This is a genomic window from Flavobacterium sp. KMS (assembly GCF_000813005.1).
Lineage (GTDB): Bacteria > Bacteroidota > Bacteroidia > Flavobacteriales > Flavobacteriaceae > Flavobacterium.
On the sequence record NZ_JSYP01000002.1, the window covers coordinates 173,015 to 288,357 of the forward strand.

Below are 115,343 nucleotides of genomic sequence, written 5' to 3' on the forward strand. Positions count from 1 at the left end.
TACGATTACTGATAAAATTAAAGCAGGAGCCAACCTTAACTATGCAAACTCTAATCAGAATGCACCAATATCACAAGTAGGTTCTGGTACATACAGCAACTTATTTAGCTGGGCAAGAAATATAGCTCCAATTTATCCTGTTTACCTTAGAAATGAGGCTGGAAACATTGTAACGAACAAAGTAGGAGAGAAAGTATATGACTTTAACCAATCTGGAGATCGTCCTTATGGTTTCAACTTAAATCCTTACGGAACTACATTATTAAATACAAATTTAAATCAAGAAAACAAATTTGGAGCTAGAGGTTACATATCTATCGACTTCTTTAAAGATTTTAACTTCAGATACAATCTTGGTTATGACTTAATGTCTGGATACTATGTAAATAGCACAACAGGAATTGGTGGAGATGACCAAGGGGTAAACGGTAGTATAGGAACAGCATCTAAAGATGATTATACTATTACAAACCAACAATTATTATCTTGGAAAAAATCTTTTGGAGAACACTCACTTGATATACTTGTTGGACACGAGTCTTCAGATTTCACATCAAAAATGTTGACTGGACAAAAAACAGGTGTTGTAATACCAGGTTTACCAGTAGTTAGTAATGCAACTAGATTTTCTTATTTAGATGGTTACAATGACATATACAAAGTAGAAGGCTTCTTCTCTAGATTAAATTATAGCTACAAAAACAAATATTTTGTAAATGGTAGTTTCAGAAGAGATGGATCATCAGTATTCGCACCAGAAAACAGATGGGGTAATTTCTACGGATTTGGAGGAGCATGGTCTGTAACGAAAGAATCTTTCTTTCCTCAAACTAAATGGATCACTGACTTAAGAATTAAAGGAAGTTATGGAGAACAAGGAAATGATAATATCTACTACCCTTCTTCTACAAGAATCAGCAGCCGTAGCTACTTTGGAAGTGAAAGAAACTACTATGCATACCAAACACAATATGAGATTTTACCTGATGCAGACGGAAACGCGAGTGTAGTTACTGTATATGAAGGAAACAAAAAGATTAAATGGGAGAAATCTAAAAACTTAAACATTGGATTCGAAGTTGAATTATTCAACAGAGTGAACCTTGAAGCTGAATATTTCGAAAGAAATGTAAGTGATTTAATATATAACCGTCCTTATGCACCAGCAACTGGAATTCCGTTTGTTACTGAAAACATTGGTGACATGTCTAACAAAGGAATTGAGGTTAACTTAGGTGTTGATGTAATCAAAACACAAGATATCGACTTTAACATTTGGGCTAATGCAACGCATTATAAAAATAAAGTAACTTCATTACCAAGTCCTTTTACAAGTGGTATCTTTAGATTTGAAGTTGGAGCTCCTGCATATGCTTACTTCCTAAGAGAATTTGCAGGTGTAGACAAAACTAATGGAGACGCTCTATGGTACATGGATGTAAAAGATGCTTCAGGAAACGTAACTGGTAAAACAACAACAAACGTTTACGGAAATGCAACTCAGTACTTAAGTGATAAAGACGCAAATCCAGATGTATATGGTGGTTTCGGAACTATGTTCAGATTTAAAAACATCACATTCCAAGCAAGTTTTGCATACCAAGTTGGAGGATATATGTATGATGGTGTTTACCAAAGTGCTTTAAGTTCAGGTGACGATAATGTAGGTCAAAACTACCATAAAGACATAGCTAAATCATGGTCAGTTGATAATCCGAATTCAGATATGCCAAGAATTGACCATATTTCTCAATATCAAATGGCGTCTTCTGATTATTTCTTAGCAAAATCAGATTACATCAGCTTACAAGATGTTTCTATATCTTATGATTTCAAAAATAGCAAATTACAAGATCTTGGAATTTCATCTACTAAATTTAGTTTAATGGGAACTAATTTAGCATTATGGTCTGACAGAAAAGGTATGGATCCAAGATTAAGCAATTTAGGTTCAAGAACAAATAATGGTCAGTCATTAAATGTTTATGGAGTTATGAAAACTATCTCATTTGGTTTAACAGTAAATTTTTAAGAATATGAAAAAAATATTAACTATAACATTATCATTGTTGATGTTAACAAGTTGTGATAAAGAATTCCTAAACACAACACCTGAATCAACAATTAATGACGAACAGCTTGCAACATCCGAAGAAGGGTATGCTGCAATTATAAACGGTGTATATTCTGCATTAAGATCATACGGATTATCTATCGGGGCTAACCACGAAGATTACGGACATAAATCTATTCTTGCAGCAACAGATATAATGTCAAATGATGTTGTGCAAACAAAATCAAGCTGGTATGGATCTTTTTACAACTATATAGGAAGACAACAAACAAGTATTAGATCTAAACTTGCCTGGAGTACATACTATCCACAAATTAAGACTTTAAATATCGTTCTTAATGCAGTTCCTGCTGAAGCGGCAACAACTGAAAAACTGAAAAACATTAGAGGAGAAGCATTAGCTTTAAGAGGTTACCTTTACTTTATGTTAGCACGTATGTATGGCCCAACTTATGTAGGCCATCAAACAGACCTATGTGTACCTATTTACACTACAGTATCATTAGAGCCACACGCAAGATCAACTGTTAATGAAGTTTATACTTTAATAGAAAATGATTTAAAAGAATCTCTTCCTTTATTAAAAACTTATACACGTAGAAATACTTCTGCAGTTAATCTATCAGTTGCTCAGGCGTTTTTAGCAGATATTTACCTTGAAATGGGTAAATATGCAGAGGCAGCAACTCTAGCACATACTTCAAGACAAGGATATCCTTTATTAAGTGAGGGTGAATGGAATACTGGATTTTATGATGTGAGCAACAAAGATACTATGTGGGGAATAGCATTAACATCTGCACAAAGTTCTTTTGTAGCTAGTTTCTTTGGACATTTTGACAATACTAACGGTTCTGCTTATGCAGGTGGTGGGGAGATTTACAAAAATATAGACAAAAGACTATATGATGCTATCCCTGATACCGATTACAGAAAAAAAGCATTTGTTGCTCCAACAGGAAATGCTACTTATCCTAAATTACCAGCATATGCTAACATAAAATTTAGAGACCCTACAGTTAACGGTGGTGACTACATTTACTTAAGAGCAGCTGCAATGTACTACATCGAAGCTGAAGCTTATGCAAAATCAGGGAACGAAGCGCAAGCAATTCAAACTTTATACGATATTACAGTAACTAGAGATCCTTCTTACGTAAAATCTACAAATACAGGTGCAGCCTTAATCAATGAAATCATTCTTCAAAAAAGAATTGAACTTTGGGGTGAAGGATTTGCTTGGTTTGACATGAAACGTTTAGGTATTCCATTAGTAAGAGATTATGCTGAATCTAATCATGCAACTTTTGGAAAATTCAATATCCCTGCTGGTGATAATAAATTTACCTTCCAGGTTCCACAAGCAGAAATAGATGCAAATACATTAATTGTACAAAGTCCACTATAATTCTTGGTGTTCTTTAAAACATAAAAACCATCCCAAATTTGGGATGGTTTTTTTTATACAAGCTATTCAAAAAAAATAGTCAATTACTATTTATTATTTCTCCACTTCTTTAAGAAAACAATTTAACTGTTCTATGATGGCACTTTTATGTAGCTTAAAGTCATAATCCCTGACAAACTCTGTTCCTTCCATATTAATACTAGCAGTAACGGCTTCGTAAGTTGAAAATGCTTTTAAATCATTTTTGTCAATTATATACAACACTTGCAAAATAGAATCTTGCTTTAAGTATTGCGTATCATAATGCTTTAATTTATATTTTATCTTGTTTGATAATTCCAACGTTAAATCATCTTTTATATTATTCCCCACTTCTTTTGGAGGAAATGGAGTTGGTTGCAAAGCAATAAAATAATTCTCTTTATCGGTTACAATATTTATTTTTAAAGATTTTGATTCTGTGGTATAAAATGGAGTCGGTTTAATATAATAAAACATAGAACCATCTGCCTGGATTCGATTATGGATTTCACATTGCGCAAAAACCATTGGCATCGACAATAAACATCCTACTAATAAACTTATCTTTTTCATATCCTGAGTTTTTGAAAGAATTAAATTATTCTAACAAAAATACTCATTAAAGAAATATGTTTTTGCAATGAACTAATAATTAGAGATTATCATCTAATTCTTCTTGTTTTACAACGGTGTACTCTACTAAAGTATCCGAATAAAAATATGGCGCTTCTTCAGGAATTTCGGTATTGACGAAATTTCCATTTTCATCAAAATGTTTCATAAAATCATCCTCTTCTGGATTATAATCTGGTTGCTGCCAATCATACAAAAGAGGTTTTTGATATTCGGGAGTTTTAAATTGTATCGACATTACAAATCCTGTTATAAAACCAGCCAAATGCCCCTCCCAAGAGATAGAATTGTCAACTTCGGGAAAAACATACCAAATCATTCCTCCATAAAACATAATTACAGATAACGACAAAGCAACCAATCGGTAATATTTTGTTTGAATCCCTTTGAAAAAGATAAAACTTACCAAAACATAAATTAATCCGCTTGCTCCTATATGATAATTAGGTCTTGCAATAACCCAAGTAATTAATCCTGAAAATAATATTCCGTAAACAATTACCTGAATAGTTTGCTTTGGATAAAAAAACTGAAGCGCAGCTAGTAAAACCAGTAATGGGATGGAATTATTATATAAATGACTAATATCGGCGTGGATAAAAGGGCTAAATATTACACCTTGTAAACCTGTGAATGTTCTTGGATAAATACCGTATTCGTAAAAATCAAAATCATAACGAATTTGCAACCAATATACAATCCATAAGAGCAGCACAGAAAACAATGGTAGCGCAATAACCGAATTGGTAAATTTGAAATCTTTTTCCACTATTGTATATGATTATGATTAACAACTAAATTCAAGTCAAAAATTTATCCAAAATAAATTTAATGCTATTTTGTCAGACTCCAATGCAGCAATTAAATACCTTTTTAGCCCAGATCGCAACGGTATCCTTTATTGTTGCTTCTTTTGCAACAATAAAGATATAGTGAAGAGCTGGAAAAGCTCCTAAAAAAACTAAATGTGGCAACAAATTAAAATTGAAAATAGTAATTTTACAAAATGGAAGCACCATTAGCAGAACGTATACGACCTCAGAAATTAGAAGACTACGTTAGTCAGAGTCATTTGGTTGGACCGAATGGTTCACTAACTCAACAAATCGCAAAAGGAATTATTCCTTCATTGCTGTTTTGGGGACCACCTGGAACTGGAAAAACAACTTTGGCACAAATCATAGCACAAGAATCTAAACGTCCTTTTTATATATTAAGCGCTATAAATTCGGGGGTAAAAGATATTCGTGATGTTATAGAAAAAGCGAAACAAAGCGGTGGTTTATTTACAGCCAAAAATCCGATTTTGTTTATTGATGAGATTCATCGTTTTAGTAAGTCCCAACAAGATTCACTTTTGGCTGCTGTTGAAAAAGGCTGGATTACACTTATTGGCGCAACAACCGAAAACCCAAGTTTTGAAGTAATTCCCGCTTTACTTTCCCGATGTCAAGTTTATATTTTGAATGCTTTTACAAAAAGTGATTTGGAATTATTATTGCATCGCGCCATGAAAACAGATGTTGTCTTGGCTTCAAAAAAAATTAACTTAAAAGAAACCGAAGCTTTATTGAGACTTTCTGGTGGTGATGGAAGAAAGCTATTGAATATTTTTGAATTGGTCGTAAACGCATCGCCAGATGACAATATAACGATAACTAACGAGCGCGTATTTGAACTCGTACAACAAAACACTGTTTTGTATGACAAAAGTGGCGAACAACATTATGATATAGTTTCGGCATTTATAAAATCGATACGCGGAAGTGATCCTAACGGTGCTGTTTACTGGTTAGCCAGAATGATTGAAGGTGGTGAAGATGTAAAATTTATTGCGAGAAGAATGCTTATTCTATCGAGTGAAGATATAGGAAATGCAAATCCTACCGCATTTATAATGGCAAACAATACTTTTCAGGCTGTAGCTACGATTGGTTATCCTGAAAGCAGGATAATACTAAGTCAGTGTGCGATTTATTTGGCAACTTCGCCTAAAAGCAATGCATCCTACATGGCAATTGGAAACGCTCAGCAGTTAGTAAAACAAACTGGAGATTTACCTGTTCCGATACATTTACGTAATGCTCCAACAAAATTAATGAAGGAGTTAGGTTATGGTGATGATTATAAATATTCGCATGATTATGCAAATAATTTTGCTGAGCAAGAGTTTTTGCCAGATGTATTATCTGAGACTGTAATATATAATCCCGGCAACAATTCTAGAGAGAATAGCAACCGGGAATTTTTGAGGAATCGTTGGAAAGATAAATACGGTTATTAACTCCGTATAAAATTAGTTTAGAATTTTACGATTACTTTTTCTGAAACTAATTTATCATTTTTATAGTATTCAAAATACCATTCGTTGTCTTTAGCATTTAGAGAACCTTGAATATCTCCTTTTATAGCGATGAAAGAATCTGGACGAGACGTTTTCATTAATTTCATAACTACTTTTGGCGTTTTATCGATTAATTGATAACCTGTTTCTGTAGGTTGTGCATACAATAAATTAGGATCATTATTGTTTACAACTGTATTAACAACTGCAGCATTGGTTGTTACAGTAACAGGAGCAACTGCAACCTGATTATTCACTGAAGTTTGATTATTAGTTGTCGTAGCTTTTGTTCCATTATATTTATAATGCAATGCATTAATTGATAAAAAAGCTTGATTTAAGGCTTCAGAATATGCTCCATCAAAATCTTTGGTTTTACTCTTTCCTATATCTGATGTAAAAACAATTTTTCCGTAACAATCTTTAAATACTACATACAGTTTTGTTACCAAAAAACCATTATCTCTAATAACATCTACATTTAACAAATCACATCTGTTATAGTCTTGCGGAATTGCGTCATTAGCATAAAATGCTTCGAAACCTGCTTTATTTAAATTAAACTTGGTAAGCGTAGCTAATCTATATTGATTATCGGTTTTCATAAAATCATATTTCAACGGAATAATTACTGCTTTGTAATCATTCACTGACTGAGAAAAGCCATAGCTTGAAATAAATATAAGTAATAATAAGATTTTTGTTTTCATAATTTTATAAGTAATTTTTAAGTTCTAATAAATGATTAATTTGTTTAATATTATGTTGTGCTTCTACTTTTTTATCATTAAAGAAGATTACATCAAGTCCGGCATTTAAAGCTCCTTGAACATCGGCATCCAAACAATCTCCAATCATGATGCTATTTTCTTTTTTAGAATTAGCAGAATTCAAGGCATATTCAAAAATGATAGGATTAGGTTTCTTTACCCCTGCATTTTCAGAATTTGTTATTGTCCGAAAGTAGGTTTCAATATTTGAATTTGATATTTTCTTATACTGGACATCTGCAAATCCGTTTGTAATGATATGCAATCTGTATTTATCTTTTAAGTATTCTAAAATTTCAATTGCTCCATCAAAAAGATAATTATTTAATGGTAATAACTGAATATACTCTTCAGCCATTTCATCAATTAAACTATCTGAAACAACGTAATCTAAAGCATCAAAAGTATGCTTTAGCCTATTATAACGTAGTTCTATATGCGAAATTTCATCATTTTGATACAATTTCCAACAAGCCTGATTTATTGGGATATACTTTTCTATAAAAGCATTGATTTCAATTGTTGGGTGATTTTTTTTCAAAATACTTTCAAATGCTAATTCAGAATTTTTATCAAAATCCCAAAGCGTATGATCTAAATCAAAAAAAACATCTGTAATTATGGTATTATTTTTCATTCTTAAAAAATTCCTTCATCTAAAAAACTGTAATATCCAGTTTCTATAATTATAATATGATCTAACACTTTAATATCTAAGCTTTCGCCTGCCAATTTAAGCTTTTTTGTAATTTCTTTATCTTGTTCACTAGGAATTAATGATCCAGAAGGGTGATTATGACATAAAATCAATGAAGTTGCTCCTGTTTCAAGTGCCATTTTAAAAACCAACCTAACATCTACAAGAGTTCCAGTAATTCCACCTTTACTCAATTGTGATTTTGAAATAACTTTATTTGAATTATTTAAAAACACAACCCAAAACTCTTCATGTGGTAATTCTCCAATGATAGGTTGCATGATTTCAAAAACTACTTTACTCGATGTAATCTTGATTAAATCTACAACATCCTCTGCCCTTCTGCGTCGTCCTAATTCTGTTGCGGCTATAATCGAAATAGCCTTAGCCTCACCTATTCCTTTAAAGCCTATTAATTGTGTGATTGATAATTTACCTAAAGCATTTAGGTTATTATCTACACTAGAAAGAATTCTTTTACTCAAATCAACAGCAGATTCATTTTTGCCTCCTGAACCAATCAAAATAGCGATTAGTTCGGCATCACTTAAAACATCTTTGCCTTTTAGCATCAATTTTTCACGTGGTTTATCGTCTTCAGACCAATTGGATATAGATATAAAAGAACTTTCTTCCATTAACATTATAATATTGTAATTAATCCTTTTACATCATCAAAGTTCAATCCTCCATAATTCCCAGAACTCATTAATAACAATGCCGAATTTTCTAAATCTAAATTGAATAAGTAATCTTTAAAATCTTTTGGATTCGTGTAAATAATCAAGTCTTTACGATTAAAGGCTATAGCAATTTGTTCGTAAGTAACTTCTTCTAATTGCTTTATTTTTACTGCATCTGGCGAATAAAAAACAACAGCAACATCTGCATATTCTAAAGCCCCTTCATATTCTTTTAAGAAGTCAGCATTTAAACTACTATACGTATGCAACTCTAAACAAGCTACTAATTTACGATTTGGGTATTGTTCTTTTACTGCTTTTGTTGTTGCTGCAACTTTGCTTGGCGAATGTGCAAAATCTTTATAAGCTACTCTATTCTTTGCCTCTGCTATTTTTTCTAATCGTTTAGATGCACCTTTAAAACTAGCAATTGCTTCATAAAAATCGGCTTCATCTACACCCATATTTTGGCAAATCCATTTTGCACCAGCTAAATTATTTAAGTTGTGAGCTCCAAAAACTTCTATTGGCATATTACCTTCAGGCGTTTCAAGAAGTGTTACTCCGTCGCTTACTGTATAATTTGGTGTATGATATGGTAATTTTCTAATTGGGTTCGTAGCAGCTTCTGCCACACGTTTCACTTCAGAGTCGTCTTCGTTATAAACCAATATCCCACCGTTTGTAATTTTTTCAATAAAAATCTCAAACTGTTCTACATAGTTCTCATAAGTAGGAAAAACATTGATATGATCCCAAGCAATTCCCGAAATCAAAGCAATGTTAGGTTGATATAAATGAAACTTAGGTCTTCTATCTATTGGTGAGGATAAGTACTCATCTCCTTCCAAAACCATAAAATCATTCTCTTCGGTAAGATGCACCATAGTATCAAATCCTTCTAATTGTGCTCCAACCATATAATCGACCTCGATATTATGATAATGCATTACGTGCAAAATCATCGAAGTAATTGTCGTTTTTCCGTGAGAACCACCAATAACAACACGTGTTTTATTCTTAGATTGTTCGTATAAAAACTCTGGATAAGAATAAATTTTCAATCCTAATTCCTGAGCTTTTAGTAATTCTGGATTATCTGCCTTAGCGTGCATTCCCAAAATTACTGCCTCGATATCTGAAGTAATTTTTTCAGGAAACCAACCCATTTCCAGAGGTAAGATTCCTTTTTTCTCCAAGCGTGATTTCGAAGGTTCAAAAATTGCATCATCACTTCCTGTAACTTGATATCCTTTATTGTGTAATGCTAATGCCAGATTGTGCATTGCACTCCCACCTATGGCGATAAAATGTGTTCTCATTTTAGTTTGTTCGGTTATTCGTTTATTTATTATTTGGTCAATTAGTTAATGTTGATTCTGTTTGTATTCTTCCAAAATTGTTTTGGCCTTTTCAGGTTGATTCATTTTTTTCTGATACAAATTGGCAAGCATTAGATAACTGGCTTTTGATTTACTTACAATAATGGCATGTTTATATTGTCGTTCTGCATCCGAATATCTTTTAAAATATTCATCAATATGTCCTCTTGACAAATAGCCATCTATCGGTGAAAGCTTTAACAATTCTTCCGAATATTTTATAGCTTTAGTTTGACTTCCTCCAGCAATTCCTGGCAGTTGCAAATTTAATTCTATTAATGCCCAACGTGCTTCTATATGTTTAGGATTAAGTACAATTGCTTTTTCAAATGAACCTCTTACTTCATCTATCATTCCAAAAGCCTTAAATTTACTTACACCAAGTGCTTTCATCCCTAAAGCCGCTCCATATTTATAAAAATAGTTAGCTCCGGATGGATTAAGCTGTTTTAACTTTTTATAATACCCAACAGCCTGATCCCATTCTTTAGTATGAGTAGCTATATCCCCTAGATATTCAATTGTTTTTAAATCAGATGGTTTTTCCTTTAAAACTGATTCAAAAAGTGTTTTAGCTTTATCAAATTTTTGCGCTTCAAATAACTTTTGTGCTTTCTCAAAACTAGATTGCGACCATATTAAGGTCGGAAGCAAAAGAAAGACAATTATTATTTGTTTCATTCTTCAAAAATAGTGGAAATATAAAACGTATCATTTCTTTTTAAGTATAAATTAGTAATTTGTACGAGATTTATTTTCAATACTACATCAATTTTTTAAAATAATACTAAACCCGTTTTTATGAAGAATATCTATTTTGTCTTATTACTAATTTCTACCTCACTATTTGGGCAACAATATGAAAAAAACTGGAATAAAGTAATTGAAAATGAAAAACTCGGCAAAATAAAAACCGCCAATCAAATTGTTTCAAAAATTTACAAAAAGGCTGTAGCCAATAAAGACGAAGTACAAATTATAAAATGCTTTTTTTATAACTCAAAATACCTGCAAGTTGTTGACGAAAATGCTAAATCAAAAATTTTTAATAACTTAAAATCTGAAATAAATCGAGCTTCAATCCCATCAAAAGCAATTCTGAATTTAGTTTATGCTAAATGTTTGAATGATTATTCTAATTACGGTTATGATGTTGTAGAAGACACCTCTATAGTTACGGCAGTAGACACCATAGCTGTAATCGATATGCCAGAATCGATTGATTCTAATGTCATTCTATCTTCTGAAAAAGAAATCGATGCTCTTTATGAAAAAACGTTAGAAAACGAAGCAATTTTAAAAGCAACTCCTTTAAAAAATTATCAGGCTATTTTTAATTTTTTAACCTCAGAAAAACTAGAAACCGAGAACTTATATAATTACCTACTTAAAGAAAACATTGCATTTTATGCGCAACAAATAGAGATATGGGCAATTGAAGAGAATGAAATTAGTAAATACAAAAACGAACTTTTAGGAAACTCAGAAGCTTTTTTAAAACTTGATTTAACTTCTATAAAAGATGAAGAGCTCAGAAAAGTGCTCTCTTTATATCAGAAACTAGAATTAAATAGCCCATCCCCAGAAAATCAATTTGATCGCATTATATACTACAGTAAATTTCTGCCAGAATCTAACGATGATCTAGCAAAGTCATTAAATGAGCTTCTACAACATTCGAACGACATAATTCTTACTCAAAAAATTTCATTAAGAAAAGGTGAAATTCTAATTAACCAAGCTTCAAAAGAACGACATCCAGATAATAACATTCAAGCAATAAAAATATTTGACGAGATAATAAAAACTAATGATCAAACTAATACAGCAAAAGAAGCTTTATACCTAAAACAAAGAGTTTCATCAAAATCATTAACTGTTGAACTTCTAAAATACAGCTATAAAGATGAAAATACCAGAGCTTTTATTACTTACAAGAATATTGACAATTTAAATGTGTCCTTTTATAAAATAGACCAACAAAAGACAAAAGAACTTACGAATTCATATTTTCAGCGAGATAGTTTGGCCAACGCTATCATAAAAAAACAAAATAAAATTGCAACAAGAAATTATCAACTTCAAAACAAACACGATTATTTTGAATACACAACCGAAGTACTTTTACCTAAATTAGAAACAGGGAAATATTTAGTCTATTTTGAAAGTGACTCTAATTTAAAAGATAAAAAAGCATTTGCGTTTGAAACCATAACTATTTCAAACCTTAGTATTCTAGCAAACCAAGAAGACGATAAAGAGAACTTTCAAGTTTTTGACCGAAAAACAGGTAAACCTTTAGAGAATGTAACTATAAAATCTTCTCACTATACTATTAAAACAAACTCTAACGGAGCAGCTTCTTATACCAGAACAAGTAGCTACAATTACGATGAGAGCATTGAATTTTCTTTAGATAATGATACTCTTGTAACTGAGAAAGAATACATACAACTCATACAGCAATACTCAGAGAACAAAGATAATAGCCTTAAAGGTAAAGTTGAGTTTTACTTAGACAGAGCTATTTATCGTCCAGGACAAACCGTTTACTATAAAGGAATTGCGATTAAGAAACAAGATAACAAAACAAGTATCGTAGCTAATACTTCCTTCAATATCACTATTAAAGATCCCAATTATCAAACTTTCAAAGAGTTTCAAATAACTACAAATGAGTTTGGTTCATTTTCTGGGGAATTTACTGTACCTAAAAATGGATTAACTGGTAATTTTAACATTTATGCAGATAAGCCTGAAGATTATACCAAAGGAGATATTTATTTTAACAACAAACCGAATGCTTCTTTTTGGGACAATCTGAAAATTGAAAATTCAAGAGCCACTTTTAGTGTTGAAGAATACAAACGTCCAAAATTCAAAGTAGATTTTGAGCCTAAAAAAGGAAGCTTCCAAGTTAATCAGTCTATCAAAATTAACGGAAGCGCCAAAGCATTTGCTGGGAGTAACATTTCTGATGCAAAAGTGACTTATACTGTTAATAGATTCACGAGTTATTTTAGAAATTATTACGGACAAGAACAGAATGAAACTATTACTAGCGGAGAAACCAAAACTGATGCTTCAGGAAATTTTATAATTGAATTTATTGCACAGCCTTCTAAAAATGCAATAAAAGAACAACTCCCTATTTTTAATTATGAAATAACTGCTAATGTTACAGATATTAATGGCGAAACACATACATCTGAGACAATTATAAAAGTAGGTTATCATGATTTAATTATCAATGCAATTATTGCTAATCAAATTGAAACAAAAAACAAAAATAAAATTACACTTACAAGTACAAACTTAAACGGGGAATTTTTAGCGACTAAAGGAGAAATTAAAATGTATTTCGTAAGTCCTTTTTCAAACAAATTCAAAAAAGCAGTGTGGCCAGAACCTGAAATTGAAACCATTTCAACATCAGATTTTGAGAAGTTATTTCCATTTGAAATTCGCGAAATTAAGATTAGCGATAAACCAAATGAAGTTTTAGTGTACTCAAAAAAAATAGACACTCAAAAAGACAAAGAAGTAGCACTTGATTTTATGACAAATTATAAATCAGGAAACTACAAAATTGTTTTTTCTGCAAAAGATACTTTTAATAATCCTATAGAGTCTGTTTCAACATTTGAAGTCAAACAAAGCAAAGACAGATTCAATCCGAGTAAATTATTTACAGCAGAACAAATTAATATCGACCCCAAAAAAGATGGTTTTGTAGATGTCAAATTTACTTCTGTAATTCCTGATTTATATATCACTACAAATGGAAACTATGAAGATCAAAAATATTTTGAAAATACTTTTCATTTACAAAACAACGAAGTAATAATTAGAATTCCATTAAAGAAAGAATTCAGAAAATCTATTCGTTTACTTTTTGAAAGTATTTTTGAAAACGAAACTTTCAAGGATGACATAGATGTAGCACTAAAAGAAGATGAATCTAAATTAGAGTGGATTGTCGAAAGTTTTAGAAACAAAATCGAACCTGGAAGCAATGAAAAGTGGTCTTTTAAACTAAAATCCATTAATACTAAAAATGAAGCAGAAGTACTGGCTTCTATGTACGACAGTTCATTAGATCAATTTACTAAAAGAGATTGGAATACTTTAAAATTAAACACATACTATTATAACCGATCTAATTTTAAATCTCGTTTAGGTTTTGAAAAAACAAATTCTACATTAGAAGATTTGAATGAATCCCAACCCTTTGAAAACTCTCGTAATGAAGAAACGGAATTAAACTGGTTTGGTTTTAACATTAATACTAGCAGCTATTATGATTCTATTGGCGGGTATTTTGTAGATATTAAAGATAAAAAAGTTGGCAGTGAAAATATCAAAGGAGATCCTGACGCAGTACTAGCTGTAGAATCCAATAACAACATATCAACCATAGAAATTCCAAGAGTCGATAAAGTAAAATTTGTAAAACCTGTTAGTGCAAAAGCAGAAGAATCAGTTAACGAAGAATACTATTTTCAAACTAATAAAGTTAAATTTATTCCAGGGAAAAAAATTATAAGTGGTCTAACTTCTATGGTAGTCGATGCATCCACGTTATACATAATTGATGGGGAAATATCATCTGAAAATAATTTCAAAAAAATAAATCCAGATAACCTTCTAGATATAGAGTTCTTAACTGCAAACAAAGCAATTGCTCTTTACGGAAGCAAAGCTGCCAATGGTGCAATAATTATTACGACAAAAAATGCTCTAGAAGAACTAACAAAAGTAAAAGCAAGAAAAAATCTATCAGAAACTGCTTTCTTTTACCCTAATTTAAGAACTGATACCAGCGGTAAGCTAAGCTTTAACTTTACTTCTCCTGAAGCTTTAACAGCTTGGAAACTTCGATTAATGGCACATAATAAAGATGCTGTTTCAGGTTATCTAGAAAAAACAGTGATTACACAAAAAGAATTAATGGTTTTGCCAAATTTTCCGAGGTTCTTCAGAGAAAAAGACACTATTGTTATCAGTACAAAAATAGCTAACGTTACCGGAGAAGCTAAAACCGGAATTGCCGTTTTACAGTTTTTTGACGCTGTAACCATGCAACCTATTGATGCCAAAATGCTAAACGCAAAAAACATCCGAAACTTTACAATTCCTGCATTTGGCAATACAACTGCAAGTTGGACCGTTTCAATTCCTCAAGGTGTACAAGGTGTACAATATAAAATTCTAGCCAAATCAGGTAATTTCTCTGATGGTGAAGAAAACATACTCCCAGTTTTAACTAATAATATGTTGGTTACTGAAAGTATCCCTATTTGGGTTCGAGAGAATTCAGCCAAAGAATATACGTTTGAGAATCTAAAAAACAACACTTCTACAACTCTAAAAAATCACCAACTTACATTAGAATATACTTCTAATCCTGCTTGGATTGCGATTCAGTCTTTGCCCTATTTAATGGAATATGAACATGAATGTGCCGAACAAACTTTTGCACGTTTTTATGCGAATTCTTTGGCATCAGAAATTATATCGAGTAATCCGAAGATAGCAACTGTTTTTGAAAATTGGAGGAAGAACGGAAAACTGAATTCGAAATTAGAAGAAAACGAAGAGCTAAAATCAATTATTCTAGCAGAAACTCCTTGGTTAAATGATGCACAAAGCGAAGACGAAAAGAAAAAAAATATGGCACTTTTATTTGATTTAGAAAAAATGAAAGCTTCGCAAGAAGCTACTTTTGATAAATTAAAACAAAAACAAGGAGCATCTGGAGGATTCTCATGGTTTGACGGAAGTGATGAAAGCGAGTATATTACAAGACATATTTTGGCAGGTTTAGGTCATCTATCTAAATTGAACAAAACAGAAAATAATGATGATAAAATTGATGCTATTGCCAAAACTGGAATTCCGTTTTTAGATAACAAATTTTTCCAGTATTATAAAATCCAGGCTAAAAACTTAAAAGCATCCAATAAACTAATCTGGACTAATCCTTATTCTGATTTACATTATCTCTATACCAGAAGTTTTTATTTGGATAATTATCCTCTATCAGACACTTTGAAAAAAGCAACTAAATTGTATCTAGAAACAGCCAAAAAAGATTGGCTAAAATATTCTCTTTACGAAAAAGGATTAGCAGCTTTAACCCTAAATCGTTTCGGAGAAAGTGAAACTGCTAAAAAAATTATTGAGAGTTTAAAAGAATCAGCTTCTAACAATGAAGATTGGGGAATGCATTGGATCTCTAACAAAGCGGGATGGTATTGGTATCAAGCACCTATAGAAACTCAAGCTTTATTAATTGAGGCCTTCGCCGAAGTAAATCACGATACCAAATCTGTTGATGCGATGAAAGTCTGGCTATTAAAAAATAAGCAAACCAAAAACTGGCCATCAACAAAATCGACTACTGAAGCTATTTATGCTTTATTAATGCAAGGCAATGATTGGTTAAGTGTAAAAGACAATACCGTTATAAAAATTGGAGACGAAAAAATCCTAACAAAAAAGTTAACCGAAAACGAAAAAGAAGCTGCAACTGGTTATATCAAACTCAACTGGAAAGCTGATGAAGTAAAAAAAGAAATGGCCTCTATAAAAATCGAGAACAAATCTAAAGTTCCAGGTTTTGGAGGCGCGTACTGGCAATATTTTGAAGATTTAGACAAAATTAAAACCAACCCAAATACAGCTTTATCGGTTTCTAAAGAATTATATATAAGAACAAAGGCTGTTGGCGGAGATCAATTACAGAAAATCACAACAAAATCTCCTTTAAAAATAGGTGATTTAATTACGGTAAGATTAATCATTTCGTCCAAAGAAGATATGGAATTTGTTCATTTAAAAGACATGAGAGCTTCTTGTTTTGAACCTGTAAATGTTCTTTCAGAATACAAATACAAAGATAGATTAGGATATTATATGAGTACAAAAGATGCCGCAACACATTTTTTCTTTGATCGAATAAACAAAGGAACGTATGTAATAGAATATGACATTAGAGTAAATAATGGTGGTAACTTCTCAAACGGAATTACTACAATCGAAAGTATGTATGCTCCAGAATATTCAAACCATACCAAAGGGATAAGAGTAAATATAAAATAAGTAAAGAACAACAAAAAACCCCATCTCATATAAACTGAGATGGGGTTTTGTAATTTTAGAAACTACTATTATTTCACAATTGTCATTTCATCAACAATGTGTTTAGCTCCTGCATATTTATCGATAATCCAAAGTACATAACGAATATCAACATTGATAGTTCTTTGTAATTTAGGATCAAAAATAACATCTCCAGCCATAGCTTCGATATTACCATCAAAAGCAACACCTATTAATTCTCCTTTTCCGTTAAGAACTGGTGAACCTGAATTTCCTCCTGTAATATCATTATCTGTTAAGAAGTTTACCGGCATGTATCCAGCTTTGTCTGCATACTGACCAAAGTCTTTTGCTTTGTTCAATTCTAATAATCTAGCTGGTAAGTCAAATTCCTGATCTCCTGCTTTATACTTTTTAACCATTCCGGCCATTGTAGTATAATTATTGATTTTAGCATCGTTTCTCTTATCTTCTGGCAAAGCACGAACTTTTCCGTAAGTTAATCTTAAAGTAGAGTTTGCATCTGGATATTTAATTGTGTTTAATTTAGACACTCTTAAACCTTCTACAAGTTCACGGTAAGCAATTGCAAAACTATCATCAGCTTTTAATTGTCCGTCTGTTTTAGTACGGTATTTAGTTAGCAAATCATTAGAGATAATATACAACGGATCGTGTACAATCGCTAATGGTTTTGGATCAGCCATAAATGCTAATACTTTATCTTTAGTTGTAAAATAACTTATTTCAGTAGCTTTTGCAACATCTGCAGTAAAATCACCATTATTTTCTGATTTCATTTTAGCTATTTGTGGAGCTAAACCATACTCAGCAGCTTTTGCAGCATATAAATTCAATTGAGCTGTTAACACATCTTTTTCAAGCGGTGCATAAAACTCCCCATAAACACTTTCGATCAAAGCATTAATCTTAGGTAACATTTCTGCTTTTTTAGCATCATTTTCCTTGTAATATGCAATTAATGCATTTCCTAAATTTGCAGGTCCTGTAGCATAGCTAGAAGTACGCAAAAGTTGTGTTAAGTAATTATCGTGAGTCGCTTTTAAATTAGTTTCTCTATAATAACCATTAATAGTAGGAATTACATTTTCGTATTTTTCTTTATTCTCTGGTTTAGTTGCCCATTCGTAGAACTTATCTTCTTGTTCTGTTTTTGTAGCTACTGTTCCTGCTTTTGTTAAAGCATCGATCATACCTTGACGGTTTTTCCAGTAGTTTGCTGTCGAAGCATATTTAGACGCATATTGCAAACGAACTGTTGCATCTTTGTCCATATACTTTTTCATTTGGTCCATTCCAGTTTTTGCACCTTCAACCCAAGCAGGGTAAGCATACTTAATGTTTTGCTCAATTCCACCAGCTGGCATCCAACGGTTTGTTCTTCCTGGATAACCTAAGATCATAGCAAAATCATTCTCTTTAACACCTTTTAAACTTACAGGTAAGTAATGTTTAGGCTGTAAAGGCACATTGTCTTTAGAATATTCTGCAGGATTTCCATTTTTATCAGCATATACTCTAAACATAGAGAAATCTCCCGTATGACGTGGCCATTCCCAGTTATCAGTATCTCCTCCAAATTTTCCAACACTTTCAGGTGGTGTTCCTACTAAACGTACATCTTTGTAATCTTGGTATACAAAATAGTAGTATTCATTTCCTTGAAAGAATGGACGAACTGAAACAGTATATTTTCCTCCTTCATTATTTTCTTTCTCGATTAAAGCGATTTCTTGTTGAATAACTTTGTTTCTTTCAGCTTCAGTCATTTTATCATCTACTTTAGATAAAATTCTTTTAGAAACATCATCCATACGAACGAAGAAACGAACATATAATGATTTTGGTTTCATTTCGGCACTTTTATCTTTTGCCCAAAAACCATTTTTTAAGTAATTCTGTTCTTCAGTAGAAAGTTCTGCAATAGCATCATATCCACAGTGGTGGTTTGTTAACACTAAACCGTTTTTAGAAACGATTTCGGCAGTACATCCTCCGTTAAACTGAACTATAGCATCTTTCAAACTATGGTTGTTGATACTGTAGATTTCTTCGGATGTAAGTTGTAAGCCCATCTTCTGCATATCTCTATGGTTTAATCTCTCGATAAACATCAAGAACCACATTCCTTCATCTGCTCTCACAGGAAAAGCCATAAGGCACATTGTCAAAAATAAAATTATTTTTTTCATACGTATTAAATATTTTTAGTTCTGCGAATATAGTGCATTTTCACAATTAAACATCTAACCACAATCCTTAAAATAAACATATCAATCAAATCCTACCTAATATTTATGAATTTCGCAGAATCAAAAACAATTCTATCTTCATATATTCATTTTATTTCATAATTAAATATGTAATAAATAATTTATTAAAAATAAATTACTCATAATCAATTTCTTATAAAAAAATCTATACTTTTGCATAAATTAAATTTATATTAGAGATGAAAAAATTACTATTATGTATTGCTTTAGTTGTTTCTGCAATGGCTACAGCACAAAAAGGTTCAATCCTTGTAGGAGGAAATGTTGGATATTCTTCTGATAAAGTTGGAGAAGCTAAAAAAGAATCTTTTGAATTCTCTCCAAGATTCGGTTATCAGTTTTCTGAAAACTGGACTGCAGGAGTAGATGCTACTATTGGAAGTATTCATAATGACCTTGCTGACAATTCTGACAATCAGAAAATTGGAGCATTTGTTCGTTACTCTAGACCATTAAACGAAACGTTTGCAATTTTTGCTGACATAGGATCTGGTTACCAACAAAACTCTATAAATGATGCAAAAGGAATGTACGCTTACATTACTCCAGCTTTATTCATAAACATGAAAAGAGGTTTTGGTTTAAATTTCTCTATAGGAGGTCTTAACTATGACAACATTGATGGAAAAAATGACCCAAGACAAGAACGTATTGGATTCAATTTTGGAAAAACAATGAACATTGGTATTTCTAAAAACTTCAGTTTGTAAAAACACCTTGCCCCATAAAATAAAAAACCACCAATTGGTGGTTTTTTTATTTTATGATATTTCCGTTACAGATATTAATCATTCAACATTTTCCACAATTTATCTTTCAATTCTGATAGTCCCTGCTGCGCAACAGAAGATATAAACATATATGGTATATCTTTAAAAGCAACATCAAGCTCAACCTTTAGCTCAGCTTTAAGCTCATCATCCAGCATATCGCATTTAGATATTACTAACAAACGCTCTTTATCTAGCATTTCAGGATTATACTTTGTCAATTCATTAACCAAGATATCGTACTCTGCTTTAATGTCTGGCGTATCTACAGGAACAAGAAACAATAAAGTCGAGTTACGTTCTATATGTCGCAGGAAATAATGACCTAAACCTTTTCCTTCTGCAGCACCCTCTATAATTCCAGGAATATCAGCAATTACAAAAGATTGAAAATCTCTATAAGCTACAATTCCTAAATTTGGTTTTAATGTAGTAAACGGATAATCTGCAATTTTAGGTTTTGCAGATGTTAATACTGATAATAAAGTAGATTTTCCAGCATTAGGAAAACCAACTAATCCTACATCAGCAAGAACTTTAAGCTCCAAGATTACATCCATTTCTACACCTGGTAAACCTGGTTGTGCATATCTAGGCGTTTGGTTTGTTGAACTTCTAAAATGCCAGTTCCCTAAACCACCTTTTCCTCCTCTTGAAAGGATTTGTTTTTCTCCGTGTTCAGTAATTTCAAACAAGGTTTCGCCTGTTTCTTTATCTTTTACAACCGTTCCTAACGGCACTTCAATAAATTTATCATCACCATCTGCTCCTGTACTTCTGTCACCTCCACCGTCTCCACCGTGTCCAGCTTTAATATGACGAGCAAACTTTAAATGAAACAAAGTCCAAAGTCCTTTATTCCCAACTAAAAAAACATGACCTCCACGACCACCATCTCCACCATCTGGACCACCTTTTTCAATAAACTTCTCTCTATGTAAATGCGTAGAACCTTTTCCTCCTTTACCGGAAGAAACAAATATTTTAACGTAATCTACAAAATTTCCCTCTGTCATATTTCTTAGTATTCAGTCGCAGTTACAGTTTTCAGCGCAAACTACGACTGAAAACTGTAACTGAAAACTATTTTAATGTTAACCTTTTAATGCTTTTATTAATACTTTATCAATCTTTACGCCATCCATATCGATGACTTCCAACTCAAACTTTTGCCAAATTAATTTCTCTCCTTCTTTAGGGATACGAGATAATTCAGTCATTATTAAACCACTTACTGTTGTAACTTCATAATCATTAATTAATTCATCTAACTCGAAATAAGTTAGGAAATCATGCAATGAATAATGTCCATCAACCAACCAAGTTCCATCTTCTCTTTCTATTAACTGAAATTCGTCTTTATAAAAATCGGCAGCGTCTCCTACAAGAGCTTCCAGAATATCATTTAATGTTATAATCCCTTGGAAAATTCCATATTCATCAGAAACGAAAGCATAATGTATTCCCGTTTTCTTAAAATTCTCTAATGCTTTATAAGCCGTCGTCTGCTCCATTATAAAAGGAGCTTCGGTCATTATAGAAGCTAAACTGAAATCTTCTTTTTCAATATTGGCAAAAATTGTTTTCAAATTAACAACTCCCGAAATATCATCATAGTTCTCTGTATAAACAGGATAAATGGAGTGTAAATCTTCTAGAATTAATTCTTTTACACGCTGTTTATCTGAATTTAATGGCAAAAAAACCACTGATTTTCTATGCGTCATTAACGAGTTAACTTTTCTATCACCGATATGAAAAACACGTTCCACAATATCTTGTTCTATCTCCTGTACTTCACCACCCTCTGTACCTTCTTTAATAATAGCTTTTATTTCTTCTTCGGTAACTTTACCATCGGCAGTAGGTTTTATTTGCAAAACATTCAATAAAAAATCTGTCGAGTTGGTCAACAACCAAATAAACGGAGCCGTAATAATCGAAATAATCTTCATTGGCAAAGCCACCGCTTTAGCAATAGCTTCAGGATGATTCAACCCAATTCTTTTAGGCAACAACTCACCCAAAACAAGAGAAAAGAAAGTTAAAACTACAACTACAATCCCTACAGCAACAGAATGCGCATAAGGTTGAAAAACTTCAAATTTGCTAACAAAAGCCTCAACATCCATCGTGATTTTATCACCACTATAAATACCGGTCAAAATCCCTATTAAGGTAATTCCGATTTGTACAGTAGATAAAAACTTATTTGGGGAATTAGCTAAATCAAGAGCAATTTTAGCGCTTTTATTTCCTTTTTTGGCTGCTGTCTCTAATCTATTCTTCCTTGCCGAAATCAATGCGATCTCCGACATTGAGAAAACCCCATTTAAAATTATTAGAAAAAATATTATTAGTATCTCCATTTTTATATTTAAACATTTAAAGTTTAAAGCCTAAAATTTGCCCAAATAAATATTACTTAGGCAAATTTCAAACCTTAAACTTTAAACTATTTTCTTTTATTACAAATTATCAATTACACTTGTCAAACGCTCAGTTATTTCTTCAATAGATCCGATACCGTTTACAGCGTGGAATTTATTTTGTTCTTTATAATACCCTATTAATGGAGCAGTTTTCTCATTATATTCCTGATATCTTACACGAATTTTTTCTTCGTCCTGATCATCAGCTCTACCACTAGTTTTTCCTCTTTCTAATAAACGCGCTACCAGAATTTCATCATCAGCTTCTAAAGCGATTGTAGCAGTTACACTAGATCCAATTGTTGGCAAAAATTTATCCAAAGCTCTTGCTTGATCTAATGTTCTTGGATAACCGTCAAACAAAAATCCTTCAGTATCTGGATGTTTATTCACTTCATCTATTAACATTGCAGTAGTAACTTCGCAAGGAACTAATTCACCATTGTCCATAAAAACTCTTGCTTTCTTACCTAAATCTGTATCATTTTTTAAATTAAAGCGAAAAATATCTCCTGTTGAAAGATGCGTTAATTTATATTTTTCTTTTAAAAATTCTGCCTGAGTACCTTTTCCTGCTCCAGGTTTTCCAAATAAAACAATATTAATCATAGTTTGTGTGTTGTGTCGTACTTCCTTTTTTATTTTTAAAGAAGTTTAAAGTGAATAGTTAATTTATAATTCTTTGGTTTTTGGTTCTAGTTTATTCTGCTAATTTATATACCTCTCCCAAATTTCTTCCCAAACCATCGTAGTCTAAACCGTAACCAACAATAAATTTGTTTGGAATTCGAATTCCGATATAATCAATCTTAATATCTTTTTTATAGGCTTCTGGCTTAAAGAACAAAGTAGCAATTTTTAAATGCTTCACATTTTGTTTTTTAAACATCTCTTTAAGTTCAACTAAGGTATTCCCAGTATCAACAATATCCTCAATGATAATTACTGTTCTCCCTGTTAAATCTTGATTTAAACCTATTAATTGCTTTACATCATGAGTAGTTTCTGTTCCTTCATAAGAAGCCATTTTTATAAAAGTAACCTCGCAGTGTTTTTTATATTTTTTCAAAAAATCGGCAACAACCATAAAAGAGCCATTTAGCACACCAATAAAAATTGGAATTTCATCTCCAAAATCATCTTGTACCTGAGCTACCATTTTAGTAATTGCAAAATCAATTTCTTTAGCCGAAATAAACGGAACAAATTGTTTATCGTGAAGTTGTATCATTATTTTTTACATTTAAAATAATGCGCAAAGATACAGAATTACAACCAAAATGTAAGTAACAAATATACAGTGTATACATTTTTTTTCTGAATGTTAAATATTTACAAATCATTCTTTAAAAACACGCATTAATTCGGTAAATTGTTACCCCATAACATCTTAACCATAAACTATAATGAAAACTACCTCCCAAATACTCTCAATATCATTATTAATGTTAGTGACAGCTTGTATTGGACAAGCAAAACAAGAAGAAAAAAAAGCGACAACAAATCAATCTGGAAACATTGTAAAAACGGCAGTTGGAGAAATCACATTACCTCTTCCCTACGCCACCGAATCTAAAACAAATAGTAGTAAAGTTATCAAATGGCCCGAAGGAAAAACTCCAATAGCACCTCAGGGTTTTACGGTAACAAAATTTGCCGACGGTTTCGATAATCCCCGTTGGACCTATATTGCGCCTAACAATGATATTTTTGTAGTAGAAAGCGGAACGAGAACTAGCAAAAATCAAATTACAATTTTTAGAGATTCTGATAAAGACAGAAAATTTGAAACCCGCGAAGTTTTTCTTAAAAATCTCAACAAACCATTTGGGATGTTAGTTCTTAAAGATTTTTTTTATGTAGCCAATACAGATGGATTGTATCGTTATCCTTATAAAAATAATCCTTTAAAATTAGAATCCCAAGGAGAAAAAATCCTTGAACTCCCTGCTGGCGGTTACAACAATCACTGGACAAGAAATTTAATTGCAAATGCCGATGGAACAAAAATCTACATTTCTGTAGGTTCAGGAAGCAACAATGGAGAAAACGGAATGGATAAAGAAATACGCCGAGCAAATATTCTAGAAATTAATCCTGATGGAACTGGCGAAAAAATTTATGCAGCCGGACTAAGAAATCCAGTAGGAATGGATTGGAATCCCGTGAATAATGAACTTTGGACTGCTGTTAATGAACGTGATGATTTAGGCGACGATTTAGTTCCTGACTATATTACAAGCGTCAAACTAAATGGATTTTATGGCTGGCCTTATTCTTATTATGGCAACATTCCAGACCCTAGAATGAAAGGCGCAGATAAAGATTTAGCCGCCAAAGCAATTGTACCTGATGTTTCTGTTGGTGCACACACCGCTTCTTTAGGATTGGCATTTTACAATAAAGATAGTTTTCCTGCAAAATACAAAAACGGAATTTTCGTAGGTCAACATGGCTCTTGGAACCGAGCAAAAATAGCAGGTTATAAAGTTGTTTTTGTTCCTTTCGTTAACGGAAAGCCTTCTGGAAAACCTGAAGATTTTTTAACTGGTTTTGTAGCTAGCGAAGACAAAGCAGAAGTTTACGGACGTCCCGTGGCAGTTACTGTCATGAAAGACGGATCACTTCTTGTAAATGATGATAGCGGAAATACGATATGGAAAGTAACTGCAAATAAATAAGATTTCATAATAGGCAGTGTTGCTTAAAAATTAAATTACCTATTTTTAGATGCTCAATTCCAAATAAAAAATAAAATCAATGTCCTCTGAATTACAAAAAAATCTTGATTACGTAAATGCTTACAGAGAAAACAGACTTAAAGGGGCGCAAACTATTTTGGAAAATCCTGATTATTTCCCCGAATTAATTTCAATTTGCTTCGATATTAATGACAAACACACACACAAAGCCTGCTGGATTTTAGAATTTGTATCTTATGAAAAACTCGAATGGCTACAACCTCATCTTGATTTTTTTTGTTCGAATCTAAAAAATTTAAAAGATGAAAGTTCCATACGCCCTATTGCCAAAATCTGTCAACTTTTGATTATTTCTCATTATAAAAAAACAGATATTACACTTTCTGAAACTCAACTTCAGGATATTATCGAAACTAGTTTTGATTGGTTAATTACCGATACCAAAGTAGCAGCAAAAGCCTACTCTATGCGAACTTTACACATATTAGGAAAGTATTACGACTGGATTCATCCCGAATTGCAAATTATCTTAACTAAGGATTATGCAAATCATACCGCTGCATATAAAGCAGTTGCAAGAGAGGTTCTTAAGAAAATAAAATAGCATTTTCCTATTCAATCATTATAAAGTATCTTTGCGCATCACAAACACACAACAATGAATTATTTTTCTTCTGATTTTAAATTAGGAATCTTAGGCGGTGGACAATTAGGCAAAATGCTACTTTTTGACACTCGCAAATTTGACATACAAACCTCTGTTTTAGACCCAAGCGATGAAGCTCCTAGCAAAATTGCCTGTAATAAATTCTTTCAAGGGGATTTAATGGACTTTGAAACTGTTTACAATTTTGGAAAACAAGTAGATGTCTTGACTTTCGAAATCGAACTTGTAAACCTCGAAGCGCTAGAAAAACTAGAAAATGAAGGCGTAAAAGTATACCCTTCGCCAAAAACCTTAAAAGGAATTCAGAATAAAGGAATCCAAAAAGATTTTTACATTAAAAATAATATTCCTACTGCTCCATTTGAAAGATTTGAAAATCTGGAAAGTTTAAAAGCTAAAATTCAAGATTTAAAATTGCCTTTTGTATGGAAATGTACTGAGTTTGGTTATGATGGAAATGGTGTAAAAGTTATTCGTCAAACATCAGATTTAGATAATCTACCAAATGTAGAATGTATTGCCGAGACTATGGTTCCGTTCAAGAATGAACTTGCTGTTATCGTTTGTCGCAATCCATCGGGAGAAATAAAAACATATCCTGTTGTCGAAATGGAATTTCATCCAGAAGCAAATCAGGTTGAATATGTAATATGTCCTGCACGAATCGACGAAAAAGTAGCTCAGAAAGCAAGAGCGATTGCGCTTAATGTTTCGGAGAAATTTAATCATGTTGGTCTTTTGGCAGTTGAAATGTTCCAAACGCAAGATGATGAAATCTTGGTAAACGAAGTTGCTCCTCGCCCACACAATTCTGGTCATTATTCTATCGAAGCAAGTTATACTTCACAATTCGAAAACCACTTACGCGCCATCTTGGATCTTCCGTTAGGAAATACTGATAGTAAAGTAGCAGGAGTTATGGTAAACTTAGTTGGAGCCGAAGGATTTTCTGGAGATGTAGTTTATCAAAACATCGAAACCATTTTAGGATGGAATGGTGTTACACCACATATATATGGCAAAAAACAGACTCGTCCTTTCAGAAAAATGGGTCACGTAACAATCGTAAATGAAGATATGGCAGTAGCCAGAAAAATTGCTGAAGACGTTAAGAACACAATAAAAGTAATCAGTATATAGTTTTCAGTCTCGGTCGCAGTTTTCAGTCACAGTGAAAACCTGAAACAAAACAAGAAAACAGTTATAATCTTGATTTAATTAAAATGGATTTTATAGAATTAGTAAGCAATCTTTTAAATTTATCTGCCCCTTCAAACTTGTTTAAAATTCATTTTGAAAGATTCACAGATAAAAATGAATATTTAGGTGAACGAATAAAAAGCTTCCTTTCATTTACAATATTGACATTGTTTTCTATTGTATTCATTTTAGCAATTACATTTTTGATTTATAAATTATTAAAACTCCTTTAAACAAAATAACTTTTCAGTCACAGCGAAAACCTGAAACTTTAAACCTGAAACAAAACAACAAAAATAAAAACATGAGTAAAGTAGCCATTATAATGGGAAGTATCTCTGACATGCCTGTCATGCAAGATGCCATCGACATATTAAAACAATTTAATATTGAAACCGAGGTAGATATCGTTTCGGCACACAGAACGCCGGAAAAATTATTCGATTTCAGTAAAAATGCGCACACTCGTGGAATCTCGGTAATTATTGCGGGAGCTGGAGGCGCTGCACATTTACCAGGAATGGTTGCTTCTATGTCGCCACTTCCTGTAATTGGAGTTCCTGTAAAATCAAGCAATTCTATTGACGGTTGGGATTCAGTTTTATCGATTCTTCAAATGCCGGGCGGAGTTCCTGTTGCAACTGTAGCTCTGAACGGAGCAAAAAATGCCGGAATTCTTGCAGCACAAATTATCGGAAGTCACGACAAAAAAGTTCTTGATACAATTATCGCATACAAAGAAGAACTAAAAGCAGCGGTTAATAAAGCGGCTGAAGGTTTGAAAAAGTAAAATTATTCCGCAGAGATACACAAAGAAAAGACGCAGAGATTCACCGAGCTTTTTCACATTTTAGTGAAGAAAAACTTTGTGAATCTTTGCGTCTTTTCTTTAGCGAGTCTTTGTGAAACAAAAACTTATTTATAATCTGAAATTACGCTTCGTCTTCAATTTCCTCCAGAACAGACTCAAATTCATATTCAGTTATATCTTCTTTATTTATCCAGTTTTCTGAAGTAACGAGATTATAATTTACATTATCTTCTGTTGTCAATTCCCAAACAATAGCTGCTGCTTCTGGAAATGGAATATTTTGAGACATTTGATCTTCAAACAATCTCTTAATAAGATTTCTATCAGACAAACCATTATTCAATAATTTCAGTACGTTTTCGGCTGTCAACTTTTGTGCTTCACCATCAGTTGGTGTCATAGAGAAATGAACAACAGAAGCTTTTGCATTTGGAAATTTTCCGTTGTATGCTTTAAAAAGCAGCTGATTGATGTGAAACAAAGTTCCTTGCATATCTATTTCTGGATATTCTTCACAAACCTTGTCAATTAACATATTGTGCGATATCTGTTCGATTTGCCCTTCGCTTAATCGATCACTAAATTTATATTCCAAAACTATTTCGGCTGCTTCGTTAGGCTCGTAATCGGAGATAGCCATTTCTAATAATTCTGGCAAACTACTTTTCTCTGCCGCTGCACCATCTGGATAGTTGAATTTTTCTAATAACTGAATAAAATCTTCATCAGTCCAATATCCTTCTACTTCATTAACCGTATCTATTCTCTTTATTGCAATTTGATAATTCATCGTTTTTCTATGTTTACAATTTCTAATTAGTATTTTATAATTCTAATCGTATTTTTTCAATTTACGCTTTTAAAAACGTGCACAGAAATAAATAACATATCTATAACACAATTTAAGAGGATTTTATGCCGAGAATCGATTCTGTTTAGATGATTAGATTTTTATAAATTGCTATCTTTGAGATTCAAAAATATCGACTTCAATTAATAAAATAATTATATCATAATGAGCGTTTTACTTTCAACATTTATTACTAAACACAATACTGCCCCTTTTTCGCAAATTAAAATCGAAGACTATGTTCCTGCTTTTCAGGAAGGGATTTCTTTGGCGAAAGCCGAAATTGATGCAATTGTAAATAATACTGAAGCACCAACATTCGAGAATACTATCGTAGCAATGGATTATACAGGAGATATTCTGGATCGTGTTTCGAGTATCTTTTTCAACTTAAATTCTGCTGAGACAAGTGACGAAATGCAAAAAATCGCTCAGGATGTTTCTCCCTTATTATCTGAATTTGGAAATGATGTTCGCTTAAATGCTGCTTTATTTGCAAAAGTAAAAGCCGTTTACGATCAGAAAGAAAGTTTAAATCTTAATCCAGAACAAACGACTCTTTTGGACAAACAATACAAAAGCTTTTCAAGAAACGGAGCTAATTTGCCTGAAGAAAAGAAAAACCAATTACGCGAAATCGACAAAGAGTTATCTAAGTTAAGTTTGCAATTTGGCGAAAATGTTTTAGCTGAAACAAATGCTTTCGAATTACATCTTACCGATTACAACCATTTAGCCGGATTACCAGAAGGAACTATCGAAGCAGCTCGTTCATTGGCTAAAAGCCAAGAAAAAGAAGGTTGGATTTTCACACTAGATCATCCGAGTTATATTCCGTTTATGACGTATGCTGATAATCGTGAATTGCGTAAGAAGCTTGCTATCGCTTTTGGAGCAAGATCTTTCCAAAATAACGAATTCGATAATCAGGAAATTGTGCTTAAAATCGTAAAACTACGTTTTGAAAGAGCCAATTTATTAGGATATAAGACCCACGCCCATTTTGTTCTGGAGGAGCGTATGGCCGAAAATCCTGAAAAAGTTTTTTCTTTCTCAAATGATTTATTGGCTAAAGCCAAACCTGCAGCCAAAAAAGAATTTGCTCAACTTACTGCTTTTGCAAAAGAGTTGGACGGAATCGAGCAATTAGAAAAATGGGATAGTGCTTATTATTCGGAGAAATTAAAGCAACAGCTTTTTAATCTGGATGATGAGAAACTAAAACCCTATTTCCAGTTAGAAAAAGTACTAAATGGTGCTTTTACAATTGCAGGAAAACTATACGGACTTACTTTTACCGAAGTATTTGATATCGACAAATACCACGAAGAAGTAATGACTTATGAAGTTACGAATGATAAAAACGAATTGGTTTCTGTTTTCTACGCTGACTTTTTCCCAAGAAAAGGAAAACGAAATGGTGCCTGGATGACTTCATTTAAATCGCAATACAGAAAAGACGGAATAAACGAAAGACCACATATCTCAAACGTATGTAACTTTACAAAACCAACCGAAACGAAACCTTCATTACTTACATTTAATGAAGTAACAACTTTGTTCCACGAATTTGGTCACGGATTACACGGTATGTTAGCCGATACAACTTATCCAAGTTTATCTGGAACATCGGTATATTGGGATTTCGTAGAATTACCAAGTCAGATTATGGAAAACTGGTGTTACGAACCTGAAGCTTTGGCTTTGTTTGCTAATCATTATGAAACTGGCGAAGTAATTCCGATGGAATATGTTACTAAAATCAAAGAAAGTGCAAGTTTTCAGGAAGGTTTAGCAACATTGCGTCAGTTAAGTTTTGGATTATTAGATATGGCTTGGCACGGACAAGATCCAACAAGTATTACTGATTTAAAAGCATTCGAAACAGAACAATTTAAAGACACTCAATTATATCCTGAGGTGAAAGAAAATGCAATGAGTACTGCTTTTTCACATATTTTTCAGGGTGGATATTCTTCTGGATATTACAGTTACAAATGGGCTGAAGTTCTAGATGCCGATGCATTTGAATACTTTCAGGAAAAAGGAATCTTTAATCATGAAGTAGCCACAAAATTTAAAGATAATGTACTTTCTAAAGGAGGAACTGAACATCCTATGATTTTGTACAAACGTTTTAGAGGTCAGGAACCAAAACCAGAAGCTTTATTAAAAAGAGCGGGATTGATATAATTTATGTCGGTGGGATTTTTGAAATAAATAATGGTTAAATCTAAAAGCATGAAAAACTTATTATGGTTCCTATCTATATCTATTATTTTACTTTCAAGTTGTAATAAAAAAAACGAGATTAATAAATCAAGTTCAGAAATACAACAGAAGAAAAATAGCAACAGTAATTTGACAAATAATTTTGATGAAATTTTATACTTTACCGTCTCAGATGAAATTGAAAAAAAGAATGAAAATAATCAGAAATTTCAAGATGTTTACAGCAATTTAGATGATAAAAATATTAACATCAATAAATTTGAAAATCAACTTATAGATTTAGGCTTCACAAGTAAAAATATTCCAAAACATAAAATTAAAAATATATTAGAAACAGTAACAAATGATATAAATTTAAAATATCATGAAGTGGCATGTGTCCCTTTGTATAATGACATTTTCATTTTCAAAAAAAACAAAAAGCCTGTTGCTGCATTAAAAATATGTTTCCATTGTGGAATGAATGAAGCGATTGGAAAAATAAACAGCAATTTTGATTTTCAAAACTCAAATTCCTACAGTAATTATGCAATTCTATATAAACTTTTATATAATGAAGAATATAGTCAACATTAAAATTTTAAACAATAAAAAACCGAAGCATATGTTTCGGTTTTTTATTGTTTAATTTCGATTAAAATACTAATCTTAATTTTACTTATCTTCAATACTTTAAAAAAAACCTTAATCTTACAAATTAGACCTTGAAAAAACATTTCAAAAAACTCATATATCTTTCAATTATTGGATTAATTATAATTATTTACATCAATGTAAATATGAAATCAAAAACCAATGATTTAATTTATCATTCCTTAAATGACATTCCAAAAACCGATGTTGGCATTGTTTTTGGTGCTGGAATCAATGGTGACAAGCCCAGCACTTATTTAAAAGACAGACTCGATGCTGGTATTTTATTGTACAAATCGAAGAAAATAAATAAAATTTTACTTTCTGGAGATAATGGCAGCGATGAACACGATGAGTTAACTGTAATGAAAAATTACTGTTTTGAAAACGGGGTTGACACTACTAAAATATATGTTGATTATGCAGGTTTTGATACCTATTCGACAATGTTTAGAGCTAAATCTATCTTCAAGATAAAAAGCGCTGTTTTAATTTCTCAAGAATATCATCTAAATAGAGCCATCTATATTGGTGATAAACTCGGAATAAAATCTATTGGATTTTCTGCTAATGCCAGAGAATATCAAAACTACAAATATGTATGTTTTAGAGAATACTTTTCGAGATTAAAATCGGTTATTGATGTTGCACGAAATCGAGAGCCATATTTTCTAGGAAATGAAATTGATATAAATGGTATTTCCAATTATTCTAAAGAAGACAAAAGATAAGTAAAAAAGCCGAAGTAAACAACTTCGGCTTTCTTTTTTAAAATCTAATCCTTTTTATAGCGTCTAAAAGTTTTCTTACTAATGCGATATAATTATTTATATTTGTTTATAAATCTTTTTAAACATCATTTAAATATTTATTAATGACCGAAAAATACTCTGCAACACAAAAAAGAGCTTTAAACTCCATTTGGATATTAATTTCACTTATTGCATTCTTTTACTGTAGTAACTACTTTGTTTCGTTTTACGGACCAGAAACAACCATATATGATACTATCTGGAAAGCTCAGAGTTGGTTCTTACACAGTCTTATTTTTGCTTGGTACTTTTATAAAAATGACCTTATAAAAAAGGGAATTATTATTCAGTTATTATTCATTCCCTATTTTACGTTAAGAAATGATTTGTACCTAACAGCCGATTATTATCTTCCTATCGCCAATAGCGCCTATATTCATTCAGTTGTTCAGTTTTTTACTTTTATCATTCCGATGCTTTACTTTTCGGTTTCGTATTTCAAAAATGAAAAACATGCTACAACTTTTTCAAAATATAAAACATTCCTGATTCAGTTGGTCATAACAATTGTTTTATCTTATATAATAGAGAGTGACGTCGATGAGTTTTATAAATACTTTGCCTCTGTAAGCGATTCCCCATATACTCAAGATGTAATTGTTTGTTTTATTTTTCTGTTAATTTCAATAAAAACGGCACTTGTTTTAGCTGGCTTTTTTTACATATCTAACCGAATTTATTCTAGAAAAGAAATAATCAACCCAGTAGATATTCAACCTATTTCTAATTCATTTTTTAAATGGGGATTCATTATTAGTTATACGGTTTTAATAATGTGCATTATCGATTTAGGCAGTAATGCGCTTCGCGTTTCTTTTTATGCATTTGATAAGATTGAATATACTCGTGTTTTATTCTTTTTATCAAGTTTCTTTGTCCTCTTTGTAAGTGGTCGTTTTCTAGGAAACTTGCTTCAATACAGGAATTATTCACTTAAAAAATATTTTGGTGTAATCAACGCTCTTTCATTGCTTCCAATATTAAATCTTATTTCGTTTTTTATTCTATTATTTTCAAAAAAAGGCAACCAATCTATCCCCGAATATATAACTAAACTAAAAACTAAAAGAAATATCCACCTGGCTATTTACTGCGTTCTCGCTGTTTTGTTAATTTGTTATGGGTATTTTTCTACTGAAGCTGAATATAGAGATCCTAATGTTTTTTATAAAATTCCAATGTTAATCATTGCCGTAATTTTATTAACGAGATTCAGGGTTACTACTAAAATTGTTCCTTTTGCCATAGCGATCATAACTTATTACGAGGACATCAAAGAGGTATTTGATTTTACAAAAGGATACCTATTTTTTATTCAGGATAAAATTTTCTCTTTCCTTTGGCTGGCAATAATTTCAGTGTTTATGGTGTATTACGTTTTTTATTATATAATTCACAAATCGTTTTATACCGAATATTTTCAAAACCAAGATGAAATAGAATTTGAAGAAAACATCAAACAATTCCAATAAAAAAAAGCTGTCGATTGACAGCTTTTTTTTTATTTCTTTCTAATTATAACCGAAGTAGCACTACTGTTCTTTGCAAAAAAATCCAGTTCGGGAGCCTCCAATTTAAAGTCAAAATTATACTTTCCGTCTTGAGGAATTTTAAACGATTTATTTTCTATTTCGAATTCCCAATTTTCGACATGTTCTATCGAATCTTTTTCTGTTGAAGAGGAATGAACAATTTCATCTTTTATTACTTTTGAATTTATGATATGTTTTCCATCTTCTACATAAGTACTGTCAAAATGAATAATTTTACCATTAAGACTAATACTGTATTTTATCTTATATTTTGAAAACAACGAGTCTTTGCGTGTCGCTACTTTGGACCAAAACACGATTTCTTCTCCTTTTTTTAAATCTAAACTATCTATTGATGAAATGGCATTTTGGAACAACGGCATTTCACCCAAATTTTCTCCAACTGGATTGCAGGAAGTCAAAGCTAAAACTAATAAACTAACGATACTTTTTTTCATAATTATTTTTTATTAGCTAAATCTAAAGTGAAGTTTTCTGAATAATAATTAAACATCTTGACGAAAAAATCAGTTGTTTTTTCATTTAAATTATTTTCTGTTTTCAGTAAAAACATTTTTTTGTCGTAATTGATTATCGAAAAAACCATAAATTCTTTTTCATAAACCTCTCCTGCATAATTTAAGCTGGTAATCTCTACGATAGAAGAATTACCTTTTGGGATTACCTTACATTTATCATCTGTATAAAATAACTCACTAGCCCATTTTGTATCTTGAGCCCCATAGGATTGTCCAGTTTCTAGTTTATTTAAATATTCGTAAAACAAAGCATCTCCATTTGGAGCTAATCGATATAACTTAACCAATGAATGACCATCATATTCTGGACTTGAGATTTCATTAACATTCAGAAAAGCCCCCATTTCTTTTTTGAAATTTTTGAAATAGAACTTCATTAAATTTATTTCGATTTTTGGTCTGTTATCTACATAATCTTTCCATGTAAATTCTTGCTTTATAAAATTAGTACTCAAAAGGTTCTTAGCATTTCGTAGAAAGTAAAAAGCCAAATCGAGTTTATCTTCATTAGAAAAAGCTTTGCTCCAACTAATGCTTCCTCTGTAAATCAAATAACTTTTGGTTTTTGGGTCGTATTGAAAATGTACTGTTGTAAATGTTTTATCTTCGCTAAATACGATACTGTTTTCATCCTCAAAATAGATAGTTTCTATTTCATAGTCTTCTTTCAAATCATCGATTGTAAGCAGGTTTGGATTATCATCTTTTATAATGACTACACTTTCTTCACCTACTTTACTATTAACAAACAAGGAATTTATGATTTCGACATAATCATAACTATCTTTTGTAGCCAAAGCAATTTTCCCAAATTTAGAATCCGCATCGATTTCATCCTTTTTAATAGAACTTGTTCGGAAATAATAGTTCTCTGGAATACTCAATTTCATTTCATCTGAAACTTGTGTGTTTTCTAGATTCGCTTTTGTACTCAAAATCCTTTGTATTTCTTTGGAAGAAATTTCAAGTTTTTTTTCCACGCTTAAACTACTATCATCATTTGTCTTTTCTATACGTTTACAACCTACTAGAATTGTAACAAAAGCAAAAAGGATTAAGCTGTTTTTTCCTAATTTTAATCTGAAATTATTTTCCATACGTATTTTATTCATTCACAAATATAGAAATTTAGAAATTTTAACAAACCCTTTATTATAAAATATATAAAAGCAAAAAGCCAGTAAAAAAATTAGTACTGGCTTTTTTATTGAATTAGTAACTTATTTTAATTTCGGTAAATTCTTCATATTTGTAGGCAATGCACGAATATCACTAAATATATGACTTATCCCATTCTTAGTTCTTGGATCTAGTGAATAACCATGACAATATAAACAAGAAGTAACTGCGTTAGTACCACTGCTCGCAACTGCATTTGAACTTGGTGCCTGAAAAAAGGTTTCCATTGTAGTGTTTGCTAATCGTCCGGTGCCAATCGCATTTCCTGGAGTTGGTGGAGTCCCATTATAAGGATATGAATAACCATTTGGTACAACACCTCCAGAAGTCCAGGTTGCCCCTATTAGTAAATAATTTTTCCTGATATCGTTACCAACTAACATTTTGCGTACCGCATTATTAATAGAGATGATTTCACTATTAGAATTTGCAGGCGTTTTATCTTCAGCATTTGGTATCGTATCTGAAGCAACACCCCAAGCCATAATTCTTCTGACTTTAGAACTATTAAGCGCAGGATTTACAATTTTAATTACATCGGTATTAAGTGTATCATTAACTACTGTCATATTCTGGATATTTTGTCCTCCTACAGTATCATTTGCATTATCATTAAAAAGCCATCCTTTACCAGTATCTCCTTTTACTTGCTTTACTTTACCATTAACATCTGTGTATGAATATGCTGTATTAGGTGCATTTTTTAGATGTTCGAAAGTTGCCCAAATCATTTCAGGATGTCCTGCAACACTTCCTACCACATGCATGCCAACTAATGCCAATGTTGTTACTGTTGTTTTATCTGTTAATTTCCAAAGTTTAGGATCTGTCTTGTCATATACTGGAATTTTAGCTTTAATTGTGATATAAGTCTCTGCATTTGGTAAATCCTTAGCTTCAACCCAAGATGTTTTTAACTCCATTGCCAAAGCATCTGGATCTGGTGGTGGTGCAAAACCTTTCAATTTTGCATAAGCAAGAATACTGTCACGTGCAGCCGCAGTCGTTGGAAATTCTTTTGCTTTTAATGTCTTATCTTTTATACCAGTTAAAAAGTAAGCATAAACATCATTTACCATTGTTATATAATAAACTAATGAATTATTGCTCGCAACTAATGCTCCGCTAGAACCTGCCTGTCCTTGCTCAGTATCAATTATATTTCCTTTTGAATCAAGAAGAATAATTTTATTTCCCTGTTTAAATTCTTGCACAATATTTTCAGGATGAACTTTACCAGCAATTATTGCTTTAGGGCCTGAAATAGCTTTACCCTTTGTATCTACAAAAGAATGCAATCCATTGGCATTGGCAATTATTTTACCTACAACAACAGATTTATTTGCAGCATCTTTAACGGCTTCATTTTTCTCTTGAGGTTCTACCTCAAACATTTTCCCGCTTTTATCAAACACAATCGGTAATCTATTTGGTCCTGTTTGCTCAATATTACCTACTGCACTCATTATAGTATTTGGAGCATGGGGAGTCAATACTCGGTTTCCGTTTTTATCTGCCGCCGAAACATTATAAAACACAGGAGACTCCATTACTGTTCCTCCGCTTTTATATGAACCGCTAGAAGTGGGTGAGGTAATCCATAAAAACATTTGCTCCGACCATTTATAGAAATCACAGTTGTTATTATGAGGGAATGTTACACTATTTGCAGGCTCAACTAATCCGTTTTCAGTAACTGTTCCTCCCTTAAACCAAGTTTTAAATTCGGCATCTGTAACAACACAAGACTGTTCTACATCTTGGGGTAAATATTCATAATCTTTATCTGTATTAGATAGCAAATCTGTTTTCTTGCATCCTAAAAAAAGGAGCATCCCAATTGCAATAAATACAATGCTGGTTTTTATATTCAATTTTCTCATGATTTCTTGGTTTTAAACAACACTTATTTATCTTGACAAATTGGTGTTATTATTGGTTTTATTTTTTTTTGAATTTTTAGTAGAAGTATCACACTACTTCCATCCGAAAGTTACTGATGGTTTTCTTGTAGATTTAAACATAGTGTTTCCATTATACTACTCTCGTTACGTAAACTGTCTCTACCTACAATTGTTGCAAAGGCCGAAATCGAGAAAGAACCTCTTATTGGGACTTGATTAATTCTTGGCACTTTAATAACCTCAGCAACCTTTCTCTCTTTTAAAAATTTTTCGCCAAGAGATTGGTCTGAATGATAATACAGGTTTCGATAAATCCATGTATCAGAATCTAAATTTGGGGGATCGTGTGACATATTTATTTTTTTATAGGTTAAGGATTAAAAATCATTGGGGCTGATTTTTATTTTATTAAAACCATTTGATTATTCAAGAATAAAGAAACAATAATCTCATAAACTCGAATAACGTATAAATACCTGATTTTCAAATGAAATAAATATATTTTAAATAAAATCATGCCCTTGTACCTATACCGAAAAACAGTAAGCAAAAAAGACTGTCTGAATTGACAATCTTTTTCTATTTTCATCATTAAAATTACAATGCACATAAAGTCATGAATAAAAAAATGTCATAAAACAGGTTTTTTTATCCATGAAGTAAATAATAATCGGAATGAAACTTTTTTGGGTATCTAATTAAAGACAATTACTTTATAAAAAAATATTATCTCTGATTGAGCAACATCTTTAAAAAGAACTCATCGGTAGATAATTGAATCTGAATACATAGTTCTATTTTTGTTTACTTCTTTTTTTTAAGTAATAGCCGTTTTTAATTAAGATCTCTAAATGATTTAAAATAAATAACGCTTTTTGTTGCCAGGACGGCAATCGCTCCATTGCATGTTTTAGCCATCGCTGTGATAACATTCCCATTAACTGTTGATCGTATCGATTAGAGCTCCCCATATATCGTTTTATTGAGATAGGAATTTCTAATGCTGCCCAATTAGCATAACTGCTTCGAGATAAACTTCCTTCTACCTCTCTTACTTCAATACAAGCTTTATTGAGTAATCCAACCCGAGCAGATTGAGGCAGGTTTTTTAAAACATGATACCAGAAATCAATTCCTTCGTTTAAGGAATCATTAATCTCATAACAAATCTCTTTCAAATATTGTTTTCGGATAACAACATTACTGCCAACTCCCATAATAAAATCTGGCGAACTAATAGTGTGCAATGCATTTGGTACTAAAAACCATTCATCGGAAAGGGGAATTAATTCTCTTTCGAATGATTTAATGTTTGGCAAATAATCATCGGATGGAACCAATACAATCCCAAGTACCAAAACATCTATATTTTTTTGTGCTATAATCAAATTGACATCGCTTAAACAAGAAGAGGTATAACAATCTTCTGCATCCAAAAAACTCACAAAATCTCCTGTTGCAAGTTCTATCCCAATATTCCTTGCATTACCAGACCCTTTATTTTCCTCTAATTCGATAATTTGAATATCGGTTTGCAAAAATTGTGGTGCAAAAAACGATAGCGAATCTTTTAAATAAATTAAGCTTCTATCTGTGCTAAAATTATCTATAACAATAATTTGCGATGCCTTTTTATCCTGAAAAGCCAAGGAACGAATCGTATCATATATGTAAGCTTCCTTATTGTAAAGAGGTATAATAACTGTATGTTCCATGATCTTTCATGATTTTCATTACTCTAATCTCGAATAAATCAATGCTCTGACTTGATTTACATTTACAACCAATTCATCTTAACCTCGAAATAAACCAAGTAGATGCAAGATGTCACAAACTCATTAGTATTAGATAGAAAAGATTAAAGCTTGATTATTAAAAAACGCCCCGCCTTTCTTAAACAGTTCTGCATTATTTCATCATTAATAATTCTAATTTTTCTAGTGTCTGTTTTGCTCTTTCCATTTTAAGTGCATATTCATCATTTACTTTTTGAACGTCGGCGTTACAAAAGCTGCAAACTGTTTCTTCTTCATAAACATAATTATCACATCCGTTGCATAACTTAAGTGCTTTGGGAATTCTGGGAACCCTGTCTGCAATCTCTGTAGCTGGAACCGAAATAGGAGTTTCACTATTTGGCGATTGTATTTCTACTATTACTCCATTTTCATCTTCAACTATAATTTCAAAAAGTCCCATATCAAAAGAATCGCCTGGAGCTTCTTGTATTTTTCTTATTCGTTCCTTAAGTCCTTTCTTTTTTAATTCTAAAGCTCGATGATGACAAAAAGGATTATTACCTCTCTTACCAAACAACACATGGCTTGTCCATGTACAGCCAGCCAAGCAAGAAGATTCGTAGTAACAGCCTTTGCAACCTCCCCATAATTCTTCTTTATTTCTATATCTGGAAAAAACCATTTCTTCGCTATATTTCCAAATGTCTTCCAGATCCATATCTTTTACATTACCTCCTGTATAAGCACTTGTGGGTAATGACGGACAACCTTTAATTTTACCATCTGCCTCAATCCCTATTCCTGTATGTCCTGCTGAACATCCTGTATAATATTTTTCATTTCCCTGTCTCCAAATATGTTCATACGGTCCAAAATAACCAATGTTATTTCCTGCCTGTATTAAGATATTATGCGCTAAGGCTTTTCTGTATATTACGATAAGATCGTCGTAAAAATCTATTAACTCATAAGGCTGAACTATTAATTCTTCTGAGTTATCTACGGCATTTCCCATAGCAACCGCAAGTTGTATTTGCCAGTTCTTTACATCATTTTCTATTAGAACATCCAAAAGTTCATTCAATTCATTTTTGCTTCTTTTTGTAATTACTGTATTTACGCTAGAAGTTATATTGTGTTTTTTAAGGAGTTGCAAGCAATTAACTGCATGCTCAAAAGAATCTCTTCTTCCTCTTATTTTATTATGTGTATCAGGCATTCCATCGATGGAAACTCCAATATTATTTATTCCTGCTTTTTTTGCATCAATGATTCGCTCTTCGTTTAAGTTATATGCGCCAGACTGCATAGAACATTCAATCCGACTTTGATGAATTCTTTCGATAATTTCAAGCCAGTCTTTTCTTAAAAAAGCTTCTCCACCAATAATGGAAATTTCTCTTGTACCAAGACGTTTAAGACTATCAATAACACCAAAACATTGTTCAGTAGTTAATTCGCCAGGCCTAACTTTTCCAGCTCTAGATCCGCAATGTGAGCATTTCAAATTACAAGCTAAAGTAATTTCCCATACTACATGAACCGGGGTAGCTGTTTCATAATCATCTCTTACTCTGTATCGTGTCGAAGTCTTATCCATCTTAATTCTATTTATGGTTTGATAATTAGTTAAAAAACGGTTTAAAAAGTAAAACTTAATAAACCGTTTTTTTTAGATTACTTTTTCTTTTTCAAAGCATCAATTGCATCAAGCAATTCTACCAATGCTACATGCAAATCTTTTTGATCTCTTATAGTTTTCTTAGCTTGTTCAGCTACTGCAACCATTTTTTCTAAATCATTTGAAGCAATCGCTTCTCTGATTCCTACTCCGTAAAGCACTGTTGCCATAATGTCTTATATTTATAGTTATTCCTACTCTTTAGGTTTTTCAGATCCACCCTTGTTTTTCTGTACAAGTCAGTTTATTTTTTCTTCTTTAAAGAATCTATTGCGTCTAGCAAGTCTAGTAAAGCTACAGTTAGATCTCCTTGGTCTTTTATGGTTTGCTTTGCTTGTTTAGCGACAGCTTCCATCTTAGCCAAATCATTTGAGACTAAAGCTTCTCTAATAGCAACACCATATGGCATAATTATTCCCATTGTTATAGTTTTTATTCCTACTCATATGGCTTTTCAGATCCGCCTTCGCTTTTTACTGTGCGAAACAGTTCGTTTTTTTTCAGTGGGTTCTGCTCCACTTATTTGACATGTTATAAAGCATTTTAGAATATTCAAAAACATCTTAATAATACGTTTTTGAGGCTATTCCTATTTCAAAGCTAGAACAAACAAATACCCCTTTTTGACAAATTGTTATCAAACAGATTTTTTTTGCTATGGATTAAACAAAAAAATGACACAGGACAGCAAACCGATTATAAACACTTGACTTTAACTATATTGAATAAATAATTGCAATTTTACACAATAAACTTTCATTTATTTTTGAAAGTTTAAAAACTTTTACTTACTTTTGATCTATGGAATTCAAAGAAGCAAAAAATAAATTCGTTCAAACATGGGGAGCATTAGGTTCTCAATGGGGTATTAATAAAACCATGGCACAAATCCATGCTTTATTAATGGTTTCAAACGAACCTGTTTCTATGGAAGATATTATGGACGAATTGCAAATTTCGCGTGGTAATACCAGCATGAACCTAAAAGCTTTGATGGATTGGGGAATTGTCTATAAAGAATACAAAACCGGAGAAAGACGAGAATTCTTTACTGCCGAAAAAGATTTAGATGAACTTGCTGTGAAAATTGCAAGAGAAAGAAGTAAACGTGAAATTAAACCTGCTCTTAAAATTTTAAAAGAAGTTTCCTCGATTGACTCGAAGAATTCTGCAGAAGAAAAACACTTTGTTGAGCAAACCACCAAGTTGTATGATTTTGTTTTAAAAGCAGATAATATGCTGGATAAAATGACCGAATTCAATGAAAACTGGTTGGGACGTTTGGTCCTGAAAATTATGAAGTAAAACATCAAACTAAAAAAATTTAATTAAAACTTTCATTTTTTTCTGAAAGTTTAAAACAATCAATAACCATGAAAACTATAAAAAATATTAACACATTTGCTATTTGCCTTCCCTTTGTCCTTCTACTTACCTACCCCATATTTAAAGAATTGGCATTTATACTAGCCTTATACTCAACTATGCTAACCGGGTTCCTACAATTTTCAATTGGTGTAAAAATGTTAATCGATAATCCGCATGATAGAGCTCTCCAAACTTATATGGCAGTAGTAGCTTCATTCTTTATTCTTTGGTTAATTAATCACCGTCTAAATTATAATCACTTTTTAACCTATATATTATTTCCTACTCCTCTACTATTAGCAATTTATCTTTCAAGTATAATCTATAAAAAACCAAACCAATGAGTTTCTTAACCGCCGAATGGAAAAACTTAGCATTATTAAATTACGAAGTTGATGCTAAAACATTAGAGAAATATGTTCCTCCAGGAACCGAAATAGATATATGGAACAACAAATGTTATGTGAGTTTAGTTGGTTTTATGTTTGAGAATACAAAAGTATTAGGCATTAAAGTTCCTTTTCATATCAACTTCGAAGAAGTCAATCTAAGATTTTATGTAAAACGATTTGAAAATGGAGAATGGAAACGTGGTGTTGTATTTATAAAAGAGATAGTCCCGAAAACTGCCATTACTTTTATTGCAAACACATTATACAATGAACATTACCAAACCAATAAAATGAAGCATTCTGTTACCGATAATGAAAAATCAAAAACATTTGTTTACCAATGGAAAAATCATAACAAGTGGAATTCAATTGAAATTGAAACAGGAAAAAAGGAATTAGAAATAGAATTAAACTCCGAAGCCGAATTTATTACTGAGCATTATTTTGGATATACTAAATATGATAATAATACCACTTTCGAATATGAAGTAACACACCCAAGATGGCAACAACTACCAATAATCGATTATAAAATAGATCTCGATTTTGAAGATAACTACGGGAAAGATTTTGCTTTCCTGAATAAATCAAAACCAGTTTCAGCTTTTCTAGCAATTGGTTCTAAGATTACTGTCGAGAACAAGAAAAAAATAAAGTCGTGAATGCAAATCTTAATATTATTGGGTATTTCATTTACCTAATGATTACCATCTTCATAATTGTACGGGTTGGAAAAACTTGTTATAAAAATGGCAATGTATTCGTTTCTGAACTTATTCCCAATCACGAAGATTTATGCCAACGAATAAATCAAATGTTACTTCTAGGCTATTATCTATTAAATATTGGCTATTGTGCAATGACTTTAATTTCGTGGGAAACAATAATAACTACCGATCAACTCATAGAAGTAATAGCAACCAAAACAGCAATTATAATATTTATAATCTCAGGATTACATTACATAAACATCATTATAATAACTAAATACATTCAAAAATTAATTAATAACTAGTAAATTAAACACCATGGAAACTACAAAAATTTTAGTCGGTTATGCAATCTATTTACCAATAGCACTTTTTCTAACATACTATGTTTCTAAAACTTTATTCGCAAACGGAAAAATATACATGCTAGACATATTTAGAGGAAGAGAAGAAATTGCGGATGCAACCAACAAACTTTTCGAAACAGGTTTTTACCTTCTTAATCTTGGCTTTGCATTAATGATATTAAGAATAAGTGAAGACATTAATAATTATCAAATCTTAATCGAAGCTTTAAGTTATAAAATAGGAAGTTTTTCTATTTACCTTGGATTAATGTTATTCCTTAATTTGTATTTCTTCTTTAGAGGAAAAAGAAAAGCTAGAGAAGCACAACAAGAAGACAGATTAGTTTTAAAAATTTAATTATTAATAACCAAATCCTAACAATCCTGATCTCGAAATGTCGAGATGAGATTGTTAGGGTTAATACTTTACAAAATGAGTAAACTTATTATCGCAGCTGGAACAGGTTTTTTAGGACAGGTCCTAGTCAACCATTTTAAAAATAAATTTGAAGAAATTGTAATTCTGACTCGAGGAAAATCAAAAACTATTGACGGAATTAAATATATAAACTGGGATGCAAAAACTTTTTCTGGTTGGGAAAGCGAACTTGAAGATGCTACAGTTTTAATAAATCTGGCAGGAAAATCTGTAGATTGTCGTTATACAAAAGAAAACAAAAGAGAAATATTATTATCTCGAATCGAGAGTACCAAGGTTTTAAACAAAGCCGTTTTAAATTGTGTAAATCCACCTAAACATTGGCTAAATTCATCTACAGCAACAATTTATCGATTTTCATTAGATAAAGAAATGGATGAAGCTACTGGCGAAATCGGAAATGATTTTTCTATAAATGTAGCTCTATCTTGGGAAAAAGCGTTCTTTAAAACAGAAACTCCAAGTACCTTAAAAACCGCTTTAAGAACTTCGATCGTTTTAGGGAAGAAAGGCGGCGCTTTAATTCCGCTTAAAACCTTAGCCAAAATAGGTTTCGGAGGAAAACAAGGAAAAGGAAATCAATTTATTAGTTGGATTCACGAAGACGATTTTGCCAATGCAATAGACTTTATACTCCAAAAAGAAATGATTGGGCTAGTTAATGTTGTTTCCCCTAAACCGATTCGCAATGCAGACTTTATGAAGAAACTTCAAAAAGCTGTTGGTTTTCCTTTCGGAATCCCACTCAATACATTTTTGCTTAAAATAGGAGCTTTCTTTATTCGAACACAACCCGAATTAGTTTTAAAAAGCAGAAACGTGATTCCGAAAAAACTTTTAGAGAATGGATTTGAATTTAAGTTCGATAATGTAGAGGATGCTTTTAAAGATTTATTGAAGTAAAATCTTTGACAAAGCTTAGAATCAAGTCTCTAAAGAACTTCATTTTATCTCAAGTGATTATAATTTATTAAGTTCTATCACATTTTGATCATAGCTCACGGTTTCAACCGTGTGATACAGATTGTGATAATATTGCGCTCCAACGGTTGAAACCGTTGGCAATGTTATAACATGCATATATTATTGCTATTCGTTGTCAAGCCATTAGTTTGATTTGTATAATCTGAATTTCTCTCACATCAAAAAGAAAAAGATTCTGTCTATTTCTATAAAAAAAATTGGTAAAATTCAAAGGAAGTTCCTTACAGCAGTAATTTAAAACTTTGACAAAGATAACACCAACTAATTATGACAACAATTCATCTCACAACAAAAATAAAAGCAACGAAACAGATCGTCTTTGATAATTCCAGAGATATTGATATTCACCAACAATCTGCTAGCAAATCTAATGAAGTTGCAATTGCTGGTGTAACAACCGGACTCATAAACTATAACGAAACGGTAACGTGGCGAGGCAAACACTTCGGATTGTACTTAACACACAAAAGCCGAATTACTGCAATGAATTTTTACGATCATTTTGTAGATGAAATGGAAAGCGGAAAATTTAAGTCATTTAAACACGAGCATTTTTTTAAAGAAGAAAACGGACAAACAATCATGACTGATAAATTAGAATATGAAACTCCGTTTAGTGTAATTGGAAAATTGTTTGATCTGCTGTTTTTAAAGAAACATTTGATTCAATTTCTATTAGAACGAAACAAAATCTTAAAAAAAGTATCTGAAAAAGATAACTAAAATAGATTCCTTATTTTTATAATTACCACATCCAAAACCTTTAAAATCAACCAGCTTAATATAATTTAACAAAATTTCAACATAAAAAAAGACAGGCATGGCATGCTTTATGTAAAGAGATATGAAAGATAAAACTTTCAAATTTTATGAACTTATCTCTAAAACAACCAGATTTTCTTCTTAAAACCGAAAATCATTAATTTTAAAAATAAAGTTATGACATTAAAAACTAAATTATTATCCGCAGCATTTTTTACTGTTTCTTTTATCGGATTTGCGCAAAGTAATTGTAAAGACTTAACAGGATGCGAAAGAAAATTATGTGAATTGAACACAAAATTAGAGTATGCCAAACAGTACGGAAATCAAAATAAGATTAGAGGGATTGAAAATGCTATAGCACAAACCAAAAATAACTGTACTACAAAGACAGTAAATAATGATCTTGACAAAAAGGTAAAAGATAAAGAACAAAAAGTTAAAGAAAGAACCGATGATCTAAATAAAGCGATTAAAGATCAGGAGGGAAAAGAAAAAATCGACAAGAAAAAGAAGAAATTGGATGAAGCCAAAGCAGAATTAAATAAAGCTGTTACAGCTCAAAAAACGAAATAAAGCTTTACTTGCACTTATACAAAACCGATGTTGATACATCGGTTTTTTTGTTTTTATATCTTTTATCCATAAAATGCAACCATCAACCACCAAAAAATCGGAATACTTTCGACCCAAAAAGAAGTATAATATTTAGATCTTTTTTCATTTGCAAAAACAATAAAAAGTGACAACACAAGAACCATAATTAAATTAATCACCAATTGATTATTATCAAGAGTAGATTTAAAAAACTCAAGAAGGTAAAATGGAATTAGAAGTAATAATCCTAAAATTTTTGTTCGCTTTACTCCTATTTGCTGCGGAACAGTTTGCAAATGTGGATCATCATTGGCAAGATCGATAATTTCGAAAATTAATATTAGCACGAAAACCAAAATAAAACGCTGTACACATTTTAAATAAAAATCGGAAGTAAACGCAATTTCAGCATTTATTAATGGCAAAACCAAAGTAGCTCCAACCCAACAAAGTGCCACAATATATATTTTGACACCAGCCCAGTTTCGGGCATTTTTTCTATTCGGGAAAAATGGAAGTGTATAAAGTGCCGTAATTGCAAATATTCCTACCGAGACAATTTGAGTGATTCGCTTTAATTGAAAAAAATAATACCCTACTAATAAAAGAGAACAAAAACTAAAAACTGCAATAATTTTTAATTGATTCCCTATTGGCACTCTATTAACCCGAACCAAAGCATCGTATTTCACAAAATTATATCCTACAATAGTTCCAAAAAACACAAACAAAGCCATCGATTCATCATACTCAATACCAAACATATGGAACGTTAAACGTACCAATGCATAACACGATAAAGCAACGTGAATGCTACTAATGATATAAAAATTAAATAACTGCGTAACTACCTTCATATAACAAAACTAATCAATTAATAAGAAATCAACCCTTTAGTTGTAAATTTGACAAAAAATGCGATTAAAAATAGCAATTAGATTATTATTAATACTTAATTTTGCACCACTAAAAAACAACACTTTTACTACTATATGAAAACAGATGCTTTTGCTTTAAGACACATTGGCCCGAGAGAAACCGACCATCAACAAATGTTGAAAACAATTGGAGTTGAATCTATTGAACAACTCGTTTATGAAACGCTTCCAGATGACATTCGTTTAAAAGCACCGTTAAACTTAGATCCTGCAATGACAGAATATGAGTTTTCAAATCACATACACCAACTAGGAAATAAAAATAAGGTTTTTAAATCATATATTGGTTTAGGATACAACCAAGCTATTGTTCCAGCTGTAATTCAAAGAAATGTTTTTGAAAACCCAGGATGGTACACAGCATATACACCTTACCAAGCTGAAATAGCTCAAGGTCGTTTAGAGGCAATTCTTAATTTCCAAACTACAGTTATTGAATTAACTGGAATGGAAATTGCCAATGCATCATTATTAGATGAGGCAACTGCTGCTGCTGAGGCAATGGCACTTTTATTTGATGTAAGATCAAGAGATCAAAAGAAAAACGAAATCAATAAGTTTTTCGTTTCCGAAGAAATTTTACCACAAACATTATCGGTTTTACAAACTCGTGCAACACCTATCGGGGTTGAACTAGTTATTGGTAACCACGAAACATTCGATTTTTCAACAGCATATTTTGGAGCAATTCTTCAATATCCTGGAAAATACGGACAAGTTCATGATTATGCTGCCTTTATCGCTAAAGCAAAAGAAAACGAAATAAAAGTTGCTGTTGCTGCCGATATTTTAAGCTTAGCAAAATTGACTCCTCCGGGAGAAATAGGTGCTGCAGTTGTTGTAGGAACTACACAACGTTTTGGTATTCCGTTAGGATATGGTGGACCACACGCTGCTTATTTTGCAACAAAAGACGAATACAAACGAAGCATGCCAGGACGTATCATTGGAGTTACAATTGATACTAATGGAAACCGTGCTTTACGTATGGCATTACAAACACGTGAGCAACACATAAAACGTGATAAAGCAACTTCAAACATTTGTACTGCACAGGTTTTATTATCTGTAATGGCGGGAATGTATGCAGTATATCACGGACCAAGAGGATTGCAATACATCGCAGACAAAGTTCACGCTGCATCTGCAACACTTGCTAATGAGTTGAAAAAATTAGGCGTAGAACAAACTAATACTGCATTCTTTGATACTATCGTTGTAAAAGCCGATGCTAAAAAAGTACGTACAATTGCAGAACAAAACGAAATTAACTTTTACTACATCGACGATAACACAATTTCTATTTCATTAAACGAAACAGTAAGTGTTGCCGAAGTAAACGAAATCATTTCAGTTTTTGCTACAGCTACAAATAAACAAGCTGCAACAATAGATAGCTTAACAAATACAAATCATTTCCCAGAGCATTTAAAAAGAACATCATCATTTTTAGAACATGATGTTTTCAATAAATATCATTCAGAAACAGCTTTGATGCGTTACATCAAAATGCTAGAACGTAAAGATTTAGCTTTAAATCACTCGATGATTTCTCTAGGCTCATGTACAATGAAACTGAATGCAGCTTCTGAAATGTTGCCATTAAGCAGCCCGCAATGGAACAACATTCACCCTTTTGCTCCGCTTGATCAAGCACAAGGATATCAGGAAATGTTGAAAAAACTTGAAGAGCAATTAAATGTTATCACAGGATTTGCAGGAACAACTTTGCAACCAAACTCTGGTGCACAAGGAGAGTACGCAGGACTTATGGTTATTCGTGCATATCACCAATCAAAAGGTGATCACCACAGAAACATTGCTTTAATTCCATCATCGGCACACGGAACAAATCCTGCTTCGGCTGCAATGGCTGGAATGAAAGTTATCGTTACAAAAACATTAGAAAACGGAAACATCGACGTAGAAGATTTACGTGAAAAAGCAATTCTACATAAAGACAACCTTTCTTGTTTAATGGTAACTTACCCATCTACTCATGGAGTTTATGAAAGTGCTATTAAAGAAATCACACAATTAATCCACGATAACGGAGGTCAGGTTTATATGGATGGTGCAAACATGAACGCTCAGGTTGGATTAACAAATCCTGCTACAATTGGAGCCGACGTTTGTCACTTAAACTTACACAAAACATTTGCAATCCCTCACGGTGGTGGTGGACCAGGAGTTGGACCAATTTGCGTTGCTCCACAATTAGTTCCATTTTTACCAGGAAACCCAGTTATTGCAACTGGAGGAGATCATGCTATTACAGCTATTTCTGCAGCTCCTTGGGGTTCAGCATTAGTTTGTTTAATCTCTTACGGATACATCTCGATGTTAGGAGCCGAAGGTTTAAAGAGCGCTACACAACATGCAATTTTAAATGCTAACTACATCAAAGAAAAATTAAGTGGTCATTACGACACTTTATATTCTGGAGAAATGGGTCGTGCAGCTCATGAGATGATCTTAGAATGTCGTCCTTTTAAACAAAAAGGAATTGAAGTAACTGATATCGCAAAACGTTTAATGGATTATGGTTTCCACGCACCAACAGTTTCTTTCCCAGTTGCAGGAACTTTAATGATTGAACCTACAGAAAGTGAAAACTTAGAAGAATTAGACCGTTTTTGTGAAGCTATGATCTCTATTCGTAAAGAAATCGAAGCTTCGACTATCGAAGATAAAAACAATGTCTTAAAAAATTCTCCACATACATTAGCAATGCTTACTACCGATGTTTGGGATTTCCCATACACAAGAGAGCAAGCAGCTTTCCCATTAGATTATATAGCCGAAAACAAATTCTGGCCAACTGTACGCAGAGCCGATGATGCTTTTGGAGATAGAAATCTAGTTTGTAGTTGTGCTCCTATTGAGGCCTACATGGAAGAGTAAAATAATATAATTTACGCATTGTAACCCTTTTAGTTTCTATACTAAAAGGGTTATTTTTTTTTAGTCAATCGCTACATCTTCAGTTCTATTGCTATTTTACAATCAGAAGGCATTGCAAAAATATACCTACATTATTTTTTAACATATTCAAAAAATAATATACCTTTATTAACTCATTTAAACCAAAAAAAATAACATGAAGAAAACTTTACTTACATTATGTTCATTCATAATTTTATCATCAATTAGTTGCTCATCAGATAAAGATGAGGAAACTATTAAAAAAGATGAAAATGTTACTCAGCCACAAACTCAAAAAATTGTCTTAAACATTTCGGATGCCAAAAGTCTGGTTATACTAGAAAATTCTCCATCTGGTAAGAACCTCGCTACAGGGACAAATTTATTTAAAGTCACTGCTGATGGCGCATATCTACCAGTGAATTTTACCAATAAAGATGGTTCAGCTACAAGCACTAACCCAATAGTAACCAGTGCAAAAAACTTAAATTCAACTTACGTTTTACTTACAGGAGATTTTAATTATCCTAACGAAAAAGGAGAATTAGTACACTACTCAAGTATATTAGTTAGAAAAACTGATGGGGCAATTTATAATTTCGGAACTGATAGTGTTTTAGCTACTAACGGACTAGGCGACAATTCAGTAAAAAGTGATGCCCAAGGCAATATATATTACCGTTATGGTGGTAAAATTAATAAGCTATCCTTAAGTAATCCCGAAAACATTCAGAGAATTGATTACTTACCAAGCGGTCAAGCCCCTTCTGCTTTTGAGGTTGACGCAAATGGAAATTGTATCTATAGATACGGACAAAGTAAGGGAGTTACAAGCTCAAACGGCACAAATGACATTCGCATAAGAAAAGCAAATGGCGGAATCTATGAAGTTAAAATAGAGGGAAGAGATAACAAAGAATTTTGGTTAGGTAATAATGGTAAATTTTATTTTATTACTTACACATGGGATAATAACTATTTGCCAAAAATTCATCAAATAGACATAGATGGCGACAATATTAGCACCAAAATTGTATGGTCACCTAGTGGACCTGAAAGTTTCGACGGAGTTGGACATATGTTTCTACAATCTGGTCAAGGTTCCTATATAATCAAAAAAGAAAAATCAGTTGTTTTTATAGATACGTATTACAATTGGGGTAATATGGATTGGGAATTCTACGAAGACGATAATTCAGTTGAAAACATACAATTACCACGTATTGAACAAGGTGCAAAAATCGTATATTCAAAAGAATACTATTATATAGCCACAAAAACAGATTTATACAAGGTAAATTTAAACACTCATGATTACACAAAGCTAACCACTTCAGGAGAATTTGAAGTTTATACTATTAGTGTTGATGCCAATGATAAAGTACAATTTAGCGCTTTAAGGTTAAAAGATGGCAAAAAGATTTTTGCAGAAATTAGCAAAGAAGGAACTTTAAAAACAATCGATGAAGAAATCAACAGAAAAGCTATTGTTCTTGAAAGAATTAATTAATAAAATCGTATTCAACGAGAGCTTATAAAACAAAATATATTCCTACAAATGCCTCGATTAATCGGGGCATTTTTTTTGAAGTAATGAAATATTTTTAAAATAAATTTTCAAATAGTCCCAATTTACTCAATAAAAAATTCAAAAATTCACAGCAATAATTAACAAATAACCAATTATTCCCATAAAATAGAAATTATTCTATAATTATATGCATGCATAGTAAATATTATAGTTGTAATTATTATTTTATTTCTAAATTAGCCTAAATTATTTTGGAAAACTGTATAATGAAAATAAAAATAACAGGAATAGGTAGCTATATTCCGCAGAAAGAAATAAAGAATACGGATTTTGATAAACATGTATTTTTAAACGAAGACGGAACTCCTTTTGGCTACCCAAACGAGGTTGTCATTAATAAATTCAAAGGTATAACAGGAATTGAGAACAGACGTTATGCCGAAGATCAATATACTTCATCTGATTTAGCATTCTTTGCTTCACAAAAAGCAATCGAAAATGCCAAAATCGACCCAGAAACTCTTGATTATATTATTTTCGCACACAATTTTGGTGATGTAAAATACGGGACAACCCAATCTGATATTTTACCGAGTTTAGCAACGCGTGTAAAAAACAAACTAGGTATAAAAAACCCAAAATGTGTTGCTTACGATATCTTATTTGGATGTCCAGGATGGATAGAAGGCGTGCTACAAGCAAATGCTTTTATCAAATCTGGCATGGCAAAACGTTGTTTAGTTATTGGAGCTGAAACTCTTTCCAGAGTTGTAGATGATCACGATAGAGATTCTATGATTTATTCAGATGGAGCTGGAGCATCAGTAATCGAAGCTTCAGATGATGAAACTGGATTATTATCATACGAAAGTGCTACTTATGCAAATGAAGAAGCTGGATATTTATACTTCGGAAAATCGTACAATCCCGATTTAGATCCTGACACGAAATACATTAAAATGTATGGTCGCAAGATATATGAATTTGCATTAAGCCAAGTTCCTGCAGCTATGAAAAGTTGTTTAGACAAAAGCGGAATTGCTATCGATGATGTGAAGAAAATTCTAATTCATCAGGCAAACGAAAAAATGGACGAAGCAATTATCAATCGTTTTTACAAATTACACGGCAAAACTCCACCAGAAAACATCATGCCTATGTGCATTCATGATTTAGGAAATAGCAGTGTAGCAACCGTTCCAACGCTTTATGACCTTTTAATACAAGGGAAATTAGAAAATCATGAAATCAACAAAGGCGACGTTGTAATTTTTGCTTCAGTTGGAGCTGGAATGAACGTAAATGCATTTGTATACAGATATTAGTTTATTTTCAGTTACAATATTTAGTCGCAGTTTACAGTATGTTAAACTGATCACTGCGACTGAAAACTAAAAAGTCCGCATTTTAAAATGCGGACTTTTTAGTATATTTGCACCCTAATTAAAACTAAGAACGACAGATTGCTTCGTTCCTCGCAATAACTATGTACGAAAAAACATTTCCGAATAAAAGATTCAAACATACTTTAGAATTTTTAAAAAAGCACATCACAACATCCGAAACCGTTTTGGATTTAGGAGTTGAAAATCCGTTTTCAAAGATCATGAAAGCTGAAGGTTTTAAAGTAAAAAATACTACAGGAGAAGATTTAGATATCGACCAAACCGTATTTGCTACCGAAAAACAAGATGTGGTTACTGCTTTCGAAATCTTCGAACATTTGCTAAACCCATTCACCATCTTAAACGAAATAAAATCAGATAAGCTATTCATCTCGATTCCGATGCGTTTATGGTTCTCACCAGCATATCGTAGTAAAACGGATATGTGGGACAGACACTATCATGAATTTGAAGATTGGCAATTAGACTGGCTTCTTGAAAAAACAGGTTGGAAAATCATCGATAGACAAAAATGGACTAATCCGGTAAAAAAATTCGGAATTCGTCCTTTGTTACGAAGCTTTACCAATAGATATTATATTGTTTACGCAGAAAAAAGCCCCCTAACCCCCAAAGGGGGAATAAAATAGTTTTGAACAAATTTCACAAAATGAACAACTCTAACTCACAAAATTCGTCAAGCTCCCCCTTTGGGGGCTGGGGGGCTTACTACATTGTCATACCGGCACATAACGAGCAAGAATTAATTGGCTTAACGTTGCAATCTTTGATATCGCAAACTGTTTTGCCCAAAAAAATTGTTGTAGTCAATGATAATTCGACCGATAAAACGGGAGAAATTGTACTGGATTATGCCAAAGAAAACCCATATATCTCATTGGTAAACAAAACCTCGAGTGCTATACATTTGCCAGGAAGCAAAGTAATCCAAGCATTTCATAAAGGATTTGAAACTCTCGATGATGATTATGATATCATTGTAAAAATAGATGGAGATTTAATTTTTCCTCCCAACTATTTCGAAACCATTATTTCTCACTTTCAATCCGACCCAAAAATTGGAATGGCAGGAGGATTTTGCTACATAGAAAAAAATGGAGATTGGATATTAGAAAATCTAACAGATAAAGATCATATTCGTGGTGCGCTAAAAGCCTACCGAAAAGAAACTTTTCAGCAAATTGGCGGTTTAAGAGCGGCAATGGGTTGGGACACGGTAGACGAATTACTTTGTAAATATTACGATTGGAAAATAGTTACCGATTCTTCTCTACACGTAAAACACCTTAAACCAACAGGTGCAAACTACAACAAAACTGCCCGTTATAAACAAGGCGAAGCTTTTTATACTTTAGGGTATGGTTTTTGGATCACCGCAATTGCTTCTGCAAAATTGGCAATGATGAAGAAAAAACCACTACTATTCTTTGATTACATTAAAGGATTCCTAAAAGCAAAAAAAGCAAAAACACCATTATTGGTAACCGATGCACAAGCAAAATTCATTCGAAATTATCGTTTGAAAAAAATGAAAGAAAAGCTTTTTTAGTTCAAGCAATCAAAAAAACTATAAAATCTAAACCGTAAACTGGCAACTATTTTCGTAATTTAGCCCATATTCGTAAAAACTATGATGCTCATTCGTTATTTATCCCAAATAGGAAGATACTTCTTGATGCTTAAAGAAATTTTCAACAAACAAACCAAATGGTCTGTGATGAAAAAACTAATCTTTAAAGAAATTGATGACTTAATTATTGATTCCCTTGGTATTGTTTGTTTCATTTCATTCTTCGTAGGAGGAGTTGTTGCAATACAAACTGCATTAAACTTAACAAACCCATTAATTCCTAAATACTTAATTGGTTTTGCAACCAGACAATCTGTAATTTTAGAATTTGCCCCAACATTTATTTCTGTTATTATGGCAGGAAAAATGGGATCTTTCATTACATCAAGTATAGGAACTATGCGTGTTACAGAGCAAATCGATGCACTGGAAGTTATGGGAGTAAACTCATTAAACTATCTTGTTTTTCCTAAAATTATCGCTTTACTATTGTATCCTTTTGTAATCGGAATCAGTATGTTCCTAGGTATTTTTGGTGGTTGGCTAGCTGGAGTTTACGGCGGGTTTACAACGAGTGATGATTTTATAATGGGAGCACAAATGGAATTTATTCCGTTTCATATTACATATGCATTTATTAAAACCATAATTTTTGCCATGTTATTGGCAACTATACCGTCTTTTCATGGTTATTATATGAAGGGTGGCGCACTAGAAGTAGGAAAAGCAAGTACAGTAGCTTTCGTTTGGACATCTGTATCGATTATCCTTTTTAATTATATACTAACACAATTGTTATTAGGCTCATGATAGAAGTAAAAAACATAGAAAAATCATTTGGCGACAGCAAAGTACTTAAAGGTGTTTCGACCGTGTTTGAAACTGGAAAAACAAACCTAATCATTGGGCAAAGTGGATCTGGAAAAACGGTATTATTAAAAAGCTTATTAGGTATTCATACTCCAGATTCTGGAACAATTGAGTTTGATGGTAGAGTTTATTCAGAACTAGAACCAGATGAAAAAAGAGAATTACGTACAGAAATCGGAATGGTATTTCAGGGAAGTGCTTTATTTGACTCCATGACTGTTGCCGAAAATGTAGCTTTCCCACTTAGAATGTTTACCAAAGACACTGGTTCTAAAATTCAAGACCGTGTAGATTTTGTTTTAAAAAGGGTAAATCTAATTGATGCACATAAAAAATTACCTTCAGAAATTTCTGGAGGGATGCAAAAACGTGTGGCTATTGCCCGCGCCATTGTAAACAACCCTAAATATTTATTTTGTGATGAACCAAACTCTGGTTTGGATCCAAATACTTCGACTTTGATTGATAATTTAATTAAAGAAATTACCGAAGAATATAATATTACCACTGTAATTAACACGCACGATATGAACTCTGTGATGGAAATTGGTGAGAATATTTTATTCTTAAAAAATGGAGTAAAAGAATGGCAGGGAACAAAAGAAGAAATTTTCGTAACCGATAATAAAGCTATTGTCGAATTTGTTTATTCTTCAAATTTATTCAAGAAAGTAAGAGAAGCTTATTTAAAAGGATAAGACCTTTTAAAGTACAATATAAAAAATCCCAAATTTCAATCTTAACAAAATTGGAATTTGGGATTTTTTATATTCGATGGTTTTAATCAACAATATCAGTCCTTAGTGAGCAACAACTCAACTTCGGCATTTGGATTAAAAAGATAGGTCCTTCCTGAGCTTATTTCTAAACATTCAAAGCGTTTAGTTCTTACAGCAATTTTCTTAAAGATTTTTCCGTTATGAATTCTGAAAACACTGCCGTATGGAATTTCAAAAATATAATTCTTATCGTTCTGCTTGTCGTATTGTTTCAAAGCCAATGACAAAGTAGTATCAGTATCACTACTTGCCGTAGGGTTCTTAAAATGCCTCGCCAGCAATGGTAATAAGTGACTAGGAAATATCTCCGGACGTATAAACGGAACCATCAATCGCTGAAAAGAATATTTCCATTCATTCCCATGAGGTTTAATTTTTCTTCCGAACTTTTCGAACGCAACCAAATGCGAAATCTCATGAATTAACGTTATCAAAAACTTGTATTGATTCAAGCTTGAGTTTACAGTAATTTCATGTTTACCACTTGGCCCTTTTCTATAATCTCCATGTCGAGTTTGTCTTTCGTTTACAATTTTAAGATGTACACGATTATCAACAATGAGTTCAAAGACAGGCTTTACGGCATGTTCGGGGATGTATCTTGCTAAAGTTTCGCTCAAAACAGTTTTAATTATAAATTATGAATTATTAGTTATAAGTTTTCTTTGAGATAATATCACGCTTAGTAATACTTTCACTCATAATTCAAAACTTATAACTTATAATTAACTACGGATTAGTAGAAGAAACTTCTAATACTTTTCCGTTAAAATATTTATTGCCATTTAATGTAAAATCATAAATATAAGTTGCCATTCCGTTAGCCGAAATTGGCGCTTGATATCCTGGAAAAGCTTCTTGCAACATTTCTGTCTGAACAGAACCTAATGCCAAAACATTAAATGAGATTCCTTTTTCTTTATATTCTTCTGCCAATAATTCCGATAACGTAATTACTGCACCTTTACTAGAACTATAAGCAGCAAGTCCAGCAAATTTAAGACTTCCACGAACTCCTCCTATAGAACTTATTGTTACCACATGACTTCCTTTTTGAAGATATGGTAAACAAACTCTTGTAAGATTTGCTACTGCAAAAACATTCACTTTATAAATGCTTTCAAAATCTGCCTGAGTAGTTTCAGCAAAAGGTTTTAAAAGCAAACTTCCTGCATTATGCACTAAAGCATCAACTTTTTTCCAAGTCGAAGAAAGAAAATCCTCTACTTTATATAATTCAGATTCATTAGATAAATCAATAGAAAGACAAGTAACATTAGAATGTTCCAAAAGCAATTGAGGAATTTTTCTGGAAATAGCTAATACCTGATGTCCAGCATTTGCAAATTGCAAAGCAAGTTCATACCCTATCCCTCTACTCGTTCCTGTTATAATAATATTTTTCATGTAGCAAAAATAAGGAAAACCGATAAAAAAGCATAGTTTATTTAGTCATCAAAATTTCTTTTGTTGGAGAACTTGCCATATGAGTCACTGCAGGCAACAATTCCTGAATAAATGAAGTCATATGAGGAATATCCATTACTTTAAATTCATCTGAAACATGATGATAAAATTCAAAATTTTCAAAATCGAATGTACTTATCGACTGACAAGGAACTTTAAATGCTTCGAAAAAGGGAAAATTATCTGATCTAAAAAACAGCTGATATTCGGCTTCTTTAGGTAAGAATCCAATAGTTTTATCTCCTGTATATTCATTGATTTTAGTCGCCATATTCGATTTATCAAAACCAGTAATATAGGCTAAGAAGTCACGTTTCATTGGCACACCAATCATTTCTATATTTAACTGCGTGTATAAATTGAAGTTTTTAGCTTTAAGTTTTTTTGCCAAATGTTTAGAACCCAAAAGCCCTTTTTCTTCTCCTGCAAAAAACACAAAAAGTACGCTTCGTTTATTCGATTTGGTCTCACTAAAATACTTAGCCATTTCGGCAACAGCAGTAACTCCAGAAGCATCATCGTTTGCTCCGTTATTTATAAAATCGCCATTAAGTCCTTTTTTATCAATCCCAATATGATCATAATGCGCGCTCAAAATCACAAATTCATTTTTTAGTTTTGCATCAGTCCCTTCTAAATATCCAACAATGTTATATGCTGGAGTTTTAAATGTAGATAAAGTATCACGATAAGAGGAGAAATAAGGTTTTATCTTATTCGTTTTAAAGAAATCTTCCAGATAAATAGCCGCTGTTTCTATTCCCTTAGTTCCAGTTTCTCTACCTTCTAATTCATCCGAAGAAAGATATTTTAAAACCGATGAAACATCATTCTCTTTTACTTTATAAGTAATTTCTAACTTAGAAGCTGTTTGCGTAGTTTCGGTTTTAACTGTTGTATTAGATTTACATCCAAAAAAAATAAAAGGAAATAAAAGTATTAGTTTTTTCATTATTCAAGATTTGGTTCGTTGAGATTATAAAGTTTTCAATTACAATTCTAAAAAATGAGTAACTCCTAAAAACATAGTTACCCTCTTAGTTGTAAATATAATTATTTTTTATTGCAAAAAGAAAACCCTTTCAAAGCCGAAAGCCGAAAGGGTTTTTAATATAATTTAAGGATACAATTATCCTGCGATAACTGCTCTAGAAATCACTATTTTTTGGATTTCAGAAGTTCCTTCATAAATCTGTGTAATTTTTGCATCACGCATAAAACGCTCAACATGGTATTCTTTTACATATCCGTTTCCACCATGAATTTGTACTGCTTCAACAGCCGTATCCATTGCAACTTGCGAAGCAAATAATTTTGCCATAGCACCACTTACATCGTAATTATTATGTTGGTCTTTATCCCAAGCTGCTTTCATACAAAGATGACGCGCTGCTTCGATATTTACCGCCATATCTGCTAATTTAAAAGCAATAGCTTGGTGATTGCAAATTTCAGTTCCAAAAGCTTTACGTTCTTTCGAATATTTTAATGCAAGTTCATAAGCACCAGAAGCAATTCCTAAAGCTTGAGAAGCAATACCAATTCTTCCTCCAGCCAATGTTTTCATGGCAAATTTAAATCCAAATCCGTCTTCACCAATTCGGTTTTCTTTAGGTACTTTAACATCACTAAACATTAATGAGTGTGTATCTGAACCACGAATTCCCATTTTTTGCTCCTTAGGACCAACAGAAAAACCTGGCATGTCTTTGGTCATGATCAAAGCATTGATTCCTTTATGTTTTTTCTCAGCATGAGTTTGTACAATTACAATATAAACCGATGCAGTATTACCATTAGTAATCCAGTTTTTAGTACCATTTACTAAATAATGATCACCCATATCTATTCCTGAAGTTTTTTGCGATGTAGCATCACTACCAGCTTCAGGCTCACTTAAGCAAAATGCACCGTGAATTTCTCCAGAAGCTAATCCTGGTAAGTATTTTTGTTTTTGTTCTTCGGTACCAAAAGCCTGAAGTCCCCAACAAACTAGTGAATTATTTACCGACATTACTACAGAAGCCGAAGCATCAACTTTCGAAATTTCTTCCATAGCAATTACGTATGAAATCGTGTCTAAACCACTTCCTCCGTATTTAGGATCAACCATCATTCCCATGAATCCGAGTTGTCCCATTTTTTTTATTTGTTCCGTAGGGAAAATTTGCTTTTCGTCTCTTTCTATCACACCTGGTAACAATTCGTTTTGAGCAAAATCTCTAGCAGCTTGTTGAATCATTAAGTGCTCTTCGGTAAGATTAAAATCCATAGTATTATAAAATAAAAGTTGCTTTTTGTTAAAAAAATATATCCAAAGGTACTTTTTTATACTGAAATTTTCAATTTTGACTTGCATTTTTGACTAAAGAAAAAATACCACTATATCGTTATCGTAATGATATCAAGAACTTCGCTCAATCTCACTAGTTTAGCAACTCTTAAATTTTTATTAAAGAACTCAGAAATAGCTATCAAAATTTCTAGAAACAGGGACAATTAAAAATAAGATTTAATTTAAAAAACGCCATTCAAAAGCATTAAACTTTTAAAGCAAGTATATATAATTACAACTCACAATAATTTCAGATTTCAGCTTAAGAGATAAAGTAAAAATCATGAGTAAGGTTAACAAACTGTAACCAAAAAATTTCGAAAATATGTTTTTCGAAGAAAAAAACGAGTCGATTACTCCAATTTCCCTCCACAAAAAGTCATTTTTAATCAAATTAGAAACATCAAAAAATAAGATAATTCAGCAAATATTTTCATTTCATAAACAACTAGCTGCCAAAACAATAACTTTCAAATAGACATTTTCTTACATAAGTGGTTTTCGTAAAAAATACATCGCTTTTCATATAAAAATATAGAAATTAAAAGTATTTTTGTCAAAATCACATAAATTACAAGAATATGAAAAACTTATTACTATTACTTACTGTAATTTTAACTTTGCAATTCACAGATGCAACTGCTCAAAAAGCTTTCGACATTGATGGTGTTATAGTTCCCAGAACAATGCAATTTCAAAGCAAAACTTTATCCTTAAATGGTGCTGGCGGAAGATCAAAAATGTGGTTAGAGGTATATGTTCAAGCATTATATTTATCTCAATTAAGCCAGGATCCGAAATTTATTATTGATAGTGATACCGAAATGGCTATTCGTATTGAAATTACCTCTTCGATGGTATCATCAAACAAATTAACAAAAGCCATGAATAGTGGTTTCGAAAAATCTGCTGGAGATAATCTGGAAGCATTACGCCCAAGAATCGAACAATTTAAAAGTTTCTTAAGTGATGAAATCACACAAAAAGATGTTTTTAAACTTATCTACTCTCCTATCGACTCTTCAGTTTGGGTATATAAGAATGATGTCCTTAAAGGAAAAGTTCAAGGTTTTGACTTCAAAAAAGCACTTTTCGGAATTTGGTTATCTGATAAACCTGCTGATGAAAAATTAAAAAATCAACTATTAGGTAAATAATTATCTTCATTACCTAGATTAAAAAAGCTCCAGTAAACAGATTATTTGGAGCAATATTTTCATGCCTACTAAATAAGCCCCACAAAAAAAGCATTCCTAAAACAAGTAATTAGTTTTTACAATAAATTGCATGCTTTGCATTTCTCCCCATAAAGCCTCACTAATCTTAGGATTTGCTCTTGCAAAAAATAAAACTATTTAAAAAACTGACATACAAACTTTACCCCATAAAAAAGTCTACAGAACTATGCTAGAGAAATAGAAAATTAAAAGTAATTTTGCGAAAAATTAAAATTCAATAAAATGAAAAACTTTTTACTATCACTTACAGTAATTCTGACTTTACAATTCTCAACTGTTACAGCTCAGAAATCATTCGATGTTGAAGGTGTTATAGTTCCAAGAACAATTCAATTTCAAAACAAACCTTTATCGCTAAATGGTGCTGGTGCAAGATCAGCAATGTGGTCTGGACTATATGTACAAGCACTATACTTATCTCAATTGAGTCAAGATCCAAAATTTATTATTGATAGTGATACCGAAATGGCTATCCGAATTGAAATCACTTCTTCGTTGGTATCTGCAAAGAAACTAACCAAATCGATGGACGAAAATTTCCAGAAAACAGCTGGTGATAACATTGGAGCATTACGAACAAGAATCGAAGAATTAAAAGGCTACTTAAGCGATGAAATCACCAAAGACGATGTTTACAAACTTATTTATTCTCCTATCGACTCCTCTGTTTGGGTTTATAAAAATGAACATTTAAAAGGAAAAATTTCAGGGTTTGATTTCAAAAAAGCGCTATTCGGAATCTGGTTGTCTGAAAAACCTGCCGATGAAAAACTAAAGAATCAATTATTAGGCAAATAATCTACAAAAACAAATACAGCTTCTCTTGAAAAAGAAAACTAGAGAAGCTGCATTAAATAAAATTACCTCTTCCGAATTTCCATCAGAATACACCCTGACTTGATAATGAAATTTAGATTTTCAATAGAATTTTCACTACTAGCAATCAAATAACATAGTATTTAAACTACAAATAAATTGCTAACTTTTACAAATTACACCTTCCTGAAAAACATATGTACTTTTTACCCTATAAAAACAAACCTGTTTTTATAATTTGTATTACTGTTTACATTCTTTATTTTGGTTAGATAAAATCAATTTATTTTGCCAAAAACAAACCTCCTAATTCCTGACAACAAGACACTTAAACTTAAATAAACTTTTGTCTTTCTATTTCTTGCCATAATAAAATCAAGAAGCAAAATAGTTTTTTTAACTGATGGAACTACCTACCAAAACACTCCAAGATTATGGATTATTTCATTCTTATAACACCCTGATTTACAAATTCATAAAATTTATTAAAATCCTTAAACATAAGGCATTTCCTGAAAAACGGGACGTAAATTACTTTAAAAACATAGAAATTAGGCGTATTTTAGCAAAAATCATAAAATACCATACAATGAAAAATTTATTACTTTTATTTACATTAATTCTTACTTTCCAAATCTCAACCGTAACAGCACAAAAAACCTTTACTATAGATGGTGTTACAATTCCGAGAACAATTCAATTTCAAAGTAAAGCTTTATCGTTAAATGGCGGTGGTGGAAAATCGACAATGTGGCCAGGAACATATCTGCAAGCATTATACTTATCACAATTAAGCCAAGATTCGAAATATATTCTTGATAGTGATAGCGCAATGGCAATGCGTATTGAAGTTACTTCTTCAACAGTATCTACACCAAAATTATTAAAAGCTATAGATGATAATTTCAAAAAGACATACCCAGGCAACATAGAAACATTGCGACCTAAAATAGAAGAATTCAAAAGCTACTTTATGGGTGAAATAAGTAAAAGAAACACTTTTAAACTTGTATACTCCCCTTCTGATGCCTCTGTTTGGATCTACAAAAACAATCAGTTAAAGGGTAAAATTCCTGGATTTGAATTCAAAAAAGCACTCTTCGGAATCTGGTTATCCAAGAAGCCTGCTGATCAAAAACTAAAAGATCAATTATTAGGTAAATAATTATTTCTGAAGGTTTTTAGTTAAAAAATTAGCATAAAATAAGGCATTCGAAATATTTTACTAAATACACATTTCGCATTATCCAATTTTTTATATTTGTGAAAATTAAACATATCGCAGAAAATGAAAGATTTATTAAAGAAATTCGAAAATAAAGAACCTGAAATCGTATTCAATTGGAAAGATTCTGAAACTGAAGCCGAAGGATGGACAGTAATTAATTCTCTTCGAGGTGGGGCTGCCGGTGGTGGTACTCGTATGCGAAAAGGTTTGGATATGAACGAAGTTTTATCATTGGCAAAAACAATGGAAGTAAAATTTTCAGTTTCTGGACCTGCGATTGGTGGGGCTAAATCTGGTATTAATTTTGATCCAAATGACCCAAGAAAGAAAGGTGTTTTACAACGTTGGTACAAAGCAGTTTCTCCATTACTAAAAAGTTATTACGGAACTGGTGGGGATTTAAACGTTGATGAAATTCACGAAGTAATTCCAATGACCGAAGAATGCGGTGTTTGGCATCCACAAGAAGGAGTTTTTAACGGACACTTTAAACCTACCGAAGCTGATAAAATTAACCGAATTGGACAATTACGTCAAGGTGTTATTAAGGTAATCGAAAACCCAAAGTTCTCTCCAGATGTAACCAGAAAATATACTGTAGCCGATATGATTACAGGTTTTGGTGTTGCTGAAGCTGTTCGTCATTTTTATACTACTTATGGTGGCGATGTAAAAGGTAAGAAAGCAATCGTACAAGGTTTTGGAAATGTGGGTTCTGCAGCTGCTTTTTACTTAGCAGATATGGGAGCTAAAGTAATTGGAATCATCGACAGAGATGGTGGCTTGATAAACGAAGAAGGTTTTTCTTTTGAAGAAATCAAAGCATTATTTTTAGCAAAAGATGGTAACAAACTTGTTGCTCAAAACATGATTCCGTTTGAAGAGATTAACGAAAAGATATGGACAATTGGAGCCGAAATTTTTACTCCATGTGCAGCATCTAGATTAGTTACTCAAAATCAAATCGACGCATTAATTGCTAATGGCCTTGAAGTAATTTCTTGTGGTGCAAATGTACCTTTTGCTGATAAAGAAATCTTCTTTGGTTCTATCATGGAACAAGTAGATAGCAAAGTGAGTTTAATTCCTGACTTTATTTCTAACTGCGGAATGGCTCGTGTTTTTGCTTATTTCATGGAAAAGAAAGTACAAATGACCGATGAGGCTATTTTTAATGACACTTCAGACACTATAAAAAATGCGATACAAAAAGCGCATGCTTTAAGTGCTTCAAAAACAAATATCAGCGCAACAGCTTTTGAAATTGCACTGAAACAATTAGTATAAATTATTTTATACCATATTTTAAAACGAACCGAATCAGATTAAATCTATTTGGTTCGTTTTTTTTGTTTATAAAAAAAGGTTAGCCACAGATTTAACCACAAACTTGTCTTTCTGAGGAAAAACTTTGCGCACTTTGCGTAAACCTTAGCGCACTTTGCGGTTAATTTTTTATACCACAGATTAAAATAATTAAACGGATTTAAAAAAATTACCTTTAAAATTTCACGCAGATTTACACAGATCTAAGCAGATTTATAAAACTTTGCGTCCTTTGCGGTTAAATCACCAACTACAGATTTAAAAACTTTACGGTTAAATCCCTTACCCTCTTTGATTGTAAACAATTTTCAGTAATTTTATACGTTTTACTAATACACTTATAAAAATTCAGCATAAAAATGAGTTCACCCATTTCTTCAGACAAAAAGAAATCATTACTACTCTCTACCCTCATATATGCAACAATACTATTATTGTTGTTCTTCATTCGTTTTTGGCCACCAGCAAATGGTATGACTGAACTCGCTGGAGGTGGCGGAGGTGGTGGCGTTACCGTAAACTTTGGTGATAGCGATTTAGGCTCTGGTGCAAATTACAAAAGTGAAGTTCTGGAAGTTAAAAATCATGCAAAACAAACGCCAGTAAAATCGACTCCTGAAGAAGCAACATTATCACAAGAAAATTCTACAGAAGAAAGTGTTGTTATTCCGCAGAAAGAAAAAACTAAAAAACCGATAACTGTTACAAAACCTGACCCAAAACCTGTCGTTGTAAAACCTAAAGTTTCGAATACGACTAATGATGCTTTATCAAGCATTTTAAAAGGTTCCAACAAAGGTGGTGATGGCGATGATAAAGTTGCAGGAAACAAAGGAAAATCAAACGGAAACTTAAGCTCTAATGGTTATTACGGAACTGGAGGTTCTGGAGGTGGAACTGGCGGAGGAAACGGAACTGGTACCGGCATAGGAACAGGTAGCGGATATGGTTCTGGAAGTGGCGGAGGATCAGGAAGTGGTTCTGGTGGTGGTTCAGGTTACTCTCTTGGAAACAGAAAAGCGTTATCTAAACCAGCTCCAAACTATACGTGTAATGAAACAGGAAGAGTCGTTGTAGAAGTTTCTGTAGATAGAAACGGAAGAACCATAAGTGCTATTGCAGGAATTAAAGGAACTACAAACACAGCGAAATGTTTATTGGATCAAGCCAAAATAGCTGCCATGAATACCAAATGGGACGCTAGTAGTGATGCTCCCGAAAAACAAGTTGGTAAGATTATTTATAATTTCAATTTGAATTAAAAAACATAAGAACAACAAAAAAGGCTTTCTGATATTCAGAAAGCCTTTTTTAGTTTTATTCATCATCTTGACAATACAAGATGTGATTGCTTCGTTCCTCGCAAAGACACAGGACTGTGTTATTTAGGACTTGTTGCTATAACAAACTTAAGATTGTTTTTAACCCCTATTTGTAGCACATCTACCAAATCTTGTACTTGTAGATTAAACGGAATCCTTACGATTACCGTTTGTTCTTTATCGGTACCTAATTTAGACATTAATGTAGTTTCTAACTCTTCAAAATCTACTGGCTGTTTATCGATGTAGAATTTTTTATCTTCTGTAACCGATAAGCTTATAAATTGTTTGTTTGTTTTTTCATTTGCTTTAGCTTTAGGCAATGTCATTTTAATAACATTAGGATTTGCCAATGTAGATATAATCAAGAAAAACAACAGCAAGAAAAACATAATGTCACTTAGCGATGAAGTTGCCACCTCGGCATGAAATCTTCTTTTTCTTTTAATAGACATATCTTATGATCTTTGAATTATGTTTACAAATTCAAGTATTTGTTTCTGAATTTTTAAGGCAAAATCATCAATTTTTCCATTCAAAAGGTGGTACGCGCTATATGCGATAATACCAACAATTAAACCTGAACCACTACTAATCATTTTCTCATATAAACCTCCCGAAATATTACCAATACTAATATTCTCTGTAACCGAGATACTATAAAAGATCTTAATAACTCCCGAAATAGTACCAATAAAACCTAATGTAGGTGCAATACCTGCAATAAGTCCTAAATGACCAAGACGTCTTTCCATCTCTCCTATTTCAATATCGGCAGCACGATCCATATTCGATTCGATTTCAGCTATTGGTCTTCCTATAACCAGAACACCTTCTTTAAGAATCTTTCCTGCAGCAGTTTCATTTCTTTCTACAATACTTCTTGCCATATCCAGATTACCTGAATTAAGATTAACCCCCACATCCATCATTAATCTAGGGTCAATTTTTGAAGCTTTGCTTATGTATAAATAACGCTCGATAATAACGTAAAAAGTATAGAACAATAAGATGGCAATTGGAATCAGGAAAAATCCTCCTTTTAAAATAAATCCTAAAACAGAAATCTCTGTATTTGGTGCAATTTTTTCGATAACTACGTTAGATGCGGCATTTGCAATAGTATCCGCTTGTAATTGAATGAAGCTAAACATATATTAATTCTTGTATTTGATAATTAATTCTAAAAAATATTCCAATTTTGCAATAAAGATACTTTTCGCTGTTATATTAAACTAAAAAAAACGAAAAATATTTCAATCAACAACTATTTTACTCGAAAAAAATGAACTATCAAGAAACTACCGAATGGATGTTCAACCAACTCCCAATGTACCAACTACAAGGGGCTTCGGCATATAAAAAAGACTTAACCAATACATTACATTTGGTTGACCATTTAAACAATCCACAAAATTCATTAAAATGTATTCATGTGGCAGGAACAAACGGAAAAGGATCCACCTCTCACATGCTCGCTTCGGTATTACAAGAAGCTGGATATAAAGTAGGACTTTATACATCACCACATTTAAAAGACTTTCGCGAGCGTATTAAAATTAACGGTAAAGAAATTTCAGAAGATTTTGTTTGCGAATTTATAAGTAAACACAAAGATTTTTTTGAATCTAATGATATGAGTTTTTTCGAAATGTCTGTTGGTTTAGCATTTGATTATTTTGCTACAGCAAAAGTAGATATCGCTATTATAGAAGTAGGCTTAGGCGGAAGACTAGACGCAACCAATGTCATTACTCCATTGGTTTCTGTTATTACCAATATAGACTTAGATCATACGCAGTTTCTGGGAACTACCCCAGCAGCAATTGCAGGCGAAAAAGCGGGGATTATAAAACAAAATGTACCAGTTGTAATTGGAGAATATACTCCAGAAACAAAACCTGTTTTTTTAGCTAAAGCAAAAGAGACTCAGTCTGAAATATATTTTGCTTCTGATATTATTACCGAAGTTTACCCTTCTGATTTAATTGGAGATTATCAGCAACATAATAAAAAGACTGTTCAGGAAACCATACATATCCTGAATACTCAAAATGATTTTAAAATATCCGACGAAAATCTTAAAACTGGATTATTAAACGTCGTTACAAATACAGGTTTACAAGGAAGATGGCAACAGCTTGGCGAAAATCCTAAAATTATATGCGATACGGCTCATAACAAAAATGGCCTGGCTATAGTAATAAACCAAATCCAGAATGAAACTTACGAGAACTTACATATTGTATTGGGAGTTGTAAATGATAAAGATTTAGATTCCGTTTTACTACTATTTCCTAAAAAGGCACAATACTATTTCTGTAGTCCAAATTCCTCTCGTGGTTTAAGCACTGCTATTTTACAGGAAAATGCTAAAAAATATGATTTAATAGGTAAAACTTACGACTCTGTTTCGGATGCTTTTACGGCTGCAAAAGAAAATGCGACCAAAAATGACTTTATTTTTGTGGGAGGAAGCACATTTGTAGTCGCCGAATTGCCTTTGGATAAAGAGAAACAATAACTAGACTTATTTCTAAACCTAGTAAAAAAGCTACAAAAAACAAATTCGCTCAAAAAAACCACATATTCAAATAACTAAATATCAATCGCATAAAAACTAACTGCAAATTATTATTATATTTTATTTAAAAAAGTTTTGGTAATGCAGAAAACAGTCTTATATTTGCACTCGCAATCACATAACGATAGCAACCTAGTAAAATAGGGCGATTAGCTCAGCTGGTTCAGAGCACCTCGTTTACACCGAGGGGGTCGGGGGTTCGAACCCCTCATCGCCCACAAAGAACTCCATTAGAAATAATGGAGTTTTTTTATAGCTTACCGAGTGTCACAGATTTCAAATCTAGACTATCGGGTTCGGGGAGATACTCAAGCGGCCAACGAGGGCAGACTGTAAATCTGCTGTGTAAACTTCGCAGGTTCGAATCCTGCTCTCCCCACAAAAGGGGAAAAGAAGTGAAAAAGGCAACTTTATCAATCTTTTCAAAACCCGAAACATTAAAAAAAACCTGTAAATCGAAAGATTCACAGGTTTTTTGTTTTAAAGTACTTTACTATTGCAGGCACAGATTACAAATCCCCGCTATATCGGATCAGGTTCAAAAGTTGGGGATTAAGCAAAAAGATTAGATAATCTGAACAAGAAGAAATCTATATTTCTTACACCTCTGAATTGTGATCTAAATGCTTTAATTTTTGCATTAAAAGATTCAGCCGAAGCATTGGTACTTCTATTATCAAAATAGTTTAAGATTGACTGGTAATTAAAAGTTATGGTATTGAGCAGAATATTGAAGTTTTTAAAACCTGATTCCTCTACATTTCTATACCAATGTGCTAGTTTGGTCATAGCAATATGTTTATCGTTGTGATTATTGTAAATCCCTCGAAGTTGTTGATTTAGATTATAGGCTGTTTTTATATCTGGATATAGGTCAAAGAGTATTTGAGCTCTTTCTTTTTGGCTCTGTGTCCATTTTTCGCGAGATTTATAAAGTAAATACCTGCTTCTGGCTAATAGCTGTTTTACAGAATCTCCGTTTGATAAAAGCTGTGAAATATATGTTTTATTTTCTTTTTTTGCCTGTAATATTAATTGATTTTCAAAATCCATAGCTTCCCATCGATGTTTGATTCTGATTTCTTGTAATGCTTCCAATGCCAATTTTTGAACATGGAACCTATCGGTTACTTGTATGGCTTTTGGAAAGGCTCTCTTTGATATTAATTTCATGGAATTAGCCATATCAAGTGTTATTTCTTTTACACAAGATCTCTTTTTGTAATCAATTTTACAGAGGTGTTCTATGACCTGATCAGCTTTGGTTCCTGCAACAATAGCCACTAAGCAGCCTTTTTTGCCTTTGAATTTCTTGTTGGTTACAATTGTATAGAGTTCACCCTGAGATAAAGCTACTTCATCAATGGATAAATGAGTACCTATATTTTCGGGGTAAACAATCCACTGGTGCGCATGTTCGCGCGGAGCCCATGTACTAAAAAAGCTTAGATGTTTTTTATATTGTCTTTGAAGTTTTTTTCCATTGACTCCGAAAAAACCTCCAATGGTATGACAGTCGGTAGCGTTATTATCTATTAATTTCTTTTAAAAAAGCCGCAAACTCCTGCGTCATGCGAGTTCCTTTAGCTACTAATGCCCAATCTCTTTTTATAATTTGACCATTGGTTTTATTGGTCCAGCGGCGTCTTTTGATATGTAAATACACAAATTTGCCTCTTAATGGAAAATCCTGAATGGTAATCTCATCTTGAAAACCCTTTGATACTAATTCAAACATATCAAACTCTTGTGGAGGCTTAGCGCTCTCTTCGAAATAAAGGTGTAGTACTTCTTCTGTGTTAGTACTAGAAACTATTTCAAAGTGTTCTACTAAAAAATCAGGCAGCATAAATTTTAAAAGGTCTATAGGAGTCATCTCAAATTCTTAGATTACAAAGTTCTTATTTTATTTTGACATTCCTCCCCAGGTTTTGTTCTTGATCCCACAAAGGTTCGCAAAGTTTAATCGGATCAGGTGCAAAAGTTGGGATCAATACTAAAAGAGCATAAAGGCTTACATAAAGGTTCGTAAAGTTTAATCAATAGCTTTGTGAACCTTTGTGTTTTTTCTATTTCATTACTCTGCGGTTAAAATGGATCAATTAGTAGCTCGACAATCTAAAAAAGCTTTGTGTTAGTATCTTGTGAAAACCCTTCGTTCCTCAGGGTGACAAGACTGTGGTTGTTTTAATAGCAAAATAAGCGCAAAGGCTTACACGAAGGTTCGCAAAGTTTAATAAATAGCTTTGCAAGCCTTTGCGTTTTTTTTCTATTTCCTCACTCTGCGGTTAAAACCGGAAGTATTATTTATGCTAAAGACAGCTTTGCATCTCAGAGATTTCTGAGAAACTATTTTAAGTTTTACAAGTAAGAAATCTTTGCGAGACTCTGTGTAAACTTTGTGAAGTTTCGTGGTATAATTTTAGCGTGTTTATGGAGCGGAATCGTTTGTGAATAGTGTCTAACAGGTACAAGGGGTAAAAGTGTTTTAAAATGAATATAATGAAGTGTTCTTTCTTATGCAGGCATAAAAAAACCTGCTCGATTGAGCAGGTTTGATAACATTGATAAAGTTTAGATTAATCTTCGGTATCTTGAGTTTCTTCTAAATCATCTGATTTTCGTCCTATTTTTATTTTAGGATTGTCTTTGTTTCCTGTTATTATTAACGGAACTCCTAAAATTCCTAAAGGAGGTAAGCCTAATCTCATTTTTATGTTTAATTTTCCATCTAAACTAGTTGTTCCTTCTATTCTTGGTCTAAAACCTGCAAATTTAAATTTGAATCGTTCCAGGGTAATTATATTGTTTTTAATACTACTCTTGATATCTACTTTTGAAATTTCAGGATTTTTTATTCCCTCATGGCTAGTTGTTTTACTTACTGCATTAAACATTTTCATGCCATATAATTTGATGTCTTTTACAGAGACAACTCCTTCACCTACTAACGAAGGATAAACAGGTTCCATATTAGCATTAAGTCTTCCTTTTAATTTATAATCTAAAGAAACTGTTCCTTGTGCTTTTTCAGCTGCACTAGCCATTTTTCTAAATATCTCAATTTCATTATAAGCCTTTTTAACGTCAAAATCTGTTGCTTTGATAGTATAGTCGAATAGAGCTTTTTTCATTGTTAGAGCTTGGTATGTTGCGTCCATGGTTACTTCGCAGCCTATCAAATTAAAACCTGTATTTTGCATGGTTAAAATACCCTTATTCATCTTGAGGTTACCTTTGGCATTATTTAAGGCAAGTTTATTAAAGTTTACTTTCTGTGCATTTGCCTGAAATTGTAGATTAAAATTCTTTGGAATTATAATTACACCAGTTTGTACTACTTCAGTTTTTGGAGTTTCAGAACTTGTATTTGATGTTGTTGCCGTACTATTTGTTTCAATAGTAGTTGTCGACATAAATTCATCAGCATTGATGTATCTTGAATTTATGACAAATGAACCTTTTAAAACACCCGTTTTGGTTGTTGCAAAATTGATGACATTTTGTAAATAACCATTCATTTTAAAATCTGATTGACCGTAAGTTGACAAAAAGTTTTTGAAGAACATTTTGTCTTGGTTTATTTTAAATAGACCTTCTTTAATAATGAACTTTTTAGGAAGGTATTCAGAAACTATTCCTATGTTTTTAATTTCTAGCGTTCCTTTATTATGGAGTTTACTATAATTTCCTTTTTCGGCATCACTTTGTTTGCCTTTTAAAACTAAATCAGCTTTAATTGAACCATCTAAATCTAACCCTTTTTGAGAAAATACTCTATATATTTTGCTTATGTCTAGTTCTCCTTTGGCTTTCACATCATAAGTAAGATCATTAAAATTATATAAATCGGCATCAATATAAAAAGGTTTCCCCTCAAATGTTATTTGTGCAGGTGATAATTTTACTTTTAAATCATCAAAAGTTCCTTTCTGATTTTTAATTTCTGAAACAATAGTTATGTCTGTAATTGGGTTAGGATAATATTTTGTTTTTAAATATCCATTTTTGAAATTAATAGTCCCAGAAGTTACGGGAAAGAGTTTGTTTTTTAAATCAAAAATCCCTTTTGCTTTAATATCTCCAATAAGATTTCCTTTTAACTCAATATCAGGTATTCCAAATGCCTGAGTTAGTTTCTCTAAATCTATCTGACTGCTTAAATCTATATTCAAGTCTGGAGTGTCAACTCCTTTTACATAGAATTTAGATTTTAAATAATCTTTATTAATATTCAAAGCTAAATTCTTTCCGTCAACAATTAATAGATCTGGATTTAATGAAGGTAGTTTTGTATTTATATCCAGATTCAAATTTGAAATAGGGAATGAACTTTTATTATAGTTTACATATCCATCATTTATTTTTAAATCTAAGTTTAAATCTGGCGCTATATTTTGAGAAGCAATGTATTTTCCTTTTAGTGTAAGCAATAAATTGGTGTTTCCTTTTAAATCAGTTTTTGATAACCAAGTGATAAATTTTGGAGGAAATGCTGTAAATACATCATGTAATTGGCTATTATTCGATTTAATTACAAAATCGATATTATAACCGTCTTTTAAGAAGTCAAATTTTCCTTTAAAATCAACAATTAGCTGATTTATTTTTAAATTGTTTTGCTCAAAAAAGAATGATAAAGAGTTTACATTTACTTTAGTGATTAAATCGGCATCAACCTTTTTATTCATTAAGTACGGTTCATTCTCATATAAAATATTAAGTTTTTCGATTTTAGCTTTTGAATATAAATCGAAAATATCTTTGCTTAAATCTCCTTTTCCAGAATAATTAAAACCAAAAACATCTAGATGTACATTGGTTGATTTATCATCATAAATAATTTTGCTATTTAAGATTTCAATTTTTTCTAACTTTAAAGAAGTATCGCTGCTGTCTGTTGCTTTTTCAGCTTCGACTGATGACGATTTGTAAACGTTATAATTTGCTTCACCATTTTTATTAACTTTTACATTGATAAATGAATCTGATAAGTAAATTTGATCGATACTTACCGTTTTGCCAAATATTAAACTGCTAATATTTATTCCAAAGGAAACCTCTTTTGCTGAAACAAAATTCTCTTTCTCGAATGGAGCAGATCCATTTAATTTTAAATCGTTTAAAGTTAAAGTTAATGATGGAAAATGATGAAAGAAGGAGATATTAGCATCAGAATAATTTAATTCGGCATTAAGTTTTTTGTTTGCTGTTTTCTTTATCTCTTCTTTTATTTTATCCGAAAAAACATAAGGCGTTATAAAAAGTAGCGCTAAAATAACGACTAGCACTATTCCAATATATTTTACTATTCTATATAAAATGGATTTTATATTCCCTTTTGCCATAAGTATGATTATTAGTTAGTTTTATCCGTGTACAGTTTCGCTTTTTCCATAATTGGTAATGATAGAACCTTCATATTCAATCCATTCTTTCCAACGTTTATCAATGTCTATATTATCTGTATATTTTCGGGCAAATCCTAAAAAAGTAGTATAATGTCCTGCTTCCGAAATCATTAAATCACGATAAAATGTTGCCAATTCTTGGTCTTTTATGTTTTCTGAAAGGACTTTAAAGCGTTCACAACTTCTAGCTTCAATCATAGCCGAAAATAATAAGCGGTCACAAAGGGCATCTTTTCTACTGCCATCTTTTTTCATGAATTTAAAAAGCTCATTTACATAGTGGTCTTTTCTTTCGCGACCAAGTGTCAAACCTCTTTTCTTGATAATGTCATGTACCATTTGTAAATGCTCTAACTCTTCTCTGGCAATAATTAGCATTTCTGTTACTAATTCCTCTAATTCTGAATTGTATGTTACTAAACTAATTGCGTTTGAAGCCGCTTTTTGCTCACACCACGCATGGTCGGTAAGAATTTCTTCGATATTCGATTCGACTATGTTTACCCAACGTGGGTCTGTAGCTAATTTTAATCCTAACATGATATTTGATTTATAACTTACAAAATTAGTGTTTTATTCCCGATTTTTGGGTTTAATGATGATATTGCCGCTTAAATAGTATTATTTTGTAGTAGAAATAAAATAGGATATGAATGAGCTTAAAAAGCTTTTAATAATTGGTTTTGTATGGCCTGAGCCTAATTCATCGGCTGCAGGGGGGAGAATGATGCAATTGATTTCAATTTTTCAAGAACAAGAATTTGAAATTACATTTGCTAGCCCAGCTTTGGATAGTGACTTCATGATAGATTTGCAAGCATTAGGAATCGAAAAGAAATCGATTGCTTTAAATTGTTCTAGTTTTGACGATTTTATAAAAGAACTGAATCCAACTATTGTTTTGTTTGATCGGTTTATGATTGAAGAGCAGTTTGGTTGGCGTGTGGCTGAAAATTGTCCTGATACATTACGTATTTTAGATACTGAGGATTTGCACTGTTTGCGCCAAGCTCGTCAAAAAGCATTCAAAGAAAATAGAAAATTTATAGTTAGCGATTTATTTTCAGAAGAAGTAGCAAAGAGGGAAATAGCGAGTATTTTACGTTGTGATTTGTCGTTGATAATTTCTGAGTTTGAGATAGAATTGTTAGAATCGGTATTTAAAATTGATACCGCTTTATTGTATTATTTGCCCTTTTTATTAAATCCAATTTCTGAAGGTGTATTAAAAGAATTACCTTCTTTTGAAGAAAGGACTGATTTTATTTTTATCGGTAATTTTTTGCATGAACCTAATTGGAACACTGTTCAATATCTGAAAGAAGCAATTTGGCCTTTGGTAAAAAAACAATTACCAGATGCTGTTTTAAATATATATGGAGCTTATCCTTCACAAAAAGTTTTACAATTACACCAACCTAAATCTGGTTTTTATATTATGGGGCGAGCTGTTGATGCTCAGGAAGTAGTGCAGAAATCGCGAATAGTATTAGCTCCAATACGTTTTGGTGCAGGTTTAAAAGGGAAACTGGTTGAAGCAATGCAATCCGGAACACCAAGTGTAACCACAACAATAGGAGCGGAAGCTATGAATGGTGATTTACCGTGGAATGGTTTTATTATTGATGAAACAGAAGGTTTTGTAAAAGCAGCTGTCGAATTATATCAAAATAAGAATCTTTGGAACGAGGCTCAAATTAAAGGAGTTGAAATTATTAATACGCGTTATTTGAAAGATAATTTTGCGACCAATTTTATGGAAATGATTTTCTATTTGCAATCTAATTTGCAATCGCATCGTAATAAAAATTTTATAGGGAGTATGTTGCAATTTCATACTATGAGAAGTACAAAATATATGTCTAAATGGATTGAGGCAAAAAATAAAAATTAAGCCTCCATTTTTCCAAAACCTACTGTCTCTCTATAAATTTGAGGCGAAACATCAGCATTGGTTTTAAAAAATCGACTAAAGTAATGTTCATCTTCATAACCTAATTCATATGCAATTTCTTTGACTGTTTTGTTGGTCATGTACAATTCTCTTTTGGCTTCGATTATTATTCTTTCGGCAATTAAATCGGTTAATGTTTTATTGAAGTAAGTCTTAGATAATTTCGCCAGTGCTTTTGGGGAGATATTAAGTAATTCGGCATAATTTCCTGCTGAATGTTTGGTTTTAAAATTCAGTTCAATGGCATCTTTCAGATTCTGAAGAATAAATGGTTCTTTAGAGTTAGGAACTGATTTCATTTTTTCTAATTGGTCATTTTTTAATCGGGAAGCAGTAATTAAAAATATTTTTAAATAGGAAATCAATAATTCATATTGTGCTAATTCAGCATTTTGAATTTCGGTTTTCATTTGTTCTAAAACCATTGTAAAAGTTGCTGCAGCCTGTTCTGTAATTATTGTAAAAGGTGGTTGATAAACATTGTTGAATAAAATACCATTACAAGAAACTTCTTTTTGGTGCATGTGAATACAATAGAAATCTGGATGAAAATGAATTGCGATTCCTTCAATTGGCTCACTTACGCAGAGCATAAAAGGTTGATAAGGAGAAAAGGCAAGGAGTGAATTTTCTTCAAAATGATGTTCGGCAAAATCAGCTTTTACTTTCCCTTTTCCTTTGGTTACCCAAATTAATGAGAAATAATTATTGCGTTGCAAATGGTCAAAATGACTATTGTTATCAAAAGGGAGTAACTTAAAAGCTAAATTACCATTTTGTGGATTAATTAGAGTGAAGACATTCTGACTGCTCATGATTTCTTTTGTTTTTTGAAAATATAAAGATAGCTATGAAAATAATTCACAACTATCTTTATAAAGTGTTTTTGCTTGAATTGGTTTTATTAATTTAAACTTGATATTGCTGGAAAATCAATTTCTGTATTTGCAGTATTGTTAAAGTAGTTTGTTAAAACATTTAAAGCTACATGTCCAATTGTTTCAGCAATTTCAGCATCAGTAACACCAGCATTTTTTGCTTTGTTTACATCTTCGTCATTAACTAAGCCATTTTTACTAATTAATTTTTTAGCAAATTGTAAAACGGCTTCGATTTTTGCGTCGGTTGAGTTTCCTGTTCTTGCTGCTTGCAAAACAGCTGGATCCGTTTTTACCAGTTTTTCTCCAATAAAGGTATGGGCTGCTAAGCAGTAATCACATGAATTACTTTCTGAAACTGCTAAAGCAATTAATTCTCCTGTTTTTGTTCCTAATTTTCCGTGGCTTAGCGCGCCGCTTAAATTTAAATATCCTTCAAGAACTGCTGGAGAATTTCCCATTGTTCTCATCATATTCGGAACAACTCCTAACTTTGCCTGAACAGCGTTGAATAAATCTTTAGTTTTTCCTGTTACTTCTTCTGGGTTTAATGCTCTTAATCGTGTCATCTTATTTAATTTTTAAGTTATTTATTTGTTGTTGTCTTTAGACATTACAAAGGTGCTACGATTACAGATTTTAGAACATGGAGGATTTACGCTATGTGATGGACAATTTTCCCTGAGGAGTTTTTTTAGGAGCTAATCCCGCTATTCGTTACAATCTTTTGCTTTTTAAAGAAAAAAGCAAAAGGATTTCCACTTCTATCGGGGCTAGGGTAATTGTTTTCATAAGAATGTTTTTCGTTTATTAGGTCAGGAATGACAAATAAGAATAAAAAAATCCCCGATTACAAGGTGTAACTGGGGATTTTTTGCTTTACAGTTTTCAGTCGCAGTCTTCGGTCAGATTGTAAGCTGAAAACTGAGACTGCGACTGTAAATTGAAACTGAATACTATTTTAAAACACCTTCAACAGCTTGAACGGTTGTTGCGTGATAACCAGATTTAGCTTTGTCAAAAATTTGTTTTGCCCAAACTTTTCCTTCCGGAGTTTTTGCCATTTCTTTATAAAGCATCATTACTGATCCGGTTCTGCTGCTTGAAATCAAAAATTGCTCAATCGCAGGATTAGCAGCCGTGTATTTATAGCGAATCGATGGAATAAACCATTGACGTTTGATAACGAAATTACCGCCTTTTGTAAAGTTGAATTCACCATCAAGCGCTTCCATTTCTTTTGCAGTGATGTCCGTTGGTAGATTATCTATAAAATGCTGTTTTTCTGCAGTTGTTGTAATTTTTTTATTTAATCCTTTAACTCCGGTTTCTCTCCAGCTTTTTTGGATTTTATCAATTGCATCAAAATCAGCAGAACTTACTGGAGTAATATTTGATGGAATTCCAGGTTTGTAAATCCAATCTTCGGCTTTTATTTTATCAGCAAGTGCTTTGTCTCCTTTTATAAGGTTTTCATTGTAGTATTTGATGAAATCATCTGTTGTAATAGATTTAAAAGCGTGTGCATCAAAATAGTTTTTAATGAAAACGTCAAATTTTTCACGTCCAACGGCATTTTCAATAACTCTTAAAAAAGCATATCCTTTTACATAAGGAATCATGCTGATTCCGTCATCAGGATTTCTTTCTGTAAGGCTTACTTTTAATCTTGTGTCGGGATTTGTGTCTCCATATTCAGCTACATTGTCAACTAATTCTTTACGGATGATAACATTTTGCATCTCAAATTCTTTTTCGCCAAAGATTGCTTCGCCAATTCTATGTTCTACATAAGTGGTGAAACCTTCGTTTAACCAAATGTCATCCCATGTTGCATTGGTAACTAAGTTTCCGCTCCAGCTATGTCCTAATTCATGCGCTAATAAACTAGTTAATGAACGGTCTCCAGCGATAACACCTGGAGTTAGGAAAGTTAAATTAGGATTTTCCATTCCTCCATAAGGGAAACTTGGTGGCAAAACCAATACATCATAACGTCCCCAACGGTATGGGCCATAAAGTTTTTCGGCAGCAACTACCATTTTTCCAAGCTCAGCAAATTCCCAAGCTGATTTTTTTAGCATTGATGGTTCTGCGTAAACACCTGTTCTATCATCGATTGATTGAAATTCGATGTCTCCAACTGCAATTGCCATTAAATAAGATGGTATTGCTTTGTCTTGTTTAAAAGTATAAACTCCAGTATCGTTTTTCTTTTGTGGGTTAACAGCGCTCATTACTGCCATTAAGTCTTTAGGAACAGTAACTTTTGCATTATAAGTAAATCGAATTGATGGAGAGTCTTGACACGGAATCCAGGTACGAGACCAAACACTTTCTCCTTGAGAGAAAAGGAAAGGCTTCTTTTTGTCTGCCGTTTGTGCTGGGGTTAACCATTGTAAAGCTACAGCATCTTTGCTTGTACTGTAGTAAATATTTACTTTGGTTGTATTTGGTTCAATTGTAATATGAAGAGGTTTTCCGTGGAATTCAACTTCTTTGCCTAGCTTAAATTTGGTTTCTTTTTCATCATCACCTAGAGTTACTTTAGTGATGTTAAGTGTGTTTTCATCAAAGATTATTTCGTTGCCTTTGCTAACGTTGTCAATTTCCCAAGATGCTTTTCCTGTAATGGATTGTGTCTCAAAATCAACTTTAATGTCAAGGTCTAAGTGTTTTACAACAGCAAGTTCAGGTTTAGAATAACTGTGTTCATCTGTAACAACAGCTACTTTTTCTGTTTGTTCCTTTTTCTGACAGGCAATTACGGTCAGGAATAAAGTGGCAAGGATTAGTTTTTTCATTTTATGAAGAATTGAATTAGTGGAGGGAAATTAAACAAAAAATCCCGTTTTGAATAAACAAAACGGGATTTTATTATAAATAACCATCTTCCGTCCCGAAGTTTCGGGATTGGGATGCTCAGGCTGACATTAAAATTATGCCAACATTGTAACTGGGCTTTCGATGTATTGTTTTAATGTTTGTAAAAATTGAGCTCCAGTTGCGCCGTCAATTGTTCTGTGGTCACACGCTAATGATAACATCATTGTGTTTCCTACTACAATCTGACCGTTTTTAACTACTGGTTTCTCTACAATTGCACCTACAGAAAGGATGGCAGAGTTTGGTTGGTTTATGATAGAATTAAATTCTGTAATACCAAACATTCCAAGGTTAGATACTGTAAAAGTACTTCCTTCCATTTCTTGTGGTCCAAGTTTTTTGTTTTTAGCTCTTCCAGCAAGATCTCTCACGCTAGCGCCAATTTGAGACAAACTCATAGCATCTGTAAATTTCAATACAGGAACTACTAATCCGTCTTCAACTGCTACAGCAACACCAATATTTACATGGTGGTTGATGATGATAGCATCTTCTTTCCACTGTGAGTTAATTTTTGGGTGTTTTTTCAATGCCAAAGCACAAGCTTTTATCACCATATCGTTAAAAGATACTTTTGTATCTGGAACGCTATTTATTGTAGCTCTAGATGTCATTGCTTCGTCCATGCTTACTTCAATCACTAAGTTATAATGAGGAGCTGTAAACAATGATTCTGCTAAACGTTTAGCAATGATTTTTCGCATTTGCGAGTTTTTGATTTCTTCTGTGAAAACTTCACCAGCAGGAACAAAAACTTTTGGCGCAGCAGCAGTAACTTCAGGAGTTTTAGCTGGAGCCGCAGTAGCAACTGGTTGTGTAGCTGTTGCTGCAGCAGGTGTAAAGTTTTCGATATCGCTTTTTACGATACGTCCGTTTTCACCAGATCCTTTTACTTGAGATAATTGGATTCCTTTATCTGAAGCAATTTTCTTTGCTAAAGGTGAAGCTAAAATTCTTTTTCCGTCGCTAACTACTTCAACAGTTTCTGCTGTTTCTTGTGCAGGAGCTGCTTTAGTTTCTTCTGTTGCTTTTGCAGGAGCACCACCAGCAGTATAGTTTTCGGCAATACCAGAAATATCAGTTCCAGCAGGTCCGATGATAGCTAATAAACTATCAACAGGAGCTGTATTTCCTTCTTGAATACCAATGTATAATAATGTTCCTTCATTGAAAGACTCAAATTCCATTGTTGCTTTGTCAGTTTCGATTTCAGCAAGAATATCACCTTCAGCAACAGCATCACCAACTTTTTTAAGCCAAGTTGCAACTGTACCTTCAGTCATAGTATCACTTAATCTAGGCATAGTTACTACAACAACACCTTTTGGCAATTCAGTTGCAGCTTTTACAGGAGCAGGTGCTTCTGTTTTTGCTTCTGGAGTTGCAGCTTCAGCTTTCGGAGCTGCAGCAGGAGCGTCTCCTCCAGCGATTAATGCCGTAACATCTTCGCCTTCGTTTCCTATAATTGCTAATAATGAATCAACTGGAGCAGTTTCTCCAGCAGGTATTCCTATATATAAAAGAGTTCCTTCATTGAAAGACTCAAATTCCATTGTTGCTTTGTCAGTTTCAATTTCAGCAAGGATATCTCCTTCGCTAATTTTGTCTCCTACTTTTTTAAGCCAAGTTGCTACCGTTCCTTCCGTCATAGTATCGCTCAAACGAGGCATTGTTACTTTTATCGCCATGATTTATAGTTTATGAGGTGTAAATGGATAGTCTTCTTGTGCGTATACTACATCGTAAAGTTGTTGTAATTCCGGATATGGAGATTCTTCAGCAAATTTCACACACTCTTCAACCAAGTCTTTTACTCTTTGGTCAATTTCTTCAATTTCTTCTTCAGTAGCAAATTTTTGATCTTTTATTACATCAAGAACTTGTGTAATTGGGTCAATCTTTTTGTATTCTTCTACTTCTTCTTTAGAACGATATAATTGTGCATCAGACATTGAGTGTCCTCTGTAACGGTATGTTTTCATTTCTAGGAATGTTGGACCATCACCACGACGAGCTCTTTCAACAGCTTCGTACATAGCTTCAGCAACTTTCACTGGATTCATTCCGTCAACTGGTCCACAAGGCATTTCGTAACCTAAACCAAGTTTCCAGATATCAGTATGATTTGCGGTTCTCTCTACAGAAGTTCCCATTGCATATCCATTGTTTTCAACAATAAATACAACTGGAAGTTTCCATAACATAGCCATATTAAAGGCTTCGTGTAAAGAACCTTGTCTTGCTGCACCATCACCAAAATAGGTCATAGTTACACCACCTGTTTCAAAATATTTATCTGCAAAAGCTAAACCAGCTCCTACAGGAATTTGTCCACCTACAATTCCGTGACCTCCGTAAAAACGGTGTTCTTTTGAGAAAATGTGCATAGATCCACCCATTCCTTTAGATGTTCCTGTTGCTTTTCCTAAAAGTTCAGCCATTACACGTTTTGGGTCCACACCCATACCAATTGGTTGTACGTGGTTTCTGTATGCAGTTATCATTTTATCTTTTGTCAAATCCATGACATGCAATGCACCAGCTAGTACAGCTTCTTGACCATTGTATAGGTGAAGAAAACCTCTTACTTTCTGTTGGATGTACAATGCTGCTAGTTTGTCTTCAAACTTTCTCCAAAGTAGCATGTCTTCATACCACTTTAAATATACCTCTTTTGTAACTTCTTTCATCTGAATTCTTTCTTTTGCTAAAGTGTTTCTGTTATCAATTGTTGCCTATAACGCAAAATAGTTTCCTCCCACAAATTTGCGCCCGAAGGGTCGGGATGCAAAAATAAGACATTCCTACTAAGAAGTAAAATTTAAAAGCTAATTTTTGGTTTTTTTTACAAGAACTTTTTATCAAACATGAATGGAAGTAAATTTTTTAGGGATGCTGATTGATAAATTACACCTATTTCTCCCATGAAATAAATTTCGATAGGGGTCTCTTGTTTTATTTCATATTCTGCAATTGATTGTCTGCAAGATCCACAAGGAGGGATTGGAGCTTTTGTTTGATTCGTATCTGAAGCTGCAGTAATGGCAATTTTTAAAATTTTGGCATCAGGATAAATTGCTCCTGCATGATAAATTGCTACTCGTTCTGCACAAAGTCCTGATGGATAAGCTGCGTTTTCTTGATTAGAACCTAAAACAATTTGGCCATTATCTAAAAGTAATGCAGCTCCAACTCTAAATTTAGAATAAGGGGCGTATGCTTTTTTGCGAATAGCGATTGCTTCGTTCATTAAGTCTTGAGTGTCTTTTGAAAGTTCTTCGATAGATTCAAAAACAGAAAATTGCGTTGTAATAGATATTTCTTTCATTATGTATTTAGGAAAAAAAATCCAAATTTCACGAAGGTGAAATTTGGATTGTTATAATTGTGAATTTTATTTATTAATATACTTCGTATTTGTCGCCAAAGTTAAAGGTTAGTGAGAAACGAAGTGTGTTTTCTAATGGATTTTTTACGTTTGAAGTAGAGAATAAATACGAAACATCTACTTTTACTACATTGTACTTGAAACCTGCTCCTAAAGAAAAGAATTTTCTAGCTCCTTTTTCTGGGCTTTCATGAAAATATCCTAATCGGAATGCAAATGCATCTTGGTACATATATTCGGCACCAATACTATAAGTAATCTCTTTTAACTCTTCGCTAAAACCACCTGGAGCATCACCAAAAGATTGGAAAATTCCAGATACCCAACCTATTGATCGGTAGTCTTCATTGTTTTGCATTCTTTCTTGCAGAGTAACTGTACCATCGCCATCTAAATCTGGATCTTGAGGTGTAGGAACTAATAATTTACTAAATTCTACGCCTACTGCTAGTTTGTTGTAATCGTCTAGGATAAAATCAAATCCTCCACCTACTTTTAAATTAGCTGGTAGGAAGTTAGCATTGAGTTCATCACTATCATATTTCATCTTAGGTCCTAAATTCTGAATATTAAAACCACCTCTCCATCTTCCGTTAAAGCTGTTATAAGCAATTTCTTCTGATTGATAAAAACCAGCTACGTCTACTGCAAATGAACTTGCAGGTTTAGCATCTACATCTTCAGAAGCGATTTTTAGATTTGAGCGAATGTATCTTCCTGCTACAGCCATCGAGAATTTTTCGCTAAGCTTTAGTGAGTAAGAACCGTCGAAAGCTAGTTCGTTAGGCGATACAATGTTTACTGCTTCATCAGGACTATCGGTTTTTCGTAATTCGATATCACCAAATCCAAAATAACGGAAACTTGCTGCAAATGCATTTCGGTCGTTTATTTTGTTATAATAGGTTATTTGTCCTAAAGAGACATCATTTACCAAATCGGTAAGATACGGAGTGTAACTAACAGAAAACCCTTGTTTGTCTTCGGAGAAGGCGTATTTTGCGGGATTCCATTGTTGAGAGAATGCATCTACAGATGTGGCGACACCTTGGTCGGCCATACCTGCTGCTCTAGCGTCGGCAGCTACTAATAAAAAAGGTACTGCAGTTGTAATAGTTCTTTCTTGTGCCTTTGCTAATGAAACGACAAAAAGGCAAATTAAAATGAGGGTAGGTTTTTTCATCTAGGTTTTAAAATAGTAAACAAATATAATATTTAATTAAAGTATGACAAGTTTTTCAATTTTTTCTGCTTTTTTATTTGTTGTGTTCGATTTTACAGTTAGTTTATAAATATAAACACCTTTGCCAATTCGATCGCCAAAATCGTCTCTTCCATTCCAAGTTATGTCCCGAGATAAAAAACCTTCGGTAGTAATAATTTGATTTTTTGTCCAAACAACCTTTCCAGTAATTGTCATTACTTGTACTTGAACTTCTAAGGGTTCATAAGGTTTGTTGTGTGAAAACCAAAACTCAGTATAGGTTGTGAACGGATTCGGATAATTTAAAACATGCGTTAATGTTATTGAATCATCACCTGAAACAATAAATTGAATTTCGGTTGTAACGGGGTTGTTGTATACATCCCATGCTGTAACCGAAACGGTGTGCAATCCTACTGCTAAATTACGGAATGGAAAACGTAATGTTCCATGCGTGTAATCGTCTAACTTGGTTTGATAATAATCGTTTAATATATAAGGATTACTAACGTCTCCGTCTAAAATTGCAACTATGTCATGTCCTATTCCACTTGCGGTATTTATCCCGTTTTCATCTTCAAGATTTGCAAGTAAAAAAGGAGATTCATTTGTAACCCCTCCTGATACAAATGTTTCATCGTTCATATATAACTGCACTTTTGGACTATTATTGTCTTGAGGTGCATTTTCGTTTATTCCACCTATTTTCATTGTTGTATCGTAACCTGTTTGGTTCTCAAGAAGTTGTTGTTTTTTGGCGTAAAAGCTAATTCTTCCGTTTCCTACAGGGATTCGGATGTCTCTTGGTACTACAAAACTAAACTCAAATAAACCATTGGTTACTGATGCACTTCCTCTAAAAATAGTTTCTCCCAAAGTGTTAAATTGCATTGGGGGACTAAAGCCATCATTATTGAGTGTCGAAGATATAATTAATTTATCAAATATCGCAGTAGTTAATTCACCATTATAGTTTGTTAATAAATTATTGTTTTCATCTGTTATTTCTCCGGATAATTTAATTTTTGACAGCGATTTTAAATCATCAATTGGTTGGGAGATAACGACATCGTTTACTTTGGTTAGTTTTACTTTTGGTTTTGGGATAGCAAGCATTAAAGCTGGATCGCCTATATATACAATAACATTGCTAGAAGAGCTTGGGTTGCTATTTTTGGATAGTCGTAATGATTCGGAAATGGTTGTGTATTGGTTGGATCCGTATGACAATAAGTTTTTTGATAAAATGTCATTGAAGTTTTCAGCGCTAAATTGTCCGATGGATCTTATAGTTGTAAGCATAGCGATAGCGCCTCCCTTAGGATTCCAATATGTATATTCACCAGCAGTAGGTCTTGTTGGATCATCAAATCTTGAGAACTCGCAGGTTATGGTTATAAATAATGGATACTTGTATTGATTGTTTAGATTTTGCCCATCAGCTTTGCTCCAAATACGTTCGCCTGCTAATCCATCTTCACCGCCATGTCCTAGATAGTTAAAAACGAGCGCGCCTTTTTCGAAAGCATCAAATAAGTCAGTTCGTGCTTTGGGATATCTTGATCCTCCTGCTGAAGCTTCTTGTGTATAGGAATCTAAGAGGATTTTATCAATATTGAAAAAAGGTTTTTCGGTACCTATAACATCAGCTAATTTATTTTGTCGGCTTTGTAATGTAGCATCCGAAGCTTTATCGGAATCATCTGCAACTAGTACGAAGTTATTTTTCCAGTTTCCGTAAGATTTAATGTCATGGTATTCTAGTACTTTATTAACCATTTCGTCAGCTTGTTTAGTGTCATTAACAAGCATTCTTCCTACTGCGAGATCTATTCCTCCAAAAAAAGAAACTACATTGCCTTCGTCATTATCCATTAATCCATAAAAATCATCAGATGCAAATGAAGCTTCTCCTGTACTATTACTTCTTAAGGAGTAATATATAGGTACAATGTTTCCGTTATTATTGATTCTGTTTTTATAATCGAAAGAAGCATCTCCAAAAAGATTAACGTATTTAATTCTTTTATCAGGAGTAGAGGCATTGTCATATATGTATTTAATGCAGTTTCTGATGGCGGCTATATCTTGTTTTCCAGATGAGAATTCCTGGTAGATAGATTCAGTTGAAATTACTTTTACGCTTAAGTTAGAATGAGATCTGTGAAAGGATGCTAGTCTTTCGGCTTGATTCATTAAAAAAGAGGGAGCGATAATTACATAATCAATGTCTTGAAAAGCGCCTTGATTGTTTTTTAAAAGTGTTCCTTTTAAGTTCTGGTTAGGAATTTTGGTTTTGTTATCTTTAAAAGGAATGTAGTAGTCGGAAGGGTCGAGGGCTACATATTTTCTTATTTCTCCTAATTGTGCTTTAAAACTTATTGTGTTTTGATTTGAGTTTTCAATAGTGCTTATATTATATATGTCAGTGATGTCCCAAATTTGAGCAATGCTGGATGTGTTTGTGATATCGTAACTGGCAATTCCGATGCTTGAACTAGCTAAGTCGTATTGAAAAAGAAATTGTTTTCCGTAGCCTTGTAGTTTTCGTTTAGCAATTAATTTAATTTGATCTAGATATCCCTTTGATCCGGGAACACCACTATTATTGTAGTTAAGTTTTATTTTAATATTTTCGGCTCCTGTAAATGTTTTGTTGGAAGGTAATGAGTCAGTATAGAATTTAATTTCTGAATTTGGTGTTATTGCGGGAAAATTTGTAGTAGCTATATCTTGTCCGTTTGCAGCAACTTTAAAAGATGTGTTTGTGTATGAAGCAGAAGCTGTCTTGACTTGTATTTTTACAGGAACTGAAGTGTCGATATTCGGAAAGCTAAACTCAAACTCTTGTTCGTTGTCGATTTCAAAAGATTCGCCATACCATTCTCTACCAAGATGTGTTATGTTTATCAGGTCTTTTTCGTGATATTGATGGTCGTCAAATGTTGAGAGGTTTATGGTGCTGCTTCCTGATGGTGGTTGCATTTGGGTGATTCTTTTTCCGTCACCTCCCTGAGTCGTTATATAATAGTATGATTTGTTATCGTATAAGTTACTATAGGTTCTGCTTTCATCGTTCCAAGTGTCGACTCCTTCGGCATAAAATAAGATGTAGTCGTCGTTATCAAAACTTCCGTCATTTTCGCCAATGATCTGAATTGCATTTTCTGTTAAGTCATTAGGATAATAAGATGAGTTGGATAAAGGTAGCATTCTACCACCATTTCCGAATATTTTTATCTTTTTTGGGTTGACTTTTGTCAAATCTGAGTTTAAATTTTGCAAGAAGCTTTTGGAGATTTTATATACACCAGATTTTTCAATGTAAATTCGATACCAATCTCCAGATGATAAAACAGAATTGGTGATGTTTGCATTCTTTCTGGTTAATGATGCTCTTGAGGTAGTATTGTTTTGAGAATTGGTTATTATATTATAGGTAAAAGATTTTACCCTTTTGTATCCTGTTCCGTTATTGATTATTGGTGACAGGGTTAGTAAAGCTTGATTGATTCCTCTCGCAGAAGAGATTTTTAACGTTTCATTAATAGTTTTTGGGATGTTTTTTAATGTTAAATCACCGAGTTCATTTTCAGAAATTGTTTCGTAAACAATATTAGATAATTGGACGTTGCTGTTCTCAGAATAATTGAATTGCGTAAGGTTTAAAGCGTAAAAAATTGTCTTTGTGTCGGAGTTTAAGTGGTAGCTATTACCCGAAAACAGGGGGGCATTGACTTTAAACTCTCCAAAATACATGTCTTTTTTATCGAGCCAATTTATAATAACATCATCTTTCGTCTGCGCGAAAGAGCTGATATATAGTAAGATAAAACAGGTTAATAAGGTCTTTTTCATTGCGCGCTTTAACAAAAATGATATAGTTGTATTATACCAAGTAAAAATATAGTATTTAGTGTTATAGTAAATAATAAAAAGTATATTTTTGCGTTCAAGTTATGTGAGATGATTTTACAAGAATCAGGTACATGAAATTTTTATAATTGTTTTATAATTGATGTTGCGAATTAATTTTAATTATTATATTGCAGCACCTAAATTATTACCTACTAAAGAGTATGAAAGTAAACAAAATTATGGCCTTACAGTTAATGTTATCTATGACATTGGTTCTGGGAATGGCTAGCTGTAGTAAAAAATCTAGTTCGAGTGCATCAAGAGCTACGGGTTGGGACGTTAATAGTATTAATGGAACGGCACAAAATGTTTCTAACAAAAAACAACAAGCAGGACCTGGATTAGTTTTTGTAGAAGGAGGGACGTTTACCATGGGTAAGGTTCAGGATGATGTAATGCATGATTGGAACAATACTCCAACGCAACAACACGTACAGTCTTTTTATATGGATGAGACTGAGGTGACTAACATGATGTACTTAGAATACCTTGAGTGGTTGAAAAAAGTATTTCCACCAACAGAAGAAAATTACAAACATATATATGAAGGAGCTTCGCCAGATACTTTAGTTTGGAGAAATCGTTTAGGTTATAATGAAACTATGACCAATAACTACTTAAGACATCCTGCATATGCCAACTATCCTGTAGTAGGTGTGAACTGGATTCAAGCAGTTGAGTTTAGTAAATGGAGAACTAACCGTGTAAACGAAGCAGTTCTTGAAAAAAATGGATACCTTAAAAAAGGTGCTAAAACAGATGATGTTAATGCTGAAAGCAACTTTAATACTGAAACATATTTAATCGCTCCTACATCTACATTTGGAGGAAACGAAGAAATTGTTTTAAAAGAAGGTAAAAAAGTAAGAAGAACTAAAAAAGGAGATGCTGCTGAAGAGCCTAAAAATGTTTATGCACAGCGTTCTTCTGGAATTATCTTACCAGAATATAGATTACCAACTGAGGCAGAGTGGGAATACGCTGCTGCTGCAGATGTTGGACAAAGAGAATACAACATTTATAAAGGACAAAAGAAATATCCTTGGTCTGGAGATTATACTCGTTCTGGAAAAAGAGCAACAAGAGGTGATCAATTGGCTAACTTTAAACAAGGTAATGGAGATTACGGAGGTATAGCTGGATGGTCTGATGACGGTGCAGATATTACAAATGAAGTGAAAAAATATCCTGCAAACGATTTTGGATTGTATGATATGGCTGGAAACGTAGCCGAATGGGTTGCCGATGTTTACAGACCTCTTATCGATAATGAAGCAAATGACTTTAACTACTTTAGAGGTAACTTGTATGCTAAGAATAAAATTGGCAAAGACGGTAAAGTAGAAATCGTTACTAAAGAAACTATCAAATATGATACTTTAAGCAATGGTAAAATTGTAGCAAGAAATTTCCCTGGAGATATTGCACAAGTTCCTGTTGACGAGCAAGAGACTTATTTGAGACAAAACTTCTCTACAAGTGATAATATCAATTATAGAGATGGAGATAAGCAATCATCTAAATATTATGATTTCGGAGCTTCAGAAGAAGAGCAAACTGCTGCTGATAAAGCAAAACAAGCAATGTACAATTCTCCTAAGCATAATGTTACCACAGATAGTTTAGGTAACATGGTTAGAAAATATGATAAGTCTAGCAAAAGAACAACTTTAGTAAATGATAATGTTAGAGTTTACAAAGGAGGTTCTTGGAGAGATAGAGCATATTGGTTAGATCCAGCTCAAAGAAGATATTTCCCTCAAGATATGGCAACTGATTACATTGGTTTCAGATGTGCAATGTCAAGAGTAGGACCTAAATCTGAAAAAAGAAAATCACCTAGAAATTAAGAAATTTAATAATAGTAATAAAAGCCCTTTGATTAGGGCTTTTATTGTTTTAAATCTGTTTTAAAATGGATATTGCTCACATTCATAATTTGTTTTTACAATGCCAGTCAGTTTCGACAGATACTCGTAAAATTGAATTAAATTCAATGTTTTTTGCTATAAAAGGAGATAATTTTGATGCAAATACATTCGCAGAAGAGGCTTTGCAAAAAGGAGCGTTATTTGTGGTTATCGATAATGCATCTTACTTTATTGATCAAAGAACTATTTTGGTCGAAAACAGTTTGATTGCATTACAAGAATTAGCAAAATTTCACCGTGCTTATTTACAATTACCTATTATTGCTTTGACAGGAAGTAATGGGAAAACGACAACTAAGGAGCTGATTAATGTTGTGCTTTCTAAAAAGTACAATACTAAAGCAACTGTTGGAAATTTAAACAATCATATTGGTGTTCCTTTAACGCTATTAACGTTTACTAAAGAAACTGAAATAGGAATTGTAGAAATGGGAGCTAATCATAAAAAAGAAATAGAGTTTTTATGCGAATTAGCTCAGCCGGATTTTGGATATGTGACCAACTTTGGGAAAGCACATCTTGAAGGTTTTGGAGGAATTTTGGGAGTTATAGAAGGGAAAAGTGAATTGTATACTTATCTTTCTGCTCATGATAAAGTTGCGTTTGTCAATCTGGATGATTCTATTCAGGTAGAAAAAACAAGTGCGATAAAGAAATTTTCATTCGGATATAAAAATACTAGTGGTGATGTTGTTATAAGCACCATTACAGCAAATCCTTTTGTGGTTTTAGGTTTTGGCAATGAAACTATTACTTCGCATTTAATTGGACTGTATAATGCCAATAACATAAGTGCAGCACTGGGAATAGGAAAGTATTTTAAGATAGAAGATTCTGCTATAAAAGAGGCTTTAGAGAGTTATATACCCGAGAATAATCGTTCGCAATTATTAGTAAAGGGAACTAACGAAATTATTTTGGATGCATACAATGCAAACCCAAGTAGTATGGCTGTTGCAATCGAGAATTTCATTCAATTAGAGAAGCAAAATAAAGTCATGATTTTGGGAGATATGTTTGAGCTTGGTTCAGAAAGTGATCAAGAACATAAGTTTATTGTAACATCACTTTTGAATGAGAATAAAACAAATTGTTATTTCATAGGGCCTTCTTTTTTTAAACATAAAGCTGATAAAGAGAATTTCCATTTCTTTGATTCGTTTGATGCTTTTGCTACTTATTTAGGAACTATAGCTTTTAATAAGCAAACAATACTTATTAAAGGGTCTAGAGGTATGGCTCTGGAAAGAGTTTTAAATTTTATTTAAAAAATATCTTTAAACTATAACAAAAAACCATCCGATGATCGGATGGTTTTTTGTTTAAATACTCATTAAGAATCCTATAAGGTTTTCTTTTTTGTTCAATTCTAGTTTTTTTCTTAATCTATAACGAGCAAGTTCAACTCCTCCATTTGAGATGTTCATGATTTCTGCAATTTCTTTAGTCGACATATTCATCAATAAATAAGTTGCTAAATCTAGTTCTCTAGGCGAAATTTTAGGGTATTTTTCTTTTAAGCGTTTCAGGAATTCAAAATGCACATTCTTTATATGCTTTTCTAAATCTTTCCAGCTTTTATCTGTATTTACTTCTTTAACAATGCTTTTGTTGAGTTTGTTGAATTGAAATTTAGTTGACTCGTCAAATGTTTCAATGTCAATTTCTTTCAGTTTATGTATAATCCCGTTTAGGATTTTGTTCTTTTTTACTACTTGTAAGGAGTTGTTAACTAGTTCTTTGTCTTTAGTGAGAATCTTTATTTGTAATTTGTCATTTTTTAATTTTTCAATTTCTTTTTCTAATTGATATTGTTCTTGCCTTATTTTAGATTCTTTTTCTAAGTAAAGTCTTCGTTGTTCGATTGTCTCGTAATATTTATTTTTTCTAATTTTCATTTTTATGCGATAGGAGATAGAGTAAATAGCAACCAATACAAGCATAAAATAAAATATATAAGCAAGAATATGTCTATACCAAGGTGGTGAAATGGTAAAAGGGATGACATCAACCTCAGATTGTATCCCGTAACTATTTCTCACTTTAACTCTCATTTTGTAATTGCCTTCTCTTAAATTGGTATATTCCTTTACTGAAATTGTTGACCAATTGCTCCATTTTTCGTCAAAAGGATCTAATTGATAAGAGTATTCTACATTTTCAAGGTTCTCATAAGTAGGAGATGAGAAAGTGAATTTTACATGATTTGAAGCATATGGAATTAGATATTTTTCCGAAATTTTCTTCTGATTTCCGAAGGTCAAGGTATCATTTGTAAAAGTAAAAGTTCGAATGAATACGTTCGGTTTGGTTACGATATTATTTATTAATTGAGAATCATAATGAGCCAGACCATCGGTTAATCCGATAAAAATATTTTGAGGATCAATAGTGTTAACCGAAAGATAGTTGGTTACTAAGTTTCCTGTTAAGTTTGAAAATGGGGCAACGACATTTTTGTAATTTCCATCAGGGGATTTAACTAGTTCTCCCAAAGATTCATTAAATACGTACCAAAGATTACCTTTTGAATCTTCATAAAGAGAATTTATTACGGGTATATCTTTAAAAACGGCAGTCATTTTTTTATCCTTATAGAAAACTTCTTGTTCTTTAGAATATTTATAAAAATGGTTATTTGTTTGGAAATAAACGCTGTTATTTATTTTTTGAATACTTCCAATGCCTTTCTCTTTTGATAAATTGTGAATTATTTTTATTGATTTGAATTTTTTTAAATCATCAGATAATTTCATTTGATATAAAAATTCATCTTTTTTTAACCATAAATAGTCATTGTCTAGCTCGAATAAAATAGAAGATTTATTAAATCCTGAAATTTGATTTCTAAACTCTAAACCATTTGCAGTTTTTTCAAACAATGCAAATCCATTATAGTTTGATCCTACTACAAAATTTGGATGGTTGGGGACTGTTCTAAAACCGAAATAACCATTCTTATCCAATAGTTTTACAGCCTTATTTCCTTTTATAATTATTGCGCCTCTATTGTTGGCACATATTAATTCGTTACCAATAACCTGAATATTCCATGTTTGCGTATTTGTTCCTTCTACAAGCGAGAAAGCCCCTTCTTTAAAAGCAGTATTCCAAGCATGGTAAAAAACACCTTGATTTGTTGCTACATATAAATACCCATCATGAATTACAGAAGCATATACGGTACTAATATCATAACTAAAGCCAAAGTATGTAAATGGAGAACTTTCATTGATAAATGCAATCCCATTATCTAGCCCAAGCCAAAGATTGTTTTTGCTATCTATAAAAGAAGTAAGTACGGTATTGTTTTGTAAGCCCTTTTTGCGGTCTATGTGCTGAATAATTTTTCCGTTTAGGTCGGATATGATAATGCCATTTAAAACGGAATTTAATACAATGAATTTGTCTTTGATAGAGACACCTCCTAATGAACTATTTTTTTTGATAAAAGCATTGGCTTCAGTGTTCCAAGGAGTCAGTGTTTGATTGCTATAGATAAAAAGTCCATTTTCTAAAGTTGCTACCAAGAGTTCATTGTTAGGCATTTTAAACATTGCCCAGACCTCGGTGTTGTTTAATGTTGTAGTACCTTTTAAAGGATATAATTTCCCGTCTTTATATATTAGTATTCCTAATGAATTGTCTTGAACATAGATAGTGTTGTCAATTTGAAAAGAAAACTGAAAACGTTTGGGAGCTTCTATTGTTTTAAGTTTATTGTCTTTAAAAATATAAATTCTGGCAAAAGATTGAAAAATTACTTCATCCTTAACAATATGTATTCTCCATACAAAATCTAATTCTTGAGCACTTTTTGATTTGATGAGTTTTGATAAAGAGGTATATTTTAATTTTCCTTTAGAGTCGGCATCAAAATAGCCAAGTTCTTTATAGCCGCCTACATATATTCTGTGAGAATTATCAACTTTTACTGATCGTACCGATGTTGAGTTTGGTAAGAGGTACTTTGTCCAGGAAGATCCATCAAATTGTATAAGACCGCTATTGTTGGCAAAATATAAATTTCCGTTCTCATCTTGATCAATACTCCAGTTTTGGGTTGCTCCTTTGTATTCTGCCCGTTTATAGTTTCGGATGTCAGGAACACCGATATTTTTAACTTGTGCTGATAATAGGATCGAAAAGAATAAAAAACAAACGGTTATGATGTTAAATCTTGTAAAATTCATAATTACATTATAATAGGCTCAACGATTTACTTAGCTTTTACGTGGCTTTAAAATCCTTAAAATATTAGACTTAATATTGATTTGGTTTAGAAAATTTACCTTATAAAAGCTAAAATAATCGATTTATATTGAATGTAGTGTTTATTTTAATTTTATATTTTTTTTAAATACCATAATTTAATTTTTAAAATAATGTAAATCAATTAAATATATTTTTTTTGATGTGTTTTTGACTAGTGTTAATTTTGATTTTGATGTGTTTTTGTAGTGATTATTAATTGCGTATTCTTAAAAAAACTTATTATTATTGTTCCGAATTACTAATTAATTAACCAAAATTTTTAGAAAAATGAAATTAACAAAATTACTTATTTTTTGTTTTTCATCTATTCTATTCTCAGTTTATGCTCAAGCGCAAGACGTTACAGTAAACGGAATAGTTAATGATGAAAGTGGTATGCCAGTACCAGGAGCATCTGTTTTAATAAAAGGAACGGGGAAAGGGACATCTTCTGACTTTGATGGGAAGTTTCAACTACAGGCACCTTCTAATGGTGTTTTAACAATTACGTTTATAGGTTATGGAACTATTAATGAACCAATAAATGGTAGAAATAAAATAGTTGTACAATTACGTCCAGAATCACAAACGTTAAATGAGGTTGTTGTTGTAGGATATGGTACTCAAAAGAAAAGTGTAGTTACAGGAGCAATTTCTAAAGTAAAATCTTCGGATATCGAAAATTTACCGATATCCAGAGTTGAACAAACTTTACAAGGAAGGGTTTCTGGAGTTACTGTCGCTGCGAGTTCTGGACAACCAGGGTCGGCATCTACGATTCGTGTGCGTGGTATAACTACTCTGGGAAACAATGACCCATTATGGGTTGTAGATGGAGTAGTGGTTGATGCTGGTGGTATTGGATATTTAAACCAGTCAGATATTGCTTCTATCGAGGTATTAAAAGATGCGGCTTCTCAAGCAATTTACGGAGCAAGAGCTGCAGCTGGGGTAATTATTGTTACTACCAAAAAAGGGAAATCAGGAAAAATGAGTGTTAGCTATAATGGCTATACAGGTTTTTCTTCGGCAGCAAGAAAACTAGATCTTTTAAATGCGACTGAATATGCGACTTTAAGAAATGAGAAGTATGCAAACGGATATGCTAAAAAATCTCCAACAGATACTTTTGCATTGCCTTTTCAAGATCCTAATGCATTAGGTGCAGGTACAGATTGGCAATCGGTTATTTTTAATGATAGTGCAGCACGTATTGGTCAAGAGTTAAGTTTATCAGGAGGAAATGATGTATCTACTTTTTATGCCTCTTTTGGTCTTTTGGATCAGGAGGGTATTGTAACAACAGATATTTCTAATTATAACAGAAAAAACATTCGTTTAAACTCTACTCACAAAATATCTAAATGGGTAACTTTTGGTCAGACATTAGGTTTTTCCAGAGAGAAAACGATGGGGATAGGAAACACAAATAGTGAGTTTGGAGGACCATTAAGTTCTGCAATAAATTTAGATCCGATAACTCCTGCTATCGTAACAGACCCAGGGATGGCTGCATTGCCTCCTTATTCTGTCGGTATTGATGGTCATGGTAAAGGAATTTTAAGAGATCCTTACGGAAATCCATATGGTGTTTCGACTATGGTTACACAAGAAATGTCTAATCCATTGGCTTATACTCAAACTAGATTAGGAAATTACAACTGGTCAGATAACTTTGTTGGAAATGCTTACTTAGAAATTGAGCCAATAAAAGGATTAAAATTCAGAACTACATTAGGAGGTAAACTTGCTTATTGGGGTGTTGAAAGCTTTACACCAGTTGCATATTTAAACTCAACTAATATGACACAAGTAAATAACCTTTATAGAGAAACAAATAAAGGTTTTGGATGGAATATAGAGAATACTGCTTCTTATACAAAAAGTATAGGTGATCATAATTTTAGCGTATTAGTAGGTCAGGGAGCTTATGTAGATAACAGAAATAGTGGTACAAAAATTACATATACTAATTTACCAGTAGATAATCATGATGATGCCTCTTTTAATTTTGACCTTCCAAAAGATCAAATAAATGCTACAGCAACTACAGGAAATGAGCACAGAGTAACTTCTTTATTCTCTAGATTAACTTATGATTTTAAAGAAAAATATTTAGTAACAGGTATTATTCGTAGAGATGGATCTTCAAGATTTGGAGCAAATAATAAATATGGAACTTTCCCTTCATTCTCATTAGGATGGGTTCCATCAAAAGAAGCATTTTGGGTTGAAAACAAAGTAGTAAACCAATTGAAATTTAGAGGTGGTTACGGTGTAACTGGTAATGATAATATTGGAGATTTTAAATATCTGGCAACTGTAGGAGATGGTCGTAACTATACTATAGGGACATCTGGATCTGTAACTATTGGTAACAGCCCGAATGCACCTTCAAATCCAGATTTAAAATGGGAAGAAACTAGCCAGACAAATATTGGTTTAGATGCTACTATTTTTTCTGATTTCAGTTTATCTGTAGACTGGTATATTAAAAAAACTACAGGAATCCTTCAGGAAATTATGTTACCAGGTTATGTTGGTTCAGGAAATCCAACTGGAAACGTTGCTGATATGCAAAATAAAGGTGTCGATTTAGAATTAGGATACCGTAAAAAATTAGGACAGGTTAATATGTCTTTAAGTGCAAACGTATCTTATCTGGAAAATGAAGTAACATATTTAGGACGTGGAGTTGATTTTCTTGCAACAGGAGAGCAATTTAAAGCGATGACATATGATATTACAAGAACTCAAGTTGGGCAGCCTTATGGATCTTTCTACGGATTTAAGACAGCAGGAATTTTCCAAAACCAAAATGAGATTAATGCTTATAAAAATGCTGCAGGAGGATTAATTCAACCAGATGCTAAACCTGGAGATTTCCGTTGGCAAGACATTAATGGAGATGGTCAAATTAATTCAGATGACAGAACAAATATTGGTAGCCCAATACCAAAATACACTTTTGGATTTACGGTAAATCTAGATTATAAAAATTTCGATTTAATGATTTTTACGCAAGGAGCCGCAGGAAATAAAATTTTCCAGGGATTACGTAGGTTAGATATTGAAAACTCTAATTACCAAACCACTGCTTTAAGTCGTTGGACGGGAGAAGGTACATCTAATACGTACCCAAGATTAACATCTGATGATACAAACAAAAACTTTAATAACCCTTCTGATTTTTATCTTGAAAAAGGAGATTACGTAAGAATAAAAACAATTCAGATAGGATATTCATTGCCAGTTAAGACTATAGGACAAATTGGTTTAGAAAAAACCAGAGTTTATTTAACAGGAGAGAACTTATTGACTTTTACTAAGTATACTGGATATGATCCTGAAATTGGAGCAAATAGCGCTACAGGAAATGTTATGGGTATAGATAGAGGTATTTATCCTCAAGCCAGAACTATAATGTTGGGAGTTAATTTACAATTTTAATAAAAACGAGAATCATGAAACTAAAAAATATAAAATATTCACTTGTTGTTTGCGGAGTACTTTTTACTGTCCTGTCGTGCGGTGAGGATTTTTTAACTGTAGAACCAAAAGGAACTGTTCTGGAGGATAAATATTACCAAAATGAAAGCCAGGCTTATGCAGGATTAGTAGCTGTTTATGATATACTTGGTAAGCAGTCTAAAGGATTTGAAAACATGATCTGTATGCTAAATGCAGGTTCAGATGATTTTAATGCAGCTGGTGGTGGTGCTACAGATGGTGCCGGAATACATGCATTTGGAGATTATTCACTTAGTCAATCAACAATCCCAGGTAGTTTTTGGGGAGATTTTTATCAAGGAATTTTTAGAGCAAACGTATTGCTTGAAAAGTTACCAGCGGTACCTATGGATGAAGCTAAAAAAGCAAGATTTGCAGCTGAAACAAAAGCATTACGTGCTTATTATTATTTTGAATTGGTTCGTACTTTCAGAAATATCCCATTGATATTAGAGCCATTAAAAACACCAGATATTTTTAATGTAGTTCAAGCGACACCAGAAGCGGTATACGCACAGATTGAAAAAGATTTGAAAGAATCACTTCCTGGATTACCTGTTATAATTACAAATAAGGGAGATGAAGCAGGACGTTTATCTCAGGGTGCAGCAAAGGCATTGTTAGGAAAAGTTTATTTATACGAAGGGAAAAATGCATTATCAGCAGCAGAATTTGCTGATGTAAATGGTACTCCGGGTGGTACAAGTATGTACGGATATAAATTGGTAGCTGATTTTGCAGATTTATGGAAGATAAGCAACAAGTTTAATTCAGAATCGATTATTGAAATTGTACATACTGATAAAAGTAATGCCGATTGGGGCTTTTGGGGTGGAGGAAAAGATGAAGGAAACTCTGTTTGTATTATGGTAGGACCTAGAGGATACAACAGGTCAGAAAATTCTACAGCACCAGATTATGTTTCGGGATGGAGTTTTAGTACCGTAAGACAAAGTTTATATGATGTGCTAAAAGGAGATCCTCGTTTTGATGCTACCATTCTTGATATGAAAGCATTGAAAGCTGCTAAACAAGCAGATTGGGCTCCTAATTATGATGATACAGGTTATTTCCTTAAAAAATTCATGCCATTAAATTCCGATACATCTACAGGTAGTGGTTCAACAGCTTTAAATTACAAACAAGATGTTTACGCGATTCGTTTAGCAGATACATATTTAATGGAAGCCGAAGCATTAGGTGGTACAGGAACAAGAGCGCAAGCTTTACTAGATGCTGTAAGAGCACGTGTAGGTTTAGGATCAACTCCGGTTTCTTTGGATGCAATTGCGTTAGAAAGAAGAAAAGAATTAGCTGGAGAAGGACACCGTTGGTTCGATTTAGTAAGAACAGGAAAAGCTGCTGCTGCATTGGCATCTAAAGGATTCCAAGCAGGTAAAAATGAAATTTGGCCAATTCCTTTTAAAGAATTAGAGAATACTAAAATTGTTCAGAACCCTAATTATAACGATTAAATAAAGATCATATGAATTTAAATATAATTTTTAAAAAGACTATATACCTAATGTTTGTTTTAGGAACACTAACAAGTTGTGAACCTGATGCACCAGGAGCTGGCAACGGATTAACTGTTGCAAGTGTAGATCCTTCATTTACAATTACCCCGGTAGAAGGAAAGAATAATACATATTTATTAGTATCAGGTACAGACAATGTGCTGAATTCTTACTGGAAAGTAGGCAAGGCAGAGTTTTATGGAAAAATGAATTTGGAGATTTTTTTGCCAGATAAAGGAACGTATAAAGTAGTGCATACTGCTGTAGGCCGTGGAGGAACTACTGATTTTGCTACCAAAGAAATTATTATTGCTGCAAATGATCCTGACAGAGGAAATTTAGTTAAAGGAACCAGTTTCTTAGATGCTGCTGACCAAGCACAATGGACCAACTTGCACCTTAATACTAACGGATTAGCCGCATGGACTTTCACTCCGGGATTTGCAACTATAAACGCAAGTGGAAACACCTCTAATCAGGAAGGGATTTATCAGGAAATAGATGTTGTAGCAGGTAAAGAATATATAATAGATATGCAGGTATCTGCAAAAAGCGGATCTCCAGATTTTTGGTTTGAAGTATATGCTGGAAAAACAGTTCCAACTTCTGGAGTTGTATATACAGACAACAAAGTTATGGGATTAAGCTCTGAAGACGGTTGCGGGAAAGGAGCATTTGATGGAAAACTATCTGCTGTAGGATGTGTAAAAAATAGTGCTACAGACAAAGTAGGTAATGTTGTAAAGTTTGCAGAAACGGGTAAAGTCTATTTAGTAATAAGAGCTGGTGGTAACGGATTTACTCCAACTGGAATAACAATTACAGAAGTAGAGTTTAGAGGGAAATAATTAAGAATTGAGTTAAATAAGTTTAAGTTAGGTTGTAGAATAGCCCATATTCTTTATGACTATGGGCTATTTTTAAACTACTTAGATACTAAAGGTATGTTTTATTGACATTGAAAATGTTGTTAGAATTTGCACATTAAAAATTAAATAATGAAAAAAAACAGCTATAAGATTCTTTGCTTATTATTTACGTTGACCGCTTTTTCGCAGCAGCAAAAAAACAAGCAAGAGTTTACAACAAATGGAAAAAAAATTGCAGTTTATACAACAGCAGATAATTCAAAATTAAGAATAACACCAACAGATAATCTAGTTTTTTCGGCATCGAAACAACCATTAGAAACTGAAATATCGGTTTTTGTAGAACCCAAAAAAACTTTTCAAACCTTTATGGGAATTGGCGGAGCAATTACAGATGCAAGTGCCGAGGTTTTTGCCAAATTATCAAAAGAAAAGCAAGCAGAATTTTTAAAAGCGTACTACGATACCAAAACAGGAATAGGCTATTCATTGCTAAGAACCACAATACATAGTTCTGATTTTAGCAGTGGAAGCTATACTTATATCGAAGAAGGAGATAAAGATTTAAAAACTTTTAATATTGATCATGACAGGCAATATCGCATACCAATGATTAAAGAAGCGATGAAAACCGCTAATAATAATCTGGTATTATATGTCGCTCCTTGGAGTCCGCCAGCATTTATGAAAAGTAATAAAGACATGCTAAAAGGTGGTACTCTGTTACCAGAATACAATCAGGCTTGGGCAGATTATTATGTAAAATTTATAAAAGCTTACGAAAAAGAAGGAATGCCTATTTGGGGAACATCGGTTCAGAACGAACCAATGGCAACGCAAACATGGGAATCTTGCATTTACTCTGCAGAAGCAGAAAGAGATTTTATAAAAAACTTTCTAGGGCCAACAATGAAAAAAGCAGGCTTAGGAGATAAAAAAATCATTGCTTGGGATCATAATCGTGATTTAATGAACCAAAGAGCCAATGTAATTTATTCCGACCCAGAAGCTTCAAAATATGTTTGGGGAATGGGGTTTCATTGGTACGAAACATGGACAGGTGGAGCACCAATGTTTGATAATGTAAAACAAGTGTACCAAGCCTATCCAGATAAAAAATTGATGTTTACCGAAGGTTGTATCGAAAAATTTGATGCTGCGAAATATCAATTTTGGCCAAATGCCGAAAGATATGGAATTTCTATGATTAATGATTTTAATAACGGTACGGTTGCCTGGACAGATTGGAATATTCTTTTAGATCAAAATGGTGGGCCAAATCATGTGGGGAATTTTTGTTTTGCGCCAATTCATGCCGACACCAATACAGGAGAATTAATTTATACACCATCGTATTATTATATTGGGCATTTCTCAAAATTTATTCGACCGAATGCAAAAAGAGTAAGTACAGCAGTAAGCAGAAGCTCTTTGTTAAGTACATCATTTCTTAATACCGATGGTAAAATGATTACAGTTGTAATGAATCAAACCGATTTAAGTGTGACTTATAATTTAATTATAGCATCAGAGAAAACGGTTGTTACAATACCAGCTCGCGCCATTCAAACTTTAGTCTATTAATTATAATAAAAGCCAAGAGTTAAATATGTTCAGTCATTTTTAATTCTTGGTTTTATTTAAAAAAACAAACTATTTAGATGAACAACACTATAAAACTGATAAAAAATATTTCACCAATACTGATAACGGTTTTTGCATTAAGCTGTTCATCATCAAATGTCACAGACAAAAAATCAAAAAACGAACACAATCAAAATCATCAAAAAATTGAAATCTTTACAACAGCTGAGAATACAAATTTTAAATTATCCAAAACAGCTAATTTAATTCTCGCTTCTGCAAATAAGAATTCAAACAATACAATCTCAATTACAGTAAATCCTCAAAAAACAGATCAAACCTTTTTAGGAATCGGAGGAGCAATTACAGATGCAAGTGCCGAGGTTTTTGCAAAATTAAGTGCTAAGAAACAACAAGAATTTCTTAATGCTTATTATGATAAAGACAAAGGAATAGGTTATTCATTGGCAAGAACAACAATACATAGTTCCGATTTTAGTAGTGGTAGTTATACTTATATACAAGAAGGAGATAAAGATTTAAAAACCTTTAGCGTTGAGCATGACCGTAAATATCGTATTCCGTTATTAAAAAAAGCTATTGCTACGGCAGGAGGAAAATTAACACTTTTTGCCAGTCCGTGGAGTCCTCCGGCATTTATGAAAAGTAATAATAACATGCTAAGAGGAGGTACATTACTACCAGAATATGCACAATCATGGGCTAATTATTACGTGAAATTTATTAGAGAATATGAAAAAGAAGGTATTCCTATTTGGGGATTGTCTATTCAAAATGAACCAATGGCTAGCCAGAGCTGGGAATCTTGTATTTATAGCCCAGAAGCCGAAAGAGATTTTTTAAGAGATTATCTAGGCCCAACAATGGCAAAAGAAGGATTAGAATCTAAAAATATTATAATCTGGGATCATAACCGTGGAGAAATGTTAGAGCAAAGAGCTCGCCTTGTTTTTTCAGATCCCGAAGTTTCCAAATATGCTTGGGGAATAGGGTTTCATTGGTATGAAACTTGGGCAGGAGGACCGCCTAAATTTGAATCCGTTGGTGCTGTACATGCCGCTTACCCAAATAAAAACTTATTATTTACCGAAGGTTGCAATGAAAAATTTGATGCTGCAAAATATCAGTTTTGGGGAAATGCCGAGCGATACGGAATTAATATGATTAATGATTTTAATAACGGAACAGTAGGCTGGACAGATTGGAATATTCTCTTGGATCAAAACGGAGGTCCAAATCACGTAGGTAATTTTTGCTTTGCCCCAATTCATGCTAATACAAATACTGATGAATTAATATACACACCGATGTATTATTATATAGGACACTTTTCAAAATTCATTCGCCCAAATGCCAAAAGAATCATAACCGAAATAAGTACAGATGCTTTATTGAGTACATCATTTATTAATGCAGATGAAAAAATTGCAACCGTAGTAATGAACAAAAGTGATAAAGAGATAACATATAATTTAATACTTGCATCCGAGAAAAAGACAATTACGATTCCAGCACATGCAATGCAAACTTTGGTTTATTAAGAAATTATAAAAAGAAATAAAATGAAACAGTATTTAAGTAAGATTATAAAAGTTGCATTTTTTGCTGCACTAGTCGTATTGCAGGTAAAATGCTCTTCATCTAGCGATACTGTCGATCCTGCTCCAAAACCACCAGTAAAACCAGATCCGCCCACTGTTGTTACTAATGATGTAGATTTTTGGTTAACCAAAGGGGATCAGACAGTATTGCTTACCAAACAAAATGGAGTTCTTGGGTTTAATACCACAGCAAATTCATATACAAATATTGAAGTAAACGACGCTCAAAAATACCAAACCATTGATGGGTTTGGATATACCTTAACAGGAGGAAGTGCACAGGTAATTAATCAATTAACTACCCAGAAAAAAAAGGATTTATTGCAGGAATTATTTGGCTTGACCGAAACTTCTATTTCAATAAATTATATAAGAATAAGTATCGGAGCGTCCGATTTAAACGAGAAAGCATTTACTTATAATGATTTACCAAAAGGTGATACCGATCTTGATTTGGCCAGGTTTAGTTTAGACCTTGATAAAAACGGAGTAATTGCACTTTTAAAAGAAATTCTGGCAATTAATCCAAACATTAAGATATTGGCAACGCCTTGGTCAGCACCACTTTGGATGAAAGACAAAGATAGTTTTGTTGGCGGAAGCTTACAAGCTCAATATTATGATGTGTATGCAAAATATTTTGTAAAATACATTCAGCAAATGAAAAATGAAGGGATAACAATTGACGCTGTTACTCCGCAAAACGAACCCTTGTATGGCGGTAATAACCCGAGTATGGTAATGAGCGCTTTACAACAAACAAATTTTATCAAAAACAATTTAGGACCAGCATTTAAGGTAGCTAATCTTACAACTAAGATCATTGCTTACGATCATAATTGCGATAATACACAATATGCTATGGCAATTTTAGGAGATCCTATTGCAAGTCCTTTTGTAGATGGATCGGCATTTCATTTATATGCTGGAAATATCAATGCACTTTCGACAGTATATAATGCTTTTCCAAATAAAAATCTGTATTTCACTGAGCAGTTTACCTCTTCGACAGGAGATTTTAAAGGCGATTTAAAATGGCATCTTAAAAATGTAATTATTGGTTCAATCCGTAATTGGAGTAAGAATGCATTAGAGTGGAACTTGGCTAATAATGGTTCTTTTGAGCCACATACACAAGGAGGTTGTAATACTTGCAAAGGCGCATTAACTGTAAATTCTAGCAGCAGTTTTAATCGTAACGTAGCGTATTATATTATAGCTCACGCTTCTAAATTTGTTCCAGTAGGTTCCATAAGAATTTCTAGTAATATAAGTGGGAATTTACAAAATGTAGCTTTTATAACCCCAACAGGTAAAAAAGTATTGATAGTAGAAAACGATGGCGATACAACTGAGATATTCAATATAAAATTTAATAGTAAGTGGGTTACTACCTCATTAGATGGAGGTTCTGTAGGGACTTATATTTGGAAATAATAAACAAATAAGATTTAATCTAGGACTTATATAATAAAACAGATATATGAGAAAAATAGTTTTGCCATTACTGGTATTGTTTTCATTGACCTCTTTTGGACAAGGTTTTTTGCACCAAAGCGGACAAAATATTGTAGATGGAAAAGGTAAAAATATAGTATTAAGAGGATTAGGATTAGGAGGATGGATGGTTCAGGAAGGATACATGATTCAGACCGAACCATTTGCAAGTCCGCAATATGTTATAAAACAAAAAATAACAGATTTAATTGGAACCGAAAAAACCGAAAAGTTTTATGAGGCATATAGAGCCAACGGAATAACCAAAAGAGATGTTGACTCATTGACAGCTTGGGGATTTAACTCCATACGTTTGCCAATGCATTATAATTTATATACACCGCCAATAGAAACAGAGAAGAATGGCGAAATTACTTGGATAGAAGAAGGTTTTACAATGACCGACAACTTACTAAAATGGTGTGCCGAAAATAAAATGTACCTCATTTTAGACCTTCATGCTGCACCAGGAGGACAAGGAAAAGATGCTGCAATCTCTGATTATGATGATACAAAACCATCAGTTTGGGAAAGCGAAGCCAATCGTAAAAAAATGACTGAATTATGGAAAAAATTAGCGTTGCGTTATAAAGACAATCCATGGATTGGAGCTTATGATATTATAAATGAACCCAATTGGAATTTTACAGGAACAAATAAAAATGGTTGCGATGAAAATTCGAATGCGCCTTTGCGTGAGCTTTTAGTTTCTATTACAAAAGCAATTCGCGAAGTCGATAAAAACCACATGATTATTATCGAAGGAAATTGTTGGGGAAATAATTACAACGGAATGTTTCCGCTATGGGATGATAATATGGCAATGAGTTTTCATAAATATTGGAATTACAATACCACAGCATCAATCCAGAAAATGCTAGATTATAGAAAACAATATAATGTACCAATCTGGATGGGAGAAGGTGGAGAAAACTCAAATGTTTGGTTTAAAGATGCTATTTCATTATTCGAAACAAATAATATCGGTTGGGCATTTTGGCCCATGAAAAAAATCGAAAATATTGCAGGAATTGCTTCAGTTACCAAAACACCCGAATACGAAAAGCTGCGTTTATACTGGAAAGATGGAGGTGAAAAACCAAGCCCTGATTTTGCAGAAAAAGCATTAATGCAATTAGCAGAGAATTTTAAGTTAGAGAATACCACAATAAAGGCAGACGTACTTGACGCAATGTTTCGTCAAGTACGTACAAATGAAACAAAAAGTTATAAAAAACGAGTTTTGCCTGGTAAAATATTTGCAACCGAATATGATTTAGGAACAAACGGATTTGCATATTCAGATAAAGATTTTGTGAATTACCGAGTAGAAACCGGAACATTTGAAGAATGGAACAAAGGAAAAACAATGCGAAACGACGGAGTTGATATTTTGCCTTGTAAAGACGATTCCTCAAATGGATATCAGGTATCATTTATCGAAAATGCCGAGTGGTTACAATTTACAGCAACAAGCAAATCGGCAACAACATATAATGTTGCTATTAGATACTCAAGCGAAAAAGAAGAAGGAAAGTTACATCTGGAAAACGAAACTGGAAAAATATCCGAGATAATCACGCTTCCTGCAACAGGAAATGATACAACTTGGAGAACAATTATACTCTCGGACGTAAAGCTGAAAAAAGGAGAAAACAAAATTAAAGTCGTTTTTGATAAAGGAGGATTTAATTTGAATTATCTGGATTTTGCAACTACGAATAAGTAAGTTGTTAAAAAATAGTAAAGTAAAACCTATAATAGTGTTTGTAATTAATATTTTGTTAGATTAGTTTTCTCCATTAAAAGCTTCGGATGAAACTGGAGCTTTAATGGGTTAAAACCCTTAATTATGAAAAAAATAAACCAACTAATCGCCCTTGTAATGTTTTTGTCTTTTAATGGAATTTATGGACAAAATTTAAAAATCATGACGTATAATATCCGTTTAGATATTGCTTCAGATGGAGAAAATGCATGGCCAAACCGTAAAGATTTTTTTACATCACAAATACAATTTTACGCCCCGGATATTTTTGGAGTACAAGAAGCAATGCCCAATCAAGTTAATGATATTGCAACGGCATTACCAAGTTATAATCATATAGGTATTGCTCGCGAAGGAGAAGGAAAAGGCGAATCATCTTCTATATTTTATAAAAAAGATAGATTCTCAGTACAACAAGCCAATACTTTCTGGCTCTCACAAACCCCAGATGTAATATCAAAAGGATGGGATGCAGCTTATAATAGAGTTTGTACGTATGCACTTTTTAAGGACCTAAAAACTAAAAAAACATTTTGGGTTTTTAATACACATCTCGATCACATAGGCGAAGAAGCAAGAACCAAAGGACTTGAACTAATTCTTTCTAAAATAGCAGCAGTAAATACCAAAGGATATCCCGTATTCCTTATGGGAGATTTTAATTCAGAACCTAATGAAGGACGCATCATTTCTTTGAAAAAAATAATGAATGATACTCGTGAAATTTCAGAAGAAAAACCATTTGGACCATCTGGAACCTTTAATGAATTTAAGCATGACAAACCAGTCACGCTATTGCTAGATTATATTTTTATTTCTAAAAACAGCAATCTAAAAATAAAAAAACATGCAGTTTTAAGTGATTCAATAGATTTAAAATACCCATCGGATCATTTCCCTGTTTTAATTGAAATTAACTAAACCATGAAAAAAATAAACAATACAATGCAAATTTTGATTTTGCTACCACTTATTGCAATGCAAATAAAGTGTGGCTCAACAAAAAATGCAACTACAACTACAACATCCAAAACAGATAAAGTGGAATATTGGGTTACCAAAAGTGACCAATCGGTAAAGCTTCAAAAACAAGCCGAAGCATTAGTTTTTACTACTGCAACAAATACAAACCCAACTATCGAAATAGATGCTTCGAAGAAATTCCAGACTATTGATGGTTTTGGATTTTCATTAACAGGAGGAAGTGCCGAAACTATTAATAAATTAGAGAAATCAAAAAAAGCAGCATTATTACAAGAACTGTTTGGCTCAAAAGATAATTCGGTAGGAATTAGTTACCTCCGTATTAGTATCGGAGCGTCAGATCTTAATACTGAGGTATTCTCTTATGATGATATGCCTGCAGGAAAGACAGATTTACAGCTAGAACATTTTAATCTGGGTCCAGACGCAACAGCGCTAGTTCCGCTTTTAAGAGAAATTATTGCCATAAATCCAGGTATTAAAATCATGGGATCGCCTTGGTCACCACCAGTTTGGATGAAAGATAACGGAAGTACAAAAGGAGGAAGTTTACAACCACAGTATTATGAAGTGTATGCTAATTATTTTGTGAAATACATTCAGAAGATGAAAGAAGAAGGGATTATAATTGACGCTATAACCCCTCAAAATGAACCTTTGCATCCCGGAAATAACCCAAGTTTATTAATGCTTGCAGAACAACAAGCAGATTTTATCGGGAATCATTTAGGTCCCGCTTTCGCGAAAGCAAAAATCAAAACCAAAATTGTTACTTACGACCATAATTGCAACAAACCCGAATATCCCTTAACGATTTTAAATGATTCAAAAGCATTACCATTTGTAGACGGCTCGGCTTTTCATTTATACGAAGGAGATATTAGCGCATTATCAACAGTACATGATGCATATCCGAATAAGAATATTTATTTTACAGAACAATATACAGGATCAGGCAGCAGTTTTGAGACAGATTTAAAATGGAATGTAAAAAATGTTGTAATAGGTTCTATGCGCAATTGGAGTAAGAACGCACTTTCTTGGGGCTTAGCCAATGATGAATTTTATAAACCATTTACACCAGGCGGATGCAGTACCTGCAAAGGCGCTTTGATGATTGATAAAGATGGAGTAATTAAGAGAGAAGTAGGATATTATATTATTGCACACGCATCCAAATTTGTACCCGAAGGTTCTGTACGAATTGCTAGTAATGTAAGTGGCAATATACATAATGTAGCTTTTAAAACTCCAAAAGGTAATATTGTTCTAATAGCTGAAAATGATGGCGAAACAGTCGAAACATTTAACATTAAATACAATCAAAAACAAACAGCAACTTCATTAGACGCAGGTTCGGTGGCAACTTACGTTTGGTAGAAAAATCAATACCAATTTAATATTTATTTCATGAAAAGAATTACCACATTAACTTGTTTGATGATTTCGTTTTTTGCGATAGCGCAACAGCAAACAATAGATCAGAAAGTAGATGCGTTGTTAAAAAAAATGACGCTTGAGGAAAAAATAGGACAGCTTAACCAGTATACAGGTAACAATGCTGCAACAGGACCTATTACAATAAACCCAAACAAACAAGCCGAAATTAAAGATGGTTTAGTGGGGTCAATGCTTAATGTAGTTGGAACAAAATACACCCGACAATATCAGGAATTGGCAATGCAATCACGTCTTAAAATACCATTGTTATATGGTCAGGATGTAATACATGGTTTCAAAACCACATTCCCGATTCCGTTAGGAGAAGCAGCAAGTTGGGATTTGGCAGCGATAGAACTTTCGGCTAGAGTTGCTGCGACCGAAGCTGCTGCAAGCGGAATTCATTGGACATTTGCCCCAATGGTAGATATTGGTCGTGATCCGCGTTGGGGGCGTGTAATGGAAGGAGCAGGAGAAGATACCTATTTAGGTTCAAGAATAGCTTATGCCAGAGTAAAAGGATTTCAAGGAGATAAACTAGGAAATCTAAATTCAGTAATGGCATGCGTAAAACATTTTGCTGCTTATGGAGCTGCAATTGGAGGTAGAGATTATAACTCAGTAGATATGAGCGAAAGAATGTTGTGGGAAACCTATTTGCCACCTTTCAAAGCCGCGCTAGATGCTGGAGCAGCTACATTTATGAATTCATTTAATGATATTAACGGAATTCCAGCAACCGGAAATGCGTATTTACAAAGAGATATTTTAAAAGGAAAATGGAACTTTCAAGGATTTGTAGTTTCAGATTGGGGATCAATAGGAGAAATGGTAGCACATGGCTATTCTAAAGATCTTAAAGAAGCTGCACTAGCTGCAATTACTGCTGGTAGCGATATGGATATGGAAAGTAATGGATACAGATATAACTTGGCAGCATTGATAAAAGAAAACAAAGTTTCGATAGACTTAGTTGATGATGCAGTAAAAAGAATTTTGCGCAAAAAATTTGAATTAGGATTATTTGAAGATCCATACAAATACTCTAATCCAGATAGAGAGAAACAAGAATTGAATAATCCAGAGCATCGTAAAGCAGCTCGTGAAGTTGCAGCAAAAAGTATCGTTTTATTAAAGAATGATAATGCGACATTACCGCTTTCTAAAAGCACAAAAACAATTGCGTTTATAGGGCCAATGGTAAAAGAGTATAAAGCTAATATGGGTTTCTGGGCGGTTGAATTACCAGAAGTAGATTATAACAAATGGGTAGTTTCTCAATGGGATGGATTACAAAATAAAGTAGGGAAGAATACCAAATTATTATATGCCAAAGGTTGTGAAGTAGAAGGTGATAACAAAGATGGTTTTGCAGAGGCAATCGCAACAGCAAAACAAGCCGATGTAGTAATCTTAAGTATTGGAGAAAGACATGATATGAGCGGAGAAGCCAAAAGCCGAAGCAATATTAATTTACCAGGAGTTCAGGAAGAATTAGTAAAAGCGATTCAGGCAACAGGAAAACCAGTTGTAGTTTTAGTTAATGCCGGAAGACCACTTGTTTTTAATTGGACTGCCGATAATGTACCAGCTATTCTTTATACATGGTGGTTAGGTAGCGAAGCAGGAAATGCTATTGCAGATGTTTTATTTGGAGATTATAATCCGTCAGGAAAATTGCCAATGACATTCCCAAGAGAAGTGGGGCAAATTCCTATTTACTACAACCATTATAGTACAGGAAGACCAGCACAAGATGATAATGCAAAAGGATATGTTTCTGCTTATACAGATTTAAAAAGCAGCCCTAAATTCCCTTTTGGATTCGGATTAAGTTATACTAAATTCGATTATTCCGATTTAAAATTATCTACAACTAAAATGAAAAGCAATGAGAAAATTCAAGTTTCTTTTCAGTTAAAAAATGTTGGAAAAGTAGCAGGAGAAGAAGTGGTACAATTGTATTTAAAAGATAAATTTGGATCAGTTGTAAGACCAGTTTTAGAACTTAGAGATTTTCAGAAAGTGAAATTAAATGCAGGAGAAACTAAAACGATTCAGTTTACAATAGATAATGAAAAATTATCTTTTTATAATGACAAGATAGAGTGGGGTTCAGAACCAGGCGATTTTGAATTGATGATTGGATCATCTTCGGCAGATATTCGTGTAAAATCTGATTTTGAATTAGTGAAATAGTGACAACAATTTTAAAACAATAAAAAACGGGCAAAATATATATTTTGCCCGTTTTTTTATTTTAAAGTATTCATAAAATCCATAACTCCAATTCCTTTATAGGATTCATTTATGGCTTGTTCATATGCATCTTTTTTTGCTTTTTTGTCCTTTGAGTCAACATTACTCAAAAGTTGATCGGAAATTTTTTCCTGCTTAATGCTATATTTTAACGATTCTTCTAAAAGGTCGTTTTTTGATACTAATCCGAAAGAAGAACATATTTTTCTAATAAGCTTCTTGTTCAGTTTTTCTAGAGTTGGGATGCTCATAATACAATTAGTTATGTTTTCAATTAATTATATGACTGCCTTTTTATTTTTTTGTTACAGAACAGTAATTTTTTTAACTGGACATTAATGCCTTATAATTAGCTTATTAATTGTTTTTTTGAAGAAAAATAACAAGCGAAGCATTAAATGTGTTATTATGACGCAATGTACTTATTTTTTTTAAGTCGTTTTATATTTGATTGTAAATTTGACATTAATTTATGATTTTTTAAAGCATAAAAAATTGGTGCTATAGCCTATTTTAATTGCAAAAACGATGTTAGAAATTAAGATTGATTTTCGTTTATTGAAAATAAGCTAAATTGCACATTTATTTTATGTCGGATAAAATTTGAACAAATAATAAATGCATGATAAATACCACTATATATACTCATGAAGACTATCAGCCAGGACTTTCTATAGATTGTGTGATTTTTGGATTTCATGATAATCAGCTAAAAGTTTTGCTAATTAAAACCCCGTATGAAAATAAATGGTCATTGCCCGGCGGATTTGTCCCTATAAATGAAGATATAGATGATGCAGCAGTAAGAGTACTTAAAATCAGGACAGGAGTAGAAGGTATTTTTTTGAGACAATTTGCTACTTTTGGTAAAGTAAAAAGAAATGACAAGCATTTTGGTAATGCAATTTTAGACCATCTAAAAATTCCCAGAGAGGCAGGAAAATGGCTTTCGCAACGATTTGTAACCGTAGGATATTATGCCTTGGTCGATTTTTTACAAACGGTTCCACAACAAAATAAAAAAGAAGAATTAATAGAATGGGTTGATCACAAAGAAGTTCCAGAATTAATCTTGGATCACAAAGAAATTCTAGATAAAGCTTTGATTACACTCCGAAATGAGTTGAATTTAATACCAGTAGGATATAATTTGTTGCCTGAAAAATTTACGATTCCGGAGCTTCAAAAATTATATGAAACGATTTTGGATAGAAAACTCGATAGAAGAAACTTTCTCCGAAAAATAACCAATATCGGAATCTTGAATAAGCTCGACGAAAAGAAAAGTAATGTAGCACACAAAGCTCCAAATTTATATATTTTTGATAAAGATAAATATGATGAGGTTCTTAAAAATGGACTAAATCAAGGTTGGTAAAAATTAGAGTTTAACTTTAAAATAAGCTATCATGATATCGATTGAAACATTTAGAAAGTTAGCTCTATCATTCTCAGAAGCAACCGAAGAACCACACTTTGAAAAGACTTCTTTTAGGGTGAAGAAGAAAATATTTGCAACACTCGATGTAAATAAAAACCAAGGAGTATTGAAGTTTAATGAAATCGAACAATCTGTTTTTTGCGCTTCAAGTGAAAAATTCTTTTATCCCGTACCTAATAAATGGGGACAACAAGGCTGGACAATTGTAGATCTTGCCAAAGTTCCTGAGCCAATGCTACAAGATGCATTGTCAGTTTCCTATAATAATGTTTTACCCAAGAAGCGTTAATAACGAATTATTATATTTGCAAAAAACAGCTATATGATAGGTGCTGAAAATTGGAATATAATTGTCGTTCCGTACAATCCTAATTGGGCGGATGAATTTAAAAAAATCGAAAGAGAATTACTCGTTGTTTTAAAAGATGAGGTATTATCAATTGAACATGTAGGTAGTACATCTGTAGAAGGTTTACACGCAAAACCGATTATAGATATAGATATTGTAATCGAAAACGATAGGTTTCTGATTGTAAAACAGAAACTAAAAGAGATAGGTTATGAACATGTAGGTAATTTAGGTATTGATGGCCGAGATGCCTTTAGCTATAAAAATAAGGAACACCTTATGGAGCATCATTTATATGTATGCAACAAAGAGTCGAGTGAGTTAAAACGCCATGTCACTTTTCGAAATTACCTACGCACACATGCAGACGAAAGGGACAGATATAGCCAGATAAAAATAGAAATGGCCGAAAAATTCCCTCACGATATAGATAATTATCTTTTAGGAAAAGAATCAGTAATATTAGATATCTACAAAAAATGTGGGTTATAATTTAGTATTATGAGATTAAGAATTTATGCTTAATACAAAACCCAATCCTCGATTCACATACTTAATGAATCTTAATCTTTTAATGGTTTAAAAAATTACTCGACTATAGTTCTAAAAGTCAGGTTTACTCTAGGTTTAGATATTGTTTTAGTTTGAGGTAATCGGTGCAACCAATGGGTTTGTGTAGTATCTTTCATGACCAATAAACTACCATGTTCTAAGATTAAAGAAACGGTTTCTTTAGTTTCTTTATGTTTAAAGGCAAACTTTCGTTCCGCACCAAAACTTACCGAAGCAATAGCACCATTCTTTTTCAAATCTTTTTCGGCATCGCTGTGCCACGCCATTCCTTCGTCGCCAGAATGATATAAATTAAGCAAACAGGAATTAAAGGTTTCTCCGGTTTTTTCTTCGATAACCTTTTTTAATTCTAATAATTCTTTAGTCCACGGAAGTGCCTTTTTTGTAGTGTTAGAATAAGTGTATTCAAAAGGAGAATCGCCATACCAAGCCACTTTACGTTTTGTAATTATTAATTTCCCAAAGATAATTGCTTCGTCATTTCTCCATTCGATAGTATTGAGTAATATATCTCGATAATGATTTGAATTTTCTCTGGAAAATAGTTTACCATAATAATTTACAGTTCCGTCTTTAGGTAATAAATTGGTCGTTTCGTCTATTTCGGGATTAAATAAGTCCATCTTTCCAGTTTTTATATTCAGCTTTCATACAATGTCCACAGGGTCTAAAGCTATTTTGTTTAGCTTCATTTTCGGATAAAAAGAAAACCCGATTTTCATGTTTCATTCTTTTACCAGAAGAACATTTTAAAGTTCCGTAAATTTTTAGCTTTCGGTTTCCACCAAAGCAAATTTCTGCATTTTTAATTTTATTCCGAAGATTTAAATCTGAAATTTCAATATGATAAATCATTTCTTTTATACGTTTGTTTTACTGTAGAGACGCACCATAGTGCGTCTAGGCAAAGATTACCCTATTTTTTGCCACAGATTAAAAGGATCAGAATGATTTATAAATCTGCCATATCTGCTAAATCTGCGTGAAAAAAATTATGTATTATATTTTACCGCAATTTTTATCCTGTAGAGACGCACCACAGTGCGTCTACACGAAGATTGTCCTTATAGATTAATTAC

At 32.7% G+C, this 115,343-nt stretch carries 93 protein-coding genes and 2 tRNA genes (1 of these 95 cut by a window edge); 51 read left to right on the top strand and 44 right to left on the bottom strand.

Features of this window, described 5'->3' with window-relative positions; all coding sequences use genetic code 11:
• On the top strand, nucleotides 1-2,032 hold the 3' portion of the coding sequence (locus tag OA93_RS03495) for a SusC/RagA family TonB-linked outer membrane protein (protein ID WP_052259366.1). 1,160 nt of this gene lie to the left of the window's left edge; only the last 2,032 of its 3,192 coding nucleotides appear in the window; the start codon falls outside the window, past its left edge; its stop codon occupies nucleotides 2,030-2,032.
• Nucleotides 2,033-2,036: 4 nt separating this feature from the next.
• Nucleotides 2,037-3,482, top strand: a complete 1,446-nt coding sequence (locus OA93_RS03500; RefSeq protein ID WP_039111745.1) for a RagB/SusD family nutrient uptake outer membrane protein — start codon at nucleotides 2,037-2,039, stop codon at nucleotides 3,480-3,482.
• A gap of 93 nt (nucleotides 3,483-3,575) precedes the next feature.
• Here OA93_RS03500 and OA93_RS03505 read toward each other — a convergent pair whose 3' ends face one another.
• Together OA93_RS03505 and OA93_RS03510 are read right to left on the bottom strand one after the other, a co-directional pair.
• Nucleotides 3,576-4,076: a hypothetical protein gene (locus OA93_RS03505; RefSeq protein WP_039111746.1), complete on the bottom strand. Its 501-nt coding sequence runs from the start codon at nucleotides 4,074-4,076 to the stop codon at nucleotides 3,576-3,578.
• 79 nt (nucleotides 4,077-4,155) lie between these two features.
• On the bottom strand, nucleotides 4,156-4,908 hold the full coding sequence (locus OA93_RS03510) for a rhomboid family intramembrane serine protease (RefSeq protein ID WP_039111747.1): 753 nt from the start codon (nucleotides 4,906-4,908) through the stop codon (nucleotides 4,156-4,158).
• A gap of 234 nt (nucleotides 4,909-5,142) precedes the next feature.
• On the opposite strand from OA93_RS03510, the gene OA93_RS03515 reads away from it, so the two are divergent.
• Nucleotides 5,143-6,420, top strand: coding sequence for a replication-associated recombination protein A (locus OA93_RS03515; RefSeq protein WP_039111748.1), 1,278 nt, complete (start codon nucleotides 5,143-5,145; stop codon nucleotides 6,418-6,420).
• A gap of 17 nt (nucleotides 6,421-6,437) precedes the next feature.
• Here the strand turns inward: OA93_RS03515 and OA93_RS03520 are convergent, their stop codons facing one another.
• The 5 genes from OA93_RS03520 to OA93_RS03540 are packed head-to-tail and all read right to left on the bottom strand — an operon-like array spanning nucleotide 6,438 to nucleotide 10,693.
• Entirely contained in the window at nucleotides 6,438-7,190 is a 753-nt protein-coding gene (locus OA93_RS03520) for a hypothetical protein (protein ID WP_039111750.1), read from the bottom strand.
• 4 nt (nucleotides 7,191-7,194) lie between these two features.
• A complete protein-coding gene (locus OA93_RS03525; RefSeq protein WP_039111751.1) occupies nucleotides 7,195-7,887 on the bottom strand; it encodes a YjjG family noncanonical pyrimidine nucleotidase in 693 nt (230 codons plus the stop codon).
• A gap of 2 nt (nucleotides 7,888-7,889) precedes the next feature.
• Complete coding sequence (gene radC, locus OA93_RS03530; RefSeq protein WP_039111922.1) at nucleotides 7,890-8,585, bottom strand: DNA repair protein RadC; 696 nt, start codon at nucleotides 8,583-8,585, stop codon at nucleotides 7,890-7,892.
• A gap of 5 nt (nucleotides 8,586-8,590) precedes the next feature.
• Entirely contained in the window at nucleotides 8,591-9,952 is a 1,362-nt protein-coding gene (locus tag OA93_RS03535; RefSeq protein WP_039111752.1) for a Mur ligase family protein, read from the bottom strand.
• A 45-nt stretch (nucleotides 9,953-9,997) separates the two neighbouring features.
• Nucleotides 9,998-10,693, bottom strand: a complete 696-nt coding sequence (locus tag OA93_RS03540; protein WP_039111753.1) for a tetratricopeptide repeat protein — start codon at nucleotides 10,691-10,693, stop codon at nucleotides 9,998-10,000.
• A gap of 120 nt (nucleotides 10,694-10,813) precedes the next feature.
• Between OA93_RS03540 and OA93_RS24020 the strand changes: the two genes are divergently transcribed.
• A complete protein-coding gene (locus OA93_RS24020; RefSeq protein ID WP_052259367.1) occupies nucleotides 10,814-17,116 on the top strand; it encodes an MG2 domain-containing protein in 6,303 nt (2,100 codons plus the stop codon).
• Nucleotides 17,117-17,184: 68 nt separating this feature from the next.
• On the opposite strand, the gene OA93_RS03550 is transcribed toward OA93_RS24020, so the two are convergent.
• On the bottom strand, nucleotides 17,185-19,329 hold the full coding sequence (locus OA93_RS03550; RefSeq protein WP_039111754.1) for a S46 family peptidase: 2,145 nt from the start codon (nucleotides 19,327-19,329) through the stop codon (nucleotides 17,185-17,187).
• Between the two features lie 260 nt (nucleotides 19,330-19,589).
• Between OA93_RS03550 and OA93_RS03555 the strand changes: the two genes are divergently transcribed.
• Entirely contained in the window at nucleotides 19,590-20,120 is a 531-nt protein-coding gene (locus OA93_RS03555; RefSeq protein WP_039111755.1) for an outer membrane beta-barrel protein, read from the top strand.
• A gap of 74 nt (nucleotides 20,121-20,194) precedes the next feature.
• On the opposite strand, the gene obgE is transcribed toward OA93_RS03555, so the two are convergent.
• The 4 genes from obgE to hpt all read right to left on the bottom strand — a co-directional run bounded on the left by obgE (nucleotide 20,195) and on the right by hpt (nucleotide 23,843).
• Complete coding sequence (obgE, locus tag OA93_RS03560; RefSeq protein WP_039111756.1) at nucleotides 20,195-21,196, bottom strand: GTPase ObgE; 1,002 nt, start codon at nucleotides 21,194-21,196, stop codon at nucleotides 20,195-20,197.
• Between the two features lie 78 nt (nucleotides 21,197-21,274).
• Nucleotides 21,275-22,549, bottom strand: coding sequence for a hemolysin family protein (locus tag OA93_RS03565; RefSeq protein WP_082001760.1), 1,275 nt, complete (start codon nucleotides 22,547-22,549; stop codon nucleotides 21,275-21,277).
• Nucleotides 22,550-22,648: 99 nt separating this feature from the next.
• Nucleotides 22,649-23,221, bottom strand: a complete 573-nt coding sequence (locus OA93_RS03570) for an adenylate kinase (RefSeq protein WP_039111758.1) — start codon at nucleotides 23,219-23,221, stop codon at nucleotides 22,649-22,651.
• 91 nt (nucleotides 23,222-23,312) lie between these two features.
• Nucleotides 23,313-23,843 carry a hypoxanthine phosphoribosyltransferase gene (hpt, locus tag OA93_RS03575; RefSeq protein WP_039111759.1) on the bottom strand — a complete coding sequence of 177 codons (531 nt, stop codon included), beginning with the start codon at nucleotides 23,841-23,843 and terminating at the stop codon, nucleotides 23,313-23,315.
• A 175-nt stretch (nucleotides 23,844-24,018) separates the two neighbouring features.
• On the opposite strand from hpt, the gene OA93_RS03580 reads away from it, so the two are divergent.
• From OA93_RS03580 to purE, 4 genes are all read left to right on the top strand, one after another.
• Nucleotides 24,019-25,293, top strand: coding sequence for a sorbosone dehydrogenase family protein (locus OA93_RS03580; RefSeq protein ID WP_039111760.1), 1,275 nt, complete (start codon nucleotides 24,019-24,021; stop codon nucleotides 25,291-25,293).
• Between the two features lie 79 nt (nucleotides 25,294-25,372).
• Nucleotides 25,373-25,918, top strand: a complete 546-nt coding sequence (locus OA93_RS03585; protein WP_039111761.1) for a hypothetical protein — start codon at nucleotides 25,373-25,375, stop codon at nucleotides 25,916-25,918.
• 54 nt (nucleotides 25,919-25,972) lie between these two features.
• Nucleotides 25,973-27,121, top strand: coding sequence for a 5-(carboxyamino)imidazole ribonucleotide synthase (locus OA93_RS03590; RefSeq protein WP_039111762.1), 1,149 nt, complete (start codon nucleotides 25,973-25,975; stop codon nucleotides 27,119-27,121).
• A gap of 364 nt (nucleotides 27,122-27,485) precedes the next feature.
• Entirely contained in the window at nucleotides 27,486-27,971 is a 486-nt protein-coding gene (purE, locus tag OA93_RS03595) for a 5-(carboxyamino)imidazole ribonucleotide mutase (protein WP_039111763.1), read from the top strand.
• A gap of 142 nt (nucleotides 27,972-28,113) precedes the next feature.
• On the opposite strand, the gene OA93_RS03600 is transcribed toward purE, so the two are convergent.
• Complete coding sequence (locus OA93_RS03600) at nucleotides 28,114-28,782, bottom strand: hypothetical protein (protein WP_039111764.1); 669 nt, start codon at nucleotides 28,780-28,782, stop codon at nucleotides 28,114-28,116.
• Between the two features lie 225 nt (nucleotides 28,783-29,007).
• On the opposite strand from OA93_RS03600, the gene OA93_RS03605 reads away from it, so the two are divergent.
• The 4 genes from OA93_RS03605 (at nucleotide 29,008) to OA93_RS03620 (ending at nucleotide 33,991) form a co-directional block, all read left to right on the top strand.
• Nucleotides 29,008-31,035, top strand: a complete 2,028-nt coding sequence (locus OA93_RS03605; RefSeq protein ID WP_039111765.1) for a M3 family metallopeptidase — start codon at nucleotides 29,008-29,010, stop codon at nucleotides 31,033-31,035.
• A 48-nt stretch (nucleotides 31,036-31,083) separates the two neighbouring features.
• Nucleotides 31,084-31,650: a hypothetical protein gene (locus OA93_RS03610; protein ID WP_039111766.1), complete on the top strand. Its 567-nt coding sequence runs from the start codon at nucleotides 31,084-31,086 to the stop codon at nucleotides 31,648-31,650.
• A 203-nt stretch (nucleotides 31,651-31,853) separates the two neighbouring features.
• A complete protein-coding gene (locus tag OA93_RS03615) occupies nucleotides 31,854-32,438 on the top strand; it encodes an ElyC/SanA/YdcF family protein (RefSeq protein WP_240474656.1) in 585 nt (194 codons plus the stop codon).
• 143 nt (nucleotides 32,439-32,581) lie between these two features.
• Nucleotides 32,582-33,991, top strand: coding sequence for a hypothetical protein (locus OA93_RS03620; RefSeq protein ID WP_039111768.1), 1,410 nt, complete (start codon nucleotides 32,582-32,584; stop codon nucleotides 33,989-33,991).
• A gap of 29 nt (nucleotides 33,992-34,020) precedes the next feature.
• On the opposite strand, the gene OA93_RS03625 is transcribed toward OA93_RS03620, so the two are convergent.
• The 8 genes from OA93_RS03625 to OA93_RS24435 form a co-directional block, all read right to left on the bottom strand.
• Nucleotides 34,021-34,509: a hypothetical protein gene (locus OA93_RS03625; RefSeq protein ID WP_039111769.1), complete on the bottom strand. Its 489-nt coding sequence runs from the start codon at nucleotides 34,507-34,509 to the stop codon at nucleotides 34,021-34,023.
• 2 nt (nucleotides 34,510-34,511) lie between these two features.
• Entirely contained in the window at nucleotides 34,512-35,702 is a 1,191-nt protein-coding gene (locus OA93_RS03630; protein ID WP_131474449.1) for a hypothetical protein, read from the bottom strand.
• Nucleotides 35,703-35,810: 108 nt separating this feature from the next.
• Nucleotides 35,811-37,652, bottom strand: a complete 1,842-nt coding sequence (locus OA93_RS03635; RefSeq protein WP_039111771.1) for a hypothetical protein — start codon at nucleotides 37,650-37,652, stop codon at nucleotides 35,811-35,813.
• 110 nt (nucleotides 37,653-37,762) lie between these two features.
• Complete coding sequence (locus tag OA93_RS03640; RefSeq protein WP_039111772.1) at nucleotides 37,763-38,026, bottom strand: hypothetical protein; 264 nt, start codon at nucleotides 38,024-38,026, stop codon at nucleotides 37,763-37,765.
• Between the two features lie 441 nt (nucleotides 38,027-38,467).
• A complete protein-coding gene (locus OA93_RS03645; RefSeq protein ID WP_039111773.1) occupies nucleotides 38,468-39,388 on the bottom strand; it encodes a glycosyltransferase family 2 protein in 921 nt (306 codons plus the stop codon).
• Between the two features lie 193 nt (nucleotides 39,389-39,581).
• A complete protein-coding gene (locus OA93_RS03650) occupies nucleotides 39,582-41,012 on the bottom strand; it encodes a radical SAM protein (RefSeq protein WP_039111774.1) in 1,431 nt (476 codons plus the stop codon).
• Between the two features lie 77 nt (nucleotides 41,013-41,089).
• The gene (locus OA93_RS24430; RefSeq protein ID WP_082001761.1) at nucleotides 41,090-41,263 is read right to left on the bottom strand and encodes a DUF1843 domain-containing protein; all 174 of its coding nucleotides are present in this window, start codon (nucleotides 41,261-41,263) and stop codon (nucleotides 41,090-41,092) included.
• A gap of 74 nt (nucleotides 41,264-41,337) precedes the next feature.
• The gene (locus OA93_RS24435; RefSeq protein ID WP_081912437.1) at nucleotides 41,338-41,514 is read right to left on the bottom strand and encodes a DUF1843 domain-containing protein; all 177 of its coding nucleotides are present in this window, start codon (nucleotides 41,512-41,514) and stop codon (nucleotides 41,338-41,340) included.
• A 380-nt stretch (nucleotides 41,515-41,894) separates the two neighbouring features.
• Here OA93_RS24435 and OA93_RS03655 point away from each other — a divergent pair, with 380 nt between their 5' ends.
• The 7 genes from OA93_RS03655 to OA93_RS03690 all read left to right on the top strand — a co-directional run bounded on the left by OA93_RS03655 (nucleotide 41,895) and on the right by OA93_RS03690 (nucleotide 46,671).
• Entirely contained in the window at nucleotides 41,895-42,398 is a 504-nt protein-coding gene (locus OA93_RS03655) for a MarR family transcriptional regulator (protein WP_039111775.1), read from the top strand.
• 403 nt (nucleotides 42,399-42,801) lie between these two features.
• Nucleotides 42,802-43,515: a DUF2071 domain-containing protein gene (locus OA93_RS03665; protein WP_039111777.1), complete on the top strand. Its 714-nt coding sequence runs from the start codon at nucleotides 42,802-42,804 to the stop codon at nucleotides 43,513-43,515.
• The gene (locus tag OA93_RS03670) at nucleotides 43,512-43,868 is read left to right on the top strand and encodes a hypothetical protein (RefSeq protein ID WP_039111778.1); all 357 of its coding nucleotides are present in this window, start codon (nucleotides 43,512-43,514) and stop codon (nucleotides 43,866-43,868) included. The genes OA93_RS03665 and OA93_RS03670 overlap by 4 nt, the downstream gene beginning before the upstream one ends.
• A gap of 13 nt (nucleotides 43,869-43,881) precedes the next feature.
• Nucleotides 43,882-44,268 carry a hypothetical protein gene (locus OA93_RS03675; protein ID WP_039111779.1) on the top strand — a complete coding sequence of 129 codons (387 nt, stop codon included), beginning with the start codon at nucleotides 43,882-43,884 and terminating at the stop codon, nucleotides 44,266-44,268.
• Nucleotides 44,269-44,343: 75 nt separating this feature from the next.
• A complete protein-coding gene (locus OA93_RS03680; RefSeq protein ID WP_039111780.1) occupies nucleotides 44,344-45,252 on the top strand; it encodes a TIGR01777 family oxidoreductase in 909 nt (302 codons plus the stop codon).
• Between the two features lie 348 nt (nucleotides 45,253-45,600).
• On the top strand, nucleotides 45,601-46,056 hold the full coding sequence (locus tag OA93_RS03685; RefSeq protein WP_039111781.1) for an SRPBCC family protein: 456 nt from the start codon (nucleotides 45,601-45,603) through the stop codon (nucleotides 46,054-46,056).
• A 216-nt stretch (nucleotides 46,057-46,272) separates the two neighbouring features.
• Nucleotides 46,273-46,671 (top strand): DUF1090 domain-containing protein, encoded by a 399-nt coding sequence (locus OA93_RS03690; protein WP_039111782.1) that lies wholly within the window; start codon nucleotides 46,273-46,275, stop codon nucleotides 46,669-46,671.
• A 62-nt stretch (nucleotides 46,672-46,733) separates the two neighbouring features.
• On the opposite strand, the gene OA93_RS03695 is transcribed toward OA93_RS03690, so the two are convergent.
• Nucleotides 46,734-47,549, bottom strand: coding sequence for a hypothetical protein (locus tag OA93_RS03695; RefSeq protein WP_039111783.1), 816 nt, complete (start codon nucleotides 47,547-47,549; stop codon nucleotides 46,734-46,736).
• Between the two features lie 135 nt (nucleotides 47,550-47,684).
• Here OA93_RS03695 and gcvP point away from each other — a divergent pair, with 135 nt between their 5' ends.
• The 7 genes from gcvP to OA93_RS03730 all read left to right on the top strand — a co-directional run bounded on the left by gcvP (nucleotide 47,685) and on the right by OA93_RS03730 (nucleotide 56,630).
• Nucleotides 47,685-50,534, top strand: coding sequence for an aminomethyl-transferring glycine dehydrogenase (gcvP, locus tag OA93_RS03700; RefSeq protein ID WP_039111784.1), 2,850 nt, complete (start codon nucleotides 47,685-47,687; stop codon nucleotides 50,532-50,534).
• Between the two features lie 196 nt (nucleotides 50,535-50,730).
• Nucleotides 50,731-52,065 (top strand): hypothetical protein, encoded by a 1,335-nt coding sequence (locus OA93_RS03705; protein ID WP_039111785.1) that lies wholly within the window; start codon nucleotides 50,731-50,733, stop codon nucleotides 52,063-52,065.
• 287 nt (nucleotides 52,066-52,352) lie between these two features.
• Nucleotides 52,353-53,411, top strand: a complete 1,059-nt coding sequence (locus OA93_RS03710) for a ketoacyl-ACP synthase III (RefSeq protein ID WP_039111786.1) — start codon at nucleotides 52,353-52,355, stop codon at nucleotides 53,409-53,411.
• 161 nt (nucleotides 53,412-53,572) lie between these two features.
• Entirely contained in the window at nucleotides 53,573-54,121 is a 549-nt protein-coding gene (locus tag OA93_RS03715) for a methyltransferase (protein WP_039111787.1), read from the top strand.
• Nucleotides 54,122-54,141: 20 nt separating this feature from the next.
• Entirely contained in the window at nucleotides 54,142-55,041 is a 900-nt protein-coding gene (locus tag OA93_RS03720) for a glycosyltransferase family 2 protein (protein WP_052259369.1), read from the top strand.
• Nucleotides 55,042-55,122: 81 nt separating this feature from the next.
• On the top strand, nucleotides 55,123-55,872 hold the full coding sequence (locus OA93_RS03725) for an ABC transporter permease (RefSeq protein WP_035619715.1): 750 nt from the start codon (nucleotides 55,123-55,125) through the stop codon (nucleotides 55,870-55,872).
• Entirely contained in the window at nucleotides 55,869-56,630 is a 762-nt protein-coding gene (locus OA93_RS03730; protein ID WP_039111788.1) for an ATP-binding cassette domain-containing protein, read from the top strand. Before OA93_RS03725 ends, OA93_RS03730 begins: the two co-directional genes overlap by 4 nt.
• A 95-nt stretch (nucleotides 56,631-56,725) precedes the next feature.
• Here the strand turns inward: OA93_RS03730 and OA93_RS03735 are convergent, their stop codons facing one another.
• From OA93_RS03735 to OA93_RS03750, 4 genes are all read right to left on the bottom strand, one after another.
• A complete protein-coding gene (locus OA93_RS03735; RefSeq protein ID WP_039111789.1) occupies nucleotides 56,726-57,331 on the bottom strand; it encodes a SprT-like domain-containing protein in 606 nt (201 codons plus the stop codon).
• A gap of 109 nt (nucleotides 57,332-57,440) precedes the next feature.
• Nucleotides 57,441-58,118, bottom strand: coding sequence for an SDR family oxidoreductase (locus tag OA93_RS03740; RefSeq protein WP_039111790.1), 678 nt, complete (start codon nucleotides 58,116-58,118; stop codon nucleotides 57,441-57,443).
• Between the two features lie 37 nt (nucleotides 58,119-58,155).
• Entirely contained in the window at nucleotides 58,156-59,130 is a 975-nt protein-coding gene (locus OA93_RS03745; RefSeq protein ID WP_039111791.1) for a M20/M25/M40 family metallo-hydrolase, read from the bottom strand.
• A 177-nt stretch (nucleotides 59,131-59,307) separates the two neighbouring features.
• Nucleotides 59,308-60,450, bottom strand: a complete 1,143-nt coding sequence (locus tag OA93_RS03750) for an acyl-CoA dehydrogenase family protein (RefSeq protein ID WP_039111925.1) — start codon at nucleotides 60,448-60,450, stop codon at nucleotides 59,308-59,310.
• Between the two features lie 644 nt (nucleotides 60,451-61,094).
• Here OA93_RS03750 and OA93_RS03755 point away from each other — a divergent pair.
• From OA93_RS03755 to OA93_RS24985, 5 genes are all read left to right on the top strand, one after another.
• Nucleotides 61,095-61,670, top strand: coding sequence for a chalcone isomerase family protein (locus tag OA93_RS03755; protein WP_039111792.1), 576 nt, complete (start codon nucleotides 61,095-61,097; stop codon nucleotides 61,668-61,670).
• A gap of 303 nt (nucleotides 61,671-61,973) precedes the next feature.
• Nucleotides 61,974-62,549 carry a chalcone isomerase family protein gene (locus OA93_RS03760; protein ID WP_039111793.1) on the top strand — a complete coding sequence of 192 codons (576 nt, stop codon included), beginning with the start codon at nucleotides 61,974-61,976 and terminating at the stop codon, nucleotides 62,547-62,549.
• A gap of 607 nt (nucleotides 62,550-63,156) precedes the next feature.
• Nucleotides 63,157-63,732, top strand: coding sequence for a chalcone isomerase family protein (locus OA93_RS03765; RefSeq protein WP_039111926.1), 576 nt, complete (start codon nucleotides 63,157-63,159; stop codon nucleotides 63,730-63,732).
• Nucleotides 63,733-63,855: 123 nt separating this feature from the next.
• Nucleotides 63,856-65,082 carry a Glu/Leu/Phe/Val dehydrogenase dimerization domain-containing protein gene (locus OA93_RS03770; RefSeq protein ID WP_039111794.1) on the top strand — a complete coding sequence of 409 codons (1,227 nt, stop codon included), beginning with the start codon at nucleotides 63,856-63,858 and terminating at the stop codon, nucleotides 65,080-65,082.
• A gap of 398 nt (nucleotides 65,083-65,480) precedes the next feature.
• A complete protein-coding gene (locus tag OA93_RS24985; RefSeq protein WP_039111795.1) occupies nucleotides 65,481-66,383 on the top strand; it encodes a hypothetical protein in 903 nt (300 codons plus the stop codon).
• A 119-nt stretch (nucleotides 66,384-66,502) separates the two neighbouring features.
• On the opposite strand, the gene OA93_RS03780 is transcribed toward OA93_RS24985, so the two are convergent.
• Both OA93_RS03780 and OA93_RS03785 read right to left on the bottom strand, forming a co-directional pair.
• On the bottom strand, nucleotides 66,503-66,898 hold the full coding sequence (locus tag OA93_RS03780) for a biopolymer transporter ExbD (protein ID WP_035619731.1): 396 nt from the start codon (nucleotides 66,896-66,898) through the stop codon (nucleotides 66,503-66,505).
• A gap of 3 nt (nucleotides 66,899-66,901) precedes the next feature.
• Nucleotides 66,902-67,597 (bottom strand): MotA/TolQ/ExbB proton channel family protein, encoded by a 696-nt coding sequence (locus OA93_RS03785; protein WP_039111796.1) that lies wholly within the window; start codon nucleotides 67,595-67,597, stop codon nucleotides 66,902-66,904.
• Nucleotides 67,598-67,728: 131 nt separating this feature from the next.
• Between OA93_RS03785 and OA93_RS03790 the strand changes: the two genes are divergently transcribed.
• The 3 genes from OA93_RS03790 (at nucleotide 67,729) to OA93_RS03800 (ending at nucleotide 69,406) form a co-directional block, all read left to right on the top strand.
• On the top strand, nucleotides 67,729-68,967 hold the full coding sequence (locus OA93_RS03790; protein WP_039111797.1) for a folylpolyglutamate synthase/dihydrofolate synthase family protein: 1,239 nt from the start codon (nucleotides 67,729-67,731) through the stop codon (nucleotides 68,965-68,967).
• Between the two features lie 203 nt (nucleotides 68,968-69,170).
• A tRNA-Val gene (locus OA93_RS03795) sits at nucleotides 69,171-69,245 on the top strand.
• An 80-nt stretch (nucleotides 69,246-69,325) separates the two neighbouring features.
• Nucleotides 69,326-69,406, top strand: a tRNA-Tyr gene (locus tag OA93_RS03800).
• Nucleotides 69,407-69,579: 173 nt separating this feature from the next.
• Here the strand turns inward: OA93_RS03800 and OA93_RS03810 are convergent.
• The 4 genes from OA93_RS03810 to OA93_RS03825 all read right to left on the bottom strand — a co-directional run bounded on the left by OA93_RS03810 (nucleotide 69,580) and on the right by OA93_RS03825 (nucleotide 74,978).
• Nucleotides 69,580-70,533 (bottom strand): transposase, encoded by a 954-nt coding sequence (locus tag OA93_RS03810; protein ID WP_205625772.1) that lies wholly within the window; start codon nucleotides 70,531-70,533, stop codon nucleotides 69,580-69,582.
• A 22-nt stretch (nucleotides 70,534-70,555) separates the two neighbouring features.
• Nucleotides 70,556-70,903, bottom strand: a complete 348-nt coding sequence (locus OA93_RS03815; protein ID WP_039111800.1) for a hypothetical protein — start codon at nucleotides 70,901-70,903, stop codon at nucleotides 70,556-70,558.
• A gap of 703 nt (nucleotides 70,904-71,606) precedes the next feature.
• Entirely contained in the window at nucleotides 71,607-74,375 is a 2,769-nt protein-coding gene (locus OA93_RS03820; RefSeq protein WP_082001762.1) for an AsmA-like C-terminal region-containing protein, read from the bottom strand.
• Nucleotides 74,376-74,396: 21 nt separating this feature from the next.
• Nucleotides 74,397-74,978: a tRNA-(ms[2]io[6]A)-hydroxylase gene (locus tag OA93_RS03825; RefSeq protein ID WP_039111801.1), complete on the bottom strand. Its 582-nt coding sequence runs from the start codon at nucleotides 74,976-74,978 to the stop codon at nucleotides 74,397-74,399.
• A gap of 109 nt (nucleotides 74,979-75,087) precedes the next feature.
• On the opposite strand from OA93_RS03825, the gene OA93_RS03830 reads away from it, so the two are divergent.
• Nucleotides 75,088-76,332, top strand: coding sequence for a glycosyltransferase (locus tag OA93_RS03830; protein WP_039111802.1), 1,245 nt, complete (start codon nucleotides 75,088-75,090; stop codon nucleotides 76,330-76,332).
• Here the strand turns inward: OA93_RS03830 and OA93_RS03835 are convergent.
• From OA93_RS03835 to porU, 8 genes are all read right to left on the bottom strand, one after another.
• Entirely contained in the window at nucleotides 76,329-77,207 is an 879-nt protein-coding gene (locus OA93_RS03835) for a helix-turn-helix domain-containing protein (protein ID WP_039111803.1), read from the bottom strand. The genes OA93_RS03830 and OA93_RS03835 overlap by 4 nt on opposite strands.
• An 89-nt stretch (nucleotides 77,208-77,296) precedes the next feature.
• The gene (locus OA93_RS03840) at nucleotides 77,297-77,839 is read right to left on the bottom strand and encodes a carboxymuconolactone decarboxylase family protein (protein WP_039111804.1); all 543 of its coding nucleotides are present in this window, start codon (nucleotides 77,837-77,839) and stop codon (nucleotides 77,297-77,299) included.
• Nucleotides 77,840-78,226: 387 nt separating this feature from the next.
• Nucleotides 78,227-80,074, bottom strand: a complete 1,848-nt coding sequence (locus OA93_RS03845; protein WP_039111805.1) for a hydrolase/aminopeptidase — start codon at nucleotides 80,072-80,074, stop codon at nucleotides 78,227-78,229.
• Nucleotides 80,075-80,209: 135 nt separating this feature from the next.
• A complete protein-coding gene (locus OA93_RS03850) occupies nucleotides 80,210-81,844 on the bottom strand; it encodes a pyruvate dehydrogenase complex dihydrolipoamide acetyltransferase (protein WP_039111806.1) in 1,635 nt (544 codons plus the stop codon).
• A gap of 3 nt (nucleotides 81,845-81,847) precedes the next feature.
• Nucleotides 81,848-82,846 carry a pyruvate dehydrogenase (acetyl-transferring) E1 component subunit alpha gene (pdhA, locus tag OA93_RS03855; protein ID WP_035623790.1) on the bottom strand — a complete coding sequence of 333 codons (999 nt, stop codon included), beginning with the start codon at nucleotides 82,844-82,846 and terminating at the stop codon, nucleotides 81,848-81,850.
• A gap of 155 nt (nucleotides 82,847-83,001) precedes the next feature.
• Nucleotides 83,002-83,484 (bottom strand): cytidine deaminase, encoded by a 483-nt coding sequence (gene cdd / locus OA93_RS03860; protein ID WP_039111807.1) that lies wholly within the window; start codon nucleotides 83,482-83,484, stop codon nucleotides 83,002-83,004.
• A 73-nt stretch (nucleotides 83,485-83,557) separates the two neighbouring features.
• A complete protein-coding gene (gene porV / locus OA93_RS03865) occupies nucleotides 83,558-84,727 on the bottom strand; it encodes a type IX secretion system outer membrane channel protein PorV (RefSeq protein WP_039111808.1) in 1,170 nt (389 codons plus the stop codon).
• Nucleotides 84,728-84,763: 36 nt separating this feature from the next.
• A complete protein-coding gene (gene porU / locus OA93_RS03870) occupies nucleotides 84,764-88,606 on the bottom strand; it encodes a type IX secretion system sortase PorU (protein WP_039111809.1) in 3,843 nt (1,280 codons plus the stop codon).
• A gap of 221 nt (nucleotides 88,607-88,827) precedes the next feature.
• Here porU and gldJ point away from each other — a divergent pair, with 221 nt between their 5' ends.
• Nucleotides 88,828-90,516 carry a gliding motility lipoprotein GldJ gene (gene gldJ, locus OA93_RS03875; protein WP_039111810.1) on the top strand — a complete coding sequence of 563 codons (1,689 nt, stop codon included), beginning with the start codon at nucleotides 88,828-88,830 and terminating at the stop codon, nucleotides 90,514-90,516.
• Between the two features lie 65 nt (nucleotides 90,517-90,581).
• Nucleotides 90,582-91,865 (top strand): UDP-N-acetylmuramoyl-tripeptide--D-alanyl-D-alanine ligase, encoded by a 1,284-nt coding sequence (gene murF / locus OA93_RS03880; protein ID WP_039111811.1) that lies wholly within the window; start codon nucleotides 90,582-90,584, stop codon nucleotides 91,863-91,865.
• Between the two features lie 54 nt (nucleotides 91,866-91,919).
• Here murF and OA93_RS03885 read toward each other — a convergent pair whose 3' ends face one another.
• Complete coding sequence (locus tag OA93_RS03885) at nucleotides 91,920-94,790, bottom strand: triple tyrosine motif-containing protein (protein ID WP_039111812.1); 2,871 nt, start codon at nucleotides 94,788-94,790, stop codon at nucleotides 91,920-91,922.
• Between the two features lie 349 nt (nucleotides 94,791-95,139).
• On the opposite strand from OA93_RS03885, the gene OA93_RS03890 reads away from it, so the two are divergent.
• From OA93_RS03890 to bglX, 10 genes are all read left to right on the top strand, one after another.
• Nucleotides 95,140-98,301 carry a TonB-dependent receptor gene (locus OA93_RS03890; protein ID WP_039111813.1) on the top strand — a complete coding sequence of 1,054 codons (3,162 nt, stop codon included), beginning with the start codon at nucleotides 95,140-95,142 and terminating at the stop codon, nucleotides 98,299-98,301.
• Nucleotides 98,302-98,315: 14 nt separating this feature from the next.
• On the top strand, nucleotides 98,316-99,836 hold the full coding sequence (locus tag OA93_RS03895; RefSeq protein ID WP_082001763.1) for a RagB/SusD family nutrient uptake outer membrane protein: 1,521 nt from the start codon (nucleotides 98,316-98,318) through the stop codon (nucleotides 99,834-99,836).
• A gap of 11 nt (nucleotides 99,837-99,847) precedes the next feature.
• Nucleotides 99,848-100,726, top strand: coding sequence for a hypothetical protein (locus OA93_RS03900; protein ID WP_123912129.1), 879 nt, complete (start codon nucleotides 99,848-99,850; stop codon nucleotides 100,724-100,726).
• A 150-nt stretch (nucleotides 100,727-100,876) separates the two neighbouring features.
• Nucleotides 100,877-102,331 (top strand): glycoside hydrolase family 30 protein, encoded by a 1,455-nt coding sequence (locus OA93_RS03905; RefSeq protein WP_039111816.1) that lies wholly within the window; start codon nucleotides 100,877-100,879, stop codon nucleotides 102,329-102,331.
• Nucleotides 102,332-102,408: 77 nt separating this feature from the next.
• Nucleotides 102,409-103,893, top strand: coding sequence for a glycoside hydrolase family 30 protein (locus OA93_RS03910; RefSeq protein WP_082001764.1), 1,485 nt, complete (start codon nucleotides 102,409-102,411; stop codon nucleotides 103,891-103,893).
• 21 nt (nucleotides 103,894-103,914) lie between these two features.
• Entirely contained in the window at nucleotides 103,915-105,390 is a 1,476-nt protein-coding gene (locus OA93_RS03915) for a glycoside hydrolase family 30 beta sandwich domain-containing protein (RefSeq protein ID WP_039111817.1), read from the top strand.
• A gap of 46 nt (nucleotides 105,391-105,436) precedes the next feature.
• Nucleotides 105,437-107,179: a cellulase family glycosylhydrolase gene (locus tag OA93_RS03920; RefSeq protein WP_039111818.1), complete on the top strand. Its 1,743-nt coding sequence runs from the start codon at nucleotides 105,437-105,439 to the stop codon at nucleotides 107,177-107,179.
• Nucleotides 107,180-107,302: 123 nt separating this feature from the next.
• A complete protein-coding gene (locus OA93_RS03925) occupies nucleotides 107,303-108,139 on the top strand; it encodes an endonuclease/exonuclease/phosphatase family protein (RefSeq protein WP_039111819.1) in 837 nt (278 codons plus the stop codon).
• Nucleotides 108,140-108,142: 3 nt separating this feature from the next.
• A complete protein-coding gene (locus tag OA93_RS03930) occupies nucleotides 108,143-109,582 on the top strand; it encodes a glycoside hydrolase family 30 beta sandwich domain-containing protein (RefSeq protein WP_039111820.1) in 1,440 nt (479 codons plus the stop codon).
• A 30-nt stretch (nucleotides 109,583-109,612) separates the two neighbouring features.
• Nucleotides 109,613-111,841 (top strand): beta-glucosidase BglX, encoded by a 2,229-nt coding sequence (bglX, locus tag OA93_RS03935; protein ID WP_039111821.1) that lies wholly within the window; start codon nucleotides 109,613-109,615, stop codon nucleotides 111,839-111,841.
• A 56-nt stretch (nucleotides 111,842-111,897) separates the two neighbouring features.
• On the opposite strand, the gene OA93_RS03940 is transcribed toward bglX, so the two are convergent.
• Complete coding sequence (locus tag OA93_RS03940) at nucleotides 111,898-112,152, bottom strand: hypothetical protein (protein WP_039111822.1); 255 nt, start codon at nucleotides 112,150-112,152, stop codon at nucleotides 111,898-111,900.
• Nucleotides 112,153-112,523: 371 nt separating this feature from the next.
• Between OA93_RS03940 and OA93_RS03945 the strand changes: the two genes are divergently transcribed.
• Genes OA93_RS03945 through OA93_RS03955 form a run of 3 tightly spaced genes read left to right on the top strand, consistent with a single transcriptional unit; the run spans nucleotide 112,524 to nucleotide 114,183 of the window.
• Nucleotides 112,524-113,279 carry an NUDIX domain-containing protein gene (locus OA93_RS03945; protein WP_039111823.1) on the top strand — a complete coding sequence of 252 codons (756 nt, stop codon included), beginning with the start codon at nucleotides 112,524-112,526 and terminating at the stop codon, nucleotides 113,277-113,279.
• A gap of 31 nt (nucleotides 113,280-113,310) precedes the next feature.
• Nucleotides 113,311-113,631 carry an MmcQ/YjbR family DNA-binding protein gene (locus tag OA93_RS03950; protein WP_039111824.1) on the top strand — a complete coding sequence of 107 codons (321 nt, stop codon included), beginning with the start codon at nucleotides 113,311-113,313 and terminating at the stop codon, nucleotides 113,629-113,631.
• A gap of 33 nt (nucleotides 113,632-113,664) precedes the next feature.
• Nucleotides 113,665-114,183 (top strand): GrpB family protein, encoded by a 519-nt coding sequence (locus tag OA93_RS03955; protein WP_039111825.1) that lies wholly within the window; start codon nucleotides 113,665-113,667, stop codon nucleotides 114,181-114,183.
• A gap of 95 nt (nucleotides 114,184-114,278) precedes the next feature.
• Here OA93_RS03955 and OA93_RS03960 read toward each other — a convergent pair whose 3' ends face one another.
• The gene (locus tag OA93_RS03960) at nucleotides 114,279-114,887 is read right to left on the bottom strand and encodes an alpha-ketoglutarate-dependent dioxygenase AlkB (RefSeq protein WP_039111826.1); all 609 of its coding nucleotides are present in this window, start codon (nucleotides 114,885-114,887) and stop codon (nucleotides 114,279-114,281) included.
• Entirely contained in the window at nucleotides 114,874-115,119 is a 246-nt protein-coding gene (locus OA93_RS03965; protein WP_039111827.1) for an Ada metal-binding domain-containing protein, read from the bottom strand. Before OA93_RS03965 ends, OA93_RS03960 begins: the two co-directional genes overlap by 14 nt.
• Nucleotides 115,120-115,343: the final 224 nt, after the last annotated feature.

What these genes read in the sequence shown, in the direction of transcription:
- OA93_RS03645 (WP_039111773.1), bottom strand. Translation starts at nt 39,388, where the DNA reads ATGGAACATACAGTTATTATACCTCTTTACAATAAGGAAGCTTACATA.
- porV (WP_039111808.1), bottom strand. Translation starts at nt 84,727, where the DNA reads ATGAAAAAACCTACCCTCATTTTAATTTGCCTTTTTGTCGTTTCATTA.
- OA93_RS03695 (WP_039111783.1), bottom strand. Translation starts at nt 47,549, where the DNA reads ATGAAGGTAGTTACGCAGTTATTTAATTTTTATATCATTAGTAGCATT.
- OA93_RS03960 (WP_039111826.1), bottom strand. Translation starts at nt 114,887, where the DNA reads ATGGACTTATTTAATCCCGAAATAGACGAAACGACCAATTTATTACCT.
- OA93_RS03655 (WP_039111775.1), top strand. Translation starts at nt 41,895, where the DNA reads ATGGAATTCAAAGAAGCAAAAAATAAATTCGTTCAAACATGGGGAGCA.
- OA93_RS03525 (WP_039111751.1), bottom strand. Translation starts at nt 7,887, where the DNA reads ATGAAAAATAATACCATAATTACAGATGTTTTTTTTGATTTAGATCAT.
- radC (WP_039111922.1), bottom strand. Translation starts at nt 8,585, where the DNA reads ATGGAAGAAAGTTCTTTTATATCTATATCCAATTGGTCTGAAGACGAT.
- OA93_RS03965 (WP_039111827.1), bottom strand. Translation starts at nt 115,119, where the DNA reads ATGATTTATCATATTGAAATTTCAGATTTAAATCTTCGGAATAAAATT.
- OA93_RS03955 (WP_039111825.1), top strand. Translation starts at nt 113,665, where the DNA reads ATGATAGGTGCTGAAAATTGGAATATAATTGTCGTTCCGTACAATCCT.
- OA93_RS03520 (WP_039111750.1), bottom strand. Translation starts at nt 7,190, where the DNA reads ATGAAAACAAAAATCTTATTATTACTTATATTTATTTCAAGCTATGGC.
- OA93_RS03550 (WP_039111754.1), bottom strand. Translation starts at nt 19,329, where the DNA reads ATGAAAAAAATAATTTTATTTTTGACAATGTGCCTTATGGCTTTTCCT.
- OA93_RS03885 (WP_039111812.1), bottom strand. Translation starts at nt 94,790, where the DNA reads ATGAATTTTACAAGATTTAACATCATAACCGTTTGTTTTTTATTCTTT.
- OA93_RS03580 (WP_039111760.1), top strand. Translation starts at nt 24,019, where the DNA reads ATGAAAACTACCTCCCAAATACTCTCAATATCATTATTAATGTTAGTG.
- OA93_RS03890 (WP_039111813.1), top strand. Translation starts at nt 95,140, where the DNA reads ATGAAATTAACAAAATTACTTATTTTTTGTTTTTCATCTATTCTATTC.
- OA93_RS03895 (WP_082001763.1), top strand. Translation starts at nt 98,316, where the DNA reads ATGAAACTAAAAAATATAAAATATTCACTTGTTGTTTGCGGAGTACTT.
- OA93_RS03750 (WP_039111925.1), bottom strand. Translation starts at nt 60,450, where the DNA reads ATGGATTTTAATCTTACCGAAGAGCACTTAATGATTCAACAAGCTGCT.
- OA93_RS03925 (WP_039111819.1), top strand. Translation starts at nt 107,303, where the DNA reads ATGAAAAAAATAAACCAACTAATCGCCCTTGTAATGTTTTTGTCTTTT.
- OA93_RS03540 (WP_039111753.1), bottom strand. Translation starts at nt 10,693, where the DNA reads ATGAAACAAATAATAATTGTCTTTCTTTTGCTTCCGACCTTAATATGG.
- OA93_RS03690 (WP_039111782.1), top strand. Translation starts at nt 46,273, where the DNA reads ATGACATTAAAAACTAAATTATTATCCGCAGCATTTTTTACTGTTTCT.
- OA93_RS03650 (WP_039111774.1), bottom strand. Translation starts at nt 41,012, where the DNA reads ATGGATAAGACTTCGACACGATACAGAGTAAGAGATGATTATGAAACA.
- OA93_RS03675 (WP_039111779.1), top strand. Translation starts at nt 43,882, where the DNA reads ATGGAAACTACAAAAATTTTAGTCGGTTATGCAATCTATTTACCAATA.
- OA93_RS03505 (WP_039111746.1), bottom strand. Translation starts at nt 4,076, where the DNA reads ATGAAAAAGATAAGTTTATTAGTAGGATGTTTATTGTCGATGCCAATG.
- OA93_RS03785 (WP_039111796.1), bottom strand. Translation starts at nt 67,597, where the DNA reads ATGTTTAGCTTCATTCAATTACAAGCGGATACTATTGCAAATGCCGCA.
- OA93_RS03725 (WP_035619715.1), top strand. Translation starts at nt 55,123, where the DNA reads ATGATGCTCATTCGTTATTTATCCCAAATAGGAAGATACTTCTTGATG.
- OA93_RS24985 (WP_039111795.1), top strand. Translation starts at nt 65,481, where the DNA reads ATGAGTTCACCCATTTCTTCAGACAAAAAGAAATCATTACTACTCTCT.
- OA93_RS03665 (WP_039111777.1), top strand. Translation starts at nt 42,802, where the DNA reads ATGAGTTTCTTAACCGCCGAATGGAAAAACTTAGCATTATTAAATTAC.
- OA93_RS03710 (WP_039111786.1), top strand. Translation starts at nt 52,353, where the DNA reads ATGAAAATAAAAATAACAGGAATAGGTAGCTATATTCCGCAGAAAGAA.
- OA93_RS03535 (WP_039111752.1), bottom strand. Translation starts at nt 9,952, where the DNA reads ATGAGAACACATTTTATCGCCATAGGTGGGAGTGCAATGCACAATCTG.
- OA93_RS03760 (WP_039111793.1), top strand. Translation starts at nt 61,974, where the DNA reads ATGAAAAACTTTTTACTATCACTTACAGTAATTCTGACTTTACAATTC.
- OA93_RS03820 (WP_082001762.1), bottom strand. Translation starts at nt 74,375, where the DNA reads ATGGCAAAAGGGAATATAAAATCCATTTTATATAGAATAGTAAAATAT.
- OA93_RS03555 (WP_039111755.1), top strand. Translation starts at nt 19,590, where the DNA reads ATGAAAAAATTACTATTATGTATTGCTTTAGTTGTTTCTGCAATGGCT.
- pdhA (WP_035623790.1), bottom strand. Translation starts at nt 82,846, where the DNA reads ATGAAAGAAGTTACAAAAGAGGTATATTTAAAGTGGTATGAAGACATG.
- OA93_RS03685 (WP_039111781.1), top strand. Translation starts at nt 45,601, where the DNA reads ATGACAACAATTCATCTCACAACAAAAATAAAAGCAACGAAACAGATC.
- OA93_RS03635 (WP_039111771.1), bottom strand. Translation starts at nt 37,652, where the DNA reads ATGAGAAAATTGAATATAAAAACCAGCATTGTATTTATTGCAATTGGG.
- OA93_RS03715 (WP_039111787.1), top strand. Translation starts at nt 53,573, where the DNA reads ATGTACGAAAAAACATTTCCGAATAAAAGATTCAAACATACTTTAGAA.
- OA93_RS03730 (WP_039111788.1), top strand. Translation starts at nt 55,869, where the DNA reads ATGATAGAAGTAAAAAACATAGAAAAATCATTTGGCGACAGCAAAGTA.
- porU (WP_039111809.1), bottom strand. Translation starts at nt 88,606, where the DNA reads ATGAAAAAGACCTTATTAACCTGTTTTATCTTACTATATATCAGCTCT.
- OA93_RS03930 (WP_039111820.1), top strand. Translation starts at nt 108,143, where the DNA reads ATGAAAAAAATAAACAATACAATGCAAATTTTGATTTTGCTACCACTT.
- OA93_RS03830 (WP_039111802.1), top strand. Translation starts at nt 75,088, where the DNA reads ATGAATGAGCTTAAAAAGCTTTTAATAATTGGTTTTGTATGGCCTGAG.
- OA93_RS03620 (WP_039111768.1), top strand. Translation starts at nt 32,582, where the DNA reads ATGACCGAAAAATACTCTGCAACACAAAAAAGAGCTTTAAACTCCATT.
- OA93_RS03585 (WP_039111761.1), top strand. Translation starts at nt 25,373, where the DNA reads ATGTCCTCTGAATTACAAAAAAATCTTGATTACGTAAATGCTTACAGA.
- OA93_RS03915 (WP_039111817.1), top strand. Translation starts at nt 103,915, where the DNA reads ATGAAACAGTATTTAAGTAAGATTATAAAAGTTGCATTTTTTGCTGCA.
- OA93_RS03815 (WP_039111800.1), bottom strand. Translation starts at nt 70,903, where the DNA reads ATGACTCCTATAGACCTTTTAAAATTTATGCTGCCTGATTTTTTAGTA.
- OA93_RS03625 (WP_039111769.1), bottom strand. Translation starts at nt 34,509, where the DNA reads ATGAAAAAAAGTATCGTTAGTTTATTAGTTTTAGCTTTGACTTCCTGC.
- OA93_RS03910 (WP_082001764.1), top strand. Translation starts at nt 102,409, where the DNA reads ATGAACAACACTATAAAACTGATAAAAAATATTTCACCAATACTGATA.
- OA93_RS03705 (WP_039111785.1), top strand. Translation starts at nt 50,731, where the DNA reads ATGAAGAAAACTTTACTTACATTATGTTCATTCATAATTTTATCATCA.
- OA93_RS03780 (WP_035619731.1), bottom strand. Translation starts at nt 66,898, where the DNA reads ATGTCTATTAAAAGAAAAAGAAGATTTCATGCCGAGGTGGCAACTTCA.
- OA93_RS03680 (WP_039111780.1), top strand. Translation starts at nt 44,344, where the DNA reads ATGAGTAAACTTATTATCGCAGCTGGAACAGGTTTTTTAGGACAGGTC.
- OA93_RS03850 (WP_039111806.1), bottom strand. Translation starts at nt 81,844, where the DNA reads ATGGCGATAAAAGTAACAATGCCTCGTTTGAGCGATACTATGACGGAA.
- OA93_RS24020 (WP_052259367.1), top strand. Translation starts at nt 10,814, where the DNA reads ATGAAGAATATCTATTTTGTCTTATTACTAATTTCTACCTCACTATTT.
- OA93_RS24430 (WP_082001761.1), bottom strand. Translation starts at nt 41,263, where the DNA reads ATGGCAACAGTGCTTTACGGAGTAGGAATCAGAGAAGCGATTGCTTCA.
- OA93_RS03900 (WP_123912129.1), top strand. Translation starts at nt 99,848, where the DNA reads ATGAATTTAAATATAATTTTTAAAAAGACTATATACCTAATGTTTGTT.
- OA93_RS03825 (WP_039111801.1), bottom strand. Translation starts at nt 74,978, where the DNA reads ATGTTAGGATTAAAATTAGCTACAGACCCACGTTGGGTAAACATAGTC.
- obgE (WP_039111756.1), bottom strand. Translation starts at nt 21,196, where the DNA reads ATGACAGAGGGAAATTTTGTAGATTACGTTAAAATATTTGTTTCTTCC.
- OA93_RS03745 (WP_039111791.1), bottom strand. Translation starts at nt 59,130, where the DNA reads ATGAAAAAACTAATACTTTTATTTCCTTTTATTTTTTTTGGATGTAAA.
- OA93_RS03835 (WP_039111803.1), bottom strand. Translation starts at nt 77,207, where the DNA reads ATGAGCAGTCAGAATGTCTTCACTCTAATTAATCCACAAAATGGTAAT.
- OA93_RS03570 (WP_039111758.1), bottom strand. Translation starts at nt 23,221, where the DNA reads ATGATTAATATTGTTTTATTTGGAAAACCTGGAGCAGGAAAAGGTACT.
- gcvP (WP_039111784.1), top strand. Translation starts at nt 47,685, where the DNA reads ATGAAAACAGATGCTTTTGCTTTAAGACACATTGGCCCGAGAGAAACC.
- OA93_RS03765 (WP_039111926.1), top strand. Translation starts at nt 63,157, where the DNA reads ATGAAAAATTTATTACTTTTATTTACATTAATTCTTACTTTCCAAATC.
- OA93_RS03515 (WP_039111748.1), top strand. Translation starts at nt 5,143, where the DNA reads ATGGAAGCACCATTAGCAGAACGTATACGACCTCAGAAATTAGAAGAC.
- OA93_RS03845 (WP_039111805.1), bottom strand. Translation starts at nt 80,074, where the DNA reads ATGAAAAAACTAATCCTTGCCACTTTATTCCTGACCGTAATTGCCTGT.
- OA93_RS03940 (WP_039111822.1), bottom strand. Translation starts at nt 112,152, where the DNA reads ATGAGCATCCCAACTCTAGAAAAACTGAACAAGAAGCTTATTAGAAAA.
- OA93_RS03500 (WP_039111745.1), top strand. Translation starts at nt 2,037, where the DNA reads ATGAAAAAAATATTAACTATAACATTATCATTGTTGATGTTAACAAGT.
- bglX (WP_039111821.1), top strand. Translation starts at nt 109,613, where the DNA reads ATGAAAAGAATTACCACATTAACTTGTTTGATGATTTCGTTTTTTGCG.
- OA93_RS03605 (WP_039111765.1), top strand. Translation starts at nt 29,008, where the DNA reads ATGAGCGTTTTACTTTCAACATTTATTACTAAACACAATACTGCCCCT.
- OA93_RS03720 (WP_052259369.1), top strand. Translation starts at nt 54,142, where the DNA reads ATGAACAACTCTAACTCACAAAATTCGTCAAGCTCCCCCTTTGGGGGC.
- OA93_RS03945 (WP_039111823.1), top strand. Translation starts at nt 112,524, where the DNA reads ATGATAAATACCACTATATATACTCATGAAGACTATCAGCCAGGACTT.
- OA93_RS03565 (WP_082001760.1), bottom strand. Translation starts at nt 22,549, where the DNA reads ATGGAGATACTAATAATATTTTTTCTAATAATTTTAAATGGGGTTTTC.
- OA93_RS03615 (WP_240474656.1), top strand. Translation starts at nt 31,854, where the DNA reads ATGAAATCAAAAACCAATGATTTAATTTATCATTCCTTAAATGACATT.
- gldJ (WP_039111810.1), top strand. Translation starts at nt 88,828, where the DNA reads ATGAAAGTAAACAAAATTATGGCCTTACAGTTAATGTTATCTATGACA.
- OA93_RS03950 (WP_039111824.1), top strand. Translation starts at nt 113,311, where the DNA reads ATGATATCGATTGAAACATTTAGAAAGTTAGCTCTATCATTCTCAGAA.
- OA93_RS03630 (WP_131474449.1), bottom strand. Translation starts at nt 35,702, where the DNA reads ATGAATAAAATACGTATGGAAAATAATTTCAGATTAAAATTAGGAAAA.
- OA93_RS03920 (WP_039111818.1), top strand. Translation starts at nt 105,437, where the DNA reads ATGAGAAAAATAGTTTTGCCATTACTGGTATTGTTTTCATTGACCTCT.
- OA93_RS03790 (WP_039111797.1), top strand. Translation starts at nt 67,729, where the DNA reads ATGAACTATCAAGAAACTACCGAATGGATGTTCAACCAACTCCCAATG.
- hpt (WP_039111759.1), bottom strand. Translation starts at nt 23,843, where the DNA reads ATGATACAACTTCACGATAAACAATTTGTTCCGTTTATTTCGGCTAAA.
- purE (WP_039111763.1), top strand. Translation starts at nt 27,486, where the DNA reads ATGAGTAAAGTAGCCATTATAATGGGAAGTATCTCTGACATGCCTGTC.
- OA93_RS03740 (WP_039111790.1), bottom strand. Translation starts at nt 58,118, where the DNA reads ATGAAAAATATTATTATAACAGGAACGAGTAGAGGGATAGGGTATGAA.
- OA93_RS03610 (WP_039111766.1), top strand. Translation starts at nt 31,084, where the DNA reads ATGAAAAACTTATTATGGTTCCTATCTATATCTATTATTTTACTTTCA.
- OA93_RS03590 (WP_039111762.1), top strand. Translation starts at nt 25,973, where the DNA reads ATGAATTATTTTTCTTCTGATTTTAAATTAGGAATCTTAGGCGGTGGA.
- murF (WP_039111811.1), top strand. Translation starts at nt 90,582, where the DNA reads ATGGATATTGCTCACATTCATAATTTGTTTTTACAATGCCAGTCAGTT.
- OA93_RS03600 (WP_039111764.1), bottom strand. Translation starts at nt 28,782, where the DNA reads ATGAATTATCAAATTGCAATAAAGAGAATAGATACGGTTAATGAAGTA.
- OA93_RS03770 (WP_039111794.1), top strand. Translation starts at nt 63,856, where the DNA reads ATGAAAGATTTATTAAAGAAATTCGAAAATAAAGAACCTGAAATCGTA.
- OA93_RS03755 (WP_039111792.1), top strand. Translation starts at nt 61,095, where the DNA reads ATGAAAAACTTATTACTATTACTTACTGTAATTTTAACTTTGCAATTC.
- cdd (WP_039111807.1), bottom strand. Translation starts at nt 83,484, where the DNA reads ATGAAAGAAATATCTATTACAACGCAATTTTCTGTTTTTGAATCTATC.
- OA93_RS03840 (WP_039111804.1), bottom strand. Translation starts at nt 77,839, where the DNA reads ATGACACGATTAAGAGCATTAAACCCAGAAGAAGTAACAGGAAAAACT.
- OA93_RS03905 (WP_039111816.1), top strand. Translation starts at nt 100,877, where the DNA reads ATGAAAAAAAACAGCTATAAGATTCTTTGCTTATTATTTACGTTGACC.
- OA93_RS03640 (WP_039111772.1), bottom strand. Translation starts at nt 38,026, where the DNA reads ATGTCACACGATCCCCCAAATTTAGATTCTGATACATGGATTTATCGA.
- OA93_RS24435 (WP_081912437.1), bottom strand. Translation starts at nt 41,514, where the DNA reads ATGGGAATAATTATGCCATATGGTGTTGCTATTAGAGAAGCTTTAGTC.